90 protein-coding genes, 3 tRNA genes and 5 pseudogenes (1 of these 98 cut by a window edge) are annotated in these 94,879 nt (G+C 55.0%); 54 read left to right on the top strand and 44 right to left on the bottom strand.

Going from position 1 to position 94,879, the window contains the following annotated elements:
• Positions 1–535: 535 nt before the first annotated feature.
• From QIT27_RS02875 to QIT27_RS02840, 8 genes are all read right to left on the bottom strand, one after another.
• Positions 536–1,918, bottom strand: coding sequence for an IS1380 family transposase (locus QIT27_RS02875; protein WP_285262828.1), 1,383 nt, complete (start codon positions 1,916–1,918; stop codon positions 536–538).
• 508 nt (positions 1,919–2,426) lie between these two features.
• Positions 2,427–2,837 carry a c-type cytochrome gene (locus QIT27_RS02870; RefSeq protein WP_231125686.1) on the bottom strand — a complete coding sequence of 137 codons (411 nt, stop codon included), beginning with the start codon at positions 2,835–2,837 and terminating at the stop codon, positions 2,427–2,429.
• Positions 2,838–2,889: 52 nt separating this feature from the next.
• Positions 2,890–3,756 (bottom strand): WD40/YVTN/BNR-like repeat-containing protein, encoded by an 867-nt coding sequence (locus tag QIT27_RS02865; protein ID WP_285262827.1) that lies wholly within the window; start codon positions 3,754–3,756, stop codon positions 2,890–2,892.
• Between the two features lie 23 nt (positions 3,757–3,779).
• Positions 3,780–4,523, bottom strand: coding sequence for a cytochrome c biogenesis CcdA family protein (locus QIT27_RS02860; RefSeq protein ID WP_044630813.1), 744 nt, complete (start codon positions 4,521–4,523; stop codon positions 3,780–3,782).
• Between the two features lie 16 nt (positions 4,524–4,539).
• Entirely contained in the window at positions 4,540–4,923 is a 384-nt protein-coding gene (locus QIT27_RS02855) for a hypothetical protein (protein ID WP_044630814.1), read from the bottom strand.
• A 12-nt stretch (positions 4,924–4,935) separates the two neighbouring features.
• Complete coding sequence (locus tag QIT27_RS02850) at positions 4,936–5,484, bottom strand: TlpA family protein disulfide reductase (RefSeq protein ID WP_044630815.1); 549 nt, start codon at positions 5,482–5,484, stop codon at positions 4,936–4,938.
• A gap of 14 nt (positions 5,485–5,498) precedes the next feature.
• Positions 5,499–5,939: a DUF411 domain-containing protein gene (locus tag QIT27_RS02845; RefSeq protein WP_285262826.1), complete on the bottom strand. Its 441-nt coding sequence runs from the start codon at positions 5,937–5,939 to the stop codon at positions 5,499–5,501.
• A gap of 108 nt (positions 5,940–6,047) precedes the next feature.
• A complete protein-coding gene (locus QIT27_RS02840; RefSeq protein WP_044630872.1) occupies positions 6,048–6,284 on the bottom strand; it encodes a hypothetical protein in 237 nt (78 codons plus the stop codon).
• A 244-nt stretch (positions 6,285–6,528) separates the two neighbouring features.
• On the opposite strand from QIT27_RS02840, the gene QIT27_RS02835 reads away from it, so the two are divergent.
• Complete coding sequence (locus tag QIT27_RS02835) at positions 6,529–6,954, top strand: MerR family transcriptional regulator (protein ID WP_285262825.1); 426 nt, start codon at positions 6,529–6,531, stop codon at positions 6,952–6,954.
• A 68-nt stretch (positions 6,955–7,022) separates the two neighbouring features.
• On the opposite strand, the pseudogene QIT27_RS02830 reads toward QIT27_RS02835, so the two are convergent.
• From QIT27_RS02830 to QIT27_RS02785, 10 genes and pseudogenes are all read right to left on the bottom strand, one after another.
• Positions 7,023–7,685: pseudogene (locus QIT27_RS02830) on the bottom strand (sulfite exporter TauE/SafE family protein); the annotation flags it as partial.
• Entirely contained in the window at positions 7,686–8,228 is a 543-nt protein-coding gene (locus tag QIT27_RS02825) for a protein-disulfide reductase DsbD domain-containing protein (RefSeq protein ID WP_285262823.1), read from the bottom strand.
• The gene (gene lgt / locus QIT27_RS02820) at positions 8,225–9,037 is read right to left on the bottom strand and encodes a prolipoprotein diacylglyceryl transferase (protein WP_022522187.1); all 813 of its coding nucleotides are present in this window, start codon (positions 9,035–9,037) and stop codon (positions 8,225–8,227) included. Before lgt ends, QIT27_RS02825 begins: the two co-directional genes overlap by 4 nt.
• Before the next feature lie 68 nt (positions 9,038–9,105).
• Positions 9,106–9,633, bottom strand: a complete 528-nt coding sequence (locus QIT27_RS02815; protein WP_053856991.1) for a DsbE family thiol:disulfide interchange protein — start codon at positions 9,631–9,633, stop codon at positions 9,106–9,108.
• 90 nt (positions 9,634–9,723) lie between these two features.
• Positions 9,724–10,401: a TVP38/TMEM64 family protein gene (locus tag QIT27_RS02810; protein WP_053856992.1), complete on the bottom strand. Its 678-nt coding sequence runs from the start codon at positions 10,399–10,401 to the stop codon at positions 9,724–9,726.
• 61 nt (positions 10,402–10,462) lie between these two features.
• Positions 10,463–11,293: a thiol:disulfide interchange protein DsbG gene (gene dsbG / locus QIT27_RS02805; protein WP_022522190.1), complete on the bottom strand. Its 831-nt coding sequence runs from the start codon at positions 11,291–11,293 to the stop codon at positions 10,463–10,465.
• 65 nt (positions 11,294–11,358) lie between these two features.
• The gene (locus QIT27_RS02800; protein ID WP_258955997.1) at positions 11,359–11,484 is read right to left on the bottom strand and encodes a hypothetical protein; all 126 of its coding nucleotides are present in this window, start codon (positions 11,482–11,484) and stop codon (positions 11,359–11,361) included.
• Between the two features lie 33 nt (positions 11,485–11,517).
• Complete coding sequence (locus QIT27_RS02795; protein WP_172420649.1) at positions 11,518–13,992, bottom strand: heavy metal translocating P-type ATPase; 2,475 nt, start codon at positions 13,990–13,992, stop codon at positions 11,518–11,520.
• Positions 13,993–14,070: 78 nt separating this feature from the next.
• Complete coding sequence (locus QIT27_RS02790; RefSeq protein ID WP_058579630.1) at positions 14,071–14,478, bottom strand: heavy metal-responsive transcriptional regulator; 408 nt, start codon at positions 14,476–14,478, stop codon at positions 14,071–14,073.
• Between the two features lie 71 nt (positions 14,479–14,549).
• Positions 14,550–15,185: a peroxiredoxin gene (locus QIT27_RS02785; RefSeq protein ID WP_074211540.1), complete on the bottom strand. Its 636-nt coding sequence runs from the start codon at positions 15,183–15,185 to the stop codon at positions 14,550–14,552.
• Positions 15,186–15,432: 247 nt separating this feature from the next.
• Between QIT27_RS02785 and QIT27_RS02780 the strand changes: the two genes are divergently transcribed.
• From QIT27_RS02780 to QIT27_RS02775, 3 genes and pseudogenes are all read left to right on the top strand, one after another.
• Positions 15,433–16,155 carry a cytochrome c biogenesis CcdA family protein gene (locus QIT27_RS02780; protein WP_022522193.1) on the top strand — a complete coding sequence of 241 codons (723 nt, stop codon included), beginning with the start codon at positions 15,433–15,435 and terminating at the stop codon, positions 16,153–16,155.
• Between the two features lie 420 nt (positions 16,156–16,575).
• Complete coding sequence (locus QIT27_RS17015; RefSeq protein WP_350338751.1) at positions 16,576–16,905, top strand: four-helix bundle copper-binding protein; 330 nt, start codon at positions 16,576–16,578, stop codon at positions 16,903–16,905.
• A 233-nt stretch (positions 16,906–17,138) separates the two neighbouring features.
• Positions 17,139–17,357 (top strand): annotated as a pseudogene (locus tag QIT27_RS02775) (transposase); the annotation flags it as partial.
• A gap of 143 nt (positions 17,358–17,500) precedes the next feature.
• On the opposite strand, the gene QIT27_RS02770 reads toward QIT27_RS02775, so the two are convergent.
• The 11 genes and pseudogenes from QIT27_RS02770 to QIT27_RS02720 form a co-directional block, all read right to left on the bottom strand.
• Positions 17,501–18,364: a DcaP family trimeric outer membrane transporter gene (locus QIT27_RS02770; protein WP_285262839.1), complete on the bottom strand. Its 864-nt coding sequence runs from the start codon at positions 18,362–18,364 to the stop codon at positions 17,501–17,503.
• Positions 18,365–18,372: 8 nt separating this feature from the next.
• Entirely contained in the window at positions 18,373–18,672 is a 300-nt protein-coding gene (locus QIT27_RS02765) for a hypothetical protein (RefSeq protein WP_285262822.1), read from the bottom strand.
• A gap of 166 nt (positions 18,673–18,838) precedes the next feature.
• On the bottom strand, positions 18,839–19,249 hold the full coding sequence (locus QIT27_RS02760) for a hypothetical protein (protein WP_285262821.1): 411 nt from the start codon (positions 19,247–19,249) through the stop codon (positions 18,839–18,841).
• A gap of 131 nt (positions 19,250–19,380) precedes the next feature.
• Positions 19,381–20,151, bottom strand: coding sequence for a copper resistance protein B (locus QIT27_RS02755; RefSeq protein ID WP_050713463.1), 771 nt, complete (start codon positions 20,149–20,151; stop codon positions 19,381–19,383).
• Positions 20,152–20,160: 9 nt separating this feature from the next.
• The gene (locus tag QIT27_RS02750) at positions 20,161–21,984 is read right to left on the bottom strand and encodes a copper resistance system multicopper oxidase (protein WP_026001905.1); all 1,824 of its coding nucleotides are present in this window, start codon (positions 21,982–21,984) and stop codon (positions 20,161–20,163) included.
• Positions 21,985–22,052: 68 nt separating this feature from the next.
• Positions 22,053–23,387, bottom strand: coding sequence for a sensor histidine kinase (locus QIT27_RS02745; RefSeq protein ID WP_246638232.1), 1,335 nt, complete (start codon positions 23,385–23,387; stop codon positions 22,053–22,055).
• Positions 23,374–24,039 carry a response regulator transcription factor gene (locus QIT27_RS02740; protein ID WP_009288249.1) on the bottom strand — a complete coding sequence of 222 codons (666 nt, stop codon included), beginning with the start codon at positions 24,037–24,039 and terminating at the stop codon, positions 23,374–23,376. Before QIT27_RS02740 ends, QIT27_RS02745 begins: the two co-directional genes overlap by 14 nt.
• 14 nt (positions 24,040–24,053) lie before the next feature.
• Entirely contained in the window at positions 24,054–24,554 is a 501-nt protein-coding gene (locus tag QIT27_RS02735) for a cupredoxin domain-containing protein (RefSeq protein WP_285262820.1), read from the bottom strand.
• A gap of 140 nt (positions 24,555–24,694) precedes the next feature.
• Positions 24,695–25,984: pseudogene (locus QIT27_RS02730) on the bottom strand (ISL3-like element ISPpu12 family transposase).
• A 21-nt stretch (positions 25,985–26,005) separates the two neighbouring features.
• Positions 26,006–26,518, bottom strand: coding sequence for a signal peptidase II (gene lspA / locus QIT27_RS02725; protein WP_004863699.1), 513 nt, complete (start codon positions 26,516–26,518; stop codon positions 26,006–26,008).
• A 3-nt stretch (positions 26,519–26,521) separates the two neighbouring features.
• A complete protein-coding gene (locus tag QIT27_RS02720) occupies positions 26,522–27,418 on the bottom strand; it encodes a cation efflux transmembrane domain-containing protein (RefSeq protein WP_004574643.1) in 897 nt (298 codons plus the stop codon).
• 95 nt (positions 27,419–27,513) lie between these two features.
• On the opposite strand from QIT27_RS02720, the gene cadR reads away from it, so the two are divergent.
• Positions 27,514–27,921, top strand: coding sequence for a Cd(II)/Pb(II)-responsive transcriptional regulator (cadR, locus tag QIT27_RS02715; RefSeq protein WP_004364961.1), 408 nt, complete (start codon positions 27,514–27,516; stop codon positions 27,919–27,921).
• Positions 27,922–28,017: 96 nt separating this feature from the next.
• Here the strand turns inward: cadR and QIT27_RS02710 are convergent.
• Positions 28,018–28,125: pseudogene (locus tag QIT27_RS02710) on the bottom strand (IS5/IS1182 family transposase); the annotation flags it as partial.
• Between the two features lie 211 nt (positions 28,126–28,336).
• On the opposite strand from QIT27_RS02710, the gene QIT27_RS02705 reads away from it, so the two are divergent.
• From QIT27_RS02705 to QIT27_RS02695, 3 genes are read left to right on the top strand one after another with little or no spacing between them, the layout of a single operon-like run.
• Positions 28,337–28,888, top strand: a complete 552-nt coding sequence (locus tag QIT27_RS02705; protein WP_285262819.1) for a Spy/CpxP family protein refolding chaperone — start codon at positions 28,337–28,339, stop codon at positions 28,886–28,888.
• Between the two features lie 36 nt (positions 28,889–28,924).
• Positions 28,925–29,059 carry a hypothetical protein gene (locus QIT27_RS02700; RefSeq protein WP_008957443.1) on the top strand — a complete coding sequence of 45 codons (135 nt, stop codon included), beginning with the start codon at positions 28,925–28,927 and terminating at the stop codon, positions 29,057–29,059.
• 13 nt (positions 29,060–29,072) lie between these two features.
• On the top strand, positions 29,073–29,513 hold the full coding sequence (locus tag QIT27_RS02695; RefSeq protein ID WP_285262818.1) for a DUF411 domain-containing protein: 441 nt from the start codon (positions 29,073–29,075) through the stop codon (positions 29,511–29,513).
• Between the two features lie 186 nt (positions 29,514–29,699).
• Here QIT27_RS02695 and QIT27_RS02690 read toward each other — a convergent pair whose 3' ends face one another.
• Positions 29,700–31,001: an IS1380 family transposase gene (locus tag QIT27_RS02690; protein WP_285262817.1), complete on the bottom strand. Its 1,302-nt coding sequence runs from the start codon at positions 30,999–31,001 to the stop codon at positions 29,700–29,702.
• Positions 31,002–31,182: 181 nt separating this feature from the next.
• Here QIT27_RS02690 and QIT27_RS02685 point away from each other — a divergent pair, with 181 nt between their 5' ends.
• Positions 31,183–31,452 carry a BPSL0761 family protein gene (locus tag QIT27_RS02685; RefSeq protein ID WP_044630845.1) on the top strand — a complete coding sequence of 90 codons (270 nt, stop codon included), beginning with the start codon at positions 31,183–31,185 and terminating at the stop codon, positions 31,450–31,452.
• A gap of 458 nt (positions 31,453–31,910) precedes the next feature.
• Here QIT27_RS02685 and QIT27_RS02680 read toward each other — a convergent pair whose 3' ends face one another.
• Entirely contained in the window at positions 31,911–32,183 is a 273-nt protein-coding gene (locus tag QIT27_RS02680) for a helix-turn-helix domain-containing protein (protein WP_058578391.1), read from the bottom strand.
• Positions 32,184–32,281: 98 nt separating this feature from the next.
• Here QIT27_RS02680 and QIT27_RS02675 point away from each other — a divergent pair, with 98 nt between their 5' ends.
• The 6 genes from QIT27_RS02675 to QIT27_RS02650 all read left to right on the top strand — a co-directional run bounded on the left by QIT27_RS02675 (position 32,282) and on the right by QIT27_RS02650 (position 40,613).
• Entirely contained in the window at positions 32,282–32,893 is a 612-nt protein-coding gene (locus QIT27_RS02675; RefSeq protein WP_285262816.1) for a VspR family transcription factor, read from the top strand.
• Positions 32,890–34,269: a DEAD/DEAH box helicase gene (locus QIT27_RS02670; RefSeq protein ID WP_285262815.1), complete on the top strand. Its 1,380-nt coding sequence runs from the start codon at positions 32,890–32,892 to the stop codon at positions 34,267–34,269. Before QIT27_RS02675 ends, QIT27_RS02670 begins: the two co-directional genes overlap by 4 nt.
• Before the next feature lie 352 nt (positions 34,270–34,621).
• Positions 34,622–36,715 carry a hypothetical protein gene (locus tag QIT27_RS02665; RefSeq protein ID WP_285262814.1) on the top strand — a complete coding sequence of 698 codons (2,094 nt, stop codon included), beginning with the start codon at positions 34,622–34,624 and terminating at the stop codon, positions 36,713–36,715.
• Positions 36,715–38,934 carry a helix-turn-helix domain-containing protein gene (locus QIT27_RS02660; RefSeq protein WP_285262813.1) on the top strand — a complete coding sequence of 740 codons (2,220 nt, stop codon included), beginning with the start codon at positions 36,715–36,717 and terminating at the stop codon, positions 38,932–38,934. Before QIT27_RS02665 ends, QIT27_RS02660 begins: the two co-directional genes overlap by 1 nt.
• The gene (locus tag QIT27_RS02655; protein WP_285262812.1) at positions 38,918–39,397 is read left to right on the top strand and encodes a hypothetical protein; all 480 of its coding nucleotides are present in this window, start codon (positions 38,918–38,920) and stop codon (positions 39,395–39,397) included. Before QIT27_RS02660 ends, QIT27_RS02655 begins: the two co-directional genes overlap by 17 nt.
• A gap of 4 nt (positions 39,398–39,401) precedes the next feature.
• On the top strand, positions 39,402–40,613 hold the full coding sequence (locus QIT27_RS02650) for a tyrosine-type recombinase/integrase (protein ID WP_285262811.1): 1,212 nt from the start codon (positions 39,402–39,404) through the stop codon (positions 40,611–40,613).
• A gap of 30 nt (positions 40,614–40,643) precedes the next feature.
• Here QIT27_RS02650 and QIT27_RS02645 read toward each other — a convergent pair whose 3' ends face one another.
• From QIT27_RS02645 to QIT27_RS02635, 3 genes are read right to left on the bottom strand one after another with little or no spacing between them, the layout of a single operon-like run.
• The gene (locus QIT27_RS02645; protein WP_285262810.1) at positions 40,644–42,845 is read right to left on the bottom strand and encodes an AAA family ATPase; all 2,202 of its coding nucleotides are present in this window, start codon (positions 42,843–42,845) and stop codon (positions 40,644–40,646) included.
• Entirely contained in the window at positions 42,842–43,255 is a 414-nt protein-coding gene (locus QIT27_RS02640; protein ID WP_044630007.1) for a VPA1267 family protein, read from the bottom strand. Before QIT27_RS02640 ends, QIT27_RS02645 begins: the two co-directional genes overlap by 4 nt.
• A complete protein-coding gene (locus QIT27_RS02635) occupies positions 43,252–43,824 on the bottom strand; it encodes a recombinase family protein (RefSeq protein WP_044630006.1) in 573 nt (190 codons plus the stop codon). The genes QIT27_RS02640 and QIT27_RS02635 overlap by 4 nt, the downstream gene beginning before the upstream one ends.
• Positions 43,825–44,045: 221 nt before the next feature.
• Between QIT27_RS02635 and recA the strand changes: the two are divergent.
• From recA to QIT27_RS02595, 8 genes and pseudogenes are all read left to right on the top strand, one after another.
• Positions 44,046–44,915, top strand: a pseudogene (gene recA, locus QIT27_RS02630) (recombinase RecA); the annotation flags it as partial.
• Between the two features lie 38 nt (positions 44,916–44,953).
• Positions 44,954–45,415 carry a regulatory protein RecX gene (locus QIT27_RS02625; protein WP_044630005.1) on the top strand — a complete coding sequence of 154 codons (462 nt, stop codon included), beginning with the start codon at positions 44,954–44,956 and terminating at the stop codon, positions 45,413–45,415.
• A gap of 224 nt (positions 45,416–45,639) precedes the next feature.
• Complete coding sequence (gene alaS / locus QIT27_RS02620; protein WP_230834674.1) at positions 45,640–48,249, top strand: alanine--tRNA ligase; 2,610 nt, start codon at positions 45,640–45,642, stop codon at positions 48,247–48,249.
• A gap of 105 nt (positions 48,250–48,354) precedes the next feature.
• On the top strand, positions 48,355–49,605 hold the full coding sequence (locus QIT27_RS02615; protein WP_044630003.1) for an aspartate kinase: 1,251 nt from the start codon (positions 48,355–48,357) through the stop codon (positions 49,603–49,605).
• A 192-nt stretch (positions 49,606–49,797) separates the two neighbouring features.
• Positions 49,798–49,986: a carbon storage regulator CsrA gene (gene csrA, locus QIT27_RS02610; RefSeq protein ID WP_009722197.1), complete on the top strand. Its 189-nt coding sequence runs from the start codon at positions 49,798–49,800 to the stop codon at positions 49,984–49,986.
• A gap of 124 nt (positions 49,987–50,110) precedes the next feature.
• Positions 50,111–50,203 (top strand) — tRNA-Ser (locus tag QIT27_RS02605).
• Between the two features lie 30 nt (positions 50,204–50,233).
• Positions 50,234–50,310: transfer RNA gene (locus QIT27_RS02600), tRNA-Arg, on the top strand.
• A 68-nt stretch (positions 50,311–50,378) separates the two neighbouring features.
• Positions 50,379–50,455 (top strand) — tRNA-Arg (locus tag QIT27_RS02595).
• Positions 50,456–50,698: 243 nt separating this feature from the next.
• On the opposite strand, the gene QIT27_RS02590 is transcribed toward QIT27_RS02595, so the two are convergent.
• Positions 50,699–51,703 (bottom strand): tRNA dihydrouridine synthase, encoded by a 1,005-nt coding sequence (locus tag QIT27_RS02590; RefSeq protein WP_502875173.1) that lies wholly within the window; start codon positions 51,701–51,703, stop codon positions 50,699–50,701.
• A gap of 127 nt (positions 51,704–51,830) precedes the next feature.
• On the opposite strand from QIT27_RS02590, the gene QIT27_RS02585 reads away from it, so the two are divergent.
• From QIT27_RS02585 to QIT27_RS02575, 3 genes are all read left to right on the top strand, one after another.
• Entirely contained in the window at positions 51,831–52,088 is a 258-nt protein-coding gene (locus QIT27_RS02585) for an OadG family protein (RefSeq protein WP_285262809.1), read from the top strand.
• A 92-nt stretch (positions 52,089–52,180) separates the two neighbouring features.
• Positions 52,181–53,986 carry a sodium-extruding oxaloacetate decarboxylase subunit alpha gene (gene oadA, locus QIT27_RS02580; RefSeq protein ID WP_285262808.1) on the top strand — a complete coding sequence of 602 codons (1,806 nt, stop codon included), beginning with the start codon at positions 52,181–52,183 and terminating at the stop codon, positions 53,984–53,986.
• 12 nt (positions 53,987–53,998) lie between these two features.
• On the top strand, positions 53,999–55,321 hold the full coding sequence (locus QIT27_RS02575) for a sodium ion-translocating decarboxylase subunit beta (RefSeq protein WP_159341254.1): 1,323 nt from the start codon (positions 53,999–54,001) through the stop codon (positions 55,319–55,321).
• Between the two features lie 76 nt (positions 55,322–55,397).
• Here QIT27_RS02575 and QIT27_RS02570 read toward each other — a convergent pair whose 3' ends face one another.
• Together QIT27_RS02570 and QIT27_RS02565 are read right to left on the bottom strand one after the other, a co-directional pair.
• Entirely contained in the window at positions 55,398–56,015 is a 618-nt protein-coding gene (locus QIT27_RS02570; protein ID WP_285262807.1) for an IMPACT family protein, read from the bottom strand.
• Positions 56,016–56,042: 27 nt separating this feature from the next.
• Complete coding sequence (locus QIT27_RS02565; RefSeq protein WP_228169011.1) at positions 56,043–56,498, bottom strand: LexA family protein; 456 nt, start codon at positions 56,496–56,498, stop codon at positions 56,043–56,045.
• A gap of 261 nt (positions 56,499–56,759) precedes the next feature.
• On the opposite strand from QIT27_RS02565, the gene ccmA reads away from it, so the two are divergent.
• The 13 genes from ccmA to QIT27_RS02500 all read left to right on the top strand — a co-directional run bounded on the left by ccmA (position 56,760) and on the right by QIT27_RS02500 (position 72,200).
• Positions 56,760–57,380 (top strand): cytochrome c biogenesis heme-transporting ATPase CcmA, encoded by a 621-nt coding sequence (ccmA, locus tag QIT27_RS02560; protein ID WP_044629996.1) that lies wholly within the window; start codon positions 56,760–56,762, stop codon positions 57,378–57,380.
• A 13-nt stretch (positions 57,381–57,393) separates the two neighbouring features.
• A complete protein-coding gene (ccmB, locus tag QIT27_RS02555) occupies positions 57,394–58,128 on the top strand; it encodes a heme exporter protein CcmB (protein ID WP_054641333.1) in 735 nt (244 codons plus the stop codon).
• Positions 58,129–58,142: 14 nt separating this feature from the next.
• Positions 58,143–58,883, top strand: coding sequence for a heme ABC transporter permease (locus QIT27_RS02550; RefSeq protein WP_044629994.1), 741 nt, complete (start codon positions 58,143–58,145; stop codon positions 58,881–58,883).
• The gene (gene ccmD / locus QIT27_RS02545; RefSeq protein WP_153842159.1) at positions 58,883–59,137 is read left to right on the top strand and encodes a heme exporter protein CcmD; all 255 of its coding nucleotides are present in this window, start codon (positions 58,883–58,885) and stop codon (positions 59,135–59,137) included. Before QIT27_RS02550 ends, ccmD begins: the two co-directional genes overlap by 1 nt.
• Positions 59,127–59,636 carry a cytochrome c maturation protein CcmE gene (gene ccmE / locus QIT27_RS02540; RefSeq protein ID WP_044629992.1) on the top strand — a complete coding sequence of 170 codons (510 nt, stop codon included), beginning with the start codon at positions 59,127–59,129 and terminating at the stop codon, positions 59,634–59,636. The genes ccmD and ccmE overlap by 11 nt, the downstream gene beginning before the upstream one ends.
• A gap of 50 nt (positions 59,637–59,686) precedes the next feature.
• Positions 59,687–61,693 carry a heme lyase CcmF/NrfE family subunit gene (locus QIT27_RS02535; protein ID WP_089675708.1) on the top strand — a complete coding sequence of 669 codons (2,007 nt, stop codon included), beginning with the start codon at positions 59,687–59,689 and terminating at the stop codon, positions 61,691–61,693.
• Positions 61,690–62,217 carry a DsbE family thiol:disulfide interchange protein gene (locus QIT27_RS02530; protein WP_172415939.1) on the top strand — a complete coding sequence of 176 codons (528 nt, stop codon included), beginning with the start codon at positions 61,690–61,692 and terminating at the stop codon, positions 62,215–62,217. Before QIT27_RS02535 ends, QIT27_RS02530 begins: the two co-directional genes overlap by 4 nt.
• Positions 62,208–62,678, top strand: coding sequence for a cytochrome c-type biogenesis protein (locus QIT27_RS02525; protein WP_044629989.1), 471 nt, complete (start codon positions 62,208–62,210; stop codon positions 62,676–62,678). The genes QIT27_RS02530 and QIT27_RS02525 overlap by 10 nt, the downstream gene beginning before the upstream one ends.
• The gene (gene ccmI / locus QIT27_RS02520; protein ID WP_285262806.1) at positions 62,675–63,916 is read left to right on the top strand and encodes a c-type cytochrome biogenesis protein CcmI; all 1,242 of its coding nucleotides are present in this window, start codon (positions 62,675–62,677) and stop codon (positions 63,914–63,916) included. The genes QIT27_RS02525 and ccmI overlap by 4 nt, the downstream gene beginning before the upstream one ends.
• A gap of 33 nt (positions 63,917–63,949) precedes the next feature.
• Complete coding sequence (gene smc / locus QIT27_RS02515; RefSeq protein ID WP_285262805.1) at positions 63,950–67,450, top strand: chromosome segregation protein SMC; 3,501 nt, start codon at positions 63,950–63,952, stop codon at positions 67,448–67,450.
• Positions 67,451–68,033: 583 nt separating this feature from the next.
• Positions 68,034–69,806 (top strand): cell division protein ZipA, encoded by a 1,773-nt coding sequence (gene zipA, locus QIT27_RS02510; protein WP_285262804.1) that lies wholly within the window; start codon positions 68,034–68,036, stop codon positions 69,804–69,806.
• 88 nt (positions 69,807–69,894) lie between these two features.
• Complete coding sequence (ligA, locus tag QIT27_RS02505) at positions 69,895–71,931, top strand: NAD-dependent DNA ligase LigA (protein ID WP_285262803.1); 2,037 nt, start codon at positions 69,895–69,897, stop codon at positions 71,929–71,931.
• The gene (locus tag QIT27_RS02500) at positions 71,928–72,200 is read left to right on the top strand and encodes a YheU family protein (RefSeq protein WP_044629984.1); all 273 of its coding nucleotides are present in this window, start codon (positions 71,928–71,930) and stop codon (positions 72,198–72,200) included. The genes ligA and QIT27_RS02500 overlap by 4 nt, the downstream gene beginning before the upstream one ends.
• Here QIT27_RS02500 and mnmC read toward each other — a convergent pair.
• The gene (gene mnmC, locus QIT27_RS02495; protein ID WP_285262802.1) at positions 72,194–74,224 is read right to left on the bottom strand and encodes a bifunctional tRNA (5-methylaminomethyl-2-thiouridine)(34)-methyltransferase MnmC2/FAD-dependent 5-carboxymethylaminomethyl-2-thiouridine(34) oxidoreductase MnmC1; all 2,031 of its coding nucleotides are present in this window, start codon (positions 74,222–74,224) and stop codon (positions 72,194–72,196) included. The genes QIT27_RS02500 and mnmC overlap by 7 nt on opposite strands.
• A 159-nt stretch (positions 74,225–74,383) precedes the next feature.
• On the bottom strand, positions 74,384–74,683 hold the full coding sequence (locus QIT27_RS02490; protein ID WP_159341263.1) for a YciI family protein: 300 nt from the start codon (positions 74,681–74,683) through the stop codon (positions 74,384–74,386).
• Positions 74,684–74,829: 146 nt separating this feature from the next.
• On the opposite strand from QIT27_RS02490, the gene QIT27_RS02485 reads away from it, so the two are divergent.
• Together QIT27_RS02485 and QIT27_RS02480 are read left to right on the top strand one after the other, a co-directional pair.
• Positions 74,830–75,771: a PHP domain-containing protein gene (locus tag QIT27_RS02485; RefSeq protein ID WP_285262801.1), complete on the top strand. Its 942-nt coding sequence runs from the start codon at positions 74,830–74,832 to the stop codon at positions 75,769–75,771.
• Positions 75,772–75,824: 53 nt separating this feature from the next.
• Positions 75,825–76,448: an L-threonylcarbamoyladenylate synthase gene (locus QIT27_RS02480; RefSeq protein WP_285262800.1), complete on the top strand. Its 624-nt coding sequence runs from the start codon at positions 75,825–75,827 to the stop codon at positions 76,446–76,448.
• A gap of 58 nt (positions 76,449–76,506) precedes the next feature.
• Here the strand turns inward: QIT27_RS02480 and QIT27_RS02475 are convergent, their stop codons facing one another.
• Positions 76,507–77,412, bottom strand: a complete 906-nt coding sequence (locus QIT27_RS02475; protein ID WP_285262799.1) for an ion transporter — start codon at positions 77,410–77,412, stop codon at positions 76,507–76,509.
• 41 nt (positions 77,413–77,453) lie between these two features.
• Entirely contained in the window at positions 77,454–78,353 is a 900-nt protein-coding gene (locus QIT27_RS02470) for a CYTH domain-containing protein (protein WP_285262798.1), read from the bottom strand.
• Between the two features lie 136 nt (positions 78,354–78,489).
• Here QIT27_RS02470 and QIT27_RS02465 point away from each other — a divergent pair, with 136 nt between their 5' ends.
• The 3 genes from QIT27_RS02465 to argA all read left to right on the top strand — a co-directional run bounded on the left by QIT27_RS02465 (position 78,490) and on the right by argA (position 81,934).
• Positions 78,490–79,170: a TIGR00153 family protein gene (locus QIT27_RS02465; RefSeq protein ID WP_159341268.1), complete on the top strand. Its 681-nt coding sequence runs from the start codon at positions 78,490–78,492 to the stop codon at positions 79,168–79,170.
• Positions 79,171–79,179: 9 nt separating this feature from the next.
• Positions 79,180–80,445, top strand: a complete 1,266-nt coding sequence (locus QIT27_RS02460) for an inorganic phosphate transporter (RefSeq protein WP_159341269.1) — start codon at positions 79,180–79,182, stop codon at positions 80,443–80,445.
• Between the two features lie 172 nt (positions 80,446–80,617).
• The gene (gene argA, locus QIT27_RS02455; protein WP_285262797.1) at positions 80,618–81,934 is read left to right on the top strand and encodes an amino-acid N-acetyltransferase; all 1,317 of its coding nucleotides are present in this window, start codon (positions 80,618–80,620) and stop codon (positions 81,932–81,934) included.
• Between the two features lie 62 nt (positions 81,935–81,996).
• Here the strand turns inward: argA and QIT27_RS02450 are convergent, their stop codons facing one another.
• Positions 81,997–82,851, bottom strand: coding sequence for an SDR family oxidoreductase (locus QIT27_RS02450; protein ID WP_285262796.1), 855 nt, complete (start codon positions 82,849–82,851; stop codon positions 81,997–81,999).
• Between the two features lie 382 nt (positions 82,852–83,233).
• On the opposite strand from QIT27_RS02450, the gene QIT27_RS02445 reads away from it, so the two are divergent.
• The 4 genes from QIT27_RS02445 to QIT27_RS02430 all read left to right on the top strand — a co-directional run bounded on the left by QIT27_RS02445 (position 83,234) and on the right by QIT27_RS02430 (position 85,531).
• Complete coding sequence (locus QIT27_RS02445) at positions 83,234–83,356, top strand: hypothetical protein (protein ID WP_285262795.1); 123 nt, start codon at positions 83,234–83,236, stop codon at positions 83,354–83,356.
• 200 nt (positions 83,357–83,556) lie between these two features.
• The gene (locus QIT27_RS02440) at positions 83,557–84,036 is read left to right on the top strand and encodes a hypothetical protein (protein WP_285262794.1); all 480 of its coding nucleotides are present in this window, start codon (positions 83,557–83,559) and stop codon (positions 84,034–84,036) included.
• A gap of 56 nt (positions 84,037–84,092) precedes the next feature.
• The gene (locus QIT27_RS02435; protein WP_159341273.1) at positions 84,093–84,521 is read left to right on the top strand and encodes a phage holin family protein; all 429 of its coding nucleotides are present in this window, start codon (positions 84,093–84,095) and stop codon (positions 84,519–84,521) included.
• Positions 84,518–85,531 carry a DUF3618 domain-containing protein gene (locus QIT27_RS02430; protein WP_285262793.1) on the top strand — a complete coding sequence of 338 codons (1,014 nt, stop codon included), beginning with the start codon at positions 84,518–84,520 and terminating at the stop codon, positions 85,529–85,531. The genes QIT27_RS02435 and QIT27_RS02430 overlap by 4 nt, the downstream gene beginning before the upstream one ends.
• A gap of 50 nt (positions 85,532–85,581) precedes the next feature.
• Here QIT27_RS02430 and xseA read toward each other — a convergent pair whose 3' ends face one another.
• On the bottom strand, positions 85,582–86,937 hold the full coding sequence (gene xseA, locus QIT27_RS02425) for an exodeoxyribonuclease VII large subunit (protein ID WP_285262792.1): 1,356 nt from the start codon (positions 86,935–86,937) through the stop codon (positions 85,582–85,584).
• 217 nt (positions 86,938–87,154) lie between these two features.
• On the opposite strand from xseA, the gene guaB reads away from it, so the two are divergent.
• The 6 genes from guaB to QIT27_RS02395 all read left to right on the top strand — a co-directional run.
• Positions 87,155–88,624 carry an IMP dehydrogenase gene (gene guaB / locus QIT27_RS02420; protein ID WP_159341276.1) on the top strand — a complete coding sequence of 490 codons (1,470 nt, stop codon included), beginning with the start codon at positions 87,155–87,157 and terminating at the stop codon, positions 88,622–88,624.
• 89 nt (positions 88,625–88,713) lie between these two features.
• The gene (gene guaA / locus QIT27_RS02415; RefSeq protein WP_159341277.1) at positions 88,714–90,291 is read left to right on the top strand and encodes a glutamine-hydrolyzing GMP synthase; all 1,578 of its coding nucleotides are present in this window, start codon (positions 88,714–88,716) and stop codon (positions 90,289–90,291) included.
• A gap of 365 nt (positions 90,292–90,656) precedes the next feature.
• A complete protein-coding gene (locus QIT27_RS02410; RefSeq protein WP_285262791.1) occupies positions 90,657–91,808 on the top strand; it encodes a DNA cytosine methyltransferase in 1,152 nt (383 codons plus the stop codon).
• A 34-nt stretch (positions 91,809–91,842) separates the two neighbouring features.
• On the top strand, positions 91,843–93,279 hold the full coding sequence (locus QIT27_RS02405; RefSeq protein WP_285262790.1) for an ATP-binding protein: 1,437 nt from the start codon (positions 91,843–91,845) through the stop codon (positions 93,277–93,279).
• Positions 93,279–94,280: an O-methyltransferase gene (locus QIT27_RS02400; protein WP_285262789.1), complete on the top strand. Its 1,002-nt coding sequence runs from the start codon at positions 93,279–93,281 to the stop codon at positions 94,278–94,280. The genes QIT27_RS02405 and QIT27_RS02400 overlap by 1 nt, the downstream gene beginning before the upstream one ends.
• Positions 94,281–94,777: 497 nt before the next feature.
• Positions 94,778–94,879, top strand: the 5' portion of a protein-coding gene (locus tag QIT27_RS02395) for a Fic family protein (RefSeq protein WP_285262788.1). It continues 291 nt past the right edge of the window; only the first 102 of its 393 coding nucleotides appear in the window; its start codon is at positions 94,778–94,780; its stop codon lies off the right edge, out of view.

Raw genomic sequence — 94,879 nt, 5'->3', positions numbered from 1 at the left:
TTAGGGTCTGAAACGCTAACTCCCAGGTGCTCATGAAGCTCTTCATAGCCGCCAATACGTTCATAGCCCAGATATCCCTGGGAAATCGTATCGACATGACATGTTCCTGCTCTGTAAACGCGTCAATCTCTTATCGCGAAGTCAGCAGGTTTACGTTCACCTAAGGCCCATGTGCACGAGCAGGTCAACGATCTACAAGCCAAACGGACATATGTACTCTCCTGTTTGCAACCATAAGCGCGAGCGCTGGAGTGGGTCGTTGTCACCGTTATGAACCTCTTAGTTGTTTATTAACACTATATCCCGCCTCATTCACGAGGGCTCTGATCGGGCAGTCTGAAGCTACGTGCCATCGGCATTGCTCGTAAGGGTCCGTATTTCCGGCGTGAGCGCCTGCTTCGTAATGCCCGAACACTGCGTTTCTTTCGCCGATTTATAACCTCCAGGAATTAATCTCGACCTTCAAAGCAGCCGTGATCGCCGACCGCCGCCGCGGTCGCTCGCTTTCTGATGCTGTGGTGGTCTCGCAGGAGCGTCAGCTCAGTGCGGTCAGCTTTGGCAGCCCCTTAAGCAAGGTCGGCCACCACTTGTCGGCAGCGGCTCCGAGATGAACCGTGATGCGCCGAGCGTGCAGCCTCAGCGTGGCGGCCACCTTCAGCACCTGCTCGCGCATCCGACTCAGACTCCAGCCTTGTCGGGTTTGCCGCTCCAGCAGGCAGCGCAGGCCATGCAGGACCTGGTAGGCGTAGAGGCTGAGCAGCAGGCTCACCTCGTTGCGGGCCATCACGTCCTGAACGGTGGAGGCGCCGCGATCCGTCGACGAGAGGTGCACGTCGAGTGCCGACTTCACCTCGCCCATATGGGCTTCGGCGCTGCCCCGCTTGCGATAGAGCGCCAGGATCTTCTCCGGCGGCCAGTCGAACTTGCCGAGGTTGGTGACCAGGAAGAAGGCATGCAGCAGCAGGTCATCGGGGCGTTCCTGCACCACCAGCACTACGCGCCGCGGTGCCGGCCAGGAGCCGGCTTGGTACGCCAGGTCGTGGCACCACTCGCGAGGCTGCTCGGGTGGCCGGCCGGGTGGCCGCTTCAGGAGCGGTGCTGCCAGCTTCTGTAGACCGGTGTGACTGCGCAACCGGCCCAGGTATTCGATCCCCCGGTCCTCCAGGGCTTCCAGCGTGTCGTTGTCGGTGAATCCGGCGTCGATGCGCACACGAACCTGTGCCCCGGTGCTCTCGTTGAGCCGCTTCACCAGGTGCGGGATCCAAGTGTCGGCGCTCTCTGCCGGGCCGGCGTTACCCTCTCGCAGTAGCCCGCCGACCATATCGCCGGTTTCGGCCAGCGAGGCGACCAGCGGCGAGTAGATGCGGGCCCCGTAAAGGCCATGATAGGCCGAGCCGCCCTGGTGGCCATGGGCCTCGATCGGCAGGCCGTCGATGTCCAGCGTCAGCTGCTTGGGTCGCTCCCCGTTCTTCAGCGACGTCAGCCGCCAGACCACCAGCCGCAGCAGGCCTTCGTGCACAGCATCGATATTGTCGTTGCGCCCGAGGCAGGTCAGCAGCCGCGACAGCGTGGCTTGCGACGGCCGGTCCTGGGCCAGGGGCGTCATCCCACGCGCGTCGCTGCAGGCCAACTGCCAGAGCGGGTCACGGCGCAGCGAGTCGGTATCGCTGAGATCGATCCAGCCCATCGCGCGCTGCAGCACCAGGAGGGTGCGTAGCTGACTGGCCAGCGAGTGGCGGATACGCAGCGGGTGACGCGGATCGACTAGGTTGTCTTCCAGCGCCTCAACCGCGCCGCTGTTGTCGAGGGTTTCACGCAGCAGCAAAGCGCCGCTGTCGCTGGTGGTGCGCTGGCCGCTCAACTCGACACGGACAGAGCTGTTGCACGAGGGCGTCCAGGTGGATAGGCTTTCACCCATAGCGGATGGCTCTCTTGGTTCAGGTTCTTGCCGGAACGTTCTGATTTCTCAAGAGAATACCATCCGCTATCTTCGTTTTCAGGCCGACCTCATGAATAAGGCGGGTATATTGCTTACCTAACATAATAATCTAACTCCCTTCCACAGCCTTCAGATCAAATATGTGGCGCGACGAAAACTTTATTGTGAAGTGAGCCAGTCGATCTTACTAAGCCTGAAGGCGCCTCAGTCGTTAGGTAATAAGTTTATTTTATATGAAATTTGTTAACTTCCATGTCTCAACATAAACATTTGAGATTCGCTAAAGTGTATATTTATTCGCTGACAATGCGAAGTTGGTTTTCTAAGTAAGGGCTAGCATTCGCCGGGAGCAGGTTTGTCGGAGTTAAAAGGACCAAGAGGTTGTTTTCTACTTAATAACACAAGTGGGCGGTTGAGACGGTAGCTAACAGTGTGGTGACCCATAAGGTGACTAAGAAAATTTGTTATAGGGCATAGACACTATTATTTACTCTGGGGGTATTCCAGTTTGTATTGGAAAGGGGTTCTCAATACTTTCGTCTGCTTGGTGACGCCTTTGCTCTTGTGTCCATAATGTCTTGAGATAATTCACCACATCTCGTATCTCGCTGGGAGCCAAAACTTCCTGATACGCTGGCATCGTTAGCCTATCGGTTTTATTCCAGGGGTCGCGCCAACCCTCGGCAATAATTCGGTAGAGCATGGCATCAGAGTGTTTCCAGGTATGGCCCTCTGGCCCATGTGGTGGAGCAGGTAACTCGCCTAGAGCATTTTGCTCTTCCCAGTTGGGCATGCCTTCGCCTTGTGTACCGTGGCAACTAGCACAGTATTGTCGGTAAACTCTTTTTCCGTCTTCCAGCTGAGGAGTATCGCTTGAAAAAGGACGGTCCTCAGCCATGGCGTGCCCCACAACCATTAGCGTCAGCCATGAGGCAGTGAAAAAACAGTGCTTACGCATCGGGATAAGTCCAGGATTGGCCTTCGTCTTCACTGTGTAGAAGTTCCCCTTTCTGGTTTAAACCATAGAGAGTGTCTTTGGCGGAGAGTGTGAGTGCAACGAGCTCTGTGCCGTCACCAGCTACTTGTTGCCACTCTTGACCACCCGTTTCACTACGCCATAGTCCTTGCTGTGTAACCACATAGACTCGCTTTGGGTTGCCAAGGCTATAAGCCACATCATAGACGCTGCCAGCATCAAGTGCTCCGGTCGGTCTCCAACCGCAAAAGCAGTCCATCGATAGACGCACCGCATCGTCCGATACCCCGTAGAGCCAGCCGGTCTGCATGCTGCCTTCCATGTCAGAGTGGACGAGTCGGTTAATCTTTTGTGAAGGACCACTGTCCATTTTTTTCCAGGTGGTGCCAGCATCCTCGCTTTGGTAGATGCCGTCTTCTTCAATTACCGCATAAAGTGTTTCGTTCTGACGGCGATGTACAGCTAGCGCAGTAACCTCTCGGCTAGGTAGGTTAGCGCTAAGCTCTTGCCAGGTTTCTCCATTGTCGGTGCTACGCTGCACCCCGATTGAGGGGCCTGCGATATAGAGCGCTTGCGGATCAGTGGAGGGGGCCGATACCGCGCGCAACTGGCCTTCATTCACGTCTTCGGGCAAGGGAATCGCATTCCAGGTCATGCCTTCATCGGCACGCTGGAATAGTTGGTTAGCCTCAATTTTAAACAGTCGTTTGCCTGTTACGTCATATTGCAGTGCAAGCAACCCTTCTTCAGTTGCCAAGGCCGTAATGGCGCTGCCAAAGCTGACTGCGGCCAAGCCTGTCAGTAAGAAGACACGTAAAAAACGACTCACGATCATGTGCATTTCAATATTTCCTTAAATAACGATTAGCCGATAACACCTAGGGCAGGGAAAGTACGCAATAACCAATATGACAGCTCGGATAGTTTGCCTGTGATCATTAAGCTACCCATCAGGATCATGATCAACCCAGCCGCTATATGTATGAAATGCCCCCAGCGACGCAGGAATTTCTGGTGCTTTATGAAGCGATCAAGTGAAAGGGCACTCAGCATGAAGGGCACACCCAGACCCAAAGAATAAACGCCGAGCAACGCCATGCCGCTCCAGGCGTTGGCCGTGGAAGCGCTGACGGTAAGAATGGCACCTAGAATCGGGCCAATGCAGGGGGTCCAGCCAAATGCAAACGCTAAACCAAGCAGATAAGCCGCACTGCGGCTTCCGCCGACGTCCTTCAGTCGACCCATAAACCGCCATTCTTGATGAAACCAGCGCCATGGCATGAGCCCGGTCATGAAGGCACCAAACAGTATAACGATAAGGCCACCGACTAGGTTTGCTTCTTGGCGATACACCAATAGCAGACGACCAATGGCGGTGGAGCTGGCTCCCAGCAACAAAAAAACGGTTGAAAAACCGAGCACGAACCATATCGACTGGGTTAACACCCGGAGTCGCTCTCGTCTATCCGCCTTCTGTAATTGTCCGAGCGAGCGGCCGGTCATGAAAGAAAGATAGCCAGGCACAAGTGGCAAAACACAGGGTGAAATGAACGAGATCAGGCCTGCCAGAAAGGCAGTGACCAGTCCTATATTGGCTACTTCAAGCATTACCCTTTACCCATGGCTAGGCTTGGAAATTTGATGAGGAATGCTTGATTGACTCGTTTTGATCTACTATTTGGCGAGTGGTGGACGCTGTGCCAGCATTCACTTCTGAAGCGTCTTCTACCCGGGCCTGAACATTGTTAGCGTCGCTTTGCTCGGTCGCTTCACCTTTTTTGTCTTTGCACTTCATCATGCATAGGCCTAATCCGCACATAATGAGACATGGCAATAGGCTCAATAGTATAGGCGCGATGCCCAGCAAAACCAGGTTATCCCAGCCAAAAGCAAGGCCGCCAGCCACTGCCACGCCACCCAGCAACATCAGGCCGCGTGGCCCTGTCAACAGGCCTTGTAGCCCCGATTTTTGTTTGTTCTGTTGGGTTTTGTCGTCACAACAACTCATGGTGCTACCTCATTATCTGGTTGCAATCATTTCGGCAAGAAAGTCGATCATGTCTTGAGTGTTCCACTCGGCTTCCCCCACGAGGCGCCCAATTTCTTTGCCTTGGCGGTCAAGTAGCAGCGTCGTGGGAATACCTACGGCCCCAAGATCTGCACTGGCCATCCCGGTTTTATCTATATAGGGAGCCAGATGTTCAATGCCTATCTCTTGATAAAATTCATTAACAATCTCGACCCCCTTACGGTCGATCGATAAGGCGACCACTTCAAAGTCATCGCTGCCAAGCTCAGCTTGCAGGGCATCTAAAGTGGGCATTTCCTCTCGGCAAGGCCCACACCATGTTGCCCAGATGTTGAGTAGAATCAGTTTCCCTTCAAAGTCAGCCAGTGTTAAAGGGGTACCGCCACTATCCTCGAAACTGATTTGTGCCACGTCGTTGGGGGTGGCCCAGAGAAGAAACCCTTGTGGCCCTGAGCTTTCTGACGGGGCGGCCATGGCAAGGGAGGTGGCCGTCATCAGAAATACGGCTACGAGATGTCCTGCCAGGATGGGTAGTTTCATCGCCACACTACCCCTTAGTGAGTCGCGTAAATGTCGGGGCTATTGGTCGGTTGCGAGGCTATGACATAGACCTCCAGCGGGCCGCGTTTTTCTCCCGACATGCCCGGTGAACCAAGCGGCATTCCCGGCACACTCAGCCCTATGATAGAGGGCTTTGCATCAAGCACTTGGGTCACGCTCTCAACAGGCACATGCCCTTCGAAGAGATAGTCTTCTACGACCGTGGTATGGCAGCCATGCAGTTCTTCAGGGACGTTATACTCGGCTTTCATTTCAACGAGGTCATGGGTGTCGACCGTCTCCACGTCGAAGCCGTTTTGTTCCAAATACTTGGCATATTCGGCACAACACCCGCAATTGGGATTTTTGTAGAGGGTCGCTGATATATCAGCCGCCAATCCCGATACGGGAAAAGCCAGTAAAGACGTAACGGCTAGCGCTTTCCAATGTTTCATATGTTGAGTGTCCGGTGAGATAACAGTGAGGAAGGTCTAAGCGACGCTACCCGCATAAGTGAAAAGGTTGCTTGCGTACAACGTACAAGCAACCCTATCCGAGCCGCTTTAAGCGTCATCGTTCTCATGCTGCATGTTTTCCATCATGGCGTTACATTTTTCCATCATGGACTTCATATCGCCCATCATGTCGTGCATACCACCTGCTTGCATCATATTGCTATGCATGTCATTGCCCTCCATCGGCTTCTGCTGATTCTCTTCTTGGGCAAGAAGCGAGCTAGCTCCGAAGCTACTGGCAGCAACAATGGCGGTAAACAGGATCGCAGTATTACGTTTACGCATGACACTCTCCTTTGTGTGTGAATCACTCTGCCAAACGAGCTGAGGGTAGGACGTGATGAAGGTTTTTAACCTGTGGCAGAGCAGCTTTTGTAAGATATCCTTAAAGCAGACTTCAAGGTCAAGGCCTCATTTTAAATTTCGATGTACAACCGAAAGGTTTGCCATAAGCGCCCGTTGAAGACTTGACCTTTGGGCAGCCTGGCGGTTGTAAGCTGGCTACGAGTAAACAAATGAGGGTAAGCCAATGCGAGTCTCCGAGCTGGCTCAGACGGGAGGGGTAACGGCAGAAACGGTACGTCACTATACAAGGGAAGGGTTGTTGCAACCGCACCGCGACCCGCGCAACGGTTATCAACTCTACGATATAGAGTCCTTGGGGCGCCTACGTTTTATCGACTGCCTGCGTTCGCTGGGCGTTAGTCTTCCAGAGATCAAACAAATATTATCTTGGGCGGATCAAGGCACCGTAGAGTTTAATGAACCAGTACCACTCGCCACTCAAAGGCGACGTCTTCTCTTGCGGACCCAAGAACTCCAGGTGATAGCGCGATGGTTAGATAACATGAACCAAGACAAGATGACTGAAAGCTTCAGGCTGAAGGAACTAATCGAATCGCTTGGGACAGGTAAATTAGTTTTCGAGGCTAATGATTCGCGAAGTAATCATTAGTGATGCTGCGAAGTCATGGCACTGTGCGTATCCACCATCCCTATCATGGATTGCAGATGCCAGAGTTACCAGACGGCAAACGTAATAATCAGCAGCGCTGCTAGCGTACGAGTCGCAGGACTACGTATCCATATTGAGACGCGGCGCGCTGCCACACCGGTCGCTAGGACGGCAGGCAGGGTGCCGAGCCCGAAGGCCCCCATCATCGCGGCGGCACGCAATGGCTCGGCTACGGCCAGACTCCAGGCCAGCATCGAATAGATTAGCCCACAAGGCATCCAGCCCCATAGCGAGCCAAGTGCGAACGCTTGGGGCACTTTTACAACAGGCATCAAGCGACGTCCTATTGGTTCGATGCGGCGCCACAGAACGCGCCCTAGTGCCTCGATACGTAGCAAGCCCTTCCACCAGTTGGCGATATAAAGCGCCATCAGTATCAACATGACCGCCGCCAGGATACGCAATACCAGGGCGAAGCTGTCCAATGCATGGTTGAGCACGGAACCGAGCAGGGCCACCAAGGCACCCGCGATCATGTAGCTGCTGATACGGCCTAAATTATAGCCGAGCAACAGAGCTGCTAAACGGCTAGGTTGTCGCATGCTGGGGGGCACAGCAAAGGTCAGGGCACTCATGATGCCGCCACACATGCCGATACAGTGCGCGCCTCCCAGCAAGCCGAAGACGAAGGCCACCGCCAGCGGCGGCAGGCTCAGGTCGGCGGGATTCATTTAAGGAGCGCCTTTGGTGCTATCCGCCGTACCAAGGGAGGGGCTGGTGGCGAAGGTCGCCGGAGGGGAGCCGTACGGTGAGATAAGTTCGACCTGTTCGGGTGGATAGCAAAGTCCTTGATCGGAACAGCCCTGAAAGGTCACCACGACGGCCAACGGTCCGATCACGGTCTCGCTCGCCTCGATGGGCGCACTCACCAACACCTGATTGTAGAAAACATTAATGTCCCCCAAAGATGCGTGCGACATTGGCTCACCAGGTGGCAAAGCCAGCTCTCCGAAATTGATACTTCGAGAGAGACTCTCAATCGCAAACTGATGCCGATGAAGGTAATGGTCTTCGGCGACGGTGAAACCGACATAAACCCGATCATCGTCTCGCCAAGCGGTGGTTCGGAAGGCTTCTGTAGCCGGTAGAAAGTCACGTTGCGTCGAACGGTTAAAAGGGGAGCTTTTGTCACCAACCCCAAATATCTCTTCACGTGCCGCTACCGGTGTGACTATAAAGAGTGCCACCATTAGAAAAGCGAAGACTTGTTTCATGAGTTTAACGCCGCCTTTGGCTTATCCACTGGCTGACGTCTGGACCAAGCGACCAGAGCAAAACCCGCTATGAGCATCGGTAGTGTCAACAGCTGCCCCATGGTCAACCAGCCAAAAGCGATGAATCCCAACTGAGGGTCTGGGAGGCGCACGAACTCCACGATGAAGCGAAAGGCTCCGTACAGAAGCAGGAACAACCCAGAGATGAGGCCTCGCTGACGCGGTCGGCGCGATAGCCACCACAGCACGGCAAACAACACGACACCTTCAAGGGCAAACTCGTAGAGAGCCGAAGGATGGCGTGGCTCTGGGCCCAGCTCCATCATGGATGGAAACACCATTGCCCAAGGTACATCACTAACTCTTCCCGGTAACTCGTGATTGATGAAGTTACCGAGGCGACCCGCTCCCAGGCCGATCGGGACTAACGGAGCAATGAAGTCAGTCAGTTGAATAAAAGCCAGTTGATGTTTGCGAGCAAACAGCCAGGCAGCCACTAATACACCGGCAAGGCCGCCATGAAAGCTCATGCCTCCTTCCCAGATTTTTAATAACCAAAGGGGGTTTGCTTGCAGTTGTTCGAGCCCGTAAAACAGCGCATAGCCAAGACGGCCGCCAACGATGATGCCGATGGCGCCGTAGAAGATCAGGTCGCCCATATCATCGTGGCTTAGGCCGAGTCGGTGGGCTCGATGCCGACCCAACCACCAAGCAGCGACTAGCCCGATGACATACATTAAGCCATACCAGTGGATCTGAAGAGGGCCTATGGCGATGGCGATCGGATCAATTTGAGGGTATTGCAACATATACCTTCCTTAACTTAGCGTTACAGATGGAGTCATTAATAAAAAAATAATGCGTTTTCATAACCGTTTTATCGTTTCCACTTCTCGACTTCTTGGATGACTCGCTCAACATCTTCAGACGTTATGTAACCTGTATGTTTGTAACGAATAGTGCCTTCGGTATCGACCAGATAGCTTTCTGGGGCGCCATACACACCTAGCTCAAAACCTAGGTTACCCTCTGGATCAAAGATGTTGACTTCAAAAGGGTTCCCGAACTCGTCAAGAAACTCGAGCCCCTTTGCCTGGGTATCCTTGTAGTTGATCCCAACCAAGCGGACGCCTCGCGCGGCTAAATCCAATAACTGCGGCATTTCATGTTTGCAAGTCGGACACCACTCTCCCCACACATTGACTAATGTCACCTTTCCTTTAAAAAGAGATTCATCAACGAGCCTTGAGGGGTCTTCCAGCGTTGTCAGGCTGAATGGCGGAAACGGCTGAGCTAACAAGGGTGAATCTCTGGCGCTAGGATCCATTGATAAGCCCTGATAAAAGAAAAAGCTTAAACCAAAAAAGCCCAATAGGGGTAAAAATAGCAATGTCCGAAATTTCACGTGTACGTCTCACAGGTAGTAGCGGGTAAGTGCCTGCTGAGCATTGTTAATGCTTACGAAAGTTGATTTAGAGCACTCGGTTGCTATCGGTCATGGCTGTCGAGCCCATAAGCGTTTCGCCAGCAGAGGCAGCAATGTAATGCCACTGATGAGAATCAGCGCGATTGTGAGGCCACGGGAGTCGGCCGTAATCAGCACTTCGCCGAACATGACGATTAGATACGCCGTGGGGATCACGCCGGCCAGTGTGGCGATCAAAAAGCGCCAGAAAGACAGGGGGGTGATACCTGCCGCATAGCTGACGGCATCAAACGAAAGGAAGGGCACCAATCGGGATGCAAAAACGATGAGCATCAAGCCTGTCTGAGAGCGCTCCTTTCCCAGCCAGTTGAGGATGGGCCGCGTACGCGGCCAGCGTTGCATCACTTCATAGCCGAGCAAACGAGCAATGCAGAAAGCGAGCAGAGCACCGGCTTCGGCACCGATAACGACATAGATCGTCCCCCAAACTGGGCCGTAAAGCGCACCAGCCACCATCGCAATTGGGCCACTGGGAATCGGGCTCATGACAATGGCCGCCATCATCATAAAGATGATGGCCAACGGCCCCCAGACGCCCAGCCTATCAAGCCACTCACGCAAGGCCTGCTTGTCGGTCAAGACCGACAAGGCGCCGGTCTCCATCAGAATCCAATAAAGGGCCGCCAAACCCATCAATAGAGTGAGCCCCAAAAAGAGCGTTTGCTTTACGCTAAGCTTGGTTGCCATGTGCATCTCAGTGGTCGTGATTGGGGAGACTCGCATCTCAGCCCTGTACCGTTATGGTGTATCATTCAACGCCCAATATTTCGCGAAACTGGTCGGTCGACACTGCGCCATTGATACGCTGAACTTTCCCGGCTTCATCACGGTAGTAGCTGGTTGGCGTTCCCGTAGCACCGGCCTCACGCATGATCTGGGCGTGATTTCTAAGAAGCGCTTGACTCTCCTCCGACGGCTCCACCGGCCTTATGCCGCCATTGCGAAATTCCAGTTCATGAGTTTCGAGAGCACTGGCCGGATTGTCGGATTCAAGGATTGCAGCAGCTTTGCGAAGACTGTCCTCTGATAGCACACCGACCAGCACGTGACGAAGCTGTAACACGCCTTGCTCAATGAGCGGGCGCGAATTTTTCCAGAGTGCATTGCAGTAGGGGCAGTTGGGGTCTGTTAGTGTGTACACAATATGCGAAGCATCATCATTCCCCTCCGAGATAAAACGAGTGTTTTCAAACGCACTCCAGGTAGCTTCCAGCATGGGGTCCAGCACCAGAGCCTGAAGCTGGCTTTCCATAACGGCATTGCCCTGCGGGTCGATTAACGTACCAATGACGGCGTAGTCGGAAGAGGAGGAGATATAAGCTGCCATAGGCTCATTATCATAAGACAAGGCATAGCCTTGGAGACCGTCAGGCGCTTCGAAGCTGCCATGGAAGGTGAACCCTTGATCCACCAATGCGGTAATCGATTTGGGCAAGGGAGACTCAGTATTCGTGGCACTGCTGGCCTGACGACTCTCAGTGGCATCAGTACTTGCTTCCTGCGCCAACGCAGGCAACGTTATAAGACCTAACAGACCTGCAGCAGCTAGGCAATAAGTGATAGGTAGGATATATCTCATGGATGCTCTCTTTATTAGTTTCTGATCTACCCAAGGGGGACGATTGTATTCGGTTGCCAGCTTCATCACTTCTTATTAAAAAACAGGTATTTGATGAGCGCAGCAACACCAAGCCCCAGCGCAATAATCAACAAGATCGCTATTAGGCCCATCCCTGCCATACCCCACATGCAGCTTTCACTTCCCATCATTTTGAATTCCTCGTTAACACGACATTGTTTGGTTTAGGCGCGATGAACAGCATCGTTTGGACGTGGTGTGGCATTGCCGGTATCCGATGTGAAACGGCGTAGCCGCAACGAGTTAGTCAGCACAAAAACACTGGAAATGCTCATGGCCGCCGCCGCCAGCATGGGGCTGAGCAATACGCCGATGAACGGATAGAGCACGCCCGCCGCCACGGGGATCAACGCTACGTTGTAGCCATAGGCCCAAACGAAATTGCCGATAATGGTCCGGTGGGTACGCTTGGAGAGCGCCGTGGCATTGACGATGCCTCGCAAATCGCCACTCATCAGCACCACATCGCCGGACTCGATGGCAATATCGGTGCCAGTGCCGATCGCAATGCCCACGTCGGCCTGGGCCAAAGCGGGCGCATCATTGATCCCGTCCCCCACAAAAGCGACGCGCTTGCCCTCCGCCTGGAGACGCCGGATCTCTGCCGCTTTCTGGTCGGGCAGTACCTCAGCGAGAATCTGCTGGATGCCAACCTGTCGGGCGATAGCATCGGCAGTGGCACGGTTATCGCCGGTGAGCATGGCCACTTCCAGCCCTTGCGCTTTGAGTGCTGCGATAGCGTCGGCAGAGCCCTCCTTGAGGGGATCCGCCACCGCGATGACTGCAGCAAGCTGACCGTCTACCGCGGCATAGAGCGGGCTCTTGGCGTTCTCGGCCAACACCTTGGCGCGTGTTTCTGCCTGGCCGAGGTCGATTTCCAGCCGACGCATGTAACGATCAGCCCCTACATGTACCAAGTGGCCGTCGACCTCGGCTTCAATGCCGTAGCCTGGCTCGGCACTAAAGCGACTGACAGGGGGTAATTCCAGCCCACGGGTCTTGGCGCCCTGCACAATAGCCTCAGCGATGGGGTGCTCGCTTTGAGCTTCCACCGCCGCGACCAGTCGCAGCACGTCGTTTTCATGACCGTTAATAGCTTCGAAATCAGTCAGTTCGGGGCGTCCTTGGGTCAAAGTGCCGGTCTTGTCCAGCACCACCGTATTCATCTTGGCCAGCGTCTCAAGCGCCGCCCCTTTGCGAAATAGCACCCCCATCTCGGCCCCTTTCCCGGTACTGACCATGATGGCCGTTGGGGTGGCCAGGCCCATCGCACATGGGCAGGCAATTAGCAGCACGCTAACGGTAGTGACAAAGGCAAAGGACAAGGACGGCGCCGGTCCGAAAGCGAACCAGAGTGCAAAGGTCATCGTGGCGATAGCGATGACTACGGGAACAAATACACCAGCAACCTTGTCGGCCAACTGCTGGATGGGGGGCTTCTCCGCTTGGGCCGTTTCCACCATCTTGACGATCTGCGACAAGACAGTGTCGGCACCGACTCGCGTGGCCCGAAAGGTAAGTGCACCGTTCTTGTTGATAGTGCCACCGACGACTTCGGAATCCTTCTGTTTGACGACCGGCACTGGCTCACCGCTGATCATCGACTCATCAACGTAGGAGTGGCCCTCCTCAACGATGCCATCTACTGGAACACGCTCCCCTGGGCGAACCAAAATACGATCGCCCGTGACGACGGCGTCGATAGGCAGCTCGACGGTTTCATCTTCGCGGATGACGCGGGCAGTTTTCGCCTGTAATTGCAGAAGCTTCTTGATAGCCTCGGAGGTGCGGCCCTTGGCAATGTGTTCAAAATAGCGACCGAGCAGAATTAGCGTCACGATGACCGCCGCCGCTTCGAAATAGCTCACGGCGGTTCCGACGGGGAAGAGCGCGGGCATTAGCAGGGCGGCGACCGAATAAAAATAGGCAGCGCTCGATCCGATCATAACGAGGCTATTCATGCCAGGATTAAAATGCCGGAGTTCGGCGAAGCCAGTACGATAGAAGCGTGCCCCGGCATAGAACTGCACCGGTGTGGCCAACAACCACTCAACGCCCATCCAGCCGCGATGCGGCATTAGACTCGTTAACAGCGCGTCAAAAGTGGGAATCATTTTCCCCATGGCGATGATGACTACCGGAATCGTAAATATTGCCGCGAGCACGACTCGACGGCGAAGCTCGGCTCTTTCCCGATCCTCGCTGTCCGTTGGTGGCGGCGTATCGGTATCCTGCGGTTCATAGCCTGCTTCGCGGATGGCATGCTGAATACGCGTTAACGAAACGGCTCCTGGCAGGAAACGAACGAAGGCCTTCTGGGTAGCAAGGTTAACACTCACTTCCACCATGCCGGGCAGCTTCGTTAGCGTTCGCTCTATCCGAGAGACACAAGATCCGCAACTCATGCCGGTAACAGGAATCTCGATACTTTCCACTACCGGTTGATAGCCCGCTGTTTCAATGGCGTCGAGTAGGCTAGTGGTCGTGGTAACTGCTTCGACCTGGATAGCCGCCTTCTGGGTGGCGAGGTTCACTTGAGCGTTGATCACGCCTGGCTGCTGGCTGAGTGCACGTTCCACACGTCCAACACAGGAAGCACAGGACATACCACGAATCTCGATATCGACGTTTTGCGCCATAATGAAGATCTCCTGTTATTTATTGACGACCCGATATGCGAGCTTGATTCCCCATGTTCGCTGTCGAGAAAGTGCTGATCATTCAGCCTGCTCAGCGATAGCTTCAACAATCGGGCAGCCTTCCTGCATAGGCCCTTCGCCTGCACACTCGCTCAGTGTTTTCGATAATACGGCTTCAATCCGCGTGAGGTGTTTGATCTGCTCGCGCACCTTGTGCAGCTTCTCCCCGGCGATGCGTTTAGCTTGCGCCCGGTCGCCATTAGCATCCTGAAGCATTAGCAGCTCCCGAATCTCTTGCAGCGTGAAGCCCCACTGCTTGGCATGGACGATAAACTGCAACCGATCCACAGCTTCCAGTGGGTAACGCCGATAGTTGGCATCGGTCCTCCTCGGAGGAGGCATAAGTTTCTCTTTTTCGTAGAATCGAATCGCCTGGCTAGCGACCCCGCTTCGTTCGGCAAGCTCGCCGATACTTAGTGTTTGCATAGCGTTACCTCACGACATTATTAATCTAAGCTTCTGGCAGCCTGACTCAACGAATCTACCGGTCGGGGCTCCTATTGCTCCGGTTGGCGCACGACCCTAAGGTAGGGCGTCTTGGTGTTCCAGCCTTCGGGAAAGTGTTGCCTAGCGTCATCATTCGATAGCGATGGCGAGATGATGACATCGTCACCGTTTTGCCAGTCAACTGGGGTGGCCACTTTGTGCTTGTCAGTTAGCTGAAGCGAATCGAGAACCCGCAGTATCTCGTCGACATTACGTCCTGTGCTGGGTGGATACGTCAAAGTGAGACGAATTTTCTTGTCAGAATCGATGATGAAGACCGTACGCACCGTCAGTTTGGGGTCGGCTTTGGGATGGATCATTCCATAAAGCTTCGCTACCACCTGATCTTCGTCAGCCAGCAAGGGGTAGTTCAGGGCCGTGCCCTGAGTCTGTTCAATATCCCCCAGCCAGTCGTGGTGAGAGCTGAGGGGATCCACCGAAACCCCAACCAGTTTGGCACCCCGCTTGGTGAATTCGTTCTTTCGCTTGGCAAACGCGCCCAGTTCTGTGGTGCATACTGGCGTAAAATCAGCGGGGTGCGAGAACAGAACCGCCCAGCTGTCGTCAAGCCATTGGTGAAAGTTGACCGTGCCTTGTGTGGATTCGATCGTGAAGTTTGGTGCTGTCTCGCCCAGTTGTAGCGCCATGGAAATGTCCTCATGTCATTCATTGAGTAGCCACCATAACTTTGAAGTCAACTTTAAGGTCAAGCCTGATGTGTAATATTTGCAATTCGATAGGAGACAAATAATTTGTCAATAAAGGTTGACCTTAAAGCAGCTGTAAGCCTTAAAATTCTTACGGCGTTAAAATGGATATGATAGGAGGTAGCACCATGGGATTGGTATCAATACCCTTGTTGGCCGTCTCCATAACTTAAGTTGCGATAACACATTGGAATCTCTCTCTTCCATCGGCTTGGTCGGCGCCTTTATCGGCGGATTGGTCTCCTTCTTCTCGCCCTGCACGCTGCCCCTGTTACCGGCCTACCTGTCGGTGGTCACAGGCGGTAGTGCCGGTAAAGCCGACAGGCGGTTAGAGGCATTGACCCTCAGTGCCTTCTTCGTCTTCGGCTTCAGCATCGTGTTCATCCTACTCGGGCTCGGCGCCAGTAGTATCGGGCAACTGATGCGAGGGTATCGCCAAGAATTCAACTGGGTTGCCGGCTCGGCGGTGATCGTGCTGGGCCTCTTCATGACCGGCGTGTTCCGATTGCCGCTTTTCCAGCGTACCTTTCAGTTCACCCCCAATGTCCAGGGTGGCTCTCCGCTTTCGGCTACTGTGTTCGGGGTATCTTTTGCCATCGGCTGGACGCCCTGTATCGGCCCCATCCTGGGCGCCATCTTGATGGCCACGTCCAATGCTGCTAGTGCCCAGGCTGGAATGATATATCTCAGTGCCTACTCGGCTGGCCTAGCGCTACCTTTTCTTGCCAGCACTTTACTGATTAACCGATTCGCTCTGCATCGGCAAAGCCTAGGAAGGTGGAGCGCCTATGCTCGCCCCGTGGCGGGCACGGTTGTGATCCTGATGGGCATCGCCATCGTCTCGGGTACCATGACGCGGCTTTCCAGTATCATGGTCGACCTTTTTCCCTCCCTGGCGACCCTGGGGTAGCCAGGCCGTCAGAGAAGTAGAGATTAATTTTCATACTGACTCCTTAGGAAGCTTATTAGGCTGAGCTAGTCTCCTAAAAGGAGATTATTTTTATAAAGCTTAGAACTTGATTCCTCTCATTATTAATTTAGTTTTCTCACCTACTTACTTTAATTAGGGGCTTCGTGGCGAGCTAACTTCCAGGCGCAGCGAATGCTGCAGTATTTTTTGAAAAACATTTACTATAGTAGGCCTTCCTGAATCTTAACTGAATAATAAAAAATTATTGGCAAGTAGCGCACAGCTACCTTTTTAACTTTATATTTCGTGAGTAGTTACCTGATTACCTTTCCTTGATTTTTCTTTTAGGTTGTTCTAGCTTTATTATGCCAAGCAAGAGCTATGGTGAATAAAATCTGATTTAATAAATGGAGAATCGAGATGGATTTTGGAAAATATGAGAATTGCATTGAAGCTTGTCACGTATGTGCAGCGTATTGTGACAAGTGTGCAACTGAGTGCCTAAAAGTAGACGACGTAAAAATGATGGCGGAATGTATTCGCCTTAACATGCAATGTGCTCAAATTTGCCGGTTAGCCGCTTCATTCATGGCACAAGAAAGCGAGTTTGCGCACGAGATCTGCCGTCTATGTGCCGACATTTGTAAAAAGTGTGGTGATGAGTGTGCAAAACATGATGCAACCCATTGTCAAGAGTGTGCTCAAGCTTGTCATCGCTGCGCTGAAGAATGTGCCGCAATGGCCAGCTAAGCTTCAAACCAGCCGGGGCAAGCGCTCCGGCTCGACGTGAACTTCTATGGAGAAATTCATTTGCTTTAACTCAGGCTTTCAAATTATTGAGGTAATTATTTTGAAATAAACTCTAGTAGAAGCAAGCCTACTGCGAGCCTCTTTTAAGGAAACACTGCATAAATACGACCGTTGCTGCCTAAGTGCCACCGGCAGGGCAAAATACAGTTTTCCACTACCCGCCAGAGTTCTCGATGAAACAGATCTCGTTTGCTCAGGCTGAGCACCAGAACAATAAGAAGGTCACCCGCCGGGAACGGTTCCTGGGACAGATGTTGCGGATCTACTTCCTTCAGCAATGGTATGCACTGGTCGACGAAGCGCTTGAAGATGCCATCTATGACAGCCAGGCCATGCGCGACTTCATCTGTATCGATTTGGTCATCAAAAGTGTTCCCGACGCGACTGATCTTTCTTATTCAGTTTAGTGACAGTGGTATTGTGGGTCGCCTGTTCGATCAGGCCCCACATGAAGTGACGAAGAACCATAAAAAAGCTTGGGCATACGCCCAAGCAATCGATCAAAACAGCTTCTCTGCTATGCTACTAACTCACCCTAGAAACTATACTGGGCAGCCACCATCACACGGCTCGCATCTTCTTCACGGCCATCGGCCAACTCCGTTTCGAAATAGCCGTACTCAATTCCGTACATCAAGCGTTCGTTGGGAGTCCACATCAGATTAAGAAATGTATTCTTGTTCTTTCTACCTGCATTCCCACCTACGGTAGGGTCGCCCAATTCGACATCGGTATAGCCATGGGACGCGTTCAGTGAATACTGTGGTGATATTTGATAAGAAAGACCAAGGGCTCCGCCATCGCCAGATAGCGTTTGCAGCTTACCGTTGGTATCGACGTAGGCATCGGCACCGTTGAAGTAATCGCCAGACAGATAGAGGTAACTGTTCGCCCCCTCGCTGGCGTTCACGATCGCTCTCAAGGTCACCGGTCCGGCATGGTAGGCACCTGCGGCGAAGGCCCCATAGCCCATTTCCGTATCCTTTTCGCTTCCGGTATCGTACTTCAGCTGCCGGGCGATGCCGGCGATTGAGTAGGAAAAGTCACCCATACTATCTTCATAGCGCAGGCTCAACGCGGGCATCGATGATACGGCATCGTCATTATCCGGTAGCAAATCATCTTCTGGCACTGAGCCATCTATATTCTCAGCCAATTGAGCTTGAGGGTCTTCCGCGGCTATCGAGAATCCTCCCATGGTGTAGCGCAACTGGGCTAGGCGCGACCCATAGCCATTGCTTCCCGCCGTGCCGAGGAAATCCAGTGTGGGCGTGGCGGCGACGAAGGTGGTGTAATTCGACCAGGTTTGCCCTGCCAGAATGCCATTCCAGGACCCATAGGCATGCCGTAGTCTGAAGCGCGTATTATCATCGTTGTAGGACCAGAAATCCCCTTCGATAACGGTGTCTAGCGTGCCCCCTCGACAGGCGTACTGGTCCGAAAGCCGATGCGGCTTTGTGTCGCGGTGACTTGAAACTGATCCCCGACATCCCTCTCATCTTCCGATCCTGCGACTTCAGCAAAGTAACCTTCGTTAGCTGATCCGGCATCCCGATCGAAGTTGTAAGCCATGTTCAGCCTGGCGTAGCCATAAAGCCCCACGGTGGTCTCTCCCACTTGGGTTTCCAGGGCCGAAACATACGTCGAGCCGATTGCCAAGGCCATAACCGTCATGCTGACCAAGGGAATCTTCTTGTTATTCCACATGATGACACCTCTTTATGAATTGTCTTGTTTTTACGCCGATTGCGGCACTATAAAGTTAGCTAAAATTCCTGAATTAAAGCTGAATTTGTTTGCCGAGATACTAGTTTTTCATAAAAAAGGTCAGCTCATGGCTGACCTTCTTAATTCATGTCAAGACTAAAGGATATCAATAGGCGACATGTAGTTCATAATAACGGTTATCATCACTGCCTCCCCTTGATCTTCCTGTTACCTCAAGCTGATAATTACCCGGTTGCAGCTGACGAACAAGTTCGAAGTGCCCCCGTGGGCTGGAAGCTTCTGCTACCTGCTGTCCCGCCTCATTATAAAGAACAGCTGAAATGCGGTTGCCAGTGCTGGTAAATCCTGGAAAGTGCTCACTCACTACTTTCAGTGTAGTCGCTTGTTCAATGTTAATATTGAAACGCTTTGATTGGCCTTGGGCCAGCAATTGTGTAGAAGAGACGCCTCTTTCAAGTAGTGGCAGATCTTGGATGGTCGTCCCATAGTTAGCCAATGCAGGCGTTGAAAGAATGCTAGCTACAAGCGCTCCAAAGAGAATTGATTTAACTTTCATGATAACTACTCCAGTGGTTGGTTACATGGTTATATTAGCTGGGGTTTTTGAAATGAAGCTGAATATAAAAATAAAAATAATAAAAAACGCCACCATTTGGTGACGTTAAAAGTTACACACTGTCAGAGTCGTTAGAACATTAGTTTAACACCGGCAACAACTCCAGTATCTTCAGTGTTGTCGCCACTGGCTCGGGAGAGATCTGCAGTGTCGCCGTATTCTTTCTCCCAATAGGCACCGATGTAGGGGGCGAAGCGTCGGGTCACTTCGTAGCCTAGCCGTAGGCCAGCACGAACCGAGTTAAGGCCTTCGCCCACGCCAAATTCTTCAACTTCACTGGCGGCCACGGCAATTTCGGTGCGCGGCTGTAGGTAGAGCCGCTGAGTCAGGCGCAGATCGTATTCGCCTTCAAAACTGGCGGCCACGTCGCCATCTTCACTCACTTGTAATGCCACGTCGGTTTCAATGCCGTAGGGCATTACGCCTTGCAGGCCGACAACCCCATAGGTGCGTTCAGCGTGATCATCGGAGAAAACACCGCCTTGATAACCGATCCCCCCCTGTAACTCCCAAAAATCAGCCACTAAACGACTATAGAGTAGTTCCAAAGACTCAAACTCAGCATCTTCGCCGTCGCCCTGGACATTTTCGCCTTCTGACTTTAGGTAAATGCGGTTGATATCGCCGCCGTACCAGCCTTGAAAGTCCCATACCACGGCTTCTGGGCCTTTATCAGGCACGCTATATTCGAGCCGATCAAACAGTGCCATACCCATATTATGTTCCTCAGTGGGCGCTGGCCAACTGTCTGGTGCCGCATAGCCATCTTCGGCTTGAGCGGTCGTGGCGGCGGCCATGCCAAGGGCGGCGCTGGCGAGGGTTAAGTAGCGCTTAATTTTCATACTGCCTCCTTAAGAAACTTGAACAACGCGGAACATGCCAGCATCCATGTGATAGAGAAGGTGGCAGTGGAACGCCCAACTGCCCTCTGCATCTGCGGTGATCAACGCAGATACGCGCTCACCGGGCTTCACATTTAGGGTGTGTTTGCGTGGTATCAATTCCCCTTGGCCGTTTTCTAGCTCCATCCACATACCGTGGAGGTGAATAGGATGCTCCATCATGGTGTCGTTAATCAGAATTAGGCGCAGCCGCTCATCTTTCTCAAAATGAATAGGGCCGGTCACTTCGCTAAACTTCTTACCGTCGAACGACCACATATAACGCTCCATATTGCCGGTCAGGTGCAGCTCAAGCTCACGGCCTGGCTCACGGCGATCAGGCCATGGTGTGAACGCTTTGAGATCCCGGTAAACCAATACGCGTCGTTCGTCAGGATCAATGCCGATTCCCGCCTGGTTATAGCGAGAGCCCGGCTGAGCTTCACCGGCGAGAAGCAAACCATTTGCGCCTATTTTGGCCTGCTCGGCTGCCATCCCCCCCATAGTAGAGTGATCCATGCCTTGCATGTTGGACATACCGGAGTGATCCATCCCAGCCATGCTGGAATGATCCATCCCCGACATGTTGGACATGCCAGAGTGATCCATCCCCGCCATGTTGGAGTGATCCATACCGCCCATACCGTGGGCACCCATGGCTTCCATACCGCGGTCTGCAATTTGACGGCGTTCAGGAATCTCCGCCTGCATGCCTTCACGTGGAGCTAGCGTGGCGCGTGCATAGCCGCTCCGATCCATGGCTTCGGCGAAGATGGTGTATGCCCGGTCGTCTTCAGGTGAAACCAGCACATCGTAGGTTTCAGCCACGCCAATACGGAACTCATCAACAGGAACGGGTTGCACCGGTTGTCCATCAGCGGCCACCACGGTCATCTTCAGGCCAGGTATACGAACATCGAAAAAAGACATGGCTGAGCCGTTAATCACGCGTAGTCGTATCCGCTCACCAGCTTTGAACAAGGCATTCCAGTTTTCTTGAGGAGAATAGCCGTTGAGAAGATAAGTATAAGTACTACCGGTGACATCGGCGATATCCCGCGAACTCATGCGCATTTGAGCCCACATGCCGCGCATTTCAGCGGTCTGAGCAAAACCGTTGTTACGAACATCGGCAAAGAAGTCAGCAATCGTGCGCTCTTGGAAGTTGTAATAGCCTTCCATGGTTTTCAGATTACGGAACACCGACATCGGGTCTTCAAAAGTCCAGTCGGTGAGCAGTAACACATGCTCACGGTCGTAACGGATAGGCTCACGCTCGGCAGCGTCGATAATCAATGGCCCTGCATGGCCAAGCTGCTCCTGCATACCGGAATGACTGTGGTACCAGTAGGTACCGTTCTGACGGACGGGAAAACGGTAGGTAAAGGTTTCACCAGGGGCGATACCTGCAAAGCTAACGCCAGGCACACCATCCATTTCCGGCGGTAGAATGAGACCATGCCAGTGGATGGAGGTGGGCTCGTCCAGCAGGTTGGTGACACGCAGTACTGCGTCTTGACCTTCTTTCAAACGAATCAGCGGGCCAGGACTGGTACCGTTAATGGTAATTGGTTGGGCTTCTTGTCCGTCAATAGGCAACGATTCACGGCGGATCGCCAGCGATACCTCGGGCCCTTCTTCAACGCCCTGAGCATAGACGTTGGTACGGCCCCAGGGGTTTGCCCAGGCGGGAGTTAACCCCATTGCCGCAGCAGAACCTAAGCCTAAGGCAGCGCCTCCTTTTAACACTTGCCGACGAGAAAGAGGGTGAGAAATGATACTTGAGCGTGCCATGTGTAACTCCCATCAATGATGAATGACACCATCTTGATGGAAGAACCTGAAACAAAGCTGAATAATGATTAATTAGCTACTTCACCCGCTAGAGGCAGGATAATCGTAACGCGCAGTCCACCCAGTGGACTGCGCTCAAAATACGAGTGCCCTGAGTAGCGGGCAATTAGCTGCGCAAGAATCGACAGGCCTAAGCCGTAGCCGGGACGGCGTTCATCCAGTCGTGTGCCACGCTCTCCCAAGCGCGAAAGATCCTCTTCTGCAACGCCGAGGCCGTCATCATCAATGGTGAGCGTGAGTGTGGTTGCGGAGACGGCAATATCGCAAAGAACGCGCCTGCTCGACCATTTTCCTGCGTTATCAAGCACGATGCCTAATATTTCTGAAAAATCGTGAGATTCAATGGGAACTTGTTCTTCCTCACGTGCTGAGTGAGTCAGGTCGAACATACGCTCAGGATAGAGGCTACGGAACATCTCAATCAGCCGTAAGCTATCACGAGTAACGTTGGCCATTCGTCCCGCATTAGGGCCTGCAATACGTGAACGACGCAGCTCCGCATCCAACTGGGCGTTAATGTCTTCAATACGGCTGAGTAGTTTATGGCGCCGGTTGTCATCAATGGGCCGGTTGCCACGCAGTACTTGAGTAACGGCTGCCAGCGGTGTTTTTAATGCGTGTGATAGGTTGGCGACCGATTCTCGCGAGCGCTTCAGACGAAGATCAATGTCGTCCATGAACCAGTTCAACTGGTCGACTAATTCATCTAGCTCCGAAGGGGCTACTAATGACAAGCGATCACGTTTGCCTGATCGCAATGCTTCAAGTTGTTGGCGCAGTTGCCAGAGTGGTATGAGTCCACGGTTAACCGCTAGCATGTTGAGTATGATGAGCATCCCTAAAAGCACGGCGGCGATCCCACCGACCCACCAGTGTAAAGTTGCAAGCCCTGATTCTACTTGGGAAAAATCCTCGCCCACCAATAGCACACCCTGCGTGCCCTGCCACTCAAAATGGCGGCGATAGACGAGCATGTGCTGTGTTCCGCGATTCACATCTATTAGGGCATCGCCGCTCTCATCTAGCAACGGAGCCAGCTGTTGCTGCCATTGCGGGTCAGAAGCGCTGACCGAGCCATTGAAACGGAGTACGTAGAGATGATGAAAGACTTGATAGCCTTGGCTAACCGAGTCGAGCGCAGTCGGTACAGTCGTTTGGTCTTGCTCTAGCTGCGCGACCGCGTGGTTTGCTTCACGTTGTAAGCGATCACCTAAAAAATCCCTTGCCAGGCTCTGTAAAAAGATCCCGTGCAATAGCCACGTGGTGACCACCACCAGTAGCGCGACGCCGCCTAACCATGCGAGTAGCCGAATGCGTAAACTGCGTCTATCAATGTGAAGCAAAGAAATACCCCTGACCACGTCGCGTTTGAATGACTGATTTACCGAGATAACGGCGCAGACGAGCGATGTAGACTTCCACCAAGTTAGGTGCGGCTGCGTCCTGATCCAAGGCGTAGAGCTGCTCTAGTAGCTGATCTTTCGAGTGAATACGGTCTGGATGAAGCATTAAGTAGCGCAGTAATCGAAACTCCGTTGCTGTTAGCGAACGCCACGTTTCTCCTTCTAAGCACACGCGTTGACCCGCCTCATCCAACGAGACACCGTTAAGCGTAATCACATGAGATAACTGACCAGACTGCCTACGCAACAAGGCCTTCAGGCGAGCCATAAGTTCGGCTTCGTGGAAAGGCTTGGTGAGATAGTCATCGGCTCCGGTTTCAAGTCCGATAACTTTATCTTCCCAGGTATCGCGCGCCGTCAAAATCAAAATAGGCGTACTGCGCTTCTGCTTGCGCCAATGAGCGAGAAGATCTAACCCCGACCCATCGGGCAAACCGACATCTAAAATAGCCAGCTCATAATCCTCGGTTGCCATCAGCGACTTGGCCGCTTTCAATGAAGCGGCCAAATCAACCAGGTAACCGTTGTCCTTGAGACTCTCTGCCAAGCTTTCTGCTAACAAATCATCATCTTCGAGTAGCAACAGTTTCATGGGTCTGCGTCAGATTAGAGAGAAAAATTACCGTACATGCCGGATTCATAATGACCAGGAATGTTACAGGCATACTCTAGCTCGTTAACATTGTCAGGGACACTCCATAATAAAGTCCCGGTTTCACCAGGCGCAATGGTGACACCTGCCATGTCCATGCTGGCCATATCGTGACCGCCGCCGTGTGACATATTCGACATATCGTGGCCTCCGCCGTTGGCCATGTTTAGCATCATTTGACGATGTTCTTCTTGGGCTTCTTTGCTACCAATCACAAACTCATGTTCTAAATTGCCGGTGTTGGTGATTTCAAATTTAACAATTTCACCCGCCGCCATTTCTAGCGTTTCAGGGTCGAACCACATATCGCCAGCCTCAAGGCTGATCGTGCGGTCAACGTCAGCCTCGGTTAGGTTATTGCCACCACCGCCGTGGCCGGGTGCAGCCAGCGCCGCGCCCGTGATCAGACTTAATGAAAGGGCAAACAAAGACGTTGTTAAAAGAGTGTAGCGCATGGTCATTTACCTCAGAGGTTATTGTCACCCATTCTTTATACGGTGTTAACCTGAAACGAGCCTGAACCTACAGTAAAAATATGGGTATACGGATTTAATGGTTGATGGGGCACCTTCACCCCATCAATCTGATACCACCCTCAGATGGTTGATAGATCGACTCCGTAGTTGAGTTCCTCTGCGAAGTCCGGCAGTCCGTAACCGATGGTTTTCTTGTAGAAAGGAGAGACCTTCGCAGTCGGTGCCTTCTTCTTGTGCTTCGTGGTGTAGAGCATTCGTGCCCGCATCACCTCGAAGGAGTAACCGCGCCCTTCACGGTTCTTGTCCTTGGCCAGTCGGTTGATGGACTCCGTGTAAGCGTTGGTGACGGGCATGTCCGTCTCGAAGTAGGTCATGGTCTCTTCGCGCCAGTTTCCCACTGCCCTGACCAGATCGCTCCAGACTTCCTTTTGGCCCTTCGGGATGGTGGCTATCCACTCGTCCAGGGCGGCTTCTGCCTGGAGCCGTGTGGTGGCGTCCCAGATGCCGTAGAAGCGCTCCTTGTGCTCGTAGGCGGCCAGCAGTTGCGGGAACGCGCCTGTTCAGGTCTCCATAATGAGGCGCTCCCGGTCTGAGACTTCGTGAGCGCGTTTCAGCAGGATTTTCCGGTCTCCCTTGAGAGTCCGGCTCTGGGACGGTTTCAGCTCCTTTCTGAGGCCCTTGCGCACTCTCTCTAGGGCATCGTTGGCCATGCGCACCACATGGAACTTATCGACCACGATACGGGCCTGGGGCAGCACAGCCTTGACCGCTTCCCGGTAGGGGTTCCACATGTCCATGCTGACGATCTCGACCTTCTGCCGGTCTTTCAGCTTCATCAGGTAGTTGGTCACCACGTCCTGGCGGCGGGTGGCCAGCAGGTCGAGCAGGGTTCGCTCCTCAATGTTGGTCAGAATGCAGCGGTAGCGCTTGTTCAGGTATAGCTCGTCAATGCCCAGGATGCGGGGCGTCTCGAAGCGGTGCCAGCGCCCCAGGAACTCGGCGCGGGCGTTGAAGATGTCGCGCACCGTCTTCTCGTCCAGGCCGGTCTGTGCCGCCACAAAGGTGTAGGGGTGGTTGAAGGATTCCTTCTCCACGTACTCATGCAGCCGCAGTGTCATACGGAATCCGTCCACCATCTCTGGTAGCTGGGGCCTGAATGTTGTCTTGCAGGCCCGGCAGGTGTATCGGCGGCGGACCACCCAGAGAGTGACCCGCTTGCCGTGGATGGGCAGATCACGATAGGGAACGTCACGCTTGCCGAACCGTACGAACTCACCCTGCACGCCGCATTCCTCGCAGGCGATGGGATCGGGCACGTCCACCTGGAAGTGCATTTCGTCGTCGGTTGATTTGCAGCCCAGTACTTGGTATTGCGGCAGGTGAAGGATGTTGTCGGGAAGTTCGGTCATGGTGTTGTATAGGCGTAGGTGTCAGTCAGATCCATCCGGCTCGGCATTGGTGTTTGCTTTTTTACCCAACAAGCTGCTGGAAACGAAAAGTAAGGCACCGAGGACAATTGCAATATCAGCCAGGTTGAAGGCCGGCCAATGCCAGTCTCGCCAATAGAAATCAAAGGAATCCACAACATAGCCGCGAAAGACCCGGTCAATCAGGTTGCCCATGGCGCCACCGAGGATAAGACTGTAAGCGATGGCTTCTCCTTTATGACGATTTTCAAGGATCAGCTTGATCAGAAAAATCGAGACCACTACCGCGATTCCGATAAAAAAGTAGCGCTGCCAGCCTCCACCATTCGCAAAAAGACTGAATGCGGCACCGGTGTTCCATAGGTGCACCCAGTTAAAGAACGGGGTCACCGAAACATACTCGCCATAGGCCATTGATTGCTGCACCAGCCACTTTACAGCCTGATCAGACGCTGCCAGCAGGCCCGATATGGACAATAGGGCATACGGCGAGAGCTTTTTGCCAATAATGAGCATTATTTAACCCTTCAACGCCAAAATGCGTCTGGCACCGTTAAGTACAATGCCCCCCGCGATGGTGCCGATAATCAGATCCGGATAATTGGAACCGGTCCACGCGACCAGGGCGCCGGCGGTGATGACCCCCAGGTTGATCACCACGTCGTTGGCCGAGAATATCCAGCTTGCCTTCATGTGCGCCCCGCCTTCCCGATGTTTGGATATGAGCAGCAGACAACTGGTATTGGCAATCAATGCGACGAATGCGATAGCCATCATCACCAGCGATTCAGGCTCACTACCGAATACAAAGCGTCTCACCACCTCTACGAGCACGCCCACAGCCAAGATCAGTTGCAGTACACCAGCAAGATGCGCGGCACGTACCTGCATTTTCACGCTATGTCCAACCGCATAAAGGGCAAGCCCGTACACCGCCGCATCGGCAAAATTGTCCAGGGATTCTCCAATCAGGCCGGTGGACTGGGCGATCAGACCGGCAGTCATTTCCACCACGAACAGAAGTGCATTGATGCCGAGCAACCAGCGCAGGGTCCCGGATTCTTGCTTAGCAGAAGCTGCCGAAAACTCGGCGGCCTTGATGGTCTCCGGATTTGCAGCGACGGTTTCCTGAAGCGAGGCGCCTAGCCCCAAGGTCTTCAGTTTCGAGGTGACGGGCTCGACCTCGCCGTCATGCACGACCTTCAGCCGGCGGTTCGACAAGTCGAAGGACAGCGCCCGAATCTCCTCAAAGCCGTTCAGGGCTAGGCGAATCATTCGTTCTTCTGATGGACAGTCCATCTTCGGCACGGCATAAACACTGACCCATCTCCCTGGCGCCTCGGAGGAGGCCTGTATATCGGTATCCGCTGCGGACGTTGCATCACCGCCACAGGCGCCACCACAGGATTTGCTCATGATACGACTCCACTTGAACAATGTTGTGGTACCATTTTAAACTATAAAGCTACTATAAGGTCAATAGAGTAAAGAATCCGTTGGGGAGGAGGCTGATGCGCATTGGTCAGTTGGCGCAGTTGGTAGGGGTCGAAACACAGACGATCCGCTTCTATGAACAGCAGGGCTTGTTGCCGCCGCCTGATCGGCAGGACAACGGTTACCGTGTCTATACCGAGAAGCATGGTGAGGGGCTGGCCTTCATCCGTCGCTGCAGAATCCTGGGCCTGTCACTGGCTGAGATTCACGAACTACAGAGCTATCAGGACGACCCTCATCAGCCTTGTACCGCCGTCAACGCCTTGCTCGATGATCACATCTCTCATGTGCGGTCGCAGATAACCGCTCTGCAAGCGCTTGAGAAACAACTCGTTTCACTGAGAGCGAGTTGCAACGATGACCGGGAAGTTGAGGCGTGTGGGGTTCTTGCTGGAATTAGCGAAGGAAACATGCACCAGCAGTAGGTGAAGCATCAACCAGATAATCCGATGAGATGCCGGTCTGTCTCACTCTCATGCAAAGGTAAGATCAACCATTTAATCCGCTTACCCTTTTTTCTCCAGTTGCGTCCAGGGGATCAGATTGTCCATCCGCTCCAGAAAGAGTTCGCGGCGAGTCTTTCTCTTCTTGTTCTGGTACTCGGCTTCGGAAAAGGTGATTTGATCCATGGCAGCACTGAATCCTAGTCAGTTGACGATGGCCGTATTATCGCTGATGGCAGGGACTTTTTCAGAGCTTCCTTAGGTATTGGGATCGGTTTCTCCTTTACCTTTGGGCCACCTATAGGTTGTAGGCTTATAACGAAAGCTAACTCCGCCTTCTTCCATTTTTAATGGATAAGGCGATGTCTCGACCAGCAACATGATAAGAGGAAATATCATGGTTAAGCACAAGATGATCTTTGCCATTGGTCTGGCTGCAAGCCTCAGTGTCCCCAGCAGCGCCATCTTCGCTCAAGGTATGAGCCAAGGCGCCCAAGGTCAGGGCAATATGATGGACGGCCAAGTCGGTATGGGTTCGGGCATGATGATGGGCAGTCAAGAAGGCATGTACCCAGGAATGATGATGGGAGGGCAAAGCGGGATGATGCCTTGTCCAATGATGGAAGGCATGGGGAGTATGTCCGGCATTGGCGGTATGCTCGACGAGCAGCAGATGAGTACCATGCGTGAGATGCGCCAAGAACACCGCGCGGCCCAGCGTGAGCGGATGGGCGAATTGATGAACCTGCGCGACGACATGATGCAAACCATGCAGACTGAACGCCCTGAACCAGAGGAAATAAAGGCGCTGCATGCTCAAATGGCCAACCTTCATGGCGATATGATGGCTGATAACGTGCGCATGCATAATCAGATGCAGGACTTACTGACCGATGAGCAGCGTGAACAGATGAGAGGAAGCATGCCCAGCCACCATGGCCCGCAATAAGCCTTGGCGATTGCCTCTTTTTTTAGGAGTGATGGCATGATGAACGCGGAATGTTTTGCTTTTATGGGGTCAATGGGGTGGCTAGGCTGGTTGATGCCCCTGGCCATGCTGTTATTAATTGGCTTGGCGATCGCTTCGCTGGCCAAGTACCTCTTCAGTCGTTCACGCTAAGGAGTTGAAAATAATGCAACATATGAGCACCAAGCTTTTACTCTCTGGTTCCATGCTGCTTGGGGCGGTCTCCGCCCAGGCGGCGTTACCGCCAGAGGCAACATTGTATAAAAACCCCCAGTGCGGCTGCTGTGACGCTTATGCACGCCATCTTGAAGAGTTCGGCGTAGAAGTGACGATTATTGACGATGTAGAGCTGGGTGATATTAAGCAGCAGGCAGGCGTGCCCTATGGCCTGGGTTCATGCCATACCATTGAGATGGGCGAGTATTGGATCGAAGGCCACGTTCCAATGGAAGCCGTGCAGGCGCTGTTTGAGGAACAACCCGATATTGACGGTATCGGTTTGGCGGGTATGCCCATTGGCACACCGGGTATGCCGGGGCCACAAGAAAGCCCTTACAATGTGTACACGTTTACAGGCCAGGAAGATGAGCCATTTATGACCCTTTAGTAGGGTGATAAAAGCTCGCCTGCTGTCTGCACGCCGTTCTAACCTGGATTTCTCATAGTACCTCAGCCAGTACCGCACTCAGGCTGTAACACCGCTAAACACCTACTGGCTCGACTTACATCGGCTACTTTTTAACCAACACTTCCCCCTTCCCCCCATTGCGTCGGGCCGGGGGCGCCCGAGCAGTCAGTTCGGCACCAACCGCCTGACGAGATCGGATAGCGCCGTTTTATAGGGGTAGCTGTCACTCATGAGTACGCGGATTCGACGCGTATTGCGGATGATGACCGCGCCTACTTTGATGAGCTTGAGCCTCAGGTTGCTCGGACTCATGCGCGCGAAGGGCGTCTTCTTCAGGTAAGTGCGTAAGCGCTCGAACAGCGTATAGGCAAAGCCCGACAAGATCAGCCGCCACTGATTGGCCCACCAGTGCGTGCTGGAGGTCCGGTCAGCAAACAGGCTCAGTTGTTGATCCTTGATCCGGTTCTCCATGTCACCCCGGGCACAGTACTGCTCGTAGTAAAGCTTGAAGCCGTCATCGTAACGGGAACTGATGATAAACCGGGGATTAGAGCCCAGCTCGCCTTCTTCCAGACGGGCCACCACCCAGCGTGGGTATTTCCAGGAGTGTGCTTGATACGGAAAGCGAAACGTCTCTGCCACTTTCCCTCCCACCTGCCATTGGGTCTTGCGTACCAGCATCATGGGCACATCCACTTCCTTGAGCAGCCGGCTGTTCTTGGCGATTCCCACGATGTAGTCGACGTGATGCCGATCACACCAGTTCAGCATCCGGGGACGACAAAAGTGGCTATCACCTCGTAACACGATGCGCGTATCGGGCCAGTATTGACGGATAAAGCGTACCAGTAAGGCGAGGATCGCCCAGCTATGGCGGCTGTCGCTGCGGTCACTGGTGCGCAGATAGCTCACCAGTAAGTGGCGCCCACAGAAGACATACAGCGGGAAGTAGCAGTGGTGATCGTAATAACGGTTAAAGAACTTGCCGGGTTGCTCGCCATGCACGGGGATGTCGGTGCCATCAAAGTCCAGCACGATCTCCTTTGGTGGTTCGTCATGCTGTTCAATGAAGTGATGCCACAGCAACTCATGGGCCTTCACTATTGCTTGCCGATCGGCGTTCTGCTCCACCCGGCACAGCGTCGACTTGCCTGCCAGCGTATCCTCTTCACCGAGCGCTGTCTGAAGGGCCTGATCATAGCGCAGGGCCTCATGGTCGTTGAAATCTTCATAGCCAGCGGCGACACCGAACACCCGCTGACGAACCAGAGTGTCGAGCTTATGACGAACCTGTTCTGGTGCGCGGGGATCATGAAGCACGGCGGCCAAGCGGCGTGTCAGGCGATGCTGTTTATCGACTTCACGAAGCAGGAGTAATCCGGCGTCCGACGTAATGTGGCCCCCGGAGAAGTCGGCCTCAATTTGGCGGCGTGAGAGTGGCGAGAAGGTCAGCTTTTCAGGTACCATTTTGGAAGCGGCTGTTGGTGCTTGATGGATTGGTTAGGTTCTTGAAATCATAGCACTTTCAGCCGCTTTCTTTTATACCCTGTGAGAAATCCAGGTTAGAGCCCAGCTCTAAGCGAAGAGATCTGTCGGTACGTGCGATACACCCTAATCGAATGGTGTTAGAAGCAATGAGAGAATCCCAATGACGTTACCTAATGAGCGGACACGTGCAATTATTCAGACTGAAGCCTTTCTCATTGAACTGAGCAAGGATAAATCCATTTGTGACGAGAAGCGGCAAGAAGCACGACGCTTGCTGCGTCACTATCCAAGTCGTAAAGAAATGCTTTTAGCTGGTCAAGTAGAGGAAAAGCTTACTGCAGGCTCTATATTTACCCCCTTTTTTTCAAGCAGCATGGAAAGAGAACCCCCGGGTTCTTTTGAACACGGGGCGGGAGATGCACCTGCATAAAGTCTTAGTCTTAGGTGCCAAGGGTGGGAGATGAGCCTGTATAAAGTCTTTTTATGAGGCGTCAAGGGCGGGAGACGAGTCTGCATAAAGCCTTAGTCTTAGGCGCCAAGGGTGGGAGACGAACCTGCATAAAGTCTTTGTATGAGGCGTCGTCAAGGGCGGGAGATGAGCCTGCATAAATAAAGAGCGACGGAGCCGCCATCGCGCAGGCAGCAAGCGTGTGGCTTCCAGCCTGAAAAATCCCTTCTTAGCTGCATGTTGAAGCATGCTTCGCAGTCCATCCATGACCTTCCGGTTATTCACATCTGCTGGGACGAGGTTTCGTTATGAGCGAGACCGTAGTGCAGTGGGGCAGGAAATGGTGCTGGGAAGCGAAGCGTACGTTTGGCACGTACTGGCTAGGAGTGACCTAATTCATGCAAAACGCTGCTACTGAATCAACTCTAATCTCGAAAAGGCTATCGCCCTTGGCTACGTCCGTCTCTATTTGATTTTTGAGGAGCTGGTAAGCTGACGGAAGACATTCTAGGGAGAAGAGTTGTCGGCTCGCAATGCAAGGCCGCAGCGATTCTATACAGTTTCTCAATGGTGATGCCCACTTCTCCACGCTCTATCCTTCCCATATAGCTACGGTCAATGCCTGCTAATAATGCAAAGCGATCCTGAGAGAGGCCATTCGCTCGGCGCTTTTCCCTAATGTTTTGTCCGATAGCGACTGCCAGCTTTTCCATATCTGCCTCATTGGTCATGAGGCAGGACTATCGAGCGTTGCGGCCTATCAAGCCACGGCTTATAATCCGTATTTTTCACTTCTTTGATGCCCATGCCCATGTCCCGTAACCTCCCGAGCATAGATAGGCGAATCATTCAGCTCTTGCTGAAGCCAGAAAACTCCACATTCTGTGTTCAAAGCCTTCGGGATCAGTATCTGGAGCTATACAGCGTTAATCCTGTACACAAAGCACCACTGCGACGCTTCATTTATGAACGAATCAAAAAGCTGGTTAAGGCTCATTTTGTTGAGAAGGACAGCGAGAGACGTAAACGTGGTCAGCTTTACCATGTAGGAGCTGCGCTGCTGGAAGCTGATCTTGGCAATCCTGAAGATGACTTTGCTGAGTGGCTTCAGCGCACACACCCTAAAACACCGAATGAGCCAGTCATCAAGGGTGCGAGCCAGTCAAATAGCGAAGAGAACAGGCAAGCAGTAAAGGCGACTACCGATAGCTACACGGTATTGGAAAAAAAGTTAAATGAGGCGCAAAGCCGGTTTTTGGAATCTTTAGGTGAAGTGGAGGCCTTCCAGCAGCTTATGAAGGAACATCCAGAGCTTAATAATAGCCTTTCAATTGACTACCGCAGTGCCCACGAGCGTAGCTCACGTCTTTTAGGCCATGTCAGCGCTTTAGAAAAGGCCATAGGCCGCCTCAGTGGCTCATGATTGTGTTGCGAAAGTGGCAAGCGGACTGTTTAGACAAGGCCAAAGCACACTATCAGAGCCACCGTGATTATTTCGTTCAGGCAACCCCAGGCAGCGGGAAAACCCGTCTTGCTGCCGAATTGGCCAAGTGGTTACTTGAAGAACATCTTATCGACTTCGTTATCTGCTTTGCCCCTACGCGGGAAGTGGTTGCTGGCATGCGGCGCACGTTTTCTGCTGTTTTAGACCAGCGTTTTGGAAACGTCATTGCATCCGCAGGAGCCGCTTATACTTACCAGTCCATGGAATACCAGCAGGGAGAATTTTGGGATATTTTTAAAAAATTTCGCGTATTAGCTATCTTCGACGAAATTCATCACTGCGCAGGCCATGATCCTCTCCTTAGTAACACATGGGGGCAGCAGATTATTCGGAATATCCAGGATCAAGCAACTTATACCCTCGGCTTGTCTGGAACCCCTTGGCGTTCTGATGACCTTCCTATCGCGTTGGCACGTTACTCTGATCCAGAAGGGCAGCTGATCTGTGACTATCGTTATGACCTACAAAGTGCTGTAAACGAGGGCGTGTGCAGAGCCCCACGGATTACGCTGATCGATAACCCTCTAATTAGGCTCGTCGAGGAAAAAGAAAACACCGAGTCTGTTCGAGGGTTTTCATGCTTCTCTCAACTACTCAGTGAGTCACCCGTTAGCTATGAAGACCTGTTGCGCCATGACGACATCCTCAATGCTGTGCTGGATATAGGTATTCTGCAGCTGAGTGAAACCCGGCATAAGACCCCTCAAGCTGGGGGGCTTGTGGTGGCGACGGATATTGAGCATGCCCACCAAATTGCTGGAATACTGAATGCTAAGCATCAAAGCTATGTCGTAGTCACTAGTAAAACACCTCGGGCTCAGCAACTAATTGACCGGTTTCGGCATGACAACACCTGCTGGATTGTAGCGGTGAGCATGATTTCTGAAGGCACTGATATTCAGCGTCTTTCTGTGTGCTGCTACCTCAGTCGCATTCGCACCGAGCTTCACTACAGGCAGGTACTTGGCCGTATTTTGAGAAGGGTTGGGACTGAAGATAGAGAGGCGTGGCTCTATGTCATCGCGGAGCCTACGTTGCGCCAGTATTCACAAAGAATAGCGAATGACCTGCCGGAAGATCAATCAACGCTGCAGTCCAAGAAAGTTAATGAGCGCGGTTCCGGGCCACATGCACGACACGCCGATGGCAGCAAAGCCGACGAAGCAGAAAATAAAGATAACTCTCCGTCTCCTATTGAGCAAAAGGGTAAGAGCGAGTTACAGGTTACGGACTCCTCATTGATAACCCTAAGTTTCTCTCAATACTACCGCCAGTATCTTCTATCGTTAATATAGCCTTGTCTTTTGGGGGCTAATACACCTAGCGTTAAGGCTCAAAACGTCTACCTTGTGATCCAAAGTGCTGCGCTTATTCTATGAATTCAGGATCCAAGCCTGAAGAGGAGCAAGCCACATGTTTTTAACCCTGCTGCTTTGACGAGTATTATACTTGGGTATTCGGAATTGAGTGTGGAAGCTGCTGATTTGTTCTCCCTCTCAATTCCGGTTTCAATATAGAAACCTCCGGAGAAGTGTCCGCTTTCCAGCAGGTCGCAAAGCTTAGGGATTTTGGACCGTGCTCAACCGTTATGGGCACTTTATCCAGTCCAAGCCCTTAAGCTCCTTACTACAATAAAGGTGATCGATATTGTTTGTAGAGATAACGAAACACACAGTCCGAGATTTCTCACAATGGGTGGAGTACTTCGGGGAACATTTCCTGACTGAGCTTGCAGCAGGCTACGCCAGTGAGTACGCGGGTTCAAGACCCGCCACTGAGAAAACAGCGTGGTATCAAATCCAAAATTTCTTGAATTTCATTTCGCAATCAGGTGGCGCTAAGTCACTGAAGCAATGGCTTCTCAATCACAACTGGAAAAGCACGCCACCCCTCGACGTATCGGTCCACTGGTATTCCGTAATCGCGGATTATCGTGAGTCCTTAAAGAAGCAGGATATCGGGAACTCTAGCCGGGGTAACGCGGTTTGGGGTGCCAATCGCTTTCTCGAAATAGCCGAAAACAAAGGTTTGGTACCTCTAGGCTTACGATTACATGGATGGAAAGTGGAGCATGAAATTGGTCAGGGCAGTACCTTCTTAGACGTTACGATTGATAAATCGATTGATGTAGAGGCCCTCGTCGGGAACGGACTCGACTTTGTTGAAGATGCCGTAGAGCTTGATGACCAAGAGAGGGAGGGCATCAGGACTCTCGTTTCCAATATTATGCTTGAAGCGAAAGAGAGCAATCAGAGCGAAGAGATTGATCTATTTTCATCAGCAGCAACAGTTCTTGCGAGACGCATCGAACTTGTTAAGTGCACTTCTGCTGAAATCATTGTCGACCATATGAATAAAGTTGCTCAAGCATCTATTTGGGCTTCCGATCCAGAAATTATTCGTAAAGCCAAGGATTTGCATGAACTCTTTCGGACGTCGAAAGAAATAGGGGCGAAGACTGCTGGTAACGAATATCTACGGTTGCTGTCAGCAGATCCACTTCCAGTCCTGGTCGCCTACGCCATTAAATACTACGACCATCTCTGGCCTAGAGAGAGGAGAGGTGGCCTCACTGACCTCTACTACCCTCAGTTTTTGTCAAAGATCAGGGAGAATGGACTGTCACATCACGATGTGCGGAGGTATCTCGGCAACGATTCTTTGGTATTGGCAGCGGCTCATGCGTTCATCACCATCGAAGTTGCAGGTAACCCAGACAGTATTTCCAATTTGCATCGTGACGCTCTGCAATATGAAGAAGATGCCCAAGTTTATGTTCTCTCTTGGTATAAGTATCGATCAGGTGAAGAGCCTGAGTCCGAGATTGTCTCCAGTCGGACGGATGTTGGTCCTGTAACAACAGGTTCCCTGTCTGTCGTGGATGTCTTCAGACACGTGCTTCAGATAACTGAGCCTATGCTTGCCTTGGCGCGAGAAGAGGATCAAAACGCTCTGTTCATGGGAGACTATAAAAACAACACGCGCGCAAACAATGAGGAGGGTTTCCGCAGACCAACGAAGATTAATCCTGCCACTTTGAATTCAAAGTTTCGTGAGATCTGTCATTCGGCTAGTAGCGGCAAGTGGTCAAGTCCGCTAAAAGCCATTCGCGGATCTGTCTTGCTGCTTGAAGGACTGCTCACAGGTGATGCGACGGCGGTTGGGAAAAAAGGCCGTCACAAAACTTATGACATGGCCAGAAAATACGTGTCGCACATACCTGAGATGCTGCGTCGTACATCAAAAATTCGTGAGTTTTTGGATTGGTTTGAAGCACTGTTAACGATCGATATTGAGGACTATGCTGACAAAATTGGTATTGATAAAGAGGCTTATGATGAGCGCAAAAAGGTGATCCTGGAAAATCACTTTGGTGGTATTCAATGCTCAGATCCCAAAGCTGGCGTTCAGCCGGGCACGGTCGAAGGAGTCGTTTGCGATAGAGTCGATAAATGCGTGAGTTGTGAGCAACGGAGAGATATTTTTGTTCTATCCCAATCAAATATTATTTCCTTGCTTCAATGGCACGCCGTCATCGATAGAGCCCAGAAGGGCTTGTCTGAAGATGAATTTGAACCGTGGGCGCTCTGGTTTCTCTACACGAACATGATGCTCGAAAGGCTCTCCAGTGCGCCACAGCACTCGACTTTATTGAGGAATGCTCAGGAGGAAGTAAGGAGTCGACCGAATCCGTATGAACAAATCATACCCACCTTTGACGTGACGGAGGAGGTTGTCTGATGGGAGCGGTTATCGATTTATCTCAATATCAATCGCATTTTCAGGGCACTGAAGATCAAGAGCTTACAGGCCTGGAGAGCTACAAGCCTTCATTTTTAGCACCAGGAACGGAATATCGACACTTGGCATGGAAGATCAAAGATGCCCCCAAATCCGGAAATTCCATCGCTTTTACCGTGCCTATCGCGCCGAATGTTTTGCTGTCCGATGATCCGGATTTGCTTGAAACTGTGAAGTTTGCTCTTTCAGTGATGGGAACGAGTCAGGCCAAGCACATCGGAAGAGTGAATTCCCAGAGCCTCATTAAGAACTCAGCTAACATTTGGAATTTCCTGCGACTGCTCAGGTTCAAGTTTGATATCCAGTCGCTGAGCAGCATTAACGATGCTGTGAAAGAACAACTGCTAGAAGAATATAGGAATCCGTTGGTGCATCGACTGAATCTTCGGGAAAGACTGCCTGAGTATTTAGATTCGGTGACGGATTTGTCGCGTTTATGTATTAAGCGCAGTCAGACTAAACCCGATCTGAATGTCTCGCTCATTGCCGAGGACCTAGGCGTTGGTAGTCGATTGCTGAGTGATGCCTTCCCCGTAGCTTTGGCTAAATTTAGGGAGAAACACGACTTTTATATCAAGAAGCAGCAGAAAAAGTATTTAAATCAGGAGTGCGACAAAGAACCAGAAAAGCCTAAAAAAGATACCATTCGAAAAGATCTAACTGCGGTAAGAAAATTTCTCCGAATTATCGAAATTTTTGGGAAAACCCTTCCAGAGAAGCACCGTCCATCCGTCATGCTATCAGACTTTAATCCGAACAAGCTTGCCAAGAAATGGGGTATGAGCGGTGGTCGGACCCGAAACATTCCTCAACCCGTGTTTTTCGAATTCATGGATCGGGCGATCCGCTGGGTAGTTGGTTATTCTGATCCTTTGTTGGACTACAGAGACAGGGCAATAGAGCAACATCGGACGTTCTTGGAGGGAAATAATCGCGGTGGTTCCGAGGAAAGTCGGTGGACGTATGCGTCAGGGAGAATGGCGTGGTGGTTTCGAGATAACCCATTGAAAGAGCTGGAGAACCAGCCTGGAGCGCCCTATGAAATTTCCACGTGGGCCTCTGAGCCGAGTGAAGAAACTTTCTCGCAACGACGAACTATCAGTCCAGAGCAAGTTGAAGAGATGAAGCGTCTCCGCAGTGAGGGTCTTAAGTATCAGGATATCGCTGACGAACTTGGCGTGTCGAAAGCGTCGGTTTCGCGTCTTCTAAACCGAGGCTGGTTGCCGAATGAAGGATATAGCCTTAACAAGGTATTGCATCGGTATCTGCCGACCGCATGCCTTGCCGTAATCTATTGCTTTACCGCACGACGACAAGTCGAAATCGAGTCCTTGCAAGCCGGATGTTGCTTTGATTCGAAAAATGGCCACTGGATAAAGCTATACAGCGCTAAAGCTCTCCAAAATTATCAAGTGTTTCCGACCATCAAGTTGGTTCAAAAGGCAGTCCACATCCTAGAGAGGCTCACTGAATCAATCCGATCAGAGGATGATCAGTCGCTCTTGCGGATGCCAACTTTCAAAGGAGAAGAGGTCAATTACTGGCAAGATGGTCAGTTCAATGAATTCGCAGATCTTGTCATGGATACCGATGAAGAAAATAACTGGGTCTGGAGTGAGCACCAATTTCGACGTTTCTTCGCGATGACCTTTTTCTTCCGGTGGGACGCGGGGGATTTGCCCACTCTGTCGCATTACCTCCGTCACAGCGGATTCCAGATGACCCAGCAGTATTTGACCGCCCCTGATTGGCGCTTGGCATTTGATGAAGTTCGCGCAGAGAAAATCGCGGACCTCGCTTTGCATCCTGAAGGCCTTTCAAGCGCCTTACAAGAGGATTTCAGCAAACTACTGTCCGAATTAGAGGTCGAAGACGAACGGCGCTCAAGCAGGCTTATAAAGCGCGTCAATGAGGTCGGCATCGTTATCAATCACATTCCTGATGGTCTTTGCTTTGGAGAATCCCCCGCATACAAAGAACGTTCTGCTTGTTTGGAGAATGAAGCAGTGCAGCGCTCATCAGCGGTTCAGGGCAGTTGTCAGGGCTGCCCAAACCTCTGCTCATTCAGTCATCCACAAGACCCTGAAATCATTATTGATGCCGCGCACAGCGCTATCATGAAGAAGTTTTTGGAGAAGACTGATGACAAAAGAGTATGAGACTCCAAAAAAAAGCGCTCCCTCAGAGTCCAAACTGGATGCGAGGGGCCAGATTATCAGCAAGATTGAGGTCATCGAAGAGTATTGTGAAACGAAGCAAGCCAGGTTCGAGTTGCCTCGCAGAGGAGCGTTCTCTCTTAACTGGTTCACGGATTTTGCCGGAATTCATAAAACCAACAGGCTGATCAAAAAGGACGGCGAGTTCAGGCCAAGGCTTGACCAAGCTCTGAAGGATGCAATCCAGGTATATAAGGCAATTGCGAAGTTCGACCCAGCGAAAGAGACAGAGGTCGAGCAGCTTAAGCGCGAAAATACAGAACTTGAAGCAACATTGAGGCGACTTGCTACGGATGTTTGGGACTTGATGAAAGAAAACGAAGAATTCCGCAGAAGATTGGGAGTTGCGCAAGCGCAACATCGCGACAAGGCGAAGGTGGCGCGATTAAAGGAAGGTGGAGATTGAAGCGATGGCTAGGATTGTAAGGACTGAACATAAACATCCAGTCGTCATTGCTCATAATGGCGCTTTAATGCGGGTGCCGACGCATTGGCTCATTAACCTCACTGATGAAAACAAGCCAAGTTACGTATCTGATCTAGCCGGCCGTCTTGTTTCATGGCTGTCGTTTCTTGAAGAGCGAGGTATTACGGCGGAAGAAGCTGTCCACGATGACATCATTAAGTTCCGCGACGCAGAAGGTGAGAGCCTTGCGCCTGGGACAGTCAATGCCAAATTGCAGGCGGTAATACAGTTTTATTGGTGGGCTCAGGAGAGAGGTTTTTTCAGGCCGACGATTGTCGGATGGAGAGATTTCTACAAGCCTGACCAGCTGTATCAAATTGATGTGAAAGCTCCCAGGCCAAACTCGAAAAGCGACTCTCGCTATGTCATACCTTTTTTGCTGAAAGTTCCCAGAAAAGGAAGCCCTAAGCTAATTACAAAGCAACAGGTTGGTGACTTGATGGCGCGGGTTCGTGAGCGAACCGAAAGCATACGTCGAAAAGATGCTGACGATGCGATCATGATTCATCAACGTCGGAATGAGCTGATGCTTCGCTGGGCCAGTGAGGGCGGTCTGAGGCGGCTAGAGGTGGTTAGGCTGTCAAAGGGCTGCGTTCCTGGGTCTCAGAAGGGCAGTTACAAAAAGCGTGTCGAAGTAGGAATCACTCTTGGTACGAAAAACGGCTCGCACCGCACGATATCGGTGACAGCAGAGCTAATTAACGCGACCAATCAATACATTCACGAAGAGCGTCAAGACATTGTAGATCAAACCAAAAGCGATCCAGATGCTGTGTTCGTGACTGAAAATGGCACGGCAATGACAGCAGGTAACTTGTCAAAAATGGTGAGCCGCTGTAGTTCGAGCATCACCCCTCACGACCTACGCAGATATGCGATTTACCGATTTGCCTGTCTGAAATACCAGGAAGAGCGGCTACTTGTAAAAGCGAGTGGAGATCGTAAAAAGATAGATGAAGACAGCATTGAACGGGCGTTGGCTGGCTTCGCAGGTCACAATGACTCCGGAACAACCTTTAAATACTACGTGTCACTGGCGAGAGTCTCGACCGAGGGTTCCGCGTATTTGCAGACGATAGGTAGCGAAATCGATGCGCTTAAGGAATTGATTGGTAGCTTAGAGGAGCGTAAGGAAAAGATCACTGAGAGCATGTGATGTGACGCGTATTCTCAGTGATCGCAATAACTATCCGGCGCATTCGGCCTTCTCTGATTTTGGTTGAGCGTGTGCGCTCTGCTCAGTGAGGAGTTCTACCAGGTATGACATTCGACTGTGATGAGCGCTCTCTCTTACGACAGCAGACTTCATAACTGACCGTGAGCCAATTATGTGCACCTCTTGCTCAGCGCGTGTGATGGCCGTGTAGATCCAAGATCGGTCGATAAGGGGTGAATTGTCCAAGGCGATAATCACTTTTGGAACTTGGGACCCTTGGGTTTTATGTAGTGTCATCGCATAGCCAAGTCGAATGTTATCTAGCAATGCCTTTGTAAGAATCAGAGCTTCTGTTTTGTCGTCCATCTTGAGTATACCCAGATGGTCTTCAGCTTCCTGATCTGCGGACAATAGCCTGCCCAAGCTTCCATTCTGTAGGTCGTTCTCATAGTCATTCTTCAGGCACATGATTGGATCACCAACCCGAAATTCTGTACCCCAAAAGTCACCCCAAATCTCAGGCTTCAGTTGGGTGCCGTCTGGATTTACGGCTGCTTGGCACGACTCATTTATGAGTTTGGTGAGTTCCTTCGTTGGAGCAACAACTTTGCTGTCACGCGGTGAGTGAGCCAAAAGTTCAGTACAGGCTTCTATGATCTCTTCGCGGCTGGAGACTTCATGAAAGTGTATCCTCCCGACGGTCATCTCAGGCGGTAGTTCTCCGTTGCGTATAGTCAGTGAGTAAGCGGGTATGCCCGTTTTTTCGTCTTGACGCTGAACAATATCCAATTCAACGACAGGGCAGGCTCGGGAGCTGATAATGTCTCGAAGCGGCAGCCCAGCACCAATCGGTGGTAATTGATCAGGGTCTCCGACCAGAAGCAATCTGATCGATGCTGTCGTTTTAATAATGATCTGGTAAAGCGTCGGGAGATCGAGCATTGACGCCTCATCGATGACGAGTAAAGTCGGCTTATCGTCAACTTCAACATTGCGAAGGAACCGTGCAATTGTCATGGTTTTAATGCCAATGCTCTCTCGTAGGCGCGTCGCGGCTCGACCAGACAGAGCCATCGCATATATGTTGTAGTCCAATGCGCGATAGCATTCGATAGTTGTTCTGAGAACTGTCGTTTTGCCGGTGCCTGCACCACCGATAACACAGCTCAGTCCATGCGATAGAGACATTTCCACTGCGTCTGACTGCCGCTCAGTGATAGGAAAGGGTAGGGCCATCGCTGATTCTGTAATAAGGTCATGCTCTTTATCTGATAAGTCTGATTTCGCTGATCCAATTTTGCGCAAACGCTTAGCTACAACGCGCTCCATTATGAGGAGTGCAGTCGAGTGGTATCGACCACTCTTCGAATCATAAGTGATAAACTTTGCATTCTTTCCTGATTCCAGGGCATGGGCGATCACGCCATCATTTGAAGTAGAAAGTATCTTTCCGACACGCCGTTTTAAGTCGGAGGACGTTGCACAAGTATGTCCGCGTCCGCAGTGCTTGATCAAAGCTTGCTCTGTTGCAGCTGCAAAGCGTCTGTCGTCATTTTTACTAAGTCCAAACTGGCTCGTTGCGATCTTCTCTGTTTGTTCGAAAGTCAGGCCGAAAGTCAGCAGAGAGTACGGGTTACACTTTATTTGATCGACAGCACTTTCACCGTGTGCTTTGAAAAGCCTACGTTGAACTGACAGTGGAATGCCGTGGTTGCTTAAAAATTGTGCGTGTCGAAGGTTTTTGTACTTTTGAAAGCCCTCGATCAAGGCGTCGATAGAGTCATCGGTCAGATGGTTTCTGAAGGCTTCTCGGTCACCAATTGTGGCAAGCCGGACGATATCATTTCCCATCGCTTGAACGAGTTTGCGTGCTTTGACACTGCCAATGCCTCTGAAATCTGGGTCAAAAGCCAAAAACTGAATCAAGCTTTCATAGGTGGCTGGCATCTTCAATTCACAAGAAATGGGGTTGCGCCAGACTGCTTGCCGGATCTTATAGCCATTGTTTTCGATAATCTCTTCGTCGCATGGGCCAGATATCTCCCACACTTGTCCCACCGCAGCCTCTACAGGTAACGATTGGGTTGGAATATCGACCTGCACAATAACCTTGGCAGACTTTAGATTGATTGCATCTTTGAGCAGTATACCGCCGAATATTGTGCGTTCGTTATTTGTGAAACGAACTTTGGTGATCCGTGTTAAAGCCTTTCTTTTCATCGCTTCCGTCAAAGCCCAATCCCCATCTCGGTTAACACTTCCGATAGTTCTTCATATCGCTTGAGCTTTGCTTTCAGCTCAAGGCACTGAGCCTCTAGCTCTTGCAATCGTCTCTTGTCGTTGGAGCGTTGGCCGGCCTCAACGTCATATTTTTTAGGTTTATTTTCTTTTTCTTCCTGAAATCGCTGCTCTTTTTTTTCGGGCAGAATTCCGATGGGTCGAAGGTCATCTTCGAGTCGTTCTAAACGGGCCTTAACAGCTGGATTTTGTCGGAGAACGCTCTTTGCAAAACCGACCTGCTGAGCAACTTCCTGGCGATTGAGTTGCCCACGACGCACAAGATTTTTGAAATCAGCGTTAGTTTGCCTTGCTATCCAACCTTCAAAGAGGTCGATGTTTTCAGCTGCTTTCTTCTGACTCATATCTGGTCCTTGGTTCTTTTGTCGCGGTATCTGGTGATCGTGGGTCGAGACACTTTGTAGCGCCTGGCTATTGAGGCAATCGATTCTCCGTTGTCTAACCTTCGGTAAATATCCTTGATTTCTTTCTCGCTAAGAGCAGGCGGACGACCCATGTGAGTGCCTTTCGCCTTGGCTCGTTCTCGGCCCTCGCTGGTCCGATCAAGGATGAGATCCCGTTCGAGCTGGGCAAACGTACCGCACAAATTGATCATTGCTTTTGCGAGGGGGCTGGTATTAGAAGTGTCGAGAGTTCCATCCAATGTTTTGATCGTTGCCCCCTTCTCGTGGATTGTTTCGATGACCTTGAGGATCTTCGCTAACGACCTCCCAAGCCGGTCTAGTCGTGTCACAAGCAAGACATCGCCATCTCGTACAAAGTTGATTGCCTCGCCCAACTTGGACTCATGTTCATCGGAGACTCCGGAAAGCTTCGCTTCCCAAATTCTCTCGCAGCCAGCGGCTTCAAGGCTTTCAACCTGACTCGATAAATCTTGATCAGTTGTCGATACCCGTGCGTACCCGATTTTCATAAAAGTGTCCGTAAGTTTTGACTTTTGTACATCCTATCATCGTGATGAATTAAAGTCATGAAAAATACTTTTCTGCATGCACGAAATTATAAAAGACACTTTGGTTCGTTTTTTGAGTTTCGACAATCCTGAGGTTGGCGGAAATTTGAAAAAAAGGTGGAGAGGGGCGAGACTGACAAGAATCCTGTACCGAAATCGGCGATTCGTTCATGTCCTCATTTATCTTTGGCCCAGAGTCATCGGGTAAAACTACCCTGACGCTTTCGGTCATTGCCCAAGCGCAAAAGCAGGGCAAAGTGTGTGCCTTCGTTGATGCCGAGCACGCGCTCGACCCCAGCTACGCTGAGAAGCTGGGCGTCAACCTGGACGACCTGCTGGTTTCCCAGCCGGACACCGGTGAACAAGCGCTGGAAATCACCGATATGCTGGTCCGCTCGGGCGGCGTGGATGTGATTATCATCGACTCCGTGGCTGCGCTGACTCCGCGTGCGGAAATCGAAGGCGAAATGGGCGACTCCCACGTGGGCCTGCAGGCGCGCTTGATGTCCCAGGCGCTGCGTAAAATCACCGGTAACATCAAAAACGCCAACTGCTTGGTGATCTTCATCAACCAGATTCGTATGAAGATTGGCGTGATGTTCGGTAGCCCCGAGACCACGACCGGCGGTAACGCGCTGAAGTTCTACTCCAGCGTGCGCTTGGATATTCGCCGCACCGGTTCGGTGAAGTCGGGCGACGAAGTCACCGGTAACGAAACCCGCGTGAAAGTCGTCAAAAACAAGGTGGCACCGCCGTTCCGGCAAGCTGAGTTCCAGATCCTTTACGGCAAAGGTATCTACCACGCGGGTGAGGTTATTGATCTTGGCGTGCAGTGCAGCCTAGTGGACAAAGCAGGCGCTTGGTACAGCTATAAAGGCAACAAGATCGGCCAGGGTAAAGCCAATGCGGCGCAGTACCTGGAAGAGCATCCTGAAATCATGAACGAGATCGAAACTCAGATTCGTGATCAGCTACTGGCCAAGGCGGAGCCGAAGAAGGAAGAAGCGCCTGCCGCTGATGTGGCTACAGATAGCGATGATGATCTGCTTTAAGCCGCTACCTCCATTGCATGTGCTAAGAGGGAAACTCGATGTTTTCCTCTAATGTGGATGCTTCTGCACGTGAAGTAGCGATTCAACTACTGGCTCGGCGCGAGTATTCTCGCGCCGAGCTGGCGCGTAAGTTACAGCAAAAAACTTTTGATGCCGATGAAATCTCTGCTTGCCTAGACGCCCTGGCCGAGCAGTCGCTGCAGTCCGATGCACGCTTTGCCGAGAGCTTTATACGCTCGCGTATTTCCAGAGGGCAGGGCCTAATTCGCATTAAAGGCGAGCTTCGCCAACGCGGGGTTGACCAGGAAACTCAGGCCGCCGCGTTGGCAGCAGTAGAAGAGCGTGAAGCGGTAGACTGGTTTGAGCTTGCTCGAGAAACGCTGGAAAGGCGTTTTTCCACTCCGGGTGATTCCCCCAAAGAGCGTGCCAAGCGCGAGCGTTTTTTAGCAGCGCGTGGGTTTGATTTTGAACAAATTCGCTATGCGCTTTCCTGTTTGTAGCCCAGCTCAGGGCTGTCTATAACCCCGCTCAGGGCTGTTACTGCCCTAGCTTACAGCGGCTTTCTTCCTGTTTATTTCTTCTCTGTTTAGGCCGTCTGTTTTGGTTTTGCCACTAACTGCGGCTTTAGTCGTTTGACAACTGCGTTATAATGGTCCCTTTGCGACCCCAGCGGGTGGCGGCGACAGCGCCCTGGGGCATCACGCTTTCTTGTTACGGATACCCTATGAAAAGCGCAGAGATCAGACAGGCCTTTTTAACGTTTTTTGAAGAGCACGGCCACACGGCTGTTCCGTCTAGCTCGCTGGTGCCGGGCAACGACCCGACGCTGCTGTTCACTAATGCGGGCATGGTGCCTTTCAAAGATGTGTTTTTGGGTCGTGACCGTCGCCCCTACGTGCGTGCCACCTCTGCTCAGCGCTGTGTGCGTGCCGGCGGCAAACATAATGACTTGGACAACGTAGGTTACACTGCACGCCACCACACCTTCTTCGAAATGCTGGGCAACTTCAGCTTTGGCGACTATTTCAAGCGTGACGCCATCCGCTTTGCCTGGACATTTTTGACCGAAACCCTGGGGTTACCCAAAGAGAAACTCTGGGTCACCGTACATATCAGCGACGACGAAGCCGAGCGCATCTGGAAAGATGAGATCGGTATCGACCCCGAGCGTTTCTCCAAGCTGGACGAGGACAACTTCTGGCAAATGGGCGACACCGGCCCTTGCGGCCCCAGTTCTGAGATCTTTTTCGATCACGGCCCGGAAGTGTGGGGTGGCCCACCCGGAAGCCCTGAAGAGGATGGCGACCGCTACATCGAGATCTGGAACCTCGTCTTCATGCAGTTCGAGCGCGATGCCCAAGGCACCCTCAATCCACTGCCGAAGCCCTCTATCGATACCGGCATGGGGCTGGAGCGTGTGGCGGCTGTCATGCAGGGTGTGCACTCCAACTACGAAATCGATCTGTTCCAGAATTTGCTCAAGGCGGCAGCAGACGCCACGGGACATAGCGATACCACCGCGCCCTCGCTACGCGTCATTGCTGACCACATTCGCTCCTGCGCTTTCTTGATTGCCGACGGCGTACTGCCCTCCAATGAAGGCCGCGGCTACGTGCTGCGCCGGATTATTCGTCGTGCCATTCGCCACGGCCACAAGCTGGGCGCGGCCGAGCCGTTCTTCCACAAGCTGGTGAGTGCGCTGGATGCCGAAATGGGTGATGCCTACCCCGAGCTGCGCGAGGCCAGCGAGCAGATCGCCCGCGTACTGCTGAAAGAGGAAGAGCAGTTTGCGCGGACGCTGGATCACGGTATGGGCTTGCTGAACACGGCGCTCGAAGAGCTGCAAGGTGATGTGCTGCCCGGCGAAACCGTGTTCAAACTCTACGACACCTACGGCTTCCCGTTCGATTTGACTGCTGACGTGTGCCGAGAACGTGAAGTGACACTGGATGAAGCCGGTTTCCAGCGTGAACTCGAAGCTCAACGCGAACGCGCTCGTGCCGCCAGCCAGTTTGGCGCGGATTACACGGCCTCTATCGAACTGGACGGCGAAACCCAGTTTACCGGCTACGAGCGGCTGGAAGACCAAGCCACCGTGACCGCCATAGTGGACAGCGAAGGTAACGCGCTGGCGGCCTTGGAAGCGGGCCAGAAGGGCACCGTGGTGCTGGACCGCACGCCATTCTACGGCGAGTCCGGCGGCCAGGTGGGCGACACGGGCTACTTGCACGTCGATGGCGGTCGTTTTCAGGTGAACGATACCCAGAAACAGAGTGGCCACCACCTTCACCAGGGGGTAATGGTCGAAGGGAGTCTGAGTGTCGGCGCCAACGTACGCGGTGAAGTGGACGCCAGCCTGCGCAGCGCGACCATACGTAACCACTCCGCGACCCACCTGCTGCACAAAGCACTGCGTATGGTGCTGGGCGATCACGTTCAGCAGAAGGGCTCGTTGGTCAACGCAGAGCGTCTGCGTTTTGACTTTAGTCACTTCGAACCGATGACCGCAGAGCAGCTTGCTGAGGTCGAGCGCATCGTCAACGAGCAAATCTTGGCCAACGCGCCGACCAAAATCGAGCAGATGAGCCTCGCCGATGCCAAGGCCAAAGGCGCGGCAGCACTGTTCGAAGCCAAATACGCTGATAACGTGCGCGTATTGACCATCGGTGCCGATGACTTCTCCATCGAGCTTTGCGGCGGTACCCACGTCAAGCGCAGTGGCGACATTGGCTGCTGCCACGTGGTCAGCGAAGTAGGTATTGCCTCGGGTGTGCGTCGTATTGAAGCGATTACCGGCGAAAACGCACTGGCGTATTTCCGTGAGCAAGAAGCCCGCGTTCAGCGGATTAGCGAACGCTTAAAAACCAAGCCAGAGCAAGTGGAAGCGCGTGTCGAATCGCTGGTGGAGCGCAACCGCAGCCTGGAAAAAGAGCTCGAGCAGCTCAAAGCGAAGCTGGCGAGCGCGGCGGGTAGCGATATGCTCAGCCAAGTGCAGGAAGTGGGCGGCGTGAAGCTGCTGGTAACTGAGTTGGATGGCGTGTCTGGTAAAGATCTGCGCGGCGTATTGGATCAGCTGAAAAACAAGCTAGGCTCTGGCGTGATTATGCTAGCCACTGCTGACAAGGCCGCTGGTAAAGTCAGCCTGATTGCTGGGGTCACTTCTGATTTAACTGGCCGTGTTAAAGCGGGTGAGCTGGTTAATCATGTGGCCTCCCAAGTGGGTGGCAAAGGGGGTGGGCGCCCTGATATGGCTCAAGCAGGCGGCAGTCAGCCCGATGCGCTGCCGGATGCGTTGAACAGTGTCCCGGCTTGGTTGGAAAACACACTTCGCTAAATAGAGAGGCCGGTGGCATTATTTGCTACCGGCCTTTTTGCTAGTTAGGAAATTAGCAATAACAATATTCACCTTCCATTCCCGAACGTAAAGGAAAAACGGCATATGGCACTATACGTACAGAAGTTCGGCGGCACTTCGGTGGGCTCTGTCGACCGTATCAAGGCCGTGGCGGAAAAAGTTAAAGGCTTTCGCGACCAGGGCCATCAGGTAGTGGTTGTTGTCTCCGCGATGAGTGGCGAGACCAACCGCCTGACCGAAATGGCCCATGCTCTGAACGAGGATCCCGCCCCGCGTGAAATGGATATGTTGCTCTCAACAGGGGAGCAGGTGACCATTTCCCTACTGGCCATGGCGCTACAGCAAATTGGCGTGTCGGCGACCTCGCACACGGGTGCCCAGGTAGGGATTCATACCGACAGCGCCTACACCAAGGCGCGTATTCAGCGTATTGAAACTGACGATCTCAAATCTGACCTGGATGCAGGGAAGGTCGTGGTGGTCGCTGGTTTCCAAGGCGTAGACGAAGACGGCAATATCACCACGCTGGGGCGTGGCGGCTCTGATACCACCGGCGTGGCGCTTGCTGCCGCCTTGGGGGCTGATGAGTGCCAAATCTATACCGACGTAGACGGTGTTTACACCACGGACCCCCGTGTATGTTCCAAAGCGCAGCGCCTTGAAAGCATCACCGTAGAAGAAATGCTCGAACTCGCTAGTTTGGGCTCCAAAGTGCTGCAAATTCGCGCTGTTGAATTCGCCGGTAAATACAACGTGCCGCTGCGGGTACTGTCTAGCTTTGAAGACGGCCCTGGCACCCTGATTGTTGCAGATTCAGACCAAGACGAGGATTCTATGGAAGAACCGCTAATCTCCGGTATCGCGTTTACCAAGAACGAAGCCAAACTCACCCTGCTGAATACGCCGGATGTACCTGGTGTGGCTTCACGTATTTTGGGGCCGATTGCCGACGCGAATATTGAAGTAGATATGATCGTCCAGAACGTTGCACCAGCTGGCGATTACACCGACTTCACCTTCACCGTGGCAAAAGGTGACTATAAAGCCACCAAAAAGCTGCTAGAAGAGACCGTTATTCCTGACCTGGGCGGCGGTGAGCTGCGCGGCGATGACAACATTGCCAAAGTGTCGCTGGTCGGCGTTGGCATGCGCTCTCATGCGGGTGTTGCCTCTAAAATGTTCCGCGTATTGGCCGATGAAAACGTTAATATCCGTATGGTCTCTACTTCAGAAATTAAAATTTCTGTCGTAATTGACGAAAAGCATATGGAGCTTGCAGTTAACGCCTTACACAAAGCGTTTGGTCTCGATAAGTCCGATATCGAATCTGAATAACAATTGTGGCCTAAACCTTCTACGCTGAAGTTACTCGCTGCCGTGTGGTGGTGAGCTTTCTTTCAACGGGAGGGTAAGGTGTCATAGGGGCCAAAGCCTTTGGTGGCAGGCGTCACCATGCCGCATAATGGCATGGTGACGCCGCTGGCGGACACATCCCGTTGTATAAAACGTCTGAGAAGGAGATCAGCCATGCTCATCCTAACCCGCCGCGTTGGCGAAACGCTGATGATCGGTGATGAAATTACCGTCACAGTATTAGGTGTGAAAGGTAATCAAGTGCGCATTGGTGTGAACGCACCAAAAGATGTCGCGGTTCACCGTGAAGAGATCTATCAGCGCATTCAGCGTGAACGTAATAGTGAAAGCGAATCAGAATAAATGGCTGTCCGTGTTACGCTCATTAAAGGGCGTTTAAGCGGTGATTTTAGGCCGGCGCGAAAAAAATCGGAATAAGGCTGGACACCAGCCATCAAAATCGGTAATATTCGCGCCGTGCCGTTGAGGAGAGGTGGCCGAGTGGCTGAAGGCGCTCCCCTGCTAAGGGAGTATAGGGTTTATAGCCCTATCGAGGGTTCGAATCCCTCTCTCTCCGCCAACTGCATGATGTAGCATCGTAATTTGATACGCGCCCGTAGCTCAGCTGGATAGAGTACCTGACTACGAATCAGGTGGTCGGAGGTTCGAATCCTCCCGGGCGCGCCAATTTGCAAAGCTAAGTGCTTGATGTTACACTGATTTCATTGCTTGAGGAATTAGGCAATGACTGAAAAGCGCCCGTAGCTCAGCTGGATAGAGTACCTGACTACGAATCAGGTGGTCGGAGGTTCGAATCCTCCCGGGCGCGCCAGATTCTAAAACCCGCTCTCATAGGAGAGCGGGTTTTCTGTTTTCTAGCCTGACTATCGTGGCTCGCGCGGTAGTCTTGCGATCGTGTAAAGCGCCCCCGCATCTTTGCGGAAGGGCGCTTTTTTTTGGCCCGTAACGCGCCAAGGGAGAGTGCCGGGTAGCGAAAGCCAGTGATGCGCCTAAAAAAGCGCCTGGAGAGGCGCTTTAAATCGGCTGGGGGCAGGAAGGGGCGTGCTCGACAGCCTTAGGCGGGTTCGCAGGCGTTAAGTGCGCTTGCGCTAGGGATAAGACTACCCAAAAGTGTGTCCAGGTCGGTCAAGCGCTTTAGGCGCTGAAAATGCAGGTTGGCTTCGGCGTTGCCCTGGCGCATCTGGGCAAGCCACTGCTTTACCAGAGATACGACCACGCGGTCAGGAAGATGTTGGCGCTGTAGGGCGGCGTACTCTTGCAGTACGCTGGCGCGCATTTCCCACGTGGTGTCCGCCAAGCGTTCGCCGGTTTGCTGCCAGTGGCGAATGCGAGGGGCGAGCCAAGGGTCTGCCAACGCACTTCGCCCAAGCATCACATCGCGACAGCCTGAGAGCGTGCGGGCCTTCCAGTAATCTTCCAGGGTCCAAATGTCGCCGTTGGCCACCACGGGGATAGACACGTGGTGGCGCACTTTGCCGATCCACTCCCAGTGCGCCGGCGGACGATACCCTTCGTCTCGCGTTCGCCCATGGACGACCAGGCGCGCCGCGCCGCCCGCCTCAGTGGCCTGCGCACACGCCACTGCCAAGCGACGATTGGCAAACCCCAGTCGAATCTTCGCCGTCACCGGGATGTCACCGTCTAGCGCGTCCGCGACCGCTTTCACGGCGCGATACACGCGGTCGGGCTGGCGCAGCAGTGAGGCGCCGCCGTCGTGGCGGTTGACGAGCTTGGCAGGGCAGCCAAAATTGAGATCGATACTGATCGCGCCCAGCGCCAGCGCTTGGCGCGCATTCTCGGCCAAGGCCTGAGGGTCGGAGCCCAGTAGCTGCAGATGCACCGGCACGCCGCTGGGCGTGGCGACGGGGCACTGCTGTAATTCGGGGCAGTGTTTATAAAACACACGTGGGGGGAGGCGCGTGTCGACGACGCGGACGAATTCCGTTACCGACCAGTCAAAACCGGCCTGCCGAGTGAGCAGGTCACGGGTGAGCGCATCGATGACGCCTTCCATCGGTGCGAGACCGATCTTGCCTTTATGTAGTAAATTAACAACCATGGCTTCCACTATGGCGCGATTGCATTCTATTCTGGATGTGGCAGGTTAGTGTATTACCCTTATTGCGCCAAGCGCCGTTGGAGGCGTTTGGTGTGCCAATAATCCTATAAAATAAGGAGAGCACGCTATGCAGGGGTCGGAGTTGCTCCAAGAGGGGCTCGCTCTAATGGGTCTTGGTATGGGCTTTGTTTTTGTTTTTCTTACTATTTTGGTCATTAGCGTCACGCTAATGTCAAAGCTGATTGACCGCTTTCAGCCTGCCCCTGTGGCTGCGCCAGTGGGCCGAAAAAGTGGAAAAACTCCCGCCAGTCAGGGCCAAAACGACGAAGTCGTCGCAGTGATCAGTGCTGCAGTGCATCGTTACCGCTCGTCCCGCCGTCCGTAAGACGCACGCTTTTGTGTGCTTATTTCGCTCTGATGGCTATTTTTTTGTTAAATTTACTACAAATCCATAACGCTAAACTGTGAGCCACGACCATGAATGAAACAAAACGTCCTCTGGGAATCACTGATGTTGTCCTGCGCGATGCGCACCAATCGCTGTTTGCTACGCGCCTACGCTTGGATGACATGCTGCCCATCGCCGAAAAGCTGGATAAAGTCGGCTACTGGTCTCTGGAAACCTGGGGCGGTGCCACTTTCGATGCGTGTATCCGTTATTTAGGAGAGGACCCGTGGGAGCGTATTCGTGCCCTTAAAGAGGCGATGCCGAACACACCTCAGGCAATGCTGCTGCGCGGCCAAAACCTGCTGGGTTACCGCCACTATGCCGATGACGTAGTTGATAAATTCGTCGAGCGCGCTAAAACCAACGGCGTTGACGTGTTCCGCGTGTTTGACGCTATGAACGACCCGCGCAACCTGGAGCGCGCCATCAAAGCGGTTCGCCAAGTCGGTGGCCATGCACAGGGCACCATTTCCTACACGGTGAGTCCGGTACATACCCTGGATAGCTGGGTAGATCTTGCCAAAACCATTGCTGCAATGGGCGCAGATTCTCTGGCTATCAAGGATATGGCGGGGCTACTCACGCCGTACACGGCGTATGATCTAGTCACGCGTCTGAAAAAAGAGCTCTCCATTCCGGTTCACCTGCACTGCCATGCGACCACAGGCTTATCGACCTCGACCATTTTGAAAGCGGTCGAAGCAGGAGTCGATAACGTCGACACCGCCATCTCCTCCATGTCGATGACCTACGGCCACAGCCCGACGGAATCGGTGGTCGCCATGCTAAAAGATACCGACCGCGACACTGGCTTGGACCTAGAGTTGCTGGAAGATATCGCTGGCTACTTCCGCGAGGTGCGTAAAAAATACGCCGCCTTCGAAGGTTCGCTGCGCGGTATCGATTCACGCATTCTGGTGGCCCAGGTTCCCGGCGGAATGCTCACCAACATGGAGAGCCAGCTAAAAGAGCAGGGCGCTGGCGACAAGCTGGATGACGTGCTGAGTGAAATCCCCCGCGTCCGCGAAGATCTCGGTTTCATTCCGCTGGTTACCCCCACGTCACAAATCGTGGGTACCCAAGCGGTCATGAACGTCATGATGGGCGAGCGCTACAAGTCGATCTCTAAAGAGGTACAGGCGCTGCTGAAAGGTGAATACGGCTCTGCCCCAGCACCCTTCAATGCCGAATTGCAAAAGCGTGTGCTGGAAGGCGGCGAGCCAATTACCTGCCGCCCGGCAGACAACCTCTCACCTGAGATGGACAAACTCGCCGCCGAGCTGAAAGAGAAAGCCAGCGCCGATGGCATTCGCCTTGCCGACGGCGAGCGGGAAGTGGATGACGTATTGACCTATGCCCTGTTCCCGCAGATTGGTTTGAAATTCCTCAAGAATCGCGACAATAAAGACGCTTTCGAGCCTGCGCCGGAAGCACCTCGCACGGCTGCGCCGGCCAAAGCAGAAACAGTCCCTGTCGCCGCACCAAGCGCTGGTGCTGGCCCGGAAACCTATACCGTGAAGCTCAACGGCAAGGCGTACGTGGTCGAGGTGTCGGAGGGGGGCGAGATTGGCAACATCCAAGAGCAGTCCGACGCCCAGCCCGAAGCCGACGCCCCGGCACCCAGCGGTGTCAGCATCGATGCGCCGCTGGCGGGTAACATCTTCAAAGTGAACGTGCGGCCAGGCGACCAAGTGGCCGAAGGCGATGTCGTGATCATTCTGGAAGCCATGAAGATGGAAACCGAAGTGCGTGCCAGCAGCGCCGGTACGGTGTCGAAAGTCAACGTCAGCGAAGGCGATAGCGTGGCCGTTGGCGATGCGCTGATCGAGCTTTAAGGGCTTTTCGGAATGGATAAATTAATCACTCTATGGGAAGGCTCCGGGCTCTATAACCTGGAGCTTGGCCAAGCGGTCATGATCCTGGTGGGGCTTGGGCTACTCTACTTGGCGATCTACAAGAAGTTCGAGCCTCTGCTGCTGGTGCCGATTGGGTTTGGCGGTATTTTGGCCAACATTCCCGAGGCCGGTTTGGCGATTTCGGCGTTGGATCAAGCCATTGAAGTGGCCAAGCCCGCCGTGCTTGAGCAAATGGCGGCGGCGCTGGGCGCGACGCTGGACCCGCTGGCCGGTGTCGAGGGTTGGCGCGAGACCCTCAAGGCCATTGCCCACGACTCGGCCGCGCCGGATCAGCTGCGCGCTGCCAAAGACGTGGCGGTGAGCGTCGGCTACAGCGATGGCATGCTCTATAACTTCTACAAGGTCGCCATTGGCTCGGGCATTGCGCCGCTACTGATCTTCATGGGCGTAGGGGCAATGACCGATTTCGGCCCGCTGCTGGCCAACCCGCGCACGCTGTTTCTGGGCGCGGCGGCACAGTTCGGCATTTTCGCTACGCTGTTCGGCGCCGTGCTGCTCACGTCCATGGGCATCATGGATTTCTCGCTCAATCAGGCGGCGGCGATTGGTATCATCGGCGGGGCGGATGGTCCGACGTCGATCTACGTTTCCAGCGTGCTGGCGCCTGAGTTGCTAGGGGCGATTGCCGTCGCGGCCTATGCCTACATGGCACTGGTGCCGTTGATCCAACCGCCGATCATGCGCCTGCTGACCACCGAAAAAGAGCGCAAGATCACCATGACGCAGCTGCGTCCGGTCTCTAAGCTCGAAAAAGTGGTCTTCCCACTGATGCTGTTGATTGCTGTCGCGCTGTTTCTGCCGGACGCGGCACCGCTGCTGGGCATGTTCTGCTTCGGCAACCTGATGCGTGAGTGTGGGGTAGTGGAGCGCCTCTCCGATACCGCGCAAAATGCGCTGATCAATATCGTCACGATCATTCTGGGTCTGTCGGTAGGGTCTAAGCTGATGGCGGAGAGCTTTTTGGCGTTCGAAACCTTAGGGATTCTGGGCCTGGGGATCGTGGCGTTCGGTATCGGCACCGCTGCCGGTGTCTTGATGGCCAAGCTGATGAACCTAGTCAGCAAAATGCCCATCAACCCGCTGATTGGCGCGGCGGGTGTGTCTGCCGTGCCGATGGCGGCGCGTGTGGCGAATAAGGTGGGTCTGGAAGCGAACCCGCATAACTTCCTACTGATGCACGCCATGGGGCCGAACGTTGCTGGGGTCATCGGTTCGGCAGTGGCTGCCGGTGTGATGATCAAGTACCTGGGCTAAGCGGCTAGTTAGACAGCACGTCTGCCGCTATAGAACGCGGCTTACCGAGCAAGCGCTCGTGTAAGCCGCGTTTTTTTTATATTTGCTGTAGCTCAATGGATGTTTTAAGGCGGTTTTCCAGTCCGCTGATATCCAGCTCGACATCGCGTGGCCAGCCAATGGTTAAGCTCACTCCGTTGCCATCGTACTCCGCCTGTTGCACGGGCAGTGCCTGCTCGTCGCACCAAGCGCGGGCTTGCGCTTCGTGGGCGAAGCGGACCTTTAATAAATAGCTATCCCGCTCGACGACTTCCCGGGTGGGCAGCGTTTCCAGCCCGGCATTGACCGCCTGCGCATAGGCGCGTGCCAAACCTCCGGTACCTAACTTGGTGCCGCCAAAGTAGCGAATCACCACGCAACCAATTTCGCCAATCTGGCTGCCCTGCAACGCCTGGAACATCGGACGGCCTGCGGTTCCGCCGGGCTCGCCGTCGTCGGAAAAGCCAATATGCGTTTGCTCTCCAGGAGGTCCGGCGATAAACGCAGTGCAGTGATGGCTGGCATTCGGGTGGGCAGCTTTGGCCGCTTGAAGCAGCGCGTCGAAGGCGTCGGTGGTAGGAGCGTGGCACACCCAGGCCAAGAACTGACTCTTTTCAACGTCAATCTCGGCGGTGTGCCATGTCTCAGGGGCTAAATCAGGGACTCGATAGCGCAAATAGTACTCCCAGCAGGGTGGATAACGTTAATGGTGCCGGGTTTCCGTTGCGTGGTGGGCTACGCCCATTACCATGCCCAGCACCTGGATATCACAATTATGCAGGAAGACTTCGGACATCGCTGCATCTTCGGGCCATAAATGAATGCCTAAACGGCTGATAGAGAGCTGCTTCAGCGCCACTTCCCGCTGGTTAATCGTTGCTACGACGGTTTCTTGATGAGCGTCGTGCTGGTGGCGATGAATGATGATGACATCGCCGTCGAAGAGGTTGCAGTCGCGCATGCGATCGCCGCGAATACGCAGGGCGTAGGTGTTGCGACGTGTGACGCGAGGGGGTGTGCACGCTTGGCGCGCATGTGATGAGGCGCTGCGAGACGCTAGTGGGGTAGGCGTCGATGGCGCTACCGGTTGAGACAGCGTCTGAGAGGGTACGTAAGAAGGTACGTGAGACGTTACCTGAGGGGATAGGCAAATCGTCATAGTGTGTTCTCCCATGCAGCGCCCGTTGCCAAGGCGTTTGATTGAGTCGATAGCTGTAGTTTTATTCTGTTGTGTCTATTTATACAGTTGTTACAGTATAAGCCTGTTTTTGCATACAGTGCTAGTGCTGTCTCACACCTGGGTTTCTTACGCGGAAATTGAGACAGGTCACGCTGCGACCCAAGACCGCAGAGCGTGACTGGCGAGAAAGGGCCTTTCCGTGTAGAGTTCGACCCAAAATCAACGTGCCTGGAGTGTCTTTTGAGCCTGTGCCTGCAAGCCCGACAATTGGCCTGTGAACGCGACGACCGTTGGCTGTTTGAAGGGCTCGATCTCGATATCCAAAGCGGTGAGATCGTGCGCATTGAAGGCCCCAACGGCAGCGGCAAGACAACGCTGCTGAAAATACTCTCCGGGCAATTAACCGATTACCGTGGCGAGCTTTACTGGAATGGCGAACCCATGCGCCAAGCCCGTGAACATTTTCTCGCCAATTTACTCTATTTAGGTCATGCCCCAGGCGTGAAAGCAGGCCTGTCACCGCTGGAAAATCTAGCTTGGTATCAGGCGCTTAGCGGAGAAAAGGGCAGCGAGCCTGCACGTGAGGCAGCGTTGGCTGCCGTTGGGTTGGCGGGGTTTGAAGATGTTCCTGCCGGCCAGCTTTCCGCCGGGCAGCAGCGGCGCGTGGCGCTGGCACGCCTGACCCTGACCCAGCGGGCGCTGTGGGTGCTCGACGAGCCTTTCACCGCGATTGATCGCCAAGGGGTGGCGGCGCTAGAGGCGCAGCTGGTGGCGCATGCGCAGTCTGGCGGCTGCGTTCTGGTCACTACTCACCACGCATTGACCGAGTCACCTGTGCTTAGGCGCATTCAGCTGGGGTAAGAAGGAGACAGCGTTGCAACGTTCACACGCTCAACTGAGCACCCCAGAGGTGGCTATCCATGCTCCCCAGGGCGGTCTGCTGGTGGCCATAAAGGCAACCCTCAAACGCGACCTCACCCTGATGCTGCGCCGTCGTGGCGAAGTGCTCAATCCGCTGGTGTTCTTTGCGCTGGTGATTACCCTGTTTCCCATTGGTATTTCACCGGATCCAGAGCTGTTGGCAAGCATTGCGCCAGGGCTTTTATGGGTGGCCGCACTGCTCGCGGCACTGCTTTCGCTGGATAGCCTGTTTCGCAGCGACTACGACGATGGCAGCCTGGAACAACTATTACTGGCACCCCAGCCGCTGGCGGCGCTGGGGTTGGCAAAAGTGGCGGTACATTGGTTGTTAACGGGTTTGCCGCTGGCACTGATGGCACCGCTGCTGGGCATCATGCTGTCGCTTCCAGCGGGAAGCTACGCCGTGCTAGCGCTGTCGTTGGCACTCGGTACGGCCAGCTTGAGCTTAATTGGGGCGATCGGAGCGGCGCTAACAGTAGGGCTGGCCCGTGGCGGTGTGCTGCTCTCGCTGCTGGTGCTGCCGCTCTATATACCAGTACTAATTTTCGGCGCAGGTGCCGTACAAGCCGCTATTTTTGGCGAGGGTATTGCCGCGCATCTGGCGATTTTAGGCGCACTGTTAGCGCTGGCGCTGATGTTGGCTCCCTGGGCCATTGCGGCATCGCTGCGCATCAGCATTAACGGTTAGAGGACGGGAACACCATGTGGGCCTTTATCAACAAACTAAGATCACCCAAGTGGTTCTATGCCATTAGCGCCAAGCTGCAGCCACTTTTTTGGGTGGCGGCGACGCTACTACTGCTGGTAGGCACCGTCTGGGGGTTGGCCTTTGCGCCTGCGGACTATCAACAGGGCAATAGTTTTCGCATCATTTATGTCCACGTACCCGCCGCATTCCTAGCCCAATCCATCTTTGTCTCCATGGCGGTCTCCGGGCTGGTATTCATGGTCTGGAAGATCAAAGTGGCGGATATGGTCGCCACCGTGATGGCCCCGCTGGGTGCCGCGATGACCTTCGTAGCGCTTTTTTCGGGCGCAGTATGGGGCGTGCCCACCTGGGGAACCTGGTGGATGTGGGATGCACGGCTTACCTCCATGCTGATTCTGCTGTTTCTCTACCTGGGCGTAATTGCCTTGCGCGGTGCGTTTAGCAGCCGCGATAGCGGTTCCCGTGCCGCGTCGGTGCTAGCGATGGTGGGCGTGATCAACATTCCGATTATTAAGTACTCAGTGGATTGGTGGTACACCCTTCACCAGCCCGCCACTTTCACGATTACAGGGCGCTCTGCCATGACCATGGACATGTGGGCACCGCTGCTGATCATGGTATTGGGCTTTTACAGCTTTTTTATTGCGCTCACGCTGATGCGCACGCGCAGCGAAATTCTGCGTCGTGAAGCCAATAAGCGCTGGGTGCGCGAGCTTGCCGAGGAGACGAACTAATGGCCTTTTCCTCGCTAAACGAATTTTTTGCCATGGGCGGTCACGCGGTCTACGTGTGGGCTGCCTGGGGAGTTACTGCGCTGTTGATGCTAATGATCGTGTGGCACGCACGTCAGGAGCGCCGCCAGCTACTCAACGTGGTAAAGCGCCGGGCGCGTCGTGAAAATGCCCAGCGCAACGCTCAGCCATCGCACGCGCAGCCCCTGCAAGAGCCAGTTAACTCTGCTCAGAAGGACGTTCACTATGACGCCTAAACGTAAACAGAAGCTGTTTGTTATCTTAGGGCTATTGTCGCTCACCGCCATTGCGGTGGGGCTCACCCTGTATGCGCTGCGCGCCAACATCAATCTGTTTTTCAGCCCGGTACAAATTGCCCAAGGCGATGCCCCCATGGAGCGCCAAATTCGCGCGGGGGGCATGGTCAAAGAGGGCTCTGTGTCCCGCGACCCGGAAAGCCTCGATGTTGAGTTCGTAGTGACTGACTACGTGGATGATCTAGAGGTCTACTACAGCGGTATTCTGCCGGACCTATTCCGTGAAGGGCAGGGCGTGGTGGTGGTCGGCGAACTGCAGGCCGATGGCCGACTCTACGCCGATAAGGTGTTGGCACGCCACGATGAAAACTACATGCCGCCCGAAGTGGCGCAGGCATTGGAAGAAGCAGGCTACTCCCCGGCAGACTTTCAAGCGAAAGCTGCCGAAGTGGGCAAGCGCCTAGAGCAGGAAGGCTCCCCAGAAGGAAGCGACTATTAACGACTGCACGCACGCTGTGCGATAAAGCCTGATGCTAATTCGGAGCACCCATGTTGATTAAGATCATTCCTGAAATCGGCCACTTTGCCCTGGTCATCGCGCTACTCATGGCGGTGGTTCAGGCGGTGATGCCGCTTGCCGGGGCTGCCACGCGTCGCCCGCTGTGGATGGCCTATGGTCGTCCCATGGCCATCGGCCAATTCCTGTTTGTGACCATTGCCTACCTCTGCTTGACCGCCAGCTACATGCTGGACGATTTCAGCGTGGCTAATGTCGCTAACAACTCCAACTCTCTGCTGCCCTGGTACTACAAATTCAGCGCCGTGTGGGGTAACCATGAAGGCTCGGTGCTGCTATGGAGCTTGATGCTGGCGGGTTGGGGATTCGCGGCATCGGTCTTCTCGGGCGACTTGCCCCGCGACATGGTGGCCAGAGTGCAGGGCATCATGGGCATGGTGTGTGTGGGCTTCTTGCTCTTCATTTTGATGACCTCCAACCCCTTCGAGCGCTTGCTGCCGAACATGCCGCAAGATGGCGCCGACTTGAATCCGCTGTTGCAGGATTTTGGCCTAGTGGTTCACCCGCCGATGCTCTACATGGGTTATGTGGGCTTTTCGGTGGTGTTTGCTTTCGCGATTGCCGCCCTGCTGGGCGGGCGCTTAGACGCCGCTTGGACCCGCTGGGCGCGCCCCTGGACCAACGTGGCCTGGGCGTTTCTCACCGTCGGGATCGCACTCGGCAGCTGGTGGGCCTACTACGAGCTTGGCTGGGGCGGCTGGTGGTTCTGGGACCCGGTGGAGAACGCTTCGCTATTGCCCTGGCTAACGGGCACGGCACTGGTTCACTCGCTGGCGGTGACCGAAAAACGTGGCTCGTTCAAGAGCTGGACGGTGCTGCTGGCGATCTCGACGTTCTCGCTGTCGCTGATGGGCACCTTCTTGGTGCGCTCGGGCGTACTGACCTCGGTCCATGCCTTTGCCAATGACCCCTCGCGTGGCTTCTTCATCCTGATGCTGCTGGCAATCACCGTCACGCTATCGCTGCTGGTGTTTGCACTGCGTGCGCCGCGGGTGAGCCATAAGGTCGGTTTTAACTGGCTCTCGCGGGATTCGCTGCTGCTGATCAACAACATCATTTTGGTCATCATGACCGTCACGGTGCTCTTGGGCACGGTGTACCCGCTGATTCTGGATTCTCTGGGGTTGGGTAAAATCAGCGTAGGCCCGCCTTACTTCAATGCGCTGTTCGTACCGCTCACCGTGGTGATGTGTGTCTTCATGGGCTTGGGGCCGGTGGCGCGTTGGAAAAGCATGAGTGGCCGTGAGCTGTGGCGCAAGCTAGGTCTCGCGGCGGCAGCTGCCATCGTGCTGGGTGTGGCCATGCCGTTGGTCTACGGCGGCGAATGGAACCTGTGGGTGTCGCTGGGCATTATTTCTGCGCTGTGGATCGTCTTGCCGATGGTGCGCGACCTGTTCGACAAGACCCGTCACGCCAGCTCGTTTGTCGCCGGGCTGCGCAAGCTCTCGCTCTCTTATTGGGGAATGGTGCTGGGCCACGTGGGCATTGCGGTGACCATCGTGGGCGTTGCCGTCGTTTCGAACTACAACATCGAACGCAACGTGCGCATGTCGCCGGGCACCACCGTGGAAGTGGCGGGCTATCAGTTCACCATGACGGAACTCACCAACCGACGTGGCCCCAACTTCCTGGCCGATACTTCGATCATTCAGGTACAGCGCGGGGACGAGGGACGCAGCTTCGTGATGCGCCCCGAGAAGCGCCTTTACCTCGCCACCGGCATGCCCATGACCCAAGTTGCGCTGCGCCCTGGTTTGTTCCGCGACCTCTATGTGGCCATGGGTGAAGACCTGGGCGACGGCAGCTATGCCATGCGCGTCCAGTACAAGCCGTTTGTGCGCTGGCTGTGGTTAGGCGGCCTGCTCATGGCCTTCGGCGGCATCTTGGCCGTAGCGGATAAGCGCTACCGCCGCGCAGCCGCGCGCCAACCTGCATCCTCACGTATTGATCAATCTCCGTCACAGGAGGCCACGGTATGACACGCCGCCTGCTGTTGCTTCTTTTACCCATCGGTTTTGTGGGCATCGCGCTGTTTCTCTATCAAGGGTTGGGGCAGGACCCTTCCCAGCGGGATTCGGCCCTCATGGCGCGGGAGTTTCCCGAGTTTCAGGCCACTACCTTGCGTGACGCCGAACGCCAGGTAGACCAGTCGCTGCTCACCGGCGAAGTGACGCTGGTCAACGTCTGGGGCGAGTGGTGTCCCGCCTGCAAGCAGGAAATGCCGCAGCTGTTAGAACTCGCTGATAACGGCATCCGTATGGTGGGCATCAACTACCGAGATACCCGCGAGAAAGGCCTGGAGTTTTTGACCGAATTCGGCGACCCCTTCGAGATCAACATCTTTGACCCGGATGGCAGCCTCGGTTTCGACCTGGGCGTGTACGGCGCGCCGGAAACCTTTCTGGTGGATGCCGAGGGCGTGATTCGCTATCACCACAAGGGCTATGTCTCCCCGGAAGATGTCCGTGACCGTATCCTGCCGGAGGTAGAAAAATGGCGATAATTCGTTGGATAGTGACGGCCATGCTGCTGGCCACCGCCGGTAGCGTCATGGCAGGCGGAATCGAAGTGCGCGAGTTCGATGATCCGGTACTGGAGAAGCGCTACCGCGACCTGACCGCCTCCATGCGCTGCCCGCTGTGTGAAAACCAGGCCATCGACGACTCCGATGCGCCCATCTCGGCGGACATGCGCGAGCGCGTCTACGTGCTGCTGAACGAAGGCCGCGCCGATATCGAAATCATCAACCACATGGTGCAGCGTTTCGGCGATTACATTCTCTACAACCCGCGCCTGGAAAACCGCACCTACCTGCTGTGGGGGCTGCCCATTGGGTTGGTGGTGCTAGGCATGCTGGTCGTCGTGCTGATGGTACGCGCCCGCCGCAACGCTTCTGCTAAAGCGCTGAGTGCAGAAGAACGCGCCCGCTTGGATGCCCTGATTAACCGCGAGAGGTCTTCATGACACCGCTCTGGATAGCGATTGCCTTACTGTTACTGCCCGCGCTGTGGCTATTAGTTGCCCCCATGCGCGGTGCCCGCGTTCTGCGCGACCAGCTAGATCACTTTGAAGCCAACGATACGTCTGCCGAGCAGAACGTGGCGATTTTCCAGCGGCGCATGGCGTCCCTGGAAGCGGCACGCGAGCGTGGCGACATCGACGACGCTCGTTTTAATGAAGATCGCCTAGAGCTAGAGCGCAGCCTGCTGGAAGACACTGCCACTCAGGCCAAGCGGCCACTGAAAGCTGCGAGCGCTGGACGGCTGGTGGTGCCGCTGGTCATGGTCGCCGTGGTAGGGGCCAGCACCTTCTGGTACCAGCAAAACGGGGCAGAAGGCGACCTGACGCTCTACGCCATCCAAGAGGAAGTTCGCAACGACCCGGAAGGCTCGATGGCTATGTTTCTGGAGCGCATGGAGGCCGAGGCCGAGCGTCAGCCCAACAACCCCAACGTGTGGAGTTCACTGTTTCCGCTCTACCGCGATACCGGCCAGCCCGAAAAAGCCGCCGATGCCCTGGAGCGCTTGATTGCCATTGAAGGGCGTATTCCACCGCTGCTCGCCCAGCTGGCGCAGCTCCGCTTCTTCATGGCCGAGCGTGAACTAACCCCTGACGTTCAAGCGTTGGTGGATGAAACGCTAGAGTTAGACCCCCGCCAGCCCACCGTGCTGGGGCTGTTGGGCATCCACGCCTTCGATAACGGTGACTATGAAACGGCCATTGACCGCTGGCGTCGGGCTGTAGCGAATATCGAAGATCCCGAAACCGCTGAATCGCTGCGCGATGGCATTCGTGTTGCCCAAGAGCGCATGGGCGTAACGCCTGAGGCGCCTGCAGACGCGCAGGGGCAAGGGGTGCGGGTGCACGTTTCCATGGATGAGGCACTGGTAGACAACGTCAGTGACGACGCTACGGTGTTCATCACCGCGCGGGATATCGACGGCGAGCTGCCGCCGCTGGCGGTGATACGTACGCAGGTTTCTGAGCTGCCCATGACCGTCGTGCTGGACGATACCGCCGCCATGTCGCCGCAAGCGCAAATCTCCCAGGTGCGCGAAGCACGCTTGGTGGTGCGTGTCTCAGAATCTGGGCAGGCCACGCCGCAGCCGGGCGACCTGTTTGGCGATTTGGAGAGCGTCAGCGTAGGTGCTATCAGCGAAGACGATGCGGCCAATGTCGTTATCAACCGTGTTTTTGAATAATCTCCACTTAAGCTACCGCTGCTAAGGGTTGCAATGCGCTTAACCTCTATTCGTCTTGTTGGGTTCAAGTCCTTTGTCGATCCGGTCACCGTGCCCTTCGATGGCAATATGACGGCCATCGTCGGGCCGAACGGCTGCGGTAAATCCAATATTATCGACGCCGTGCGCTGGGTGATGGGGGAGTCCTCCGCCAAAACCCTGCGCGGCGAATCCATGGCCGACGTTATTTTCAACGGCTCTACCGGGCGTAAGCCGGTAGGGCAGGCCTCTATCGAGCTGAAGTTCGATAACCGCGATGGCGGCATGGGCGGTTTGTACGCCCAGTACTCAGAAATTGCCGTCAAACGCCTAGTGACCCGGGATGGCCAGTCCAACTACTTCTTCAACGGCCAGAAGTGCCGCCGCCGGGATATCGCCGACCTGTTCATGGGGACCGGCCTAGGCCCGCGCTCCTACGCCATTATCGGCCAGGGCATGATCTCGCGGCTGATCGAAGCGCGCCCGGATGACCTTCGCGCCACCCTCGAAGAAGCCGCGGGGATCTCCAAGTACAAAGAGCGCCGTCGGGAAACCGAAAACCGCATGCGGCGCACCCAGGAGAACCTGGAGCGCCTGGACGATATTCGCGAAGAGCTGGATAAACAGCTCGAACGCCTCAAGCGCCAAGCGGAAGCCGCCAAGCGCTATCAGGAACTCAAACAGCACGAGTACCGCTTAAAAGGCGAGCTGGCGCTGCTGCGCGGCCGCACCCTGCGGGCCGAACAGTCTCATCAAGAGAGCCGTGTCCGCGAGCTGGAAATTGCCGTCGAGAAAGACGTGTTTGGCGTGCGTCAATGTGAAACCCGCCTGGAGCAGGCCCGCGAACAGCACGACGAGCTGGCCGAAGTGTTGGACCGTTACCAGCAGCAGTTTTATGAAACCACCACGCGCATTGCCCGCTTAGAGCAGGACCAGGCCCACCGCCGAAGCCGCGAAGCGCAGTTGGCCAATGACATTGCCACCGCGCGCCGGGATCTCGACGAGCAGCGCCAGGTCAGCGAGGGCGACCAGGAGCGGCTCACGGTCATCGACGAGCGCTTTGAGGAGCTGCTACCCGAGCATGAAGCGCTGGAAGAGCAGCTCGAGATGCTCGAGCAAACGCTGGCCGACGCAACGCCAGCGCTGGAAGCTGCCGAACAGCAGTGGGCCGACGCCGAAAACCGCTGGCGCGAGGCCAGCCGCGATGCCGACCGTAGCCAAGACCAGCTGCGCGACTTAGAGCAACGTATTGCCCGCCTGCAGGCAGAAGGGCAGCGCCGCCGCCAGCAGCGCGGCGAGCTGGCCGACATGACCGCGCTACAAAACGAGCACGCCGAATACCAAGCCCGCCTGGAAGAAGCCGACCAACGTGCCGACGCCTTCCAAGTGGAGCGAGAACAGTGGCAGCAGCGCTACAGCGATGCCAAAAGCGCCTACCAGCAAGCGGTAACTTCCCGTGACGAGCAACGCGCTGCGCTTAGCCAGCAGCAGGGTGAACTTGCTTCGCTGCAGGCGCTGATGGATGCCGCTCTGGCCGATCACGACCCTCAGCTAAGCGAAACGCTTGCCGCTCATGGCCTTGCTGATGCACCCCGCTTGGGTGAAGCCATTTCGGTCAGCCAAGGCTGGGAGCGGGTTATTTCCTGGCTACTCGCCCCTTGGTTAAACGCCCGACTGGTAGCCGCCCATCAGCTAAACGCGCTGCCCGAAGCGCTAGCGACGGAGTGGTGCTTGATTGATCAAGCGCCGCCTTCCACAGCCACGGCGGGCGCAGGCAATCGCCTCAGCGATTTGGTGAAAGGCGCAGGCGCGCTAACGGAGTGGTTAGCAAGTATTCACTATGTTGATACCGCCGAGGCGGCCGAAGCGCTGTTGCCTATGCTTGCCCCTGGTGAGAGTGTGGTCAGCCAAGACGGCGTATGGCGCGGTCGCGGTTGGCTGCACCAGCAGTCGAACGGCGAGGGTGTCGATGCGCTATTGGTGACGCGTCGCCGCTTTGAGGAGCTAGCCGCAGAGCGTGAGCGGGCGGAAGAGGCGTTGGCGCTCTTTGATGAACAGTGCGAAGCCGCCAACGAGACGATTGAAACGTTAGAGCTGACCCGTGAGCAGCAGGCGGAGCAGGAGCGTGACCATGCGGTCACCCGCCAACAACTAGCGGTGCAAGAGCAGCGGCTTGCCCAACGCCTTGAGCATCTCTCCAGTCGCGCCACGGAGCTGGACGACGAACTGGCCCAGCTGCAAGAAGATGAGGCGGAGTTAACGCTTACTTTAGAAGAGCAGCGCGCTCGTTGGCACACGGCCATGGAGCAACTGGAAACCGCCGCAGAAGCCCGCGAAACCAGCGCCGAACAGCGCCACCGCCAGCGTGAGCAGCGTGAGCAGCTCAACCAACAGCATGCCCCGCTCAAAGCGCGGCAGCAGGCGCTGGCCTTGGAACGTGAGCGCTTAAAAGCCGAGCGCGACAGCCTGCGCGCGCAGCAGTCCCGCTCAAGCGATACCGAAGAGCGCCTCTCACTGCGTATTGCCGAGCTGGAAGAGTCCCGTGAAATGCTGGTCGAGCCTGACGAGCTGGCCGCTGAGGAGCTCGAAGAGCTGCTTCACCAGCGCGAACAGCAGGAACGGCGGCTCAATGAAACGCGCCAGCAGGCCCAGGCGCTGGCCGAGCAGCTGCGCAACGATGAGTTAGCCCGCCAGCAGCATGAGCGTAATCTGGAACAGAGCCGCGAACAGCTCCAGCAGCGCCGCATGGATGTGCAGGCGCTGGCGCTCAAAGCAGCGACCCAGGATGAGCAGTTAGCAGAACTAGGCCACGATGCCGATGCACTCGCCAGCACACTGCCCAGCGATGCCAGCGAACCTGCTTGGCAAGAGCGCTTGGAAAGTACCTCGGAAAAAATCCGCCGCCTGGGGGCGATCAACCTCGCGGCCATTGAGGAGTACGATCAGCAGGCCGAGCGGCGTAACTACCTCGAAGCCCAGCATGCCGAGCTTACCGAAGCACTGGAAACGCTGGAGCGGGCGATCAAGCGGATCGATCAAGAAACCCGCGTCCGTTTCCGGGAGACGTTCGATCAGGTCAATAACGGCCTGCAAACGCTCTTTCCCCGTGTGTTTGGCGGTGGGGCGGCGTGGCTGACGCTGACCGGTGATGACCTATTGGAAACCGGCGTGGCCATCATGGCTCGACCGCCGGGTAAGAAGAACAGCACGATTCACCTGCTGTCCGGTGGGGAAAAAGCCCTGACTGCGCTGTCGCTGGTCTTTGCCATTTTCCAGCTTAACCCGGCCCCGTTCTGTATGCTGGATGAGGTCGACGCTCCGCTGGACGACGCCAACGTTGGCCGCTACGCCAAGCTGGTGAAAGAGATGTCCGAAAGCGTGCAGTTCATCTATATCACCCACAACAAGATTGCCATGGAAGCCGCCGAGCGCCTGATGGGGGTCACCATGCAGGAGCCCGGCGTTTCGCGTTTGGTCTCCGTGGGTATCGATGAGGCCGCCGAGTTGGTCGAATAGTGCGTGTGGCCCATGGCTGCGCCGTGTTGCGACTTCCCAAGAGTTTCCTTATTTGCCAAGGCGTGCCTGTCACCTGGGTGCACCAGCGCAAGCGGATAGTAACGCCATGCCCACGAAATGCTTTGATAACAGCAAGTTGTTGAAAAAACGTGGTGTTGGCGGTGGGATCGTCGCGGCCGTATAGGCTTAAGTCCCGCTTATCGCTTGCGAATCATTGCCTGTCGTGAAAGCGCAATGCGTTCATAAGAAACTAGCGATAGTGAAAAACATTCACTAGCATAACGTTTAAATAGGGTGAACTGAGTGGGTAGCGGCCTCACACCGCATGCCGTGCTTGGCCACCCGTATCAGAGATGGAATAACGCGGAAAGGGCACTTTTGATGGTTGATAAGGTCGAAAAATTCGCCTAAAAAGCTCCCTTAGCGGCTCAAACGTGTGAAAATCAGCAAAAATTGGCTCTTTTCGTAGCAACCGCGCTATGCTTGGTGCTAAATATCGATTTATAAGAAGGTTCCCATATTCTGGCGCAGTGCCGCGCACTGTGCCCTAGTAACCGGTTAGATGACCCATGGAATGCTCGACATGGAATTAAGAGAGTGGTTAATCATTCTAGGACTGGCACTGGTTTCGCTAATCGTTGTCGACGGTGTGCGTAGGCTCCAGCGTCAGCGTCGTGTGCCCCGGCTAGACCAAGCGGTAAAGGATTTGCCGACCGCGAAGCTAGACGAGTTAGACGACGAGGCGAAAGAAGCCGAGATCAATTGGGAGCTGCCAAACGGCGGTGCTCGGGTGGTCAAGCCCGCCGATTACAGTGGGCTGGGGCAAAAACCCAAGCTCAAACGTCAAGAGCATCCTGGGCCGTCCAAAGTGCTGTCGGATTTTCGTCGCTCATTTGGCAAGTCGGCTGCCAAGCCCTCTTCGCCAGCCGCGCACACCGAACCCGCTGCCCGTGTATCTGCCGAACGACATGCAGCCACGCAGGAGGCGAAGCCGGAACCCCGTCGTGAGCCAAGCCTGTTTGCCGCGGACAATACCCAGGCAGCCAAGCACGAACCGCCCAACACTGCTGAGCCGACTCCGTCTGCCACTGCGGCGTCGGCCTCTGTGCCGCCCGAACCGGAAACGACATCGGCTGCCGCGCCTACGATGCGCGCCGTAGACGACGCCCCCGTTGCCAAGCCTACCGAGGACGTTGCGCCTGCACAGCCTGACGTGCCGCCCATGACGACGGCGGAAACGCCCGTAGCAGAGCCCGTAACAGAAGAAACTCCCGCACGTTCTAAAGACTCGGCTGCCGATGAGCCGACACCGACCCTCGACCCAGAACCGGTGCTGCGCGCCGAGCCTGAAGATGCCGTGTTTGCCAAGCACGCGTCCGACGCTCCCAAACGCCGCCAACTGCGCGAAGAGACCGTTGGCGACCGCGAACTGGATGACGACGACATCGATGAGTATCGTCTGGTCGATTTCGAAGGTATCGGGCGCTCGTTCAAGCGCCGTATCATCGAGCGTCGCAAAGAGAAGGCCATCAAGAAGGCCGAAAAAGCCAAGCGTGCCGAAGCCTTGGCCAAGCAAAAAGCTGAGCGCAAAGCACTGGAAGCCGAGCAGCGTCGTGAGGCCAAACAGGCCGCTGACGCTGAAAAAGCGCGTATCGCTCAAGAGAAAGCCCAGGCTCGCGAAGCCGCCGCTCACGACGCCGCTGCCAAACGTGAAGCGGTGCCGTCAGCGCCTGCGCTCGATGACTACGATGACAGCGCGAGACGCTACGAAGAGCACTACCAAGGCTTCGATGACGACTATGAAGAGACTTACGCGGCGCAGGACAGCGTCGTACGTGCCCACCCGACCTTGGAAAAGGCTCTGCGGCACGATGTGAACGGCGAACACGCCAAAGAGACGCTGGCCAGCGCCGAGGAAATGGTCGTCATCAGCGTGCTCTCCCGCGATCCCGATGGCTTCGATGGTGGCAAACTGCTCGAACTCATCATGGCCTGTGGGCTACGGTATAGCCGCACCATGGGCGTTTTCCACCGCTTCGAAACGGAAAGCCCGGACAGCGAGCTACAGTTCTCGATGGTCAACGTGCTCAAGCCCGGTACGTTCCCTATCGAAGAGATGGACGAATTTGTCACCCCCGGCATCACGTTCCTGATGCCGCTACCCGGCGCGATGGATAGCTCGGCGGCTTTTGAAGCCATGGTCGAAACCGCCATGGTGGTAGTGCGCCACATGGGCGGCGAGTTGAAAGATGAAAACCGCAGCGTCATGACGGCACAAACCATCGAGTTTGCCCGTCAGCGGGTGCACGAATTCGAACGTCGCCACCGTTTGCACCGCCAACTGCAGGCGCGTTAATCGCTGCGTTGCGCCGACACCCGCCTTCTTCCAGAAGGCGGGTGTTTTTGTTACTAAATGCCTGTTTATCTGTCTTCGGAATCTCTGAATGAGTCAGCCTGACCCCACCTTGCTGGAAGAGATCAGCCAACTGCGTGCCGATCTCGATGACGCCAATCACCGCTATTACGTCCTGGACGAGCCGACGTTAACCGACGCTGACTACGACCGTAAACTGCAGCGCTTGACGCAGTTGGAGAGCGATCATCCCGAGCTGATTTCCCCGGATTCGCCCACTCAGCGAGTCGGTGCCGCCCCGGCAGAAGGTTTCCCCGAAGTGGCCCACGCCATTCCCATGCTGTCGTTGGATAACGCCTTTAGCCGTGACGACATAGCGGCCTTTGCCGAGCGCGTCGCGGAGCGTTTGGAGTGCCAAGCCAGCGAGATCGAGTTTAGCTGCGAGCCGAAATTGGATGGCGCAGCGGTATCGTTGGTGTATGAGCAGGGCGTGTTGGTTAGCGGTGCAACCCGTGGGGATGGCCGTACGGGGGAGGGCATTACCTCCAACCTGCGTACCCTGCGCTCGGTGCCGCTTAAGCTCATGGTTAAAAGCGTGCCTGAGCTGTTGGAAGTGCGCGGTGAAGTGATTATGCGCCACGCTGGCTTTGAAGCACTCAATGAGCGCGCTAGAGAAGAGGGCAGCAAAGTCTTTGCCAACCCGCGCAACGCCGCCGCTGGCAGCCTGCGTCAGCTCGACCCGCGCATTACGGCGACCCGTCCGTTGGAGTTCCACGCCTACCAAGCAGCACGCTTGGAGCCCGACTTGGGCGATGCCACCCACAGTGCGCTGATGGCCCGTTTATCCACTCTAGGCTTTCGCACCAGCGCGGAACTGACGACTCTGTTCGGCCCGGACGCGGTGGCCGATTACTGCGAACAGCTCGGTGAAAAGCGCGACCAACTCGGGTATGACATCGATGGCGTGGTGATCAAGGTCAACGACCTGCGCCACCAGCGGGAACTGGGCTTCGTTGCCCGCGCGCCGCGCTGGGCGGTGGCGTTCAAATTCCCCGCTCAGGAGGAAGTCACCACCCTCAACGATGTGGAGTTTCAGGTCGGCCGCACCGGGGCCATCACGCCGGTCGCCCGGCTGGCGCCGGTTACCGTCGCGGGGGTGACGGTTTCTAACGCCACGTTGCACAACGCCGATGAGATTACCCGCCTGGGCGTGATGATAGGCGATACGGTAGCGATTCGCCGCGCGGGCGATGTCATCCCCCAAGTGGTGCGCGTGGACGAGGAGAAGCGCCCGGCGGATGCCCGCGCGATTACTTTCCCCGATCACTGCCCCGTGTGCGGTTCGGACATCGAGCGTATCGAGGGCGAAGCCGTGGCCCGCTGCTCCGGAGGGCTTTACTGCGCCGCCCAGCGCAAAGAGGCGCTAAAACACTTTGCCAGCCGGAAAGCGCTGGATATCGACGGCCTGGGCGAGAAGCTGATTGAACAGTTAGTGGATCAGGAGTGGGTGAAAACCCCTGCCGATCTATTTCATCTCAGCGTCGATCAGTTGAAGAGCCTGCCGCGCATGGGCGAAAAGTCCGCCACTAACTTGGTCAACGCGCTGGAAAAGGCCAAACAGACCACGCTAGCGCGGTTCATCTACGCGCTGGGTATCCGTGAGGTGGGCGAAGCCACGGCGGCCAATGTGGCCAACCACTTCGGTACGCTGCAAGCGTTACAAGATGCCGATCTGGCGGCGCTGGAGGCGGTCAATGACGTGGGCCCCGTCGTGGCGGCGCATATCCACACCTTCTTCCGCCAGCCCCATAACTTGGAAACGCTGCAAGCGTTGATCGACGCAGGCTTGATCTGGCAAGAGGCAGAGGTCACGCAAGGCCCAACGCCGCTGGAGGGCCAAACCTGGGTGCTGACCGGGGCGATGGACAGCATGACCCGCGACGAAGGCAAGGCGCGGCTGCAAGCCCTGGGGGCCAAAGTAGCGGGCAGCGTATCGAAAAAAACCACCTGCCTAGTGGCGGGTGAAGCCGCCGGCAGCAAGCTCACTAAAGCCGAGCAGTTGGGGGTCGAGGTGATCGACGAAGCCACGTTCATCGAGCGTTTAGCCGCCTGGGAGCAGAGCGAATGAGCCGTTTTATCGAAGTTCCGGCACGCATGCTGCCGCCGGAAACACTCACTGCGCTACTGGAAGCCTTCGTCACCCGCCAAGGGTACGACACCACCGATACCGGAGAAGGGATGAGCGGTTGGGTCGCCGAGCTCAAGCAGCAGCTTGACCGTCACGAGCTGATCATTGCCCACGACCTAGAGCTCGAGATGACCGAAGTAATGACTCTCGCCCAATGGCGCTCCTTTGGGCGAGAGTTGGCGGATGACGAGGAAGAGGGCGATTACTGAGCCCGCACTAGCGCGCTGATCAGCCGGCGCCCTGGATGAAGATGGTCCACCAGCGGCTGCTCGATGGGCAGCGGCTCATCGCAAAGGCGCGATGCGATGACTTCCGCACACAGCGGTGCGCTCGCCAGCCCCCGTGAGCCGTGGGCGGTGGATATCCACAGCCCTGGGTAGTGTTCACCGGGGGTAGACGGCACTTTCGAGGCATCTTTGCGCAGCACGGCATAATCTCGTTGCCACGCCGCCGCGTTGGGCACTGGCCCCGCATAAGGGGTTTTATCGGGGCTGGCGGCTCGTACCGCTGCCCGGCCTTCCAGCGCCTCAGGGCGTAACGCAACGCCGGAGGCCTCAAGCGCGGCCACCCACGCTGGCAGCGCTTGGCGCAATTCGTCGATATTGCGCTGGTGCTCTTCGTCGATGACGTGACTCGTCGCGTCGTTGGGAACGAAGCTCGCACCAAAGGTCAGCACGTTCTCGATGGGCGGCGACACATAGCCTCCCGCGCACACCACTTTATCCGGCGTCTGGGTGCCTTCTGGCAGCGTTAGCTCGCTGACCTGGCCCCGTACCTGCTGCAGCGGCAGCTCGGCGGTTTGGGCAAACCGGTTCGCCAGCGACGCCGTGGCGATCACCACGTGGTCGGCCTGTAGCCTCTCCCCGTTGGCCAGCGTGACCTGCCACGATGGTGCATGTCCCGCTGTCTGCGTCAGCCCGGTGACTTCGCCTTGCTGCACGGTGATGCGGTCGTGTTGCAGCCACTGCTCGCAGAGTCGCTTTGGCTGTGCCCATCCCGCTTGTGGATAGTAGAGCCCCTGGGAGGCCGAGACCGCCACGCCCGCCAGCTCGCTGAGCGTGTCGGTGCGTGCTGCGACGATGGAGGCGGGCAGCGGGTGATGGGCCATGAATCGCTGTTGGCGCGTGGCCTCTTTGTCGCTGAGTGCCAGTTGCACCACCCCGCACGACCGCCAAAGTGGCGGCTCCTGTGGATGAGCCGCTGCCAGTTGTTCAAACCGTCGCTGGCTGTAGAGAAGCCCCACTAAATAGAACCGGCTCTGTAGGTTGGTATCCACCGCCAGCTTCACGTAGAGCGCCCCCTGGCGATTGCCGGACCCCCCCGCGCCTGGCGCTTCGCGCTCGATCACCGTCACCCGTTTACCGCGCTTGGCCAGCGCCGCCGCCACGCTGCTACCCGCTAGGCCTGCCCCGATGACCACCACATGGGGTGAGTCGTGGTGAGCGGGGGGCGTGAACCAGGGGGTGACACTGCGCCGCGAATCCGAGGGGGGCGTGTCAATACCACCGGCCAGCATCTCTCGCTTACGGCCAAAACCCGGCACTTTCTTCCAGTGGAAGCCTGCCGCTTTCAGGCCGCGCTTGACGATGCCCGCGCAGGTAAAGGTAGCGAACGTCGCCCCCGGGCGAGACCGAGCGGCCATGGCCTCGAAGAGCGCCGGTTGCCACATGTCCGGGTTTTTCGAGGGCGCAAAGCCATCGAGAAACCAAGCGTCCACCTGGCCGTCCAGCAGATCGAGTCGTTCGGTGGTGTCGCCAAAGTGAAGGTCGAGGGTGACACGTTCGCTTAAGTGTAAACGGTGAATACCGCTGACCGCGTCGGGCCAAAGGGCGCACAGCGCTTGTGAATAACTCGCCAACGAGGGCCAGGCGCTGAGCGCACGCGTCAACGCTTCCCGGCTCAACGGAAATTTTTCTGTGGATAACAGATGCAGCCGCGCGCCCTCTGGAGCGTGCTGCTCGAAACAGGCCCAGGCGCATAGCATGTTCAGCCCGGTGCCAAAGCCCGTTTCGCCGATCACGAACGCCCGCGATGCCTGCCATGCCGCAAAGCGCTCCGGCAGCCGGTTCGCTCCCAAGAACACGTGCTCGGTTTCTGCACGGCCATCCTCACGGGAAAAATAGACGTCATCGAAGGCGTCCGAGTGGGGTGACGTGTCGTTCCAGGTGAGCTGCGGGGCGCTTAATGCCGCCAGCGGTGGCAAGGGTGGGGCTTGAGTCGAGCGTTGAGTCACGCGGGCATCCGTGGGTGATGAATGGTTGGTTAAAAAATGATCAATTTGTTAATCGGGGCGCTATCTCTGGCTTATAGAAAAGCGTCCGCCGGGTTTTCACAGAGTTTTCCACAGGCTCTGTGAAAAAGCGGGCGGACCCTCCACACTCGCCTCAAAGGGTCAAGGCAAAACTTTTTTGAACGGCTTAACAATTACCTTGGCATAGACCCCTGCGATGATGTATGGATCGGCGTCTGCCCAGGCCTGAGCGTCCTCTAAACTGTCGAATTCCGCCACCACCAAGCTGCCGGTGAAGCCCGCATCGCCGGGGTTATCGGAATCGATGGCTGGGTGCGGCCCTGCCAAAATGAGCCGCCCCTCATCGCGCAGCTCTTCGAGGCGCGCTAGATGGTCAGGGCGAGCCGCCAAGCGGCGCTCTAAGCTGTTGGCAACGTCTTCACTGATAATGGCGTAAAGCATGGGGATAACTCCTTGAAGGCAGGGGCAGTGGCGACGCTGTCGCCCAGGTCAACACATTGACCGCACCCCGGTTAGCGCGCACCATGGCGAGCTTGTTCGTGTTGTACACGCCTATTCTGACAAACTCGCCACACGGCGTCATGCTAATGCCACTACTTCCTAACGCTCTTGCGACTGTACTGCCCACCGCCTTCGATGCCGACCAGCGTTACACGGTGGATCTGCACATGCACTCAACTGCTTCTGACGGAGCGCTTTCGCCTGCTGAACTGGTGGCCTTGTGCGCTGAACGCGGTTTGACCCATATGGCGCTGACGGACCACGACACCATGGACGGCGTGGAAGAAGCGAGCCACGCTGCCCAGCAGGCAGGGCTCTGCCTAGTGCCAGGGTGCGAGTTATCCACTCGCTGGCAGGGCATCAACATCCACGTGGTCGCGCTGGTGCCGGGTGGCCTGCAAGGGCCGTTGATCGACGGGCTCGAACGCCAGCGAGACGCGCGCATCAAACGCGCCGACGTGATCGCCGAGCGGCTGGAAAAAATGGGCCTCCCCAACGCCCTGGAAAAAGCCCGCGCCCAGGCAGGCAGCGACCGCCCGCTAGGGCGGCCCGATTTTGCCCGAGCGCTCGTGGCGGAGGGCGTGGTGGCCGACTGGGCTGGCGCGTTCAAGCGCTACTTGGGCAGCGGCAAGAAGGGCGATGTCAAAGCCCACTGGCCGGAGATCAGCGAAGCGGTCGGGTGGGTCGTCGCTTCTGGTGGGGTGGCCGTACTGGCCCATCCGCTGCGCTACGGGCTCACTCGGCGCAAGCGCGGACTGTTGATGGATGCCTTTATGGAGGCCGGTGGCCAAGGCGTGGAGCTGGTGAGTGGACAGCAAAACCCCGATACCACCCGCGACCTGGCGCGCCAACTGGTCGAGCGGTCGCTGTACGCCTCACTGGGCAGCGATTTTCACTTTCCCGGTAGCCACGCGGCCCCTGGCAGTATGAGCCCGGTGCCCCGCACCGCCGCGCCGCCGATTTGGCAACACCCCCGCTTGGCGCACCTGCGTGACGCCCCCAGCGGCATGCTCGCCCGCGGGTGCTAAGCGGCGGGATCAGCTACGCTGAAAGACATCCCCATGCTGACCAGGAGTCATTGATGAGCCAATATTTTCAAATACATCCGGAAAACCCGCAAAAGCGGCTGATCGACCAAGCCACCGAGATCATTCGTAAAGGCGGCGTGGTGGCGTACCCCACGGACTCGGGCTATGCGCTGGGTTGCCATCTAGGCGAGAAAAAGGCCATCGAGAAGATCAAATGGCTGCGCTCGCTGGATGACAAGCACAACTTCACCCTGGTGTGTTCGGATCTCTCGGAAATTGGCACCTACGCCAAAGTGGATAACGCCGTATTCCGGCTGCTGAAGGCCCACACGCCCGGCCCCTACACCTACATTCTGGATGCCACTACCGAGGTGCCGCGCCTGCTGCTGCACCCCAAACGTCGCTCCATCGGCGTGCGGGTGCCCGACCACCGGATTACCCATGCGCTGCTCGAAGCGCTGGGTGAACCGCTGATGAGCGTGACGCTCATTCCCGTGGGTGAAGCGCTGCCGATGAGCGACCCCGAAGAGATTTGCGACCGTTTTGGTGCTCACTTAGACCTGATCATCGACGGCGGCGCTTGCCACCTCGATCCCACCAGCGTGATCGACCTGCGTGAACTGCCGCCGAAAATCGTGCGGGAAGGGCGTGGCGACATTACGCCGTTTCAAGATTGACATGCAAACGCGTCTACACGACGGGGGCGCTTAGCGCCCCCGTCGTCTTGCCAGAGCGCTACGAATCGCTCGGGGCTTCCTCGTCGGGATCGTCATCCTTTTTCTGCGCTTTCTTGCGCGGGTCTTCGCTATTTTCATCCAGCCAGGTGCCGCAGCGCAGACAGTAGCGGGCGCGCTTTTCATGGCGGTCATGGCCACACCCGGGGCAGGCCTCTTCCGAATACCGGTCTTCACGAATCGAGCGAATCACCTGGGCAGAAAACACCCCGGTGGGTACGGCGATGATCGAGTAACCAATCAGCATCAGAATGACGGTAATCGCCTTGCCCAGCGACGTGGCCGGCACGATATCGCCATAGCCCACGGTGGTCATGCTCACGATGGCCCAGTACATCGACATGGGAATGCTGGTAAAGCCCGCTTCCGGCGATTCGATGGTGTACATCAACGCGGCAAACAGCGTGACGACCATGAGAATGCTGCTGAAAAAGAGCAGAATTTGGCGCAGGCTGCGCTTGAGCGCATCCAGCAGTAGCCTGCCTTCCCCCACGAACTCCATCAGCCGCAAAATGCGGAAGATGCGCAGCACGCGCAGAATTCGCACGATCACCAGCCCATGCGCCCCCGGCACCAGTAGCACCAGCCAGGTAGGGATGATCGCCACGACATCGACGATACCGTAAAAGCTCTTGAGGTAGACCGTGGGGCGCTCCAGGCAGTAGAGGCGCACCAGCAGCTCCAGGCTAAACAGCAGCGTGAATGCCCACTCGATGTAGAAGAAGATATGCCCGTAACGCTCGGCATAGATCTCGATGCTGCCCAGCAAAATCACCGTCACGCTCAGCAGAATGGCGACGATCAGCGCAATGTCGAACGCCTTTGCCCCCGGCGTATCGGATTCGAAGATAAGGTGGAACAGCCGGGTGCGAAGTCCGTCGGCACCGGGAGTGAGTGGAAAGCTCATCGCGTCATCCTGAAGTAGGCTTAATCAATCGTGCAGTGTCGTTAGCGTAGCGCGGTTTCGTGAGCCAAGCGACGGGCCAGATTTAACGCAGCCACGCCATACGCCGTGGATGGCATGCCCTGGCTATTCAGCGCGCTCGGCAGCGTGGCGGCCTCGCTTCGTGCTGCGCCATCGAGCTGCGGATGCTGGGCCAGCGCATCCAAGGCCTGCTGTGCGGCGCTGAGGTGCGCCGCGTCTTGGCTGTCGTGGTAGGCATCCAGCGCGACAGTGGCGCGGTGTAGCCATTCGGCAGGGCGCGTTGCGGCGGGTAGTGGCCACTGCTGGCGCCCAAGGGCGTTGCCACGCGCCGCCTTGCTGGTATCGGAAGGGCGCAGCGGTACGTCGCTGGCCAGCTCGACGGCGAGCGTCCACAGCGCCGCAGGGTCGCCCGCTTTCAGCTCCAGCTCCACCTCGCAAATGGGCGCACGCGCGCGACCGCAGACGATCTCCCCTTCATCCAGCACCAGCTCGATATGGCTGCCTTGCCATACCAATGGCCAGCTACGGCGTGTGAAATCGGTGCTCAATGTGGGGCGCAGCGCCGCGATGCACTCGCCCAGCGCGCCTTGAAACGGCGGCAGCTTGGCCAGTGCCGCTTGGTCTAGGTCGGCGGTCGGTACAGGCCACTCCCACTCCTCGCGGCTAGAGAGCCCGCCGCCGCCCTGGCCCGCCGTTTTGACGGTTTGCAGCACCTGCTGGTCGATGTTGCGCAGGCGCACGGCCACCCGCGCGGCGGCAAGATCGCCCGCCGGGGTGTCGAAGTAGGTGTTGGCAAGCCGCTGCTGAACCGGCGGCGTGGCCGCAAGAACGGGGTGGTGTAACAGCGCTGACAGCTGGCTGGGCGGCAGTGCCAGTTTGAGTTCCACCTCGGTGGGCGCTGGCGCGTTAGTTGACTCTTTCATGACAATCGCCACCTCAATATTGTGACATTTTGGTTAATTTTTGATGACATTATGAACTTTTCATGACGGCGGCGGACGCACTCTTTATACTGGCGCCCGCCATTTCCAGGCTCCCCGAAAACAGGCTAAAGGCTATATGGTAACCTCCAACCCTTTTTCCGCGATGTTTGGCCGCTCGCCATTCCAGCCGTTGCTGGCCCACATCGTCAAGGCCAATGAATGTGCCGACCAACTGCTGCCGTTCTTCGAGGCAACGTTGGCCGGTGATTGGGACACGGCAGCGGAACTGCGCGAGAACGTCACGCGCTTAGAGCACGATGCCGACACCCTGAAGACAGAGCTGCGGCTGAACCTGCCGAACACCATGTTCCTACCCGTCTCGCGCTCCGACCTGCTCGATTTGATCAGCGTGCAGGACAAAATCGCCAACAAAGTGCGCGACATTACCGGCATCATGCTGGGCCGCAAAATGCGCGTGCCCAACGAACTGGCCGAGCCGATGCGCGACTACATGCGCACCAGTGTGGCCTGCGTGGCCCAAGCGCGCCAAGCGCTGGAAGAGTTGAAAGACCTGCTGGAATCCGGTTTTGGTCGCAACGTTTCCGATGTCATGCAGAACATGATCCGCGAACTGCACACCCTCGAACACCAGGCCGACAGCCAGCAGGTGGCGATTCGTCGTCAACTTTTCGAGTTAGAGAGCCAGCTACCGCCGGTGGATGTGATCTTCCTTTACAAGATCATCGAGTGGGTCGGTGAAGTTTCTGACCGCGCAGAACGCGTGGGCAGCCGCCTGCAGATTTTGACCGCACGCTAAGGGAACCTCATGCAGATTATTGCCCAGCACGGTGACATTTTTATCATTCTGGCCTGTTTGTTCGGCTTCTTCATGGCGTGGGGCGTGGGTGCCAACGATGTCGCCAACGCCATGGGAACCTCGGTGGGGTCGAAAGCGATCACCATCAAACAGGCGATCCTAATTGCCGTCATTTTTGAATTCTTGGGTGCTTGGCTGGCGGGTGGCGAAGTCACCAACACCATCCGTAAAGGCATCATCGACCCCGAACTGCTTCAAGAAGACCCGCAGCTACTGGTATACGGTATGTTGGCTGCGCTGCTGGCTGCCGGTACCTGGCTGCTGGTCGCTTCCATGAAAGGCTGGCCCGTATCCACCACGCACTCCATCGTCGGGGCGATCGTGGGCTTCGCGGTGGCGGGCTTGGGCGCGTCTACCGTGGATTGGAGCGCGGTGACCAAGATTGCCGCAAGCTGGGTCGTGTCCCCGCTGCTCGCCGGTACCATCGGTTTCGTGCTGTTCAAATCGGTCCATCACCTGATTTTCGAGAACGACAACCCGTTCACCGCCGCCAAGCGCTATGTGCCGGGCTATGTGTTCCTGGTCGGTTTCATCGTCGCCATGGTGACGTTGACCAAGGGCCTCTCCCACGTGGGGCTCGACCTCACCTTCAACCAGAGCCTATTGCTCTCGATCCTGCTGGGTCTGGTGATCATGGGCATCGGGATGCTGATGCAGCGCCGCATCAAGTTCGAAAAGAGCGCCAACGACCATTTTGGTTACGCCAACGTAGAGCGCGTGTTCGGCGTGCTGATGATCTTCACCGCCTGCGCCATGGCGTTTGCGCACGGGTCTAACGACGTGGCCAACGCGGTGGGCCCGCTGGCGGCAGTGATCAGCGTGGTGCAAACCGGCGGCGAAATCGAAGCGTCGGCGCTGGTGCCCTGGTGGGTCCTGGTACTGGGCGGCGGCGGTATCGTCGTGGGCTTGGTGACTTACGGTCATAAAGTCATCGCGACGGTTGGCACCGGCATCACCGAACTCACGCCGAGCCGTGGTTTCGCGGCCACGCTGGCGGCGGCAACCACGGTGGTACTGGCCTCGGGCACCGGCCTGCCGATCTCGACCACGCACACCCTGGTAGGCGCGGTGCTGGGCGTAGGGCTGGCGCGGGGGATGGCGGCGCTGAACCTGCGCGTGATTGGCACCATCGCCATGTCCTGGCTCATCACGCTGCCCGCCGGGGCTGGCTTGGCCATTCTGTTCTTCTTCATGTTCAAAGGCATGTTTGGTTAATCACCGGATGTCATCGTGCCCGGTTGGCCAAGGCTAACGGGCACCTCCCCAGCGGCACCTTCTCGCAAACGGTCTTTGCATAAGATCTTTGCAACGGAAGGTGCCGCTGTTTTTGGTGCTCTGTTAAAGTAAATAGCGACATCTTCATTCACCTGCTGCCGGAGAGCGGCCCTTGGACACTCGTTTCCCCTTTGTAGATTGGTTTCGTAACGCTTCCCCGTACATCAATGCGCACCGGGGGCGAACCTTTGTCATCCTGATCGAAGGCGAAGCCATGGCCTCTGGCCGAGGGGAGCAGCTCATTCAGGACTTGGCGCTGCTACACACCTTGGGGGTCCGCTTGGTCGTGGTGTTCGGCATTCGCCCACAGGTGCATGAAGCGCTGACGGCCGCCGGTGTCGAACCCACCCGAGTGGATGGCCGCTGGGTCGCGGATCGCGCCGTGATGGCCCACGTCGAGCAGGTCGCGGCGCACCAGCGGCTATGGTTGGAAGCGCGGCTTTCTCTTGGCTTGCCCAGCACGCCGCTGCACGGCGTAGAACTCAGCGTGATTTCCGGCAACCTGGTCACCGCCAAGCCGCTGGGCGTGCGCGAAGGGGTGGATTTTGACCACAGCGGCGAAGTGCGCCGGGTGCGCGCCAGCGCCATCGAGGGGCTGCTGGAGAAGGGCTCGCTAGTGCTGCTGCCGCCACTGGGGTTTTCCAGTACGGGTGAAGTGTTCGATTTAGACGCCTCGGAGGTCGCCCAACACGCCGCCGTGGCGCTCAAAGCCGATAAGCTCATTTTGCTGGGCGAGTCCGACGGCTTGGAGGACGAGCAGGGCGCGCTATTGCGCCAGCTGTCTCCCTTTGAAGCCGAGCCACGCCTGCAGCATGCTGTGCCGGGCAGCGAATTGGCGCGGCATTTAAGTGCTGCCTGCACCGCCGCCCGCGAAGGCGTCGCACGCACGCACCTGCTCTCGTGGCGCAATCACGACGCGCTGCTGGGCGAGCTGTTCACCCGTGACGGCGTGGGCACCATGATTACCCAGCACCGCTACGAGCAGCTGCGCCCCGCCACTCTGAACGACGTAGCGGGCCTGCTGGAGCTGCTGGAGCCGTTAGAGCGGCGCGGCATGCTGGTGGCGCGCTCCCGCGAACGACTCGAACACGAGATCGACGATTACATGGTGATCGAACGGGACGGCATGGTGATCGGCTGCGCGGCGCTCCACGTCTTCCCCGACACCACCGTGGGCGAGCTGGCCTGTGTCGCCGTTCATGGCAACTACCGGGGCGGCGAACGCGGCGAACGGCTGGTAGAGGCCCAGGAACGCCGGGCACGCCAGCGCGGGCTGTCCGACATGTTCGTGCTCACCACCCACACGGCCCACTGGTTCGTCGAGCGCGGCTTCCGCCCGGCAAGCCTAGAAGACCTGCCGCCGTTGAAGCGCGAAGCGTACAACCATGCCCGTAAATCCAAGGTGTTGGTGAAAAATCTGGCGGGGTGAAAGTGAGTGGAAAAAGGTGAGTGGTGAGTGGCCGGGGCGGCCACACCGCCCCGGAAGGCTGCTCAAGTATTGAGAATCACACCGCCGTTCAAGTGCATGGTTTGGCCGCTCATGTAAGACGACTCCTCGCTGGCCAAGTAGACGTAGGCCGGGCCGATTTCGCTGGGTTGGCCGGGGCGTTTCATCGGCACTTGGTTACCAAATTCCGCTACTTTATCGTCCTCGAAGCTGGCCGGAATCAGCGGCGTCCAGATGGGGCCGGGGGCCACGGCGTTGACGCGAATGCCTCGGTCCATCAGCGACATCGCCAGCGAACGCACCAAGCCCTGAATAGCGCCTTTGGTGGCAGTATAATCGATCAGCGTGTCGTTGCCCTTGAACGCATTGATGGACGAAGTGGCAATGATCGTATCACCCTCGCTCAGGTGGGGCAGCGCCGCTTTGGTCAGGTAAAAATGGCTGAAGATATTGGTTTGAAAGGTTCGCATGAGCTGGTCGTCGGGGATCTCGGTAATGTCGTCCCAGTCGTACTGCTCGGCGGCGTTATTGATCACGATGTTGATCTTGCCAAACTCCTGCCGGGTACGGTTGACGATCTCCCGGCAGAAACTGGGCGCGGCCACATCGCCTTTCAGCACTAGACAGCGGCGTCCTTCCGCCTCCACTAGCCGTTTGGTTTCCTCGGCATCCTGGGTCTCTTTGAGATGCACGATCACGCTATCCGCGCCTTCACGGGCATAGTGGACGGCCACGGCGCGGCCAATGCCGCTGTCGCCGCCGGTAATGATCGCCACTTTATCCAGCAGTTTGTCGGTGCCGCGATAGCTTTCGCGAATGTACTCCGGCTCTGGACGCATGACGTGCTCATCGCCGGGTTGCTTGTTCTGGTGCTGTGGGGGCTGCTGCTGTTCGCTCATGTGCGGTCACTCCTTTGCGTGCACGAATCGCTTCGATCTGCCGGCAGGGCCGCCCCTCTCCAGGGCGGCTGGCTGCCAGCGGGGAGCTTTCAACGTAGACCAAAGGCGAAGGGAAGGGCAAATGACACAGCGCCCGCGGCGGCTGGCATAGTCAGAATTAATAAAGGCTATTTAAACAGCTCATCTACGGCGCTACAGAATGGGTTTTGTCGCTAAAGGTATGATTTTTATTGTTTTTTGAGCGTTTCTTGGCGCTGTGCTGACGATGTGTGGATTGCCGCGCTGCATGGCAATCAACCTGCCAGCAGCTATAGTGAGGGAGGCCTGTCCCTAGCTATGTGTAGACAGCCACTTTCTCGACCACCAAGGAGTAGGAGGGACTATGTCTCCGGATAAAGACGACCAGAAGAAAGACCAGCGCGACGACCATCACGACGATGCGAACCCCATGCCCGACACGCACCACGTCAATCCGGATAGCGATGACGAGTCGGAGAAAAAGTAAGCCCATACCCGCTACCGAACAGGCGCTGTCAACAGCGCCTTTTTTATGGGCACCGTCAGCGATATGGCTGGCGACCGCCACCTTCTTAACCTTTGTTGCGGCCCAGCATGCGCTGGGTTAATTCGGCGGTGTGGACATGGAAAGGGGCCCCAGGCTCGCTATAGTTCTGGTGAGGTTTCACTGACACGGAGAACGTCACCATGAACGATCAAGGACCCCATCACGACGCCACGGACCATCACACCGGTCATCACCCTGACCACGAAACACTGAAGCAAAAAGGTCAGCAGAGTGCCGATGACATCAAAGAGGCCGCCCGCGAACAGGCCGAAAGTACGTTCGAGCGCCAGCGAGACACCGCCGCCCAGCACACCCATACCTTAGGCACGGTGCTCAAGAACGCGGCGGATGAGTTTGACCGCCAGCAGCAACCCTTCTGCTCGGAACAGGCCCGAAAACTGGCGGATCACACCGAGCGCTTTTCGCAACGCATGCGGGATAAAGACCTGCACAGCCTCTGCCGCGCTGCCGAGGATTACGGCCGCCGCGAGCCGGCCATGTTCATTGGCGGCGCCATTGCCGCAGGCTTTTTGGTCACGCGCTTTCTGCGCAGCTCCCCCGATAAAGCCCCTGCGACCGCCGCGTCCTCCGAAACGGCGGTTCCCGACCAAACGCTTTAACCAGGTGTTCACCACGCGCTTACATCACACGTCATGCAGGAAGCGGGAGACCAAGAATGGAATCAGAGAGCCAAAAAAGCAGCTCGATAGGCACGCTGCTATCCACGTTACTCAACGAAGTGACCGCGCTGGTGCGCGGCGAGGCGGCACTCGCCAAAGCCGAAATGTCGGAAAAAACCCATCAAGCGATGGCAGGCGTGGGAGCCGTTGCCACGGCAGGCGCGGTGCTGTTGGGCGGGTTTCTCACGCTGCTGGCAGCGCTGGTCATGCTATTGAACGGCGTGCTGCCACCGGAAACGCGCCCGTGGCTGGCAGCCGTAGTCGTCGGGGTCGTGGTCACGCTGGTGGGCGTAGTCATGCTCAAAGCGGGGCTGAAAAAAGTGCGTGCCCAGGGGCTGATGCCGAACCGCACCATGAATAGCCTGCGCAGCGACAAAACGCTGGCCAAGCAGCATCAGCAGCACGTCAAGGAGGAGGTGAAATGAGCGAGCGCGATACTTCACACAGCCAGGCACAGCGTGACCCGGACGAGATCGAACAAGAGATTCACCAATCCTGCGAGCGGCTGGATGCCACGCTGCACCAAATCGAAGAGCGCTTTTCGCCCGAACAGTGGCTGCACACCACCTATGACTACCTGCGCCACGGCGGTGCCAACGAATTCTTTGCCAACTTGGGCACGACGGTGAAGCAAAACCCCGTGCCCACGCTGCTCACTGGCGCAGGGTTGGGCTGGCTGATGCTGCGCCAATCGAATGGCTCTGATCGGCATCGCCACGCCCACGGCCATGCCACCGATGTACACCCAACGCCAACAACGCCGGATGAGGTGGTAACCCCGCCCCGCGCCAGCGCCGGACAGCACGACCCGCGCAGCGACGCGACTGGCACGGGCATCAAAGATCGCGTTCGGCATGTGGGCCACAGTGCTCACGGGGCGGCACAACAAGTCGGCGAAAAAGCGCACCAATGGGGAGGTCGTATGCACGATTCCATGTCTCACGCCCAGCAGGGCACACAACACCGCGTCGATCACATGAAAGAGCGCGCCCACCACGCCAGCGACCGCTCTTCGGACTTCATTCAAGAGCACCCGCTGGTGGTTGGCGCCCTAGGGTTTGCACTGGGGGCGGCGCTTGCCAGCATGAGCGCTATGACGCGCAAAGAGAACGACACCCTGGGCGAGTACCGCAACCAAGCCATGGATCAAGCAACCAAAATGGGCGAGGCGGAAGCGGATAAAGCGCAGCACGCGATTCACGACAAAGCGGAATCGGTTAAACAGCACGCCCATGAGCATCGCGAACAGGCGCATAAAGAGGATGATAACCCCACCCAGCATAACGAGCCGGGGTTAGCGGGCTCTAACACGCCGTCGGGCAACACCCAGGGCGCAGGGACTAATGGCGCCACCCCCGGCAGCGTCCACCCCACGACCCCAGGGGCGACTACCACCACGTCAACCTCGGAAACGCGCAAGCCGCCGCTGCCATAGCGGTGACACCTGCTCATTCGCGCGTTTCTCTCATCACCCATGCCACGGCGCTACTTCTTGTAGCGCCGTTTTACTTCAACGTTGAGGCGACCTTCGCCCAGGCGCAGTTTGAGCCGTTGGCCGGGCTGGGTGTCGTCGGCGCGGCGGATGACTTGGCCTTGGGCATCTTGGGCAATGGCGTAGCCGCGGCCGAGTACGGCCAGCGGGCTGACGGCGTTCAGCTCGCGGGCGGCGCTGTGCAGGCGTGCTTGCCGCGTTACCAACAGGCGCTGCATGGCGCTGGCTAAACGACGCTGTAGGCTGCTGATACGCTCGCTTTCGGCGCGGTGCAGCCGTGCCATATCCTGGCTGGTCAGGCGTCGGGTGAGCTGGGCCACTTGGGCGTTTTGCTGGGCGAGCGTTTGCTGCATGGCGCGGGTAAGGCGCTGCTGCAGCGTAGTTAGGTGCTGGCGCTGGCGGGCGAGCTGCTCACCGGGGTGACGAAGGCGGGCGCGTAGGGTATCTAGCCGCTGGCTATCGCGTTCTAACCGCGCCTGCATGCTTCGTTGCAAACGCTGCTCCGCTTGAGCGAGCTGGCGCTTGAGGGCGTGTTGGTCCGGCACTAGGCGCTCGGCGGCGGCAGACGGAGTCGGGGCGCGCATATCGGCGGCAAAGTCCGCCAGGGTGACATCCACCTCGTGGCCCACCGCTGACATCACCGGCAGCCGGGAGTGAAAAATCGCCCGCGCCAAGTGTTCGTTATTAAACGCCCAGAGATCTTCCAGGCTGCCGCCGCCACGGGTGATCAGCACCACATCTTGTTCGGGGTCTAGCCGCGCTTGCCGGTTGAGTAAGCCTAGGGCCGAGATCATCGCCGGGGCGGCGTCTGCGCCCTGAACCGGTACGGGAATCAGCGTCACGTCCGCCAGCGGCCAGCGGGCGGCCAATACGGCCAGCACATCGCGAATGGCCGCCCCGGTGGCGGAGCTTAAAATCAAAATCTTGCGCGGTGGAAAGGGCAGGGGGCGCGTATTGGCGAACACGCCTTCGCCTTCCAGCTGCGCTTTCAAACGCTCGAAGGCTGCCAGCAGCTCGCCAAGGCCAGCGGCTTGCACCGCTTCAGCAATGAGCTGGTAATCACCGCGTGGCTCGAACAGCGAGACCCGCCCGCGAAGCTTCACTTGGTCGCCATCGCGCATGGGGGCGGCGACAAAGCGCGCCCGCTGACGAAACAGCGCGCAGCGGATCTGCGCCCGGTCGTCTTTTAAAGTGAAATAGATATGCCCCGAGGCCGGGCGAGACACGTTAGAAAGCTCGCCCTCTACCCACACTTCCCCCACGTCGCGCTCCAGGGTTTGCTTGGCGCGCTGGTTCAGTTGGCTCACGGAGAGCGCTTTGGGAGTGGGTGATGTGCTTGTCGGTTCCATCGGTGGCCTTGGTGATCATTTCGTGGATGACACGATACCTCAAACGAGGTGCGTAAGCCTTGCCAGCGCCGCTTATGCTTGCGCGACCCCCAGCGTCATTAGCAATTGGTATAAGCCCAACCGTCTCTCTGCATTGCTGGGGCGGCCCTCAAAACGTTATAATAGGCGATTAACTTTTCACGCCCCATCTTCCCACTTCTCAATGGGTGTTGCCGCTATGCTACGTATGGCCCAAGAAGCGCTTACGTTCGATGACGTACTCCTCGTTCCCGGCTTCTCCGACGTTCTGCCAAAGGATGTCAGCCTCAAAACCCGCCTGACCCGCAATCTCTTCCTGAATATTCCCCTGCTTTCCGCTGCAATGGACACTGTCACCGAAGCGCGTCTAGCGATTGCGATGGCTCAGGAAGGCGGCATCGGTATCATCCATAAGAACATGACCATGGCGCAACAGGCCGCTGAAGTGCGCAAGGTGAAGAAGCACGAAAGCGTCATCGTCAAAGACCCGGTCACCGTGAGCCCCAAAGCCAAGCTGGAAGACCTGCTGGCCATGGCCCGCGAATACGGCTTCTCCGGCTTCCCGGTGGTGGAAGGCGAAACACTAGTCGGCATCGTGACCGAGCGTGACATGCGCTTCCAGCCGAACCACGGCGACAGCGTGGCCGATATCATGACCCCCCGCGAGCGTCTGGTCACCGTACCGGAAGGCACCGAACTCGAAGTCAGCAAAGCCAAGATGCGCGAACACCGCATCGAGAAAATGCTGATCGTCGATGACGCCTTCCACCTGCGCGGCCTAGTGACTTTCCAAGACATCGAAAAAGCCCGCACCTACCCGATGGCTGCTAAAGACAGCGACGGCCGCCTGCTAGTAGGCGCAGCGGTCGGCACCGGCCCGGAAACCCCGGACCGCGTAGCCGCACTGGCAGAAGCAGGCGTTGACGTGATCATCGTCGACACCGCCCACGGCCACTCCCAGGGCGTGATTGATCGCGTTCGCTGGATCAAAGAGCACTTCCCGCAGATTCAAGTGATTGGCGGCAATATCGCCACCGCCGCTGCTGCCAAAGCGCTGGCGGAAGCAGGCGCAGATGCCGTGAAAGTCGGCATCGGCCCCGGCTCCATCTGCACCACCCGCATCGTGGCTGGCGTTGGCGTACCGCAAATCACCGCCGTTTCCAACGTGGCCGAAGCGCTGAAAGAGTTTGATATTCCGCTGATTGCCGATGGCGGCGTACGCTTCTCTGGCGACCTAGCCAAAGCCATTGCCGCTGGCGCCAGCGCCGTGATGGTCGGTGGCCTGCTGGCCGGTACCGAAGAAGCGCCGGGTGAAGTTGAGCTTTACCAAGGCCGTACCTACAAAGCCTACCGCGGCATGGGTTCCATGGGCGCAATGTCCCAGAATCAAGGCAGCGCCGACCGCTACTTCCAAGACAAAGATGCCGGTGCCGAAAAACTGGTACCGGAAGGCATCGAAGGTCGCGTGCCCTATAAAGGCATGATGGGCGCCATCGTCCACCAGCTGATGGGCGGCCTGCGCGCCTCCATGGGTTACACCGGCTGCCGCGATATTCAAGAAATGCGCACCAAGCCGGAATTCGTACAAATCACCGGCGCTGGCTTTAACGAGTCCCACGTTCACGACGTGCAGATCACCAAAGAAGCCCCCAACTACCGGGTGAGCTAACCAGCGCATTAAGTTACACGGCGGCGGGCATTGCCCCGCCGCTTGCTTTTTAGCCAATGCGGCCCGTTCCGCGTTATAGAGGCTCCGCCATGAGTGACATTCACGCCCATAAGATCCTGATTCTCGACTTCGGCTCCCAGTACACCCAGCTGATCGCCCGCCGGGTTCGCGAAATCGGCGTATTCTCCGAAATCCGCGCCTTCGATATCACCGAAGAAGAGATTCGCGAATACAACCCCAACGGCATCATCCTGGCCGGTGGCCCGGAATCCGTCACCGAGCTGGATTCCCCCCGCGCCCCGCAGTGCGTGTTCGAAATGGGCCTGCCGGTATTTGGTATCTGCTACGGCATGCAAACCATGGCCGAGCAGTTGGGCGGCAAGGTAGAAGGCTCTAACCAGCGTGAGTTTGGCTACGCCCAGATTCAAATCGACGCCGAGACCGCGCTGTTCAAAGACATCAAAGACCACGTAGACGCCGCCACCGGCAACGCGCTGCTAGATGTATGGATGAGCCACGGCGATAAAGTCGCCAAAGCCCCCGACACGTTCACCGTGACCGCCTCTACCCCAAGCTGCCCGATTGCGGCCATGGCCTGGGAAGAGAAGCAGTTCTACGGCGTACAGTTCCACCCGGAAGTGACCCACACCCTGCAAGGCCAGCGGATTCTTGAGCACTTCGTGCTGGATATCTGTAAAGCCGAAAAGCTGTGGACGCCCGCGCAAATCATCGAAGACCAAGTACAGCGCGTACGCGAGCAAGTCGGCGATCGCCACGTACTGCTGGGTCTTTCTGGCGGTGTCGACTCTTCCGTTGTGGCCGCGCTGCTGCACAAAGCGATTGGCGACCAGCTCACTTGCGTGTTCGTGGATAACGGCCTGCTGCGCAAGAACGAAGGCGACCAAGTGATGGAAACCTTCGCCAAGCACATGGGCGTGAAGGTGATTCGCGTCGACGCCGAAGAGCTGTTCCTGGAGAAGCTGAAAGGCGAGAAAGACCCGGAAGCCAAGCGCAAAATCATCGGCAACACCTTTATCGACGTGTTCGATGAAGAAGCCAGCAAAATCGAAGGCGTGGAGTTCCTGGCCCAGGGCACCATCTACCCGGACGTGATCGAATCCGCGGCCTCTAAAACCGGCAAAGCGCACGTGATCAAATCCCACCACAACGTGGGTGGCCTGCCGGAAACGATGAAGCTCAAGCTGGTTGAGCCGCTGCGCGAACTGTTCAAAGACGAAGTGCGCAAACTCGGCCTAGAGCTCGGCCTGCCCTACGATATGGTGTACCGCCACCCGTTCCCTGGCCCCGGCCTGGGCGTGCGGATTCTCGGCGAAGTGAAGAAAGAGTACGCCGACATTCTGCGCGACGCGGATGCCATCTACATCGAAGAACTGCGCGCCGCCGGTTGGTACGAAAAAACCAGCCAAGCCTTTGCCGTATTCTTGCCGGTGAAATCGGTAGGTGTAGTAGGCGACGGCCGCCGCTACGAATGGGTCATCGCGCTACGCGCCGTCGAAACCATCGACTTCATGACCGCCCGCTGGGCGCACCTGCCCTACGAGCTGCTGGAGAAGGTTTCCAACCGCATTATCAATGAGTTGGAAGGCGTTTCGCGGGTGACCTATGATGTGAGCAGTAAGCCGCCTGCTACTATTGAGTGGGAGTGAAGCTTTTACTGAGCAGCCATTTTTAAAAAACCCGTTGGAAAACGGGTTTTTTTTAATTAATATCTAATTAGACTGTTATATTAGAATTCTTGGTTATCTGGTGGCGCTGGATGCGGCGATATCATTGTTGCTGGACTTTAATTAGTTTTTTCTCATATGCTTGATTGACTTTTTACCTAAAAATATTTGTCTCTTAGAGTGCTACGGAAATAGTTGTTTGACATATGAAAAGGCGAGTGAGAGGCTTTAAATTTTTTGGCATCAATGCAGATATAAATATATGCACTGGTTTTATAAATTAAAATTCTTGAGCTCATTTTGCTACGTTTTACAGTTGATACTGAACTCTGATTATGGAAAATGACTTGAAAGTTGTAGATTTGTTTTGTGGGTGCGGTGGTTTTGGTCTCGGCGCTGAACTTGCTGGATTTACTACTGTTGCAGGAGTTGATATAGACGAAACATTGCAATCTGCTTATAAGCTAAATTTTCCTAGAGCTAGAGTTATAAATGGTGACCTAGCTAAAATGGATTCCAATACCTGGAAATTGATTCTTCAGGACTGTGAGGTTGATGGTGTAATTGGAGGCCCCCCTTGCCAAGGTTATAGCCGTATGGGGAAACGTAAAAAGAATGATCCTCGAAACGAGTTAGTTCACCATTATTTTCGCCATGTTAGAATATTAGAGCCCAAGTTCTTTGTGATGGAGAATGTAGAGGGTTTATTAGATAAAGCATATAAAGATGCCTTCCTTAAAGATCTTCATTCTATGGCTGATTTGTATACTATTATTGGGCCAGTAGTAGTTGACTCTTCTTTTTATGGCGCAGCTACAAAGCGTAAGAGAGTAATAGTTTTTGGCTATAAGCCTGAGTTTTTTAAAACAATGGACTACAGCGATGTTTTTTTAACACGAGAAAAAAACACTTCTGTAACAGTTAAAGACGCCATTATAGATATCCCTGAACCAATTAATCAGACAAAAGATAAACACGACCTTGGATGGGCAAAATATAAAAGAATTAAAAAACTTTCAGACTATGCAGTTAAGATGCGTATGCCACCTCCGGATGAATTGGGTTCTATTGAAGCTAAAGAGAAGTTTGCAAAAGGAATGGTTTCGGGGATGTTCGTTACTGTGCATAAGGAAGAAGTGAAGAGTCGTTATCAGAAATTAAAACCAAATGAAGTTGATTCTGTAAGTCGTGCAAAGAAATTAGCATGGGATGGTTTATGTCCAACTTTGAGAGCTGGTACTGGTTCTGATAAAGGTAGCTATCAAGCTGTTCGTCCAATACATCCAAAATCAGCACGGGTAATTACAGTTAGGGAAGCAGCTCGATTACAAGGCTTTCCTGATTGGTTTTGTTTTCACCCGACGAAATGGCATAGCTTTAGAATGATAGGGAATAGCGTGTCTCCGTTAGTTGCAGAAGTGATTATGAAAAACATTAAAGGATGCATCAATTTTTCTAATCAATCAAATTCACCTATCCAAAAAAGTAGCGAGTTTTAAACTTTAACTATAAATTTTAGCTTGGAGTGTAAAAATGAGTGCTAATTATGATGGTAAAAATATTATAGAAGCCTTTCCGGCTAAAAGATTTTTTGTGGATATGTTGACAAGAGATATTGAACTATTAGATGCCGTATTGGATTTAATAGATAATTCGTTAGATGGCGCAATGCGCGAGTTACGCAGATTAGGAAAAAGACAAGAAAAAGGTAAATATCAGGGTTATAAAGTTGAGATTGAGTTTAATAAAGAACGTTTTAGAATTAAAGACAATTGTGGTGGTATTCCTAGAGAAGTTGCAATTCATTCGGCTTTTCGAATGGGGCGTCCTTCTGCTGATATTGACCAAGACTTACCTACTGTGGGTGTCTACGGCATAGGCATGAAACGTTCAATTTTTAAAATGGGGAAAAGTTGTAAAGTTATAACTAAAACGAGCACTACTAATCTAACTGTAAATATGTCTCCTGAATGGATGGCAGATGATGATGACTGGAGTCTGCCATACCAAGAGCAACAAGTTACTGACGCTAGTGATACTGGTACAGAGATTATAGTTGAGAGCTTAAGAGAGGGTATTAAAAGAATATTCAGCTTAGAAAATGCTTTTTATAATGATTTAAAAAATGCTGCAGAAGTTTATTATTCTTCTTTTATTGAGAATGGGTTTGAGATTAAAATAAATGGGACGGTGGTGAGTTCTAGTGCTAATGTTTTAGCTATAGAAGAGGACTTCTTTAACAAAAAAGAAGCAATATCACCATATGTTTATATTGATGAAGTGGATGGTGTAAAAATTTCGGTAATGATAGGCTTTTATCGTGGTTTTATAACCCCAGATGAAGAAGATAATGCACTTAGAGGCACTGAAAGTAAGGCTAGCTCATCAAAAGCTGGTATTACAATAATATGTAATGATAGAGTAGTTCTAAATGCAGACAAAACTAGAAAAACTGGTTGGGGTGAGTCTGGAGTGCCACGTTACCACACGCAGTTTATTTCCATTGCTGGTGTTGTAAAGTTTCAATGTAATGACCCATCTAAGCTACCATTAACTACTACCAAACGTGGTATTGAAGGAAACTCTGATTTATATCTAAAAGTTAAAGACAGGATAAAAGAAGGCCTTAAGATTTTCACAAGTTTTACTAATAAGTGGAAAAATCGTCAAGAGAGAGCCAGGTTAAGTATTCAGAGTGGTGGTTCGAGAAACGTTATTCCATCTGATATTATAGAAAAGATACCACAAAACAAATGGACTAATATGAGAGGTGAGGAAAATAAAAATGCTCGAAAATTTATTCCTAACTTGCCGATGCCAACAATAGAGTCAACAGAGCGACGTATCACATTCAGTCGACCAGCTGAAGATATTAAAACCATTTCTGAGTTTTATTTTGAAAACGAGTCTGCTTCACCTAAAGAAGTCGGAGAGAAATGCTTTGACGAAGCTTTAAGGAGGGCTAAATAATGTCCTCTGGATCAACTATTCCTTATCATCTACGCCAAAATAAAGCAGTAGAGCGTATTTTGTTTGAAGAGAAGTTGAAAATACTTGACTCATGGGTCGCAGAGAAAAGTGATACGCCTATAGAACGTTATCGCTATGTAGGTTTCGGCGGACCATTTTTAGAAGATTTTAAAAGTATTCATCGTAATCTTAATATAACAGATATGGTGTCAATAGAATCCGATGAAAATACTCTAAGGCGTCAACAGTTCAATAAACCTATCTCTTGTATTAAGTTGTTGCCTGAGGCAGTTACTTCATCTGAATTTATAGCCAGCGATCAATTTGAAAAAAAAACTATACTCTGGCTTGATTATGTAAATACTGAATATGTTTCTCAATTGGATGATGTTAAAAATGCAATTGAAAAAATGTCCGAATTTGACGTGCTCAAAGTAACGCTTAATGCGCATGTTGCAAATCTCAAGGACAAGGGTAGGCCTGAAACTTTACAGCAAGATCGTCTCGAGTTTTTTGAAGAAAAAATACCCAATGAATACCTTCCTTCGCACTTGGATAGTGAAGATTTTACCGCAAAAAACTTCCATAAAGTCTTGCTCAAAACTATACATAATGCATTTTCTGCGGGTACAGCTAATAAGGCAAATGTTGAAGCTGTAATATTAAGTTCATTTGTTTATCAAGATGGTCAGAGAATGTTGACTGCTACTTGTATCTTGTTATCTAGTGAGAATAAAAATGACTTTTCAGAAACTTCAAAGTTAAAAGATTGGGAATTTTATTATGGTAAGAATCAAGAAATTTATGATATTTCTTTACCATCATTGTCAGTGCGTGAAAGGGTTGAAATAGAAAGGCTCTTGCCGAGGGGGGGCTTGGAAGACGTAAAGAAGTACTTAGGGTATAAGGTTGCTAGAGGAAGTAGTGAAAATGATCTTTTGTTAAAAAATTTCATAGATTATCATGCAAGGTATCCTTGGTTTGGAAAAATATCGTTGTAATAGTTTTCCAGAATCGGTTCGATAAATTTAATTTGCGCATTAATTAATAAGATAAATTTATTTCTTGGTTTTGGCTTGAGAGGTTTCTATTTTATTCTTTTAATTGAATTTTAAAAAATAGACTCCTCTCTAGTGCTAAAGAAGACTTGTTGTTAGTCGAAAACGTAAGTGGCATGGTTAGGTTTTTGGTAATTATTATGTGAATGAGTGTGCAATGATGTAAAAAGAAATTGCGCAGTCTGCTTTGTATTTTTCATCGTGTTAACGTGATAAATCATAGCTAGGTTTTATATAAGTAAAGCCGAGATGACAGAAAATTATATATAATAAAGAAGATTTATTTGCTGACAATTAATGTTGATAATTAAAATTTATATATGGCTATTGTGCGATATTTATGAACGTGTTTGCTGAAAATGATGGAAGCTGCTAGCCAGTGTGAGCTGTCACAATCTTAACGGTAGACTGTGCGCTTCTATGCTCTGAGTGCGGCGATCATGGCGCGACGAAGCGCTTACTACGACTACCTCGAAAACACCCAGAAGGGCAGTCTCGATATTACGCCTTGGCTGTTGTGGTTCCTCGATACGCTGAAAGAG

The organism is Halomonas sp. LC1 (genome assembly GCF_030247125.1).
Lineage (GTDB): Bacteria > Pseudomonadota > Gammaproteobacteria > Pseudomonadales > Halomonadaceae > Vreelandella.
Note: the sequence above shows the minus strand (reverse complement) of the source record. Positions and strands in the feature narration are given on the sequence as shown.

Excerpts from the sequence above, each read along its gene's own strand:
- QIT27_RS02695 (WP_285262818.1), top strand. The coding sequence starts at position 29,073 with ATGCAACATATGAGCACCAAGCTTTTACTCTCTGGTTCCATGCTGCTT.
- csrA (WP_009722197.1), top strand. The coding sequence starts at position 49,798 with ATGCTCATCCTAACCCGCCGCGTTGGCGAAACGCTGATGATCGGTGAT.
- lgt (WP_022522187.1), bottom strand. The coding sequence starts at position 9,037 with ATGTTGCAATACCCTCAAATTGATCCGATCGCCATCGCCATAGGCCCT.
- QIT27_RS02460 (WP_159341269.1), top strand. The coding sequence starts at position 79,180 with ATGCAGATTATTGCCCAGCACGGTGACATTTTTATCATTCTGGCCTGT.
- guaB (WP_159341276.1), top strand. The coding sequence starts at position 87,155 with ATGCTACGTATGGCCCAAGAAGCGCTTACGTTCGATGACGTACTCCTC.
- guaA (WP_159341277.1), top strand. The coding sequence starts at position 88,714 with ATGAGTGACATTCACGCCCATAAGATCCTGATTCTCGACTTCGGCTCC.
- QIT27_RS02855 (WP_044630814.1), bottom strand. The coding sequence starts at position 4,923 with ATGAGTTGTTGTGACGACAAAACCCAACAGAACAAACAAAAATCGGGG.
- QIT27_RS02575 (WP_159341254.1), top strand. The coding sequence starts at position 53,999 with ATGGATAAATTAATCACTCTATGGGAAGGCTCCGGGCTCTATAACCTG.
- QIT27_RS02485 (WP_285262801.1), top strand. The coding sequence starts at position 74,830 with ATGCCACTACTTCCTAACGCTCTTGCGACTGTACTGCCCACCGCCTTC.
- cadR (WP_004364961.1), top strand. The coding sequence starts at position 27,514 with ATGCGCATTGGTCAGTTGGCGCAGTTGGTAGGGGTCGAAACACAGACG.
- QIT27_RS02650 (WP_285262811.1), top strand. The coding sequence starts at position 39,402 with ATGGCTAGGATTGTAAGGACTGAACATAAACATCCAGTCGTCATTGCT.
- QIT27_RS02440 (WP_285262794.1), top strand. The coding sequence starts at position 83,557 with ATGAACGATCAAGGACCCCATCACGACGCCACGGACCATCACACCGGT.
- QIT27_RS02625 (WP_044630005.1), top strand. The coding sequence starts at position 44,954 with ATGTTTTCCTCTAATGTGGATGCTTCTGCACGTGAAGTAGCGATTCAA.
- QIT27_RS02490 (WP_159341263.1), bottom strand. The coding sequence starts at position 74,683 with ATGCTTTACGCCATTATCAGTGAAGACGTTGCCAACAGCTTAGAGCGC.
- QIT27_RS02400 (WP_285262789.1), top strand. The coding sequence starts at position 93,279 with ATGTCCTCTGGATCAACTATTCCTTATCATCTACGCCAAAATAAAGCA.
- QIT27_RS02450 (WP_285262796.1), bottom strand. The coding sequence starts at position 82,851 with ATGAGCGAACAGCAGCAGCCCCCACAGCACCAGAACAAGCAACCCGGC.
- QIT27_RS02635 (WP_044630006.1), bottom strand. The coding sequence starts at position 43,824 with ATGAAAATCGGGTACGCACGGGTATCGACAACTGATCAAGATTTATCG.
- QIT27_RS02660 (WP_285262813.1), top strand. The coding sequence starts at position 36,715 with ATGGGAGCGGTTATCGATTTATCTCAATATCAATCGCATTTTCAGGGC.
- QIT27_RS02740 (WP_009288249.1), bottom strand. The coding sequence starts at position 24,039 with ATGAAACTGTTGCTACTCGAAGATGATGATTTGTTAGCAGAAAGCTTG.
- QIT27_RS02680 (WP_058578391.1), bottom strand. The coding sequence starts at position 32,183 with ATGGAAAAGCTGGCAGTCGCTATCGGACAAAACATTAGGGAAAAGCGC.
- QIT27_RS02795 (WP_172420649.1), bottom strand. The coding sequence starts at position 13,992 with ATGGCGCAAAACGTCGATATCGAGATTCGTGGTATGTCCTGTGCTTCC.
- QIT27_RS02735 (WP_285262820.1), bottom strand. The coding sequence starts at position 24,554 with ATGCGCTACACTCTTTTAACAACGTCTTTGTTTGCCCTTTCATTAAGT.
- QIT27_RS02865 (WP_285262827.1), bottom strand. The coding sequence starts at position 3,756 with ATGCACATGATCGTGAGTCGTTTTTTACGTGTCTTCTTACTGACAGGC.
- QIT27_RS02840 (WP_044630872.1), bottom strand. The coding sequence starts at position 6,284 with ATGCGTAAACGTAATACTGCGATCCTGTTTACCGCCATTGTTGCTGCC.
- QIT27_RS02435 (WP_159341273.1), top strand. The coding sequence starts at position 84,093 with ATGGAATCAGAGAGCCAAAAAAGCAGCTCGATAGGCACGCTGCTATCC.
- QIT27_RS02825 (WP_285262823.1), bottom strand. The coding sequence starts at position 8,228 with ATGAAACAAGTCTTCGCTTTTCTAATGGTGGCACTCTTTATAGTCACA.
- dsbG (WP_022522190.1), bottom strand. The coding sequence starts at position 11,293 with ATGAGATATATCCTACCTATCACTTATTGCCTAGCTGCTGCAGGTCTG.
- alaS (WP_230834674.1), top strand. The coding sequence starts at position 45,640 with ATGAAAAGCGCAGAGATCAGACAGGCCTTTTTAACGTTTTTTGAAGAG.
- QIT27_RS02465 (WP_159341268.1), top strand. The coding sequence starts at position 78,490 with ATGGTAACCTCCAACCCTTTTTCCGCGATGTTTGGCCGCTCGCCATTC.
- smc (WP_285262805.1), top strand. The coding sequence starts at position 63,950 with ATGCGCTTAACCTCTATTCGTCTTGTTGGGTTCAAGTCCTTTGTCGAT.
- QIT27_RS02800 (WP_258955997.1), bottom strand. The coding sequence starts at position 11,484 with ATGATGGGAAGTGAAAGCTGCATGTGGGGTATGGCAGGGATGGGCCTA.
- QIT27_RS02850 (WP_044630815.1), bottom strand. The coding sequence starts at position 5,484 with ATGAAACTACCCATCCTGGCAGGACATCTCGTAGCCGTATTTCTGATG.
- QIT27_RS02590 (WP_502875173.1), bottom strand. The coding sequence starts at position 51,703 with ATGGTTGTTAATTTACTACATAAAGGCAAGATCGGTCTCGCACCGATG.
- QIT27_RS02445 (WP_285262795.1), top strand. The coding sequence starts at position 83,234 with ATGTCTCCGGATAAAGACGACCAGAAGAAAGACCAGCGCGACGACCAT.
- QIT27_RS02790 (WP_058579630.1), bottom strand. The coding sequence starts at position 14,478 with ATGCAAACACTAAGTATCGGCGAGCTTGCCGAACGAAGCGGGGTCGCT.
- QIT27_RS02750 (WP_026001905.1), bottom strand. The coding sequence starts at position 21,984 with ATGGCACGCTCAAGTATCATTTCTCACCCTCTTTCTCGTCGGCAAGTG.
- QIT27_RS02430 (WP_285262793.1), top strand. The coding sequence starts at position 84,518 with ATGAGCGAGCGCGATACTTCACACAGCCAGGCACAGCGTGACCCGGAC.
- QIT27_RS02550 (WP_044629994.1), top strand. The coding sequence starts at position 58,143 with ATGTGGGCCTTTATCAACAAACTAAGATCACCCAAGTGGTTCTATGCC.
- QIT27_RS02565 (WP_228169011.1), bottom strand. The coding sequence starts at position 56,498 with ATGACGATTTGCCTATCCCCTCAGGTAACGTCTCACGTACCTTCTTAC.
- QIT27_RS02755 (WP_050713463.1), bottom strand. The coding sequence starts at position 20,151 with ATGAAAATTAAGCGCTACTTAACCCTCGCCAGCGCCGCCCTTGGCATG.
- QIT27_RS02785 (WP_074211540.1), bottom strand. The coding sequence starts at position 15,185 with ATGGCGCTACAACTGGGCGAGACAGCACCAAACTTCACGATCGAATCC.
- QIT27_RS02475 (WP_285262799.1), bottom strand. The coding sequence starts at position 77,412 with ATGAGCTTTCCACTCACTCCCGGTGCCGACGGACTTCGCACCCGGCTG.
- QIT27_RS02615 (WP_044630003.1), top strand. The coding sequence starts at position 48,355 with ATGGCACTATACGTACAGAAGTTCGGCGGCACTTCGGTGGGCTCTGTC.
- QIT27_RS02720 (WP_004574643.1), bottom strand. The coding sequence starts at position 27,418 with ATGAGCAAATCCTGTGGTGGCGCCTGTGGCGGTGATGCAACGTCCGCA.
- QIT27_RS02845 (WP_285262826.1), bottom strand. The coding sequence starts at position 5,939 with ATGAAACATTGGAAAGCGCTAGCCGTTACGTCTTTACTGGCTTTTCCC.
- QIT27_RS02470 (WP_285262798.1), bottom strand. The coding sequence starts at position 78,353 with ATGAAAGAGTCAACTAACGCGCCAGCGCCCACCGAGGTGGAACTCAAA.
- ccmI (WP_285262806.1), top strand. The coding sequence starts at position 62,675 with ATGACACCGCTCTGGATAGCGATTGCCTTACTGTTACTGCCCGCGCTG.
- oadA (WP_285262808.1), top strand. The coding sequence starts at position 52,181 with ATGAATGAAACAAAACGTCCTCTGGGAATCACTGATGTTGTCCTGCGC.
- QIT27_RS17015 (WP_350338751.1), top strand. The coding sequence starts at position 16,576 with ATGGATTTTGGAAAATATGAGAATTGCATTGAAGCTTGTCACGTATGT.
- QIT27_RS02810 (WP_053856992.1), bottom strand. The coding sequence starts at position 10,401 with ATGGCAACCAAGCTTAGCGTAAAGCAAACGCTCTTTTTGGGGCTCACT.
- QIT27_RS02675 (WP_285262816.1), top strand. The coding sequence starts at position 32,282 with ATGTCCCGTAACCTCCCGAGCATAGATAGGCGAATCATTCAGCTCTTG.
- lspA (WP_004863699.1), bottom strand. The coding sequence starts at position 26,518 with ATGCTCATTATTGGCAAAAAGCTCTCGCCGTATGCCCTATTGTCCATA.
- ligA (WP_285262803.1), top strand. The coding sequence starts at position 69,895 with ATGAGTCAGCCTGACCCCACCTTGCTGGAAGAGATCAGCCAACTGCGT.
- ccmD (WP_153842159.1), top strand. The coding sequence starts at position 58,883 with ATGGCCTTTTCCTCGCTAAACGAATTTTTTGCCATGGGCGGTCACGCG.
- QIT27_RS02835 (WP_285262825.1), top strand. The coding sequence starts at position 6,529 with ATGCGAGTCTCCGAGCTGGCTCAGACGGGAGGGGTAACGGCAGAAACG.
- QIT27_RS02500 (WP_044629984.1), top strand. The coding sequence starts at position 71,928 with ATGAGCCGTTTTATCGAAGTTCCGGCACGCATGCTGCCGCCGGAAACA.
- QIT27_RS02765 (WP_285262822.1), bottom strand. The coding sequence starts at position 18,672 with ATGTGGAATAACAAGAAGATTCCCTTGGTCAGCATGACGGTTATGGCC.
- xseA (WP_285262792.1), bottom strand. The coding sequence starts at position 86,937 with ATGGAACCGACAAGCACATCACCCACTCCCAAAGCGCTCTCCGTGAGC.
- ccmE (WP_044629992.1), top strand. The coding sequence starts at position 59,127 with ATGACGCCTAAACGTAAACAGAAGCTGTTTGTTATCTTAGGGCTATTG.
- zipA (WP_285262804.1), top strand. The coding sequence starts at position 68,034 with ATGGAATTAAGAGAGTGGTTAATCATTCTAGGACTGGCACTGGTTTCG.
- QIT27_RS02760 (WP_285262821.1), bottom strand. The coding sequence starts at position 19,249 with ATGAAAGTTAAATCAATTCTCTTTGGAGCGCTTGTAGCTAGCATTCTT.
- QIT27_RS02875 (WP_285262828.1), bottom strand. The coding sequence starts at position 1,918 with ATGGGTGAAAGCCTATCCACCTGGACGCCCTCGTGCAACAGCTCTGTC.
- QIT27_RS02640 (WP_044630007.1), bottom strand. The coding sequence starts at position 43,255 with ATGAGTCAGAAGAAAGCAGCTGAAAACATCGACCTCTTTGAAGGTTGG.
- QIT27_RS02670 (WP_285262815.1), top strand. The coding sequence starts at position 32,890 with ATGATTGTGTTGCGAAAGTGGCAAGCGGACTGTTTAGACAAGGCCAAA.
- QIT27_RS02700 (WP_008957443.1), top strand. The coding sequence starts at position 28,925 with ATGATGAACGCGGAATGTTTTGCTTTTATGGGGTCAATGGGGTGGCTA.
- QIT27_RS02530 (WP_172415939.1), top strand. The coding sequence starts at position 61,690 with ATGACACGCCGCCTGCTGTTGCTTCTTTTACCCATCGGTTTTGTGGGC.
- QIT27_RS02860 (WP_044630813.1), bottom strand. The coding sequence starts at position 4,523 with ATGCTTGAAGTAGCCAATATAGGACTGGTCACTGCCTTTCTGGCAGGC.
- QIT27_RS02405 (WP_285262790.1), top strand. The coding sequence starts at position 91,843 with ATGAGTGCTAATTATGATGGTAAAAATATTATAGAAGCCTTTCCGGCT.
- QIT27_RS02690 (WP_285262817.1), bottom strand. The coding sequence starts at position 31,001 with ATGGTACCTGAAAAGCTGACCTTCTCGCCACTCTCACGCCGCCAAATT.
- QIT27_RS02705 (WP_285262819.1), top strand. The coding sequence starts at position 28,337 with ATGGTTAAGCACAAGATGATCTTTGCCATTGGTCTGGCTGCAAGCCTC.
- QIT27_RS02535 (WP_089675708.1), top strand. The coding sequence starts at position 59,687 with ATGTTGATTAAGATCATTCCTGAAATCGGCCACTTTGCCCTGGTCATC.
- QIT27_RS02685 (WP_044630845.1), top strand. The coding sequence starts at position 31,183 with ATGACGTTACCTAATGAGCGGACACGTGCAATTATTCAGACTGAAGCC.
- QIT27_RS02525 (WP_044629989.1), top strand. The coding sequence starts at position 62,208 with ATGGCGATAATTCGTTGGATAGTGACGGCCATGCTGCTGGCCACCGCC.
- QIT27_RS02655 (WP_285262812.1), top strand. The coding sequence starts at position 38,918 with ATGACAAAAGAGTATGAGACTCCAAAAAAAAGCGCTCCCTCAGAGTCC.
- QIT27_RS02585 (WP_285262809.1), top strand. The coding sequence starts at position 51,831 with ATGCAGGGGTCGGAGTTGCTCCAAGAGGGGCTCGCTCTAATGGGTCTT.
- QIT27_RS02480 (WP_285262800.1), top strand. The coding sequence starts at position 75,825 with ATGAGCCAATATTTTCAAATACATCCGGAAAACCCGCAAAAGCGGCTG.
- QIT27_RS02870 (WP_231125686.1), bottom strand. The coding sequence starts at position 2,837 with ATGGCTGAGGACCGTCCTTTTTCAAGCGATACTCCTCAGCTGGAAGAC.